This window comes from Janthinobacterium sp. HH102 (assembly GCF_001758625.2).
In the GTDB taxonomy this organism is placed as follows: Bacteria; Pseudomonadota; Gammaproteobacteria; order Burkholderiales; family Burkholderiaceae_D; genus Janthinobacterium.
On record NZ_CP062062.1, the window covers coordinates 6,223,422 to 6,312,655 of the forward strand.

Annotated in this window: 70 protein-coding genes, 4 tRNA genes and 6 rRNA genes; 23 read left to right on the forward strand and 57 right to left on the reverse strand. The window is 61.0% G+C overall.

The annotated features are described in order from the left end of the window. Positions 1 to 118 precede the first annotated feature (118 nt). The 3 genes from JAB4_RS28320 (at position 119) to JAB4_RS28330 (ending at position 2,019) form a co-directional block, all read left to right on the forward strand. Entirely contained in the window at positions 119 to 553 is a 435-nt protein-coding gene (locus JAB4_RS28320) for a MarR family transcriptional regulator (RefSeq protein ID WP_070220677.1), read from the forward strand. Between the two features lie 45 nt (positions 554 to 598). After that, positions 599 to 883 carry a hypothetical protein gene (locus tag JAB4_RS28325; protein WP_070220679.1) on the forward strand — a complete coding sequence of 95 codons (285 nt, stop codon included), beginning with the start codon at positions 599 to 601 and terminating at the stop codon, positions 881 to 883. Between the two features lie 287 nt (positions 884 to 1,170). Continuing rightward, a complete protein-coding gene (locus JAB4_RS28330; RefSeq protein WP_070220681.1) occupies positions 1,171 to 2,019 on the forward strand; it encodes an HDOD domain-containing protein in 849 nt (282 codons plus the stop codon). Here the strand turns inward: JAB4_RS28330 and JAB4_RS30990 are convergent. From JAB4_RS30990 to queA, 9 genes are all read right to left on the reverse strand, one after another. Then, positions 2,016 to 2,150 (reverse strand): hypothetical protein, encoded by a 135-nt coding sequence (locus tag JAB4_RS30990; protein ID WP_265334693.1) that lies wholly within the window; start codon positions 2,148 to 2,150, stop codon positions 2,016 to 2,018. The genes JAB4_RS28330 and JAB4_RS30990 overlap by 4 nt on opposite strands. A 217-nt stretch (positions 2,151 to 2,367) precedes the next feature. Beyond that, entirely contained in the window at positions 2,368 to 2,994 is a 627-nt protein-coding gene (locus JAB4_RS28335) for a glutathione S-transferase family protein (protein WP_070220683.1), read from the reverse strand. Positions 2,995 to 3,068: 74 nt separating this feature from the next. Then, complete coding sequence (locus JAB4_RS28340) at positions 3,069 to 3,779, reverse strand: YafY family protein (RefSeq protein WP_070220685.1); 711 nt, start codon at positions 3,777 to 3,779, stop codon at positions 3,069 to 3,071. After that, positions 3,776 to 4,525 (reverse strand): hypothetical protein, encoded by a 750-nt coding sequence (locus JAB4_RS28345; RefSeq protein WP_139143577.1) that lies wholly within the window; start codon positions 4,523 to 4,525, stop codon positions 3,776 to 3,778. The genes JAB4_RS28340 and JAB4_RS28345 overlap by 4 nt, the downstream gene beginning before the upstream one ends. A gap of 73 nt (positions 4,526 to 4,598) precedes the next feature. Beyond that, complete coding sequence (secF, locus tag JAB4_RS28350) at positions 4,599 to 5,621, reverse strand: protein translocase subunit SecF (RefSeq protein ID WP_070220687.1); 1,023 nt, start codon at positions 5,619 to 5,621, stop codon at positions 4,599 to 4,601. Between the two features lie 90 nt (positions 5,622 to 5,711). Beyond that, entirely contained in the window at positions 5,712 to 7,577 is a 1,866-nt protein-coding gene (secD, locus tag JAB4_RS28355) for a protein translocase subunit SecD (protein ID WP_070220688.1), read from the reverse strand. 96 nt (positions 7,578 to 7,673) lie between these two features. Then, positions 7,674 to 8,006, reverse strand: coding sequence for a preprotein translocase subunit YajC (yajC, locus tag JAB4_RS28360; RefSeq protein ID WP_034745505.1), 333 nt, complete (start codon positions 8,004 to 8,006; stop codon positions 7,674 to 7,676). A 196-nt stretch (positions 8,007 to 8,202) separates the two neighbouring features. Continuing rightward, entirely contained in the window at positions 8,203 to 9,342 is a 1,140-nt protein-coding gene (tgt, locus tag JAB4_RS28365; protein WP_034745502.1) for a tRNA guanosine(34) transglycosylase Tgt, read from the reverse strand. 2 nt (positions 9,343 to 9,344) lie between these two features. Then, entirely contained in the window at positions 9,345 to 10,400 is a 1,056-nt protein-coding gene (queA, locus tag JAB4_RS28370; protein ID WP_070220691.1) for a tRNA preQ1(34) S-adenosylmethionine ribosyltransferase-isomerase QueA, read from the reverse strand. A 177-nt stretch (positions 10,401 to 10,577) separates the two neighbouring features. Here queA and recG point away from each other — a divergent pair, with 177 nt between their 5' ends. Further along, a complete protein-coding gene (recG, locus tag JAB4_RS28375) occupies positions 10,578 to 12,680 on the forward strand; it encodes an ATP-dependent DNA helicase RecG (protein WP_070220693.1) in 2,103 nt (700 codons plus the stop codon). Positions 12,681 to 12,814: 134 nt separating this feature from the next. Here recG and JAB4_RS28380 read toward each other — a convergent pair whose 3' ends face one another. The 12 genes from JAB4_RS28380 to JAB4_RS28430 form a co-directional block, all read right to left on the reverse strand. Beyond that, positions 12,815 to 13,405 carry a transposase gene (locus JAB4_RS28380; protein WP_227742063.1) on the reverse strand — a complete coding sequence of 197 codons (591 nt, stop codon included), beginning with the start codon at positions 13,403 to 13,405 and terminating at the stop codon, positions 12,815 to 12,817. 177 nt (positions 13,406 to 13,582) lie between these two features. Beyond that, complete coding sequence (locus JAB4_RS30995) at positions 13,583 to 13,708, reverse strand: hypothetical protein (RefSeq protein WP_255206293.1); 126 nt, start codon at positions 13,706 to 13,708, stop codon at positions 13,583 to 13,585. Beyond that, complete coding sequence (locus JAB4_RS28385; RefSeq protein WP_070220695.1) at positions 13,708 to 14,922, reverse strand: MFS transporter; 1,215 nt, start codon at positions 14,920 to 14,922, stop codon at positions 13,708 to 13,710. Before JAB4_RS28385 ends, JAB4_RS30995 begins: the two co-directional genes overlap by 1 nt. Next, positions 14,919 to 15,923, reverse strand: a complete 1,005-nt coding sequence (locus tag JAB4_RS28390; protein WP_070220697.1) for a Gfo/Idh/MocA family oxidoreductase — start codon at positions 15,921 to 15,923, stop codon at positions 14,919 to 14,921. The genes JAB4_RS28385 and JAB4_RS28390 overlap by 4 nt, the downstream gene beginning before the upstream one ends. A 3-nt stretch (positions 15,924 to 15,926) precedes the next feature. Continuing rightward, positions 15,927 to 16,742, reverse strand: a complete 816-nt coding sequence (locus JAB4_RS28395) for a DUF3025 domain-containing protein (protein WP_070220699.1) — start codon at positions 16,740 to 16,742, stop codon at positions 15,927 to 15,929. A gap of 6 nt (positions 16,743 to 16,748) precedes the next feature. Beyond that, positions 16,749 to 17,801, reverse strand: a complete 1,053-nt coding sequence (gene pyrC, locus JAB4_RS28400) for a dihydroorotase (RefSeq protein ID WP_070220701.1) — start codon at positions 17,799 to 17,801, stop codon at positions 16,749 to 16,751. A 149-nt stretch (positions 17,802 to 17,950) separates the two neighbouring features. Then, complete coding sequence (locus tag JAB4_RS28405) at positions 17,951 to 19,408, reverse strand: amidohydrolase family protein (protein WP_070220703.1); 1,458 nt, start codon at positions 19,406 to 19,408, stop codon at positions 17,951 to 17,953. A 28-nt stretch (positions 19,409 to 19,436) separates the two neighbouring features. After that, entirely contained in the window at positions 19,437 to 20,162 is a 726-nt protein-coding gene (locus tag JAB4_RS28410) for an amino acid ABC transporter ATP-binding protein (RefSeq protein ID WP_070220705.1), read from the reverse strand. 19 nt (positions 20,163 to 20,181) lie between these two features. Then, positions 20,182 to 20,874, reverse strand: a complete 693-nt coding sequence (locus tag JAB4_RS28415; protein ID WP_070220707.1) for an ABC transporter permease subunit — start codon at positions 20,872 to 20,874, stop codon at positions 20,182 to 20,184. Position 20,875: 1 nt separating this feature from the next. After that, the gene (locus JAB4_RS28420) at positions 20,876 to 21,625 is read right to left on the reverse strand and encodes an amino acid ABC transporter permease (protein WP_070220783.1); all 750 of its coding nucleotides are present in this window, start codon (positions 21,623 to 21,625) and stop codon (positions 20,876 to 20,878) included. A 98-nt stretch (positions 21,626 to 21,723) separates the two neighbouring features. Then, a complete protein-coding gene (locus JAB4_RS28425; protein WP_070220709.1) occupies positions 21,724 to 22,680 on the reverse strand; it encodes an amino acid ABC transporter substrate-binding protein in 957 nt (318 codons plus the stop codon). Between the two features lie 195 nt (positions 22,681 to 22,875). Continuing rightward, positions 22,876 to 24,726 (reverse strand): ABC transporter ATP-binding protein/permease, encoded by a 1,851-nt coding sequence (locus tag JAB4_RS28430; protein ID WP_070220785.1) that lies wholly within the window; start codon positions 24,724 to 24,726, stop codon positions 22,876 to 22,878. Between the two features lie 136 nt (positions 24,727 to 24,862). Here JAB4_RS28430 and JAB4_RS28435 point away from each other — a divergent pair, with 136 nt between their 5' ends. Continuing rightward, the gene (locus JAB4_RS28435; protein ID WP_226939493.1) at positions 24,863 to 25,228 is read left to right on the forward strand and encodes an acyl-CoA thioesterase; all 366 of its coding nucleotides are present in this window, start codon (positions 24,863 to 24,865) and stop codon (positions 25,226 to 25,228) included. A 21-nt stretch (positions 25,229 to 25,249) separates the two neighbouring features. Continuing rightward, positions 25,250 to 26,842: an alkaline phosphatase D family protein gene (locus tag JAB4_RS28440; protein WP_070220711.1), complete on the forward strand. Its 1,593-nt coding sequence runs from the start codon at positions 25,250 to 25,252 to the stop codon at positions 26,840 to 26,842. On the opposite strand, the gene JAB4_RS28445 is transcribed toward JAB4_RS28440, so the two are convergent. Further along, the gene (locus JAB4_RS28445) at positions 26,839 to 27,705 is read right to left on the reverse strand and encodes a LytTR family DNA-binding domain-containing protein (RefSeq protein ID WP_070220712.1); all 867 of its coding nucleotides are present in this window, start codon (positions 27,703 to 27,705) and stop codon (positions 26,839 to 26,841) included. The two genes, JAB4_RS28440 and JAB4_RS28445, sit on opposite strands and share 4 nt — an antisense overlap. 155 nt (positions 27,706 to 27,860) lie before the next feature. Here JAB4_RS28445 and JAB4_RS28450 point away from each other — a divergent pair, with 155 nt between their 5' ends. Then, positions 27,861 to 29,033 carry an acyltransferase family protein gene (locus JAB4_RS28450; RefSeq protein ID WP_070220713.1) on the forward strand — a complete coding sequence of 391 codons (1,173 nt, stop codon included), beginning with the start codon at positions 27,861 to 27,863 and terminating at the stop codon, positions 29,031 to 29,033. On the opposite strand, the gene JAB4_RS28455 is transcribed toward JAB4_RS28450, so the two are convergent. From JAB4_RS28455 to JAB4_RS28470, 4 genes are all read right to left on the reverse strand, one after another. Next, positions 29,030 to 30,712, reverse strand: a complete 1,683-nt coding sequence (locus JAB4_RS28455) for a long-chain-fatty-acid--CoA ligase (protein WP_070220714.1) — start codon at positions 30,710 to 30,712, stop codon at positions 29,030 to 29,032. The two genes, JAB4_RS28450 and JAB4_RS28455, sit on opposite strands and share 4 nt — an antisense overlap. 54 nt (positions 30,713 to 30,766) lie before the next feature. Then, positions 30,767 to 32,449, reverse strand: coding sequence for a long-chain fatty acid--CoA ligase (locus JAB4_RS28460; RefSeq protein WP_070220716.1), 1,683 nt, complete (start codon positions 32,447 to 32,449; stop codon positions 30,767 to 30,769). A 276-nt stretch (positions 32,450 to 32,725) separates the two neighbouring features. Further along, positions 32,726 to 33,775, reverse strand: a complete 1,050-nt coding sequence (locus JAB4_RS28465; protein WP_070220718.1) for an aminopeptidase — start codon at positions 33,773 to 33,775, stop codon at positions 32,726 to 32,728. A gap of 1 nt (position 33,776) precedes the next feature. Then, positions 33,777 to 35,852: a molybdopterin oxidoreductase family protein gene (locus JAB4_RS28470; RefSeq protein ID WP_070220720.1), complete on the reverse strand. Its 2,076-nt coding sequence runs from the start codon at positions 35,850 to 35,852 to the stop codon at positions 33,777 to 33,779. A 206-nt stretch (positions 35,853 to 36,058) separates the two neighbouring features. On the opposite strand from JAB4_RS28470, the gene JAB4_RS28475 reads away from it, so the two are divergent. Next, a complete protein-coding gene (locus JAB4_RS28475; RefSeq protein ID WP_070220722.1) occupies positions 36,059 to 37,252 on the forward strand; it encodes a M20 aminoacylase family protein in 1,194 nt (397 codons plus the stop codon). Between the two features lies 1 nt (position 37,253). On the opposite strand, the gene JAB4_RS28480 is transcribed toward JAB4_RS28475, so the two are convergent. Continuing rightward, positions 37,254 to 38,138 (reverse strand): NAD(P)-dependent oxidoreductase, encoded by an 885-nt coding sequence (locus tag JAB4_RS28480; protein ID WP_265334732.1) that lies wholly within the window; start codon positions 38,136 to 38,138, stop codon positions 37,254 to 37,256. Positions 38,139 to 38,244: 106 nt separating this feature from the next. Between JAB4_RS28480 and JAB4_RS28485 the strand changes: the two genes are divergently transcribed. Then, positions 38,245 to 38,817: an acyloxyacyl hydrolase gene (locus tag JAB4_RS28485; protein ID WP_227742064.1), complete on the forward strand. Its 573-nt coding sequence runs from the start codon at positions 38,245 to 38,247 to the stop codon at positions 38,815 to 38,817. 247 nt (positions 38,818 to 39,064) lie between these two features. Here the strand turns inward: JAB4_RS28485 and rrf (JAB4_RS28490) are convergent. The 19 genes from rrf (JAB4_RS28490) to JAB4_RS28580 all read right to left on the reverse strand — a co-directional run bounded on the left by rrf (JAB4_RS28490) (position 39,065) and on the right by JAB4_RS28580 (position 64,646). Then, positions 39,065 to 39,177, reverse strand: a 5S ribosomal RNA gene (gene rrf / locus JAB4_RS28490). A gap of 140 nt (positions 39,178 to 39,317) precedes the next feature. Further along, positions 39,318 to 42,191 (reverse strand): 23S ribosomal RNA (locus JAB4_RS28495). Positions 42,192 to 42,428: 237 nt separating this feature from the next. Further along, a tRNA-Ala gene (locus tag JAB4_RS28500) sits at positions 42,429 to 42,504 on the reverse strand. A gap of 27 nt (positions 42,505 to 42,531) precedes the next feature. Further along, positions 42,532 to 42,608 (reverse strand) — tRNA-Ile (locus JAB4_RS28505). A gap of 98 nt (positions 42,609 to 42,706) precedes the next feature. Then, positions 42,707 to 44,237, reverse strand: a 16S ribosomal RNA gene (locus tag JAB4_RS28510). Together the 16S, 23S and 5S rRNA genes with 2 tRNA genes alongside form the textbook arrangement of a ribosomal RNA operon. Positions 44,238 to 44,670: 433 nt before the next feature. After that, positions 44,671 to 45,750 carry a tartrate dehydrogenase gene (locus JAB4_RS28515; RefSeq protein ID WP_070223768.1) on the reverse strand — a complete coding sequence of 360 codons (1,080 nt, stop codon included), beginning with the start codon at positions 45,748 to 45,750 and terminating at the stop codon, positions 44,671 to 44,673. 40 nt (positions 45,751 to 45,790) lie between these two features. Beyond that, entirely contained in the window at positions 45,791 to 47,281 is a 1,491-nt protein-coding gene (locus JAB4_RS28520; protein WP_070223770.1) for a DUF3482 domain-containing protein, read from the reverse strand. Further along, positions 47,278 to 48,756, reverse strand: coding sequence for a DUF2868 domain-containing protein (locus tag JAB4_RS28525; protein ID WP_070223772.1), 1,479 nt, complete (start codon positions 48,754 to 48,756; stop codon positions 47,278 to 47,280). Before JAB4_RS28525 ends, JAB4_RS28520 begins: the two co-directional genes overlap by 4 nt. Before the next feature lie 62 nt (positions 48,757 to 48,818). Beyond that, entirely contained in the window at positions 48,819 to 49,508 is a 690-nt protein-coding gene (locus JAB4_RS28530; RefSeq protein WP_083287493.1) for a hypothetical protein, read from the reverse strand. A gap of 338 nt (positions 49,509 to 49,846) precedes the next feature. After that, positions 49,847 to 49,959: ribosomal RNA gene (rrf, locus tag JAB4_RS28535) — 5S ribosomal RNA — on the reverse strand. A gap of 139 nt (positions 49,960 to 50,098) precedes the next feature. After that, a 23S ribosomal RNA gene (locus JAB4_RS28540) occupies positions 50,099 to 52,972 on the reverse strand. A 243-nt stretch (positions 52,973 to 53,215) separates the two neighbouring features. After that, a tRNA-Ala gene (locus JAB4_RS28545) sits at positions 53,216 to 53,291 on the reverse strand. Positions 53,292 to 53,316: 25 nt separating this feature from the next. Beyond that, positions 53,317 to 53,393: transfer RNA gene (locus JAB4_RS28550), tRNA-Ile, on the reverse strand. Between the two features lie 81 nt (positions 53,394 to 53,474). Continuing rightward, positions 53,475 to 55,005 (reverse strand): 16S ribosomal RNA (locus JAB4_RS28555). A gap of 396 nt (positions 55,006 to 55,401) precedes the next feature. Beyond that, positions 55,402 to 56,130 (reverse strand): DUF2135 domain-containing protein, encoded by a 729-nt coding sequence (locus JAB4_RS28560; RefSeq protein WP_070224745.1) that lies wholly within the window; start codon positions 56,128 to 56,130, stop codon positions 55,402 to 55,404. Positions 56,131 to 56,159: 29 nt separating this feature from the next. Then, positions 56,160 to 57,842: a DUF2300 domain-containing protein gene (locus tag JAB4_RS28565; protein ID WP_083287357.1), complete on the reverse strand. Its 1,683-nt coding sequence runs from the start codon at positions 57,840 to 57,842 to the stop codon at positions 56,160 to 56,162. Further along, on the reverse strand, positions 57,842 to 62,383 hold the full coding sequence (locus JAB4_RS28570) for an alpha-2-macroglobulin (protein WP_083287358.1): 4,542 nt from the start codon (positions 62,381 to 62,383) through the stop codon (positions 57,842 to 57,844). Before JAB4_RS28570 ends, JAB4_RS28565 begins: the two co-directional genes overlap by 1 nt. Further along, positions 62,380 to 63,042, reverse strand: a complete 663-nt coding sequence (locus tag JAB4_RS28575) for a DUF1175 family protein (protein ID WP_070224746.1) — start codon at positions 63,040 to 63,042, stop codon at positions 62,380 to 62,382. The genes JAB4_RS28570 and JAB4_RS28575 overlap by 4 nt, the downstream gene beginning before the upstream one ends. Then, positions 63,039 to 64,646 carry a DUF2138 family protein gene (locus JAB4_RS28580; protein ID WP_070224747.1) on the reverse strand — a complete coding sequence of 536 codons (1,608 nt, stop codon included), beginning with the start codon at positions 64,644 to 64,646 and terminating at the stop codon, positions 63,039 to 63,041. Before JAB4_RS28580 ends, JAB4_RS28575 begins: the two co-directional genes overlap by 4 nt. A 135-nt stretch (positions 64,647 to 64,781) precedes the next feature. On the opposite strand from JAB4_RS28580, the gene JAB4_RS28585 reads away from it, so the two are divergent. From JAB4_RS28585 to JAB4_RS28625, 9 genes are all read left to right on the forward strand, one after another. Beyond that, a complete protein-coding gene (locus tag JAB4_RS28585; RefSeq protein WP_070224748.1) occupies positions 64,782 to 66,302 on the forward strand; it encodes a radical SAM protein in 1,521 nt (506 codons plus the stop codon). A gap of 57 nt (positions 66,303 to 66,359) precedes the next feature. Next, positions 66,360 to 67,493 (forward strand): ABC transporter permease, encoded by a 1,134-nt coding sequence (locus JAB4_RS28590; RefSeq protein ID WP_070224749.1) that lies wholly within the window; start codon positions 66,360 to 66,362, stop codon positions 67,491 to 67,493. Continuing rightward, positions 67,493 to 68,395 (forward strand): ATP-binding cassette domain-containing protein, encoded by a 903-nt coding sequence (locus tag JAB4_RS28595; protein WP_070224750.1) that lies wholly within the window; start codon positions 67,493 to 67,495, stop codon positions 68,393 to 68,395. Before JAB4_RS28590 ends, JAB4_RS28595 begins: the two co-directional genes overlap by 1 nt. Next, entirely contained in the window at positions 68,395 to 69,354 is a 960-nt protein-coding gene (locus tag JAB4_RS28600) for an MlaD family protein (protein WP_070224751.1), read from the forward strand. The genes JAB4_RS28595 and JAB4_RS28600 overlap by 1 nt, the downstream gene beginning before the upstream one ends. A 12-nt stretch (positions 69,355 to 69,366) precedes the next feature. Then, the gene (locus JAB4_RS28605) at positions 69,367 to 69,981 is read left to right on the forward strand and encodes an ABC-type transport auxiliary lipoprotein family protein (protein WP_070224752.1); all 615 of its coding nucleotides are present in this window, start codon (positions 69,367 to 69,369) and stop codon (positions 69,979 to 69,981) included. Beyond that, positions 69,978 to 71,165 (forward strand): VanZ family protein, encoded by a 1,188-nt coding sequence (locus tag JAB4_RS28610; protein ID WP_070224753.1) that lies wholly within the window; start codon positions 69,978 to 69,980, stop codon positions 71,163 to 71,165. The genes JAB4_RS28605 and JAB4_RS28610 overlap by 4 nt, the downstream gene beginning before the upstream one ends. Before the next feature lie 40 nt (positions 71,166 to 71,205). Beyond that, positions 71,206 to 71,523 (forward strand): ferredoxin, encoded by a 318-nt coding sequence (locus JAB4_RS28615; protein ID WP_034781335.1) that lies wholly within the window; start codon positions 71,206 to 71,208, stop codon positions 71,521 to 71,523. A gap of 35 nt (positions 71,524 to 71,558) precedes the next feature. Further along, on the forward strand, positions 71,559 to 72,212 hold the full coding sequence (locus tag JAB4_RS28620) for an alpha/beta hydrolase (RefSeq protein ID WP_070224815.1): 654 nt from the start codon (positions 71,559 to 71,561) through the stop codon (positions 72,210 to 72,212). 113 nt (positions 72,213 to 72,325) lie between these two features. Further along, positions 72,326 to 73,471, forward strand: coding sequence for a D-alanyl-D-alanine carboxypeptidase family protein (locus JAB4_RS28625; RefSeq protein ID WP_070224754.1), 1,146 nt, complete (start codon positions 72,326 to 72,328; stop codon positions 73,469 to 73,471). A 71-nt stretch (positions 73,472 to 73,542) separates the two neighbouring features. Here the strand turns inward: JAB4_RS28625 and JAB4_RS28630 are convergent, their stop codons facing one another. From JAB4_RS28630 to JAB4_RS28640, 3 genes are read right to left on the reverse strand one after another with little or no spacing between them, the layout of a single operon-like run. Next, on the reverse strand, positions 73,543 to 74,937 hold the full coding sequence (locus JAB4_RS28630) for a cytochrome c (RefSeq protein WP_070224755.1): 1,395 nt from the start codon (positions 74,935 to 74,937) through the stop codon (positions 73,543 to 73,545). Positions 74,938 to 74,951: 14 nt separating this feature from the next. After that, on the reverse strand, positions 74,952 to 76,748 hold the full coding sequence (locus JAB4_RS28635; RefSeq protein WP_070224756.1) for a GMC family oxidoreductase: 1,797 nt from the start codon (positions 76,746 to 76,748) through the stop codon (positions 74,952 to 74,954). Positions 76,749 to 76,786: 38 nt separating this feature from the next. Continuing rightward, complete coding sequence (locus tag JAB4_RS28640; RefSeq protein WP_070224757.1) at positions 76,787 to 77,479, reverse strand: gluconate 2-dehydrogenase subunit 3 family protein; 693 nt, start codon at positions 77,477 to 77,479, stop codon at positions 76,787 to 76,789. 230 nt (positions 77,480 to 77,709) lie between these two features. Here JAB4_RS28640 and JAB4_RS28645 point away from each other — a divergent pair, with 230 nt between their 5' ends. Together JAB4_RS28645 and JAB4_RS28650 are read left to right on the forward strand one after the other, a co-directional pair. After that, positions 77,710 to 78,273: a TetR/AcrR family transcriptional regulator gene (locus JAB4_RS28645; protein WP_070224758.1), complete on the forward strand. Its 564-nt coding sequence runs from the start codon at positions 77,710 to 77,712 to the stop codon at positions 78,271 to 78,273. Between the two features lie 56 nt (positions 78,274 to 78,329). Further along, positions 78,330 to 79,256 (forward strand): aldo/keto reductase, encoded by a 927-nt coding sequence (locus JAB4_RS28650; RefSeq protein WP_070224759.1) that lies wholly within the window; start codon positions 78,330 to 78,332, stop codon positions 79,254 to 79,256. Positions 79,257 to 79,259: 3 nt separating this feature from the next. Here JAB4_RS28650 and pssA read toward each other — a convergent pair whose 3' ends face one another. Beyond that, positions 79,260 to 80,000 (reverse strand): CDP-diacylglycerol--serine O-phosphatidyltransferase, encoded by a 741-nt coding sequence (gene pssA / locus JAB4_RS28655; protein ID WP_227742191.1) that lies wholly within the window; start codon positions 79,998 to 80,000, stop codon positions 79,260 to 79,262. Between the two features lie 267 nt (positions 80,001 to 80,267). Here pssA and JAB4_RS28660 point away from each other — a divergent pair, with 267 nt between their 5' ends. Next, positions 80,268 to 81,218 carry a CAP domain-containing protein gene (locus tag JAB4_RS28660; RefSeq protein ID WP_343216285.1) on the forward strand — a complete coding sequence of 317 codons (951 nt, stop codon included), beginning with the start codon at positions 80,268 to 80,270 and terminating at the stop codon, positions 81,216 to 81,218. A 158-nt stretch (positions 81,219 to 81,376) separates the two neighbouring features. Beyond that, the gene (locus JAB4_RS28665) at positions 81,377 to 81,958 is read left to right on the forward strand and encodes an Hpt domain-containing protein (protein ID WP_227742065.1); all 582 of its coding nucleotides are present in this window, start codon (positions 81,377 to 81,379) and stop codon (positions 81,956 to 81,958) included. 18 nt (positions 81,959 to 81,976) lie between these two features. On the opposite strand, the gene JAB4_RS28670 is transcribed toward JAB4_RS28665, so the two are convergent. Next, positions 81,977 to 82,174, reverse strand: a complete 198-nt coding sequence (locus JAB4_RS28670) for a hypothetical protein (protein WP_070224761.1) — start codon at positions 82,172 to 82,174, stop codon at positions 81,977 to 81,979. 179 nt (positions 82,175 to 82,353) lie between these two features. Here JAB4_RS28670 and JAB4_RS28675 point away from each other — a divergent pair, with 179 nt between their 5' ends. Continuing rightward, positions 82,354 to 84,051: a M1 family metallopeptidase gene (locus tag JAB4_RS28675; RefSeq protein ID WP_070224762.1), complete on the forward strand. Its 1,698-nt coding sequence runs from the start codon at positions 82,354 to 82,356 to the stop codon at positions 84,049 to 84,051. Between the two features lie 92 nt (positions 84,052 to 84,143). Here the strand turns inward: JAB4_RS28675 and JAB4_RS28680 are convergent, their stop codons facing one another. The 6 genes from JAB4_RS28680 to rpmH all read right to left on the reverse strand — a co-directional run bounded on the left by JAB4_RS28680 (position 84,144) and on the right by rpmH (position 88,610). Then, on the reverse strand, positions 84,144 to 84,443 hold the full coding sequence (locus tag JAB4_RS28680) for a hypothetical protein (RefSeq protein ID WP_070224763.1): 300 nt from the start codon (positions 84,441 to 84,443) through the stop codon (positions 84,144 to 84,146). 10 nt (positions 84,444 to 84,453) lie between these two features. Then, positions 84,454 to 85,833: a tRNA uridine-5-carboxymethylaminomethyl(34) synthesis GTPase MnmE gene (mnmE, locus tag JAB4_RS28685; RefSeq protein ID WP_070224764.1), complete on the reverse strand. Its 1,380-nt coding sequence runs from the start codon at positions 85,831 to 85,833 to the stop codon at positions 84,454 to 84,456. 185 nt (positions 85,834 to 86,018) lie between these two features. Continuing rightward, positions 86,019 to 87,746, reverse strand: a complete 1,728-nt coding sequence (gene yidC, locus JAB4_RS28690) for a membrane protein insertase YidC (RefSeq protein ID WP_070224765.1) — start codon at positions 87,744 to 87,746, stop codon at positions 86,019 to 86,021. Between the two features lie 11 nt (positions 87,747 to 87,757). Continuing rightward, positions 87,758 to 88,018 carry a membrane protein insertion efficiency factor YidD gene (yidD, locus tag JAB4_RS28695; RefSeq protein ID WP_034754335.1) on the reverse strand — a complete coding sequence of 87 codons (261 nt, stop codon included), beginning with the start codon at positions 88,016 to 88,018 and terminating at the stop codon, positions 87,758 to 87,760. Then, positions 88,015 to 88,452 carry a ribonuclease P protein component gene (rnpA, locus tag JAB4_RS28700; RefSeq protein WP_071650299.1) on the reverse strand — a complete coding sequence of 146 codons (438 nt, stop codon included), beginning with the start codon at positions 88,450 to 88,452 and terminating at the stop codon, positions 88,015 to 88,017. Before rnpA ends, yidD begins: the two co-directional genes overlap by 4 nt. 23 nt (positions 88,453 to 88,475) lie before the next feature. Next, positions 88,476 to 88,610 carry a 50S ribosomal protein L34 gene (rpmH, locus tag JAB4_RS28705; protein ID WP_010401996.1) on the reverse strand — a complete coding sequence of 45 codons (135 nt, stop codon included), beginning with the start codon at positions 88,608 to 88,610 and terminating at the stop codon, positions 88,476 to 88,478. Positions 88,611 to 89,234 lie beyond the last annotated feature (624 nt).

Consider the following 89,234-nt stretch of genomic DNA (forward strand, 5'->3'; position numbering starts at 1 on the left):
ATCGGGGCAAGGGCTGAGTTGCCCACATGATACCGGACTTCCGCCCCATCGAGCCCCTCATGCAAGGGCGATCCTGGCGCGGCGGAAAAAAGCGGAGCGGAAGGATATAATCACTGCCATGGGTGAACGATATTTAAAAAGTATCCGGCTGCTGGCCGAATGCATGCAAGGCTTCGAGCGGTTTTCTAGCGACTTCGTGCGCCAGTACGGCTTGACGCATGCGCAATTCGACATCATTGCCACGCTCGGCAACACCTGCGGCATGTCCTACAAGGAACTGGGCCAGAAAACCCTGATTACCAAGGGGACTTTGACGGGCGTGGTGGACCGGCTGGAACAAAAGGGGCTGGTGATACGCGAACGTTGTCCACGCGACAAGCGTTCCTATTATGTGCGCCTGAGCTGCGAGGGCGAACAGGTGTTCCATGACGTGTTCCCCAAGCTGACCAAGCAGGGCCAACAGCTGTTCGACGGCTATACCGAAGACGATTTCATGCAGTTGGAAACTACCCTGGCGGGCTTGAAGCACGCCATCGCCAACGGCCACGGCTGACCATTCACCAAGCACAGACATTCAAACAAGACAAAGGAAACCAAGTTGAAAACCACACTGCTCGAAGGCAAAAAGCCCGCACATTTCGATAAACACATCATCGGCAACCTGCTGCTCAACGCCAGCACGCCGGAACTGGTGCGCCAGGAAAAACTGATCATCGGCGTGCGCAACGAAGACGGCGAAATCTACCGCCTGATCGGCGCCACCAAGCACAACAGCTTCATGAATGCCGTCGAAGAACTGTTCGACCTGGGCTTGACCGATGAACTGGAAGACAGCGACGAGCTGGTGGAAGGCTGCGACGCGATCTTCAGCGAAGCTCTGTAGTAGCGCTGAACAGGACCTGCTGCGCGGTGCGCTTTGCGGCCTGCGATGCTCACCGGCTCGGCGCCCCCGTACTAAAGTACGGTTGCGCTTCTTAGCCACAAATCCCATCCGCTCGCAATGGTCCTGTCCAGCGCTGTGACGATCGCTGTCGTTAAAAAAAGGCATGTCAACAATATAGGCATGCCTTTTTCCGTTTACGGGGCTTTGCTTGCCTTTTGCTAAGCTGTTTGCGAAAAGATCATGGTTAAAAAGTTCCGTACGGAAATATTGCGAGTATAATTTTTTCAATGAACAGACTCGACGCCTTTAAAAGCATCGCCGCACAAGCCGCTCGTGGCGAGCTGACCTTTCCTGCCAATGTGGACGCTTCGCTCAAGCTGCAAGAGGCGCTGTCCGATCCCGACTGCCATATCGAGGCCGCCGCCAAGCTGGTGCAGGCAGACCCGCTGCTGGCCGCGCGCACGGTGGCCATTGCCAATTCGGCGGCGTTCAACCGTTCCGGCAATGAAATCACCAGCGTGCGCAACGCCGTGCAGCGGCTCGGCGTGCGTACCTTGCAATCGGTGGTGGCATCGCTGATCGTGCGCCAGCTGGGCAGCACCATCACCGATCCCGCGCTGCAGGCGAAGGCCAACCAGCTATGGGAACATACGGCCCATGTGGCGGCCCTGTCGCAGGTGCTGGCCCGCCGCGTCACCAGGGTCGATCCCGATACGGCCCTGTTTGCCGGCATCATGCATGAAGTGGGCGGGTTTTATCTGCTGTCGCGCGCGGCCGAATTCCCCGGCATCCTCGATGGCGAACCCGAGGACTGGGTCGAACATGGCGAACAGGCCATCGGCCACGGCGTCCTGGCCAAACTGAAGGTGCCGGAAGCGGTGCGGGGCGCCATCGATGCGCTGTGGGAGGGCTTGCGCGCCATCCCGCCCGAATCATTGGGCGACACCCTGCTGCTGGCAAATGATCTGGCGCCCGTCTCGTCGCCCCTCAACGAAAGCCCGGCCGCCATTGCCGTACGGGCAGCGCGCGCCGCGCGCAGCATCGATTGCCTGATTGGCGACGATGCGACCTTGTCGAGCATCATGGAAGAATCGGACGATGAAGTGCAGTCGCTGCTGAAGGTGCTCGTGCACTAGCCTGCAGGCTTCTTGCCCGCTGGCGGCGGTGCCGCCGGCTTGACCGTCTCGACGATCAGCACATGCTTGTCCATGGGCTGGGTCCCCTGCTTCTGCTGGACGACCTGCGTGGCAACCGCCTTCGTACTCAACAGGGGTTTCGGATGGCGTGGCATGAACATGGCGTACCTGCTGGAAGTGGGATGTGTCCCATCTGTGCAGCGATTATCAATTTATCAAGCCGCTATTCAAAAAAAAACCCGCTCGAAAGCGGGTAAAGTCCAAAGCTAGGGATGTCCTGAAAGAGACAGCCCTATCTTATGCGGTACGCCGCGCCGGCTCCGTGCGTTGACACACTTAGCGCGCGCATTATCCCGGCACCAGTTCCACCTCCGTTTCCTGCCAGGCACGCAGCTGCCGCACGCGGGCGAACCACGCCCCGATATGCCGGTACTGCGCCAGCGGCAGCCGCACGGCCTCGCTGTACATCAGGGGCGCGGCCACGGCGAAATCGGCCAGGGTCACATCGTCTCCGCTGAGCCAATTGCGCGCCGCCAGATGCGCGTCCAGCACGACGGCGCATTCATGCAGATCGCGCTCGCCGCGCGCCTCTTCCAGCGGGTCCGCCGGACCATTGCCCGTCATGCCTTTCCAGGCGCGCTCCCAGGCCAGCACGCTGATGGCGGGCGCGAAGTGCTGCGCGGCCCAGAACAGCCAGCGGTTGACGTCGGCGCGCGCTTGCGGCGCCTGCGGATAAAGCGTCTGGCCCGGCACCTGCTCGGCCAGGTATTGCATGATGGCGCACGATTCCCACAGCAGGAAAGCGCCGTCGGCCAGCACGGGCACCTTGCCGTTGGGGTTCAGTTCGGCCAGGCGGCGGCGGTCGTCCGCATTCATCAGGTCGACTTCGGCCAGCTCCAGAGACAGGCCGAGGTGGATCGCCGTCATCAGGGCACGGCGGGCATTCGAGGACATGGGGTGGTGGTACAGGCGCATGATAAATGGCTCCGGTGAGTGAAGAAGCCACCATCGTAGGGCCGGGCACTGACAGTTTTTGTCAGGAGCGAATATCAGGATTCGGGATCGATATCGTGGGCCTTGCGCCAGGTATCGAGCAAGGCGTGGCGGCGCGTGGGATAGCGCTCCTCATGCTGCTGCACGCTGGCGATGCGGTCGATGCGGAAATGCCGGTAATCGCCGCGCAGCTCGCACCAGGCGGCCAGCAGACGCTTGCCTTCGAAAAAGGCCAGGGCAAACGGCCACACCGTGCGCGAGGTGGCGCTGCCATACTCATCCTGATAGGCGAGCGTGAGTTTCTGTTCGTAGCGGATCGCCTCGCGCACGGGCTGCACATACCGGTCGGCCGGGTCGGCCGGCTGCGTGCCATCGGCGGGACGGCCCAGCGGCACCCACAGGCTGGTCTCGGCCATGCTGTCGCGCAAATCGCGCGGCGAGGCGGCCGCGATCTTGGCCAGGGCATTGCTGGCCGCCTGCGCCAGGCCCGCATCGCCCTGCCGGCGCACCCAGCGCGCGCCCAGCACCAGCGCTTCCAGCTCATCGGCACCGAACATCAGCGGCGGCAGGAAGGCGCCGCGGCGCAGCACATAGCCGATGCCCGCCTCGCCCTGCAGGGGCGCGCCCAGTTCGGCCAGGGTCTGGATATCGCGGTAGATCGTGCGCTCGGAAACACCGAGCTGCTGCGCCAGCTGGGCCGCCGTGACGGGCACGCGCCTGGCGCGCATGGCGTCCATCAGCAGGAACAAGCGGCCGCTGCGGCTCATGGACAGTCCTGCAAGGCCTGGTCGCCCATGACGAGGGCCGACAGGGCCGGCACGTACAGATAACCGTCGGGCGCCAGGCGAACCGCGCGCGCGCCCTCGTCCACGCCGGCGATGCCGTAGCAGCGCTGCAGGCGGGCGGCGGCCGGCCACCAGTGGACGGCGGCCTCCTGGTCGGGAAAGCGCCGGCGCACGCTCTCGGCCTGCGCCGCCACTTGCGGAAAATCGCGGTAAAAGGCGGGAGCAATGCCCAGTTCCGCGGCAAACGCCGCTTCCTGCGCCGCCGTGTCGGCCAATCGGGCCGCCAGTGCCGCCGTTTCACTGCCGATGTCCTCAGCCGCCACGCCCGCCTCGGCCAGGGTGCGGCGCATCTGTGCCGGGCTCGCCTGCGCACGCAGGAAAGCCGATTCCTGCAGCGCCAGCACGGCGTCTGCGGGAATGTGCTTGCGGTAAGCCGCCGGGAAGACATACAGGGCGCAGCTGCCCGCGCACACGGTGTCGATGGCAATATCCCATTGCTGCCGGCGCAGATAGCGGCCCAGCTGCATGGCCGCCAGCGCATCGCCACCCTCGCTATTGACGCGCAACAGCGTCGTCCCCGGCACAGCCAGCAGCCGCAGCTTGTCCACGTCGCCCTCGGCAATCGGGCCGCGCAGGGCGATGGCGCCGCTGTCCGCGCGGCTCAATTGCGCGGCACTGGCCAATGTGCCGATGCCTGCCATGATGCCCATCACTATCAAACGCTTCATTGTCATCCACCATAAAAAAAACGACCACCGCAAACGGTGATCGTTCCTCATTCGACCTGCAAAAAACCTGCGCTTACACCACGGCGCCGTCGGTTTCGTCTTTTTCCTTGATCGGCTTGATCAAGTCTTCGCGCTTGACGCCCAGCCACATGGCGATCGAGGCAGCGACGAACACGGACGAATAAATACCGAAGCAGATACCGATGGTCAGCGCCAGTGCAAAGTGGTGCAGGGTCTGGCCGCCGAAGACCAGCATCGACAGCACCATCATCTGGGTCGAGCCGTGGGTGATGATGGTACGTGAAATGGTGCTGGTGATCGCGTTGTCGATCACTTCATGCACGGAAGCCTTGCGCTGCTTGCGGAAGTTTTCGCGGATACGGTCAAAGATCACCACCGATTCGTTGACGGAATAGCCGAGCACCGCCAGGATCGCCGCCAGCACCGTCAGCGAGAATTCCCATTCGAAGAAGGCGAAGAAGCCCAGGATGATCACCACGTCATGCAAGTTGGCGATAATGGCCGAGACAGCGTATTTCCATTCGAAGCGGATGGCCAGGTAGATCATCACGCCGATAATCACCACCACCAGCGCGTTCAAGCCGTTCTGCGCCAGTTCCTCGCCCACTTGCGGGCCGACGAATTCAACCTTCTGCAGTACCACCGCTTCATTGCCGGCGGTGTCCATGCACGCGCTCTTGAGCACATGTTCGCCCTTGGCGGTGACGGTGTCGATGGCCTTGGTCGTGCCCTGCTCGGCCTTGCACAGCGATTCGAACACGCGCTGCGAGGTATTTGCGGCGCTGACGCCATTTTCCACCGGCAGGCGGATCATCACGTCGCGCGCCGTATCGAAGCTGGTCACGCCCGGCTCTTCATAGCCCATGGCGATCAGGGTGCCGCGTATGCCTTCAAGATTGGCCGCCTTCGGGTATTTCACCTCCATCAGCGTGCCGCCCTTGAATTCGACGGACAGGTGCAAGCCCTTGTGCACCAGGAAGAAGACGGCGGCAAGGAAGGTCACGGCCGAAATCACGTTGAAAATCAACGCATGGCGCATGAAGGGAATATCTTTTTTAATCCGGAAAAATTCCATGAAATCCTCTGAGTTCTATTCTGTGCGTCCGGCAGCTGTGCCACCGGACGCGATCGCTGTTGTCGCTATTGGGTAAGGCTGGGCCGTCGCTTATTTGCTGGTGCCCGGCACCCACACCGTGCCGATCGACAAGGTCGTCAGCTTTTTCTTGCGGCCATACCAGAGGTTGACCACGCCGCGCGACACGAACACGGAGGAGAACATCGAGGTCAGGATGCCCAGGCAATGCACGACAGCGAAGCCGCGCACGGGACCGCTGCCGAAGGCCAGCAGCGCCAGGCCGACGATCAGGGTGGTCACGTTCGAGTCCAGAATCGTGGCCCAGGCACGGTCGAAGCCGGCGGCGATCGCCGCTTGCGGCGTATTGCCGGCGCGCAGCTCTTCACGGATACGTTCATTGATCAGCACGTTGGCGTCAATCGCCATGCCCAGCGCCAGCGCGATAGCGGCGATACCTGGCAAGGTCAAGGTCACCTGGATCATCGACAGCAAGCCGACCAGCAACAGCAGGTTGGTGGCCAGGGCCAGCACGCTGAAGGCGCCGAACAGCATGTAGTAGGCGATCATGAAGATGGCGATGGCGATGAAGCCGTACAAGGTCGAGTGGAAGCCCTTGGCGATGTTTTCCGCGCCCAGCTGCGGTCCGATCGTGCGTTCCTCGATGACGGTCATCGGTGCGGACAGGGCTCCCGAGCGCAGCAGCAGCGCCAGTTCATTCGCGTTTTCCGCGCCGCCCATGCCCGTGATCTGGAAGCGCGAACCGAGTTCCTGCTGGATGGTCGCCACCGACAGCACTTCCGGCTTGCCCTTTTCAAACAGCACGATGGCCATGCGCTTGCCCACGCGTTCGCGCGTCGCTTCGCGCATCTTGCGTCCGCCGTCGCCGTTCAGGTCGATCGACACGGCCGCTTGCTGGTTCTGGTCGAAGCTGGCCGTGGCGCTGGAGATATAGTCGCCCGTCAGGATCACGTCTTTCGCCAGCACGACAGGGACGCCCTTGCCGACGGTGAACAGTTCCGAGTTGAACGGGATGGCGCTCGACAGTTCGGTGCCAGGCACGATGGTTTCATCGACCAGGCGCACTTCCAGCGTCGCCGTGCGGCCGATGATGGCTTTCGCGCGGGCCACGTCCTGCACGCCAGGCAGTTGCACCACGATGCGGTCGGGACCTTGCTGCTGGATCAGCGGCTCGGCCACGCCCAGCTCGTTGACGCGCTTGGACAGGGTGGAGATATTCTGTTTTACGCCTTCGTCGATGGTCGCCTTCAGGGCGGCCGGCTTCAGGGTGATGTTCAATTTCAAATCGCTGCCTTCGCCCGCATCGGCGAACGCCAGTTCCGACATCTGGTCGGACAGCACATTTTTTGCCTTCAGGCGCGTTTCCGCGTCGCGGAAGTTGATCTGCACGCTGTCGCCCACGCGCTCGATGCCCGCATGGCGGATATTTTTGTCACGCAACACGCTACGCGCGGCGGACTGGACGCCCTGGACTTTCTTGTTCAATACTGCTTTTGCATCGACCTGCATCAGGAAGTGCACGCCGCCGCGCAAGTCCAGGCCCAGGAACATGGGCAAGGCATGCAATTTTTGCATCCACATCGGGGTATTGGCTTGCAGGTTGACCGTCACGATGTACGCGGGGTCGCTGGCATCGGGATTGAGGTCCTTTTCCAGCACCAGTTTCGCCTTGAACTGGGTATCGGGATCGGCGAAACGCACGCGCACGGAGGCGAGGTTGCCGGCGCCATCCATGGTGACACCTTCCGACTTGACGTTCTCTTTCGTCAATATTTGCTCGACTTGCGTCATCAGCTCGCCCGTCACCTTGACGGTCGACTTGCCGCTGGTTACTTGCAGCGCCGGTGACTCACCGAAATAATTGGGTGCCGTATAAAGTGCGCCCAGCAATAAGGCGACGACGATGATGATGTATTTCCAGGCAGGATAGCGATTCATATTGATTCAGCGTTCAGTGTTGAGCGTCGGAGGCGTCGCGAGGGGCGGCGGGTAGCCGCCCCGTTCAATCATTGCCGGGGCAATGACAGCGAGGAATTACAGCGCCTTCAGGGTGCCTTTAGGCAGCAAGGTGGTAATGGAGCTCTTTTGCACCGTGATTTCGGTGCCGGTCGCCACTTCGATGGTGACGTAAGCGTCCACTACCTTGACAACACGGCCCAGCATACCGCCGGCGGTGACGACTTCGTCACCCTTGGCCAGCGCGTCCATCATCGCCCGTTGTTCTTTGGCGCGTTTTTGCTGTGGACGGATCATCAGGAAATACATGACCACGAACATCAATACCAGCGGCAGGAAGCTGGTCAGGTTGCCGCCGAGGCCCAGGGCGTCGGTTGGGGCTTGCGCATAAGCGTTGGAAATGAAAAACACGGTGACTCCAGTTCTAATCAGTTTGAAAAAATAGCGCTGTATTCTAGCATTGGCAATCCGCCAAGCCCCCAATTGCAGGCATGGCAGCTTCAAATGGGGCTAAAAAGGCATTATGCAATGCTTTCTCGCCCCCGTCCAAGCACCAATACACAAAACTTCCGGCCATGCTGCCGCCAGGGCGCAAGCTAAGGTTTTCTTAAGTTCCGCGTGCGCGTTCCGCATGGAATTGCAGCGTAAACGCGTGGAAACGGTCTTCGTCCAGCGCTTCGCGCATCTGGCGCATCAGGTCCAGGTAGTAATGCAGGTTGTGGATGGTATTGAGGCGCGCGCCGAGGATTTCCTTGGAGCGGTGCAGATGGTGCAGGTAGGCGCGCGAGAAGTTGCGGCAAGCGTAGCAGCTGCACGTTTCGTCCAGCGGCGCCTGGTCTTCCTTGTACTTGGCATTCTTGATCTTGATGTCGCCAAAACGGGTGAACAGCCAGCCATTGCGGGCGTTACGCGTCGGCATGACGCAGTCGAACATGTCGATGCCGTTCGACACGCCCGCCACCAGGTCTTCCGGCGTGCCCACGCCCATCAGGTAATGGGGCTTGTTGGCCGGCAGGCGCGGACCCACGTGGGCCAGCATGCGCATCATGTCTTCCTTCGGCTCGCCGACGGACAGGCCGCCGATGGCGATGCCGGGGAAGTCGATCTCTTCGAGCTTGGCCAGCGACTCGTCGCGCAGCATTTCGAACATGCCGCCCTGCACGATGCCGAACAGCGCATTCGGGTTTTCGCCGCGGTGGAACTCATCCTTCGAGCGCTGCGCCCAGCGCAAGGACATGCGCATGGACTTGGCCGCTTCCTCGATGGTGGCCGGGCGGCCCTGAATTTCGTACGGCGTGCATTCGTCGAACTGCATGACGATGTCGGAATTCAAGACGCGCTGCACCTGCATCGACACTTCCGGCGACAGGAACAGTTTATCGCCGTTGATGGGCGAATTGAAATGCACGCCCTCTTCCGTGATCTTGCGCATGGCGCCCAGCGAAAATACCTGGAATCCGCCCGAATCCGTCAGGATCGGCTTGTTCCAGCCCATGAAACCGTGCAAGCCGCCGAATTTTTCCATGACGGTGTTTCCTGGACGCAACCACAGATGAAAAGTGTTGCCCAAAATAATCTGCGCGTCGATCTCGTTGAGTTCCAGCGGCGACATGGCTTTCACGGAGCCGTAAGTGCCCACTGGCATGAAGATCGGCGTCTGCACGACGCCATGGTTGAGTTTCAAGGTGCCGCGGCGTGCCTTGGTCAGGCCGCTCGTGTCGGTCTTGAGTAATGTAAATTCCAGCATGGTCAGTCTTTCACGGGAGTATCAAGGTTCAGTGCGGCGCGCGATTGCGTGGTGAGCAGCATCGCATCGCCATAGCTGAAGAAACGGTAGTTCTGCGCGATCGCATGCGCGTAGGCGTTGCGGATCGGCTCATAGCCGGCAAAGGCCGACACCAGCATCAGCAGGGTCGACTTCGGCAAATGGAAGTTGGTAATCAGGCGCGTCACCGTTTTAAAGGCATAGCCGGGCGTGATGAACAGGGCCGTATCGGCGCTGCCCGCCACCAGCTGGCCGCTTTGCGAGGCCGATTCCAGCGCGCGCAGGCTGGTCGTGCCGACGGCGACCACGTCGCGCCCGGCCTGCTGCGCGGCGCGCACGGCGTCGACGGTTTCCTGCGGCATGGTGTACCACTCGGTATGCATCTTGTGTTCGGCCAGCACTTCCGTGCGCACGGGCTGGAAGGTGCCGGCGCCCACGTGCAGGGTCACATAGGCAAAGTTGACGCCCTTGGCCTTCAATTGGTCGAGCAGGGCCTGGTCGAAATGCAGGCCCGCCGTCGGCGCGGCGACAGCGCCCGGCACCTTGTTGAAGACCGTCTGGTAGCGCGTTTCGTCGAATTCGTCCGCATCGTGCTCGATGTAGGGCGGCAGCGGCAAGCGGCCATGCGCCTCGATCAGTTCGAACACGTCGGCCTCGAAGTGCAAGGTAAAGAATTCGCCGGCGCGCTGGCCGACCGTCACGTCGAAGGCGTCGGCCAGGCGGATACGGCAGCCGGGCGGCGGCGACTTCGACGCGCGCACCTGGGCCAGCACGGTGCGGTCATCGAGTACGCGCTCGACCAGCGCCTCGATCTTGCCGCCACTTTCCTTGACGCCAAAGAAGCGCGCCTTGAGTACGCGCGTATCGTTCATCACCAGCAGGTCGCCCGCGGCTAGCTGTCCTACGATGTCGGCGAACTGGCGGTCGACCACGGTCTCGCCGTCCAGATGCAACAGGCGCGAGGCGCTGCGCTCGGCCAACGGAGTTTGCGCAATGTTTTCTTGCGGCAAATTAAAATCGAAATCGGAAAGCGAATACATGCGTTTTGCTTCAAAAGTACGTCAAAAATGATTAGGAGTGCGCAATGGAACATCTGGCACTATACTGTGCGCCTATACAGGCATTACAATAATCCGCCGCAACAACTACGACTGCGGTACGCACAGGGTGTGCCGGACAACCCTCTATTTTACGCTAGCGGCACCAAAACCTTGCATATGTCCGATCCCAAGCCCGATCTTCCTCCCACAGCCAAGCCGGCCGCGAAGCCGAAAGCCGCCAAAAAAGTGGTCAGCACGGAAAGCCGGCTGGCCAAACTGGGCTTGCGCACGGATATGGACCTGGTGCTGCACCTGCCGATGCGCTACGAGGACGAAACCAAGGTCTACACCATCCGCGACGCCTGCCTGCGCGGCGGCGAGTCGTGGCAAGTGGAAGGCATCGTCACCAAGTGCGAAGTCAATTTCAAGCCGCGCAAGCAATTGCTCGTGACAATCGCCGACGAAACGGGCAATTTGCTGCTGCGCTTCATGAATTTCTACGGCAGCCAGGTCAAGCAGCTGGCCGAAGGCACGCGGGTGCGCGCGCGCGCCGAACTCAAGCACGGCTTTTTCGGCGCCGAGATGGTGCACCCGACGTACAAGGTGGTCAACGAGGGCGCGCCGCTGCCCACGGCGCTCACGCCCGTGTATCCGTCCGGCGAAGGCCTGTCGCAGCACGTGCTGCGCCGCGAAATCGCCGACGCCATGCGCCGCATCGACTGGCAGGACACCTTACCGGACCAGCTGCTGCGCGAGATGCAGCTGTCGCCGTTCCGCGCCGCCGTGCACCTACTGCACTATCCGCCGCAGGACATCGATGAAAGCGCGCTGATGGACCGCTCGCACCCGGCCTGGGTGCGCATGAAGTTCGATGAACTGCTGGCGCAGCAACTGTCGCTCAAACGCGCCCAGCGCGCGCGCCGCTCGAAAGGCGCGGCGTCCCTGCCCATCGTCGGCCCCCTGTCGGAAGCCTTCGGCGCCGCCCTGCCCTTCAAGCTGACGGGCGCGCAGGCGCGCGTGCTCGAGGAAATCCGCGCCGACCTGCGCCAGCCGTATCCGATGCAGCGCTTGCTGCAGGGCGACGTCGGCAGCGGCAAGACGGTCGTGGCGGCCCTGTCCGCCACGCAGGCGATCGACAGCGGCTACCAGGCCGCGCTGATGGCGCCCACGGAGATTCTGGCCGAGCAGCACTTCCGCAAGATCGCCGCCTGGATGGAACCGCTGGGCGTGAAGGTGGCGTGGCTGACGGGCAGCCTGAAGAAAAAGGAAAAGACGGCGGCGCTGGCCCTGATCGAATCAGGCGAAGCGCAGCTGGTGATCGGCACGCATGCGCTGATCCAGGATAACGTGCTGTTTGCCAAACTGGGCCTGGTGATCGTCGACGAGCAGCACCGCTTCGGCGTGGGCCAGCGCCTGACCCTGCGCAACAAGGGCGACAGCGCGGCCGTGCCGCACCAGCTGATGATGTCGGCCACGCCCATCCCGCGCACCCTGGCCATGACGTATTACGCCGACCTGGAAGTGTCCGTGATCGACGAGCTGCCGCCCGGCCGCAGCCCCATCGTCACGCGCGCCATCGACCAGAACCGGCGCGACGAAGTCATCGCCCGCGTGTATGCGGCCGCGCTGGAAGGCCGGCAGGTGTACTGGGTCTGCCCGCTGATAGAGGAATCGGAAGCGCTGCAGCTGCAGACGGCCACCGACACCTACATGATGCTGGCCGAAGCCCTGCCCGCGCTGCAGGTGGGCCTCGTGCACGGCCGCCTGAAACCGGCGGAAAAACAGGAAGTGATGGACGCTTTCATCGCCGGCCATATCCACGTGCTGGTGGCCACCACCGTCATCGAGGTGGGGGTCGACGTGCCGAACGCCTCGCTGATGGTGATCGAGCACGCCGAGCGCTTCGGCCTGTCGCAGCTGCACCAGCTGCGCGGCCGCGTGGGCCGAGGCTCGGCGGCCAGCGTCTGCCTGCTGCTGTACCAGGGACCGCTGGGCGGCGTGGCGCGCCAGCGCTTGATGACCATGCGCGAAACGACGGACGGTTTTGAAATCGCCCGCCGCGACCTGGAAATCCGCGGTCCCGGGGAATTCCTCGGCGCGCGCCAGTCCGGCCAGGCCATGCTGCGCTTCGCCGACCTGGAAACGGACCAATGGCTGGTCGACCAGGCCCGCGACGTGGCGCACGACCTGCTGCACGCCACCACGGCGGCCGCCGCAGCCACCGTGGAAGCGCACCTGGCGCGCTGGCTGGGTGGCAAGGAAGAGTTTTTGAAGGTGTAATCCGGTATTGCTTTCAGGTGCTGTCGGATTACGCGCTGCGCGCTAATCCGACCTACGCAAAAAGACACCGCCATAGGTCGGGTAGGTCGGATTAGCGTAGCGTAATCCGACTTCTGACGTAATCCGACAACATTTCACTCCCGCCCAACACCTGTCATGTCTACGACATCCCCGCCCCAATCCTCTGCACACATGCCGTGCTCCACATACCGGTGAAAACTGGAATACGGCCAATCGATGACTTTACTCGCCAAGCCATGCTTGACGGGGTTGTAATGGATGTAATCGACATGCTTTATAAAGTCGCGCTCGTCGCGTAGCACATGCTCCCAGTAGCGATGCTGCCAAACGTCTTTCAATCCTGCATGCTTGCTGAACCACGTCTTGATCAATCGCCAGCGCGTCATGAAGTCGGCATCGTCTTCAGGCAAAGTCCAGATGCAATGCAAGTGATCGGGCAAGATGACGATGGCGTCGATAGCGAATGGCCGCTTCTGGCGCACGGCGCGGAAAGCGTCCCTGAGCAAAGCCACGGCAATTTCCGAAGTAAAGACGGGCCGGCGGTGTGCCGTCACCACCGTGAAGAAAAAGCTGCCGCCAGGCTGGAATGCGCGTCGATATCGCATGGTTTCGGGTGTTGTCGGATTACGGCCTGCGGCCTGAACGTCATCGGTATTGCTTATTTCGGGGTGTTGTCGGATTACGGCCTGCGGCCTGAGCGTCATCGGTATTGCTTATTTCGGGGTGTTGTCGGATTACGGCCTGCGGCCTAATCCGACCTACGCGAAAAGACACCGCAATAGGTCGGGTAGGTCGGATTAGCGTAGCGTAATCCGACTTTCAGTGTAATCCGACTTCCAGCGTAATCCCGCTTTTCGCAAACGGCCTTGCGCCCGCGCAGCCTACATGCACATCCAGAAGCGGTTCGCCAGGTCGAGCATGAAGTCGGGGCGCAGATAGGCGAGGAAGACGAGAGCCAGCAGCGCGGCGCCAGCCAGGCGCCACAGCCATGTGCGCCAGCTGGCCATTACGCGGCCACCGCCACGCGCTTGACGGCGCGCTCGTCGATGGGCAGGTTGATCAGCGCGGCCAGCAAGCCCAGGCCGATGGTGATCATCCACACGACGTGGTAACTGCCCTGGTGCTCGTACAGGTAGCCGCCCAGCCACGCGCCGAGGAAACTGCCCACCTGGTGCGAGAAGAACACCATCCCGGCCAGCATCGATAGATGCTTCACGCCGAAGATGCCGGCGATGATGCCGTTCGTCAGCGGCACGGTCGACAGCCACAGCACGCCCATGCCGGCGGCGAACAGATACACGGACCATGCCGACAATGGCGCCAGCAGGAACACGGTGATGACCACGGCGCGCGTCACGTAGATGGCAGACAGCAGGTAGCGCTTGGCGATCTTGCCACCGAGTTTGCCCGCATAGTAGGAGCCGACGATGTTGAACAGGCCGATCAGGGCCAGCGCCGTGACGGCGATGTTCGGGTTCATCAGGCCCTGGTCCTTCAGGTAGGCCGGCAAGTGCACGCCGATGAAGACCAGCTGGAAACCGCAGACAAAATAGCCGGCCAGCAGCAGCCAGAACGAACGGCTGGCGATGGCTTCGCTGAAGGCGGCACCGATGCTTTGCTGCGGGCCGCTGGCGTGCGAGACGGGCGGCTCGCGCAGGTAGAAGGCCATCGGGATCATGGCCAGCAGCACCAGCGCGGCGAGCACATAAAAGGCGTTTTGCCAGCCTACGGCGGAGATCAGCTGCTGCTCCACCGGCATCATCAGGAACTGGCCGAACGAGCCGGCCGCCGACGAAATGCCGAAGGCCCACGAGCGCTGCTCGGGCGGCGCGCTGCGGCCGATGATGCCGCTGATGGCGCCAAAGGCCGTGCAGGCCAGCGCCAGGCCGATGAAGATGCCGGAACCGACGATGAACAGCGTGGGCTGCGTCACGAGCGCCATCCACACGAGGCCGGCCATGTAGCTGATGGCGCCGACGATGACGACGCGCATGGTGCCGAAACGGTCTGCCGCCATGCCGGCGAACGGGCCGAAGACGCCCCACATCAGGTTTTGCATGGCCAGCGCCAGCGAATACGTTTCGCGCGTCCAGCCGTTCGCTTGCGAGATCGGCTGCATCCAGAAGCCCAGACCGTGGCGCACGCCCATCGCGAGGGTCAGCACGACGCCGCTGGCGATGAGGACGGTTTTCAGGCTGGGACGCGATGCGTGCGATGTCATGGGGTTCCTGTTCTCGCCTGGTCGGCTTGGTAGACGAGGCCGATCTGGCCGCGCATGGTGTCGAGGTTCTGCATCAGCGCCACGCTGTCGGCGTGCGGCATGACGGGGCTTTCCAGCAGGCCGGCGCGGATGCAGCGCATCGCTTCGATGGCCTCGTGCGCGTAGCCGTTGCCCAGGTGCGGTGCGGCGACGACGCGGCGTGCGCCATCCATCGCTTCGAAGATCAGGTGGTCGGGCTTGTAAAAACGGCTGGGCAGGCGGATGCGGCCCAGGCTGCCGGAAATCGTCATTTCCGTCGGCGTCTGCGCGCGCAGGCTGCAGGCACAGGACGAGGTGCCGCCGCCCGCGTGCAGCAGCGAAAACACCACCTGTTCATCGACGCCGGTGGCGCCCATCTCGGCCAGCGCCTGCACCTGCGATACCGGGCCGAGGAAGAAGGCCGCCATCGACAGCGGATAAATACCCACGTCGAGCAGCGCGCCGCCGCCGAGTTCGGGATTGAAGATGCGGTGCTCGGGCGGGAAATGGGCAACGAAGCCGATATCGGCCTGCACCTGCCGCAGCACGCCGATTTCGCCGCTGGCGATGATGCGTTTGGCTTCCTGCACGGCGGGCAGAAAGCGGCTCCACATGGCTTCCATCAAGAACAGTTTTTTCTCGCGCGCCATATCGACCACGGCCTGCGCTTCGCGCGCGTTCATCGTGAACGGCTTTTCGCACACGACGTGCTTGCCCGCGGCCAGGCACATCAGGGCATTTTCCGCATGCAGGGTGTGCGGCGTAGCGATGTAGATCACGTCCACACCAGGATCGTCCGCCAGCGCCTGGTAGGAGCCGTGGCAGCGCTCGATGCCGAATTCGGTACCGAAGGCTTGCGCGCCGGCGCTGCTGCGTGAGGCGACCGCCGCCAGCTGCGCGCCGGGCGCATCGCGCAAGCCATTGGCCATCGCGCGGGCGATCTTGCCAGTGCCGAGGATGCCCCAGCGGACGGTATGCTCCATGTTCTACTCTCTTTCTGCGCCTGCTGCCTTGCGCTTCGGGCGGAACACCGCCGCGTCATTGTAAAAATCGTCGTCCTGGTCTTCGCACCAGCCGGGCAAACCAAGCACCGGCAGCGGCGTGAAGTCGGCCGTCGTGAGGCCTTGCTGCGCCAGGTCTTGCGCCACCCGCTCGTCGAGCCAGGCGCGGCGTGCGACATCGTCCAGCGTGAAATAGGCGTCGCCGGCAAAGATCACGCGCGTGTGCGCCGTAATGGCCTTGCGCGGCGCCACCAGTTTTTCCATCAGCGCGTGGCCGAACAGCCAGACTTCGGCGTCGCCGCCCGCGCCAAATTTCTCGCGCTGCGCGATAAATGCGCTGCGCCAGTCGTGCCCGCGCAGTGCCGTTTCCAGCGCGCGCCCGGCATCGCTGTCGCGCAGCACCAGCAAGGCGGAATTCTCGTCAAAAATCGTCGCGCCGTCGCGCGCGGGACCGCGCGATTTTCCCACGCCGGACAGGGCGATCTGCGCCGCCTGCAGCGCATTCAACTGCCGCTTGATGCGCGGGAAAGTGAGCCACACGAGCGCATTGAAAAAATCGTGCAGATTGTCGCGCGTGGGCACGCCGCCCGTGGCGCCGATGAACTCCTCGTAGGCCACGCCTTCGGGCAGGTCCGCTTGCGGCACAAAGCACAGCGGCAGGCCGGTGGGATTGCGCAAGTCCAGCGCCCGCGCCCGGCCATTCAGCGCGACGATCACCGTGTCGCGCTGCAGGTCCAGCTGCCGTCGCGCCGGCAGCACCGTGGCAAACCAGGGACGGGTCCAGTCTATCGATGGCAGCATGAACGCTTAGACCATTTTCCAGTTGATCTGCTCGCCCGCGTTAAGCGGAATGACGTGGCTGTCGCCCAGCGGCAGCGAGGCCGGCAAGGTCCAGCTTTCGCGACGCAGGGTGATGGTGTCCGTGTTGCGCGGCACGCCGTAGAAGGCCGGGCCGTGGAAGCTGGCGAACGCTTCGAGCTTATCGAGCGCGCCGGCCCGTTCGAATGCTTCCGCATACATTTCCATCGCGTGCAGGGCCGTATAGCAACCGGCGCAGCCGCAAGCCATTTCCTTGGCGCCTTGCGCGTGCGGCGCCGAATCCGTGCCGAGGAAGAAGCGCTCGTCGCCGCTGGCGGCGGCCGTCATCAGTGCCAGGCGGTGCTCTTCGCGCTTCAGGATAGGCAGGCAGTAGTAATGGGGACGGATGCCGCCCTTGAAAATCTCGTTGCGGTTGTACAGCAGATGATGCGCCGTGATGGTGGCGGCGATCGGGCCTTCCGCTTCGGCCACATACTGCGCCGCATCCTTGGTGGTGATGTGTTCGAACACGACGGACAGGGCCGGGAAGGCGCTGCGCAGCGGGCGCATCACGCGCTCGATGAAGACGGCTTCGCGGTCGAAAATGTCGATTTCCGGATCCGTCACTTCGCCGTGCACGAGAAAGGGCATGCCCACTTCCTGCATCACTTCGAGCACCTTGTAGCAATTCTTCAAATCCGTCACGCCCAGGTCGGAATTCGTGGTGGCACCGGCCGGATACAATTTCACGGCCTGCACGATGCCACTGTCCTGCGCGCGGCGGATTTCGTCGGGCAAGGTGTTGTTCGTCAGGTACAGCACCATCAGCGGATCGAAGTTCACGCCTTCCGGCACGGCGGCCAGGATGCGCTCGCGGTAGGCGCTGGCATCGGCCGTGGTGGTAACCGGGGGTTTGAGGTTCGGCATGACGATGGCGCGGCCGAACTGGCGCGCGCTGTGCGGCAGCACGCTGGCCATGACGGCGCCGTCGCGCAGGTGCAAATGCCAGTCGTCTGGACGGGTGATAGTGATGGAATCTGGGGTGTGATCGAGTGTGGACATGGCGGCTGCTCTCAGGCGGTCATTGCGGATAGCGCCATTTTACCAGCCGCAGGACCGTCCCGCCGGCCGGGAGAGCCCGCGCATGCTGGCGGGGAAACGGCAGAACGGCCGGTATCACCCGGCCGTTTTAACTAAAAGAATGAAGAGCATCAGGACTTGGCCGGCGCAGTCTCCTGCTTCGCCCCCCAGGCGCGGATCTCGGCCAGCATCTGGTCCAGCTTGGCGCGGTCGTATACCTGGCCACGGCTGACCACCAGGCGAATCCGGCGCGTGGCGCCGATGTCCTGCAGCGGGTTCGCGTCGAGCACCAGCAAATCGGCCGCCTTGCCGGCCGCCACGCTGCCGTAGCGCTCCAGCTTGCCCAGGAAGCGGGGACCGTTGATGACGGCCGACTGCAAGGCTTGCTGCGGCGTCAGGCCGTACTGCACATACAGGCCGATTTCATCGTGCAGGGCCTGGCCCGGATAGTCGAAGGAATTCAAGAAGCCCGCATCGGTGCCGGCGATGATGCTCACGCCCTGCTGCTGCAAAATGGGCAGCAGCTTGGCCGATTGCTCGAACTGCGCGTGGCGCTGGGCGATCGCATCCGGGCCATCCTTGGCGGCGCGCTGCACGCGCCAGTCGTAGGTGGCGCGCAAGCCCTTGCCGATGTACTGCAGGGCAGGATCGTGCGTATGGTCTTCGCGGTCCAGATACGCCGTTACGCGCGAACCCCACAGGGTCGGCACGATGGCCGTGCCGCGCGCGGCCAGGTAGCTGAAGGCCTTGCGCGCCGTCGGCTCGTCGTAGCTTTGCAGGCTTTCGCGCATGGCTTCCTTGCCCGTCATCGCGCCGGCGGCCACCTTATCCGTCAGCTCCTGTTCGCGCGGCGTGGTGGCACGCAGCAGGTAGGATTGATGTTCGATCGTGCCCAGGCCCGCATCGGCCATCTGCTCCAACGTGAGCTGCACGGGGATATGACCCGAAGTGCGCATGCCCCGTTCGCGCGCCTGGCGCAGCGCTTCCAGGTACAACTCCGGCTTCAGGGTGTTTTCCGTGATCTTCACGAAGTCCACTTGCTGCGCCTGCAGGCCGTCCAGCGCGCGCGTCACTTCCTGCGGCGTGCCCACTTCAATGGTGCCCTTCCACAGCGGCTTGAGGCCTTCGAGCTTGGCGCCAGAGGTAAAGATCGTCGGACCTTCCAGCTGGCCCGCGTTGATCTGCCGGCGCCATGCCAGCACCGTGTCGGGCAAGTCGCCCGAACAGTCGCGCACCGTGGTGATGCCGTGTGCCAGGTACAAAGGCAGCAGCTGCTTGTTCTCGTCGATCAGTTCCGGGCCGCCGCCGAAATGCACGTGCGTGTCCCACAGACCCGGCATCAGATATTTGCCGGGCAGGCGGATGGTCCGCTTCGGCGCGTAGCTGCGCAGCTGCGCGTCATCGACGACGGCGACGATGCGGTCGCCCTTGAGCAGCACGGTCTTGCCGTTGACGCTGCTACCGGCGGCAACGTCGATCAGGGTGGCGTCGCGCAGGGCGATGTCGACGGCGATCTTGTCGGCCGCGTGGGCATGGGCCAGCAAGCCCAGCGCCAGCATGGCGCCGGCGATGTGTTTCATGTCAGGCATGCGTACTCAACTTCAAGGTGATGGAAAATTAATGGATGATCTTGGCGAGGAAATCGCGCGCGCGGTCCGAGCGCGTCGTGTTGAAGAAGTCATCCTTGCTGCAATCCTCGATGATCTTGCCCTGGTCCATGAAGACGATGCGGTTCGCCACGCGCCGGGCAAAACCCATTTCGTGCGTGACGACCATCATCGTCATGCCTTCCTGCGCCAGGCCCACCATCACGTCGAGCACTTCGTTGATCATCTCCGGATCGAGCGCCGATGTCGGCTCGTCAAACAGCATGGCGATCGGGTCCATCGACAGTGCGCGGGCGATGGCCACGCGCTGCTGCTGGCCGCCCGACAGCTGGCCGGGGAACTTGTCCTGCTGCGACAGCAGGCCCACGCGGTCCAGGTATTTCAAGCCCTTGGCATTGGCTTCGTCGGCGCTGCGGCCCAGCACCTTGATCTGGCCGATGGTGAGGTTTTCGCGGATCGACAGATGCGGGAACAGCTCGAAATTCTGAAACACCATGCCGATGCGCGCGCGCAGTTTCGACAGATTCGTTTTCGGATCGTTGACGGTGATGCCGTCGACGATGATCCGCCCCTGCTGGATCGGTTCCAGGCCGTTGACGGTCTTGATCAGGGTCGACTTGCCGGAGCCGGACGGGCCGCAAATGACCATCACGTCACCCTTGGCGACGTTGGTGGTGCAGTCGGTCAGTACCTGGAACTGGCCATACCATTTGCTGACGTTATTGAGTTCAATCATCTTGTTCTTTCTTTTACGGTTAGCGAATGATGGCGACGCGTTTCTGCAGGCGTTTTACCAGGAACGACAAGGCATAGCACAGCACGAAATACACGACGGCGACAAACACGTACATCTCCACCAGGCGGCCGTCGCGCTGCGCGATTTTCGAGGCGGCGCCGACGAAATCGGGAATCGACAGCACGTACACGAGCGACACGTCCTGGAACAGCACGATGGTTTGCGTCAGCAGCACGGGGATCATGTTGCGGAACGCTTGCGGCAGCACGATGCTGCCCATGGTTTGCCGGTAGTTCATGCCCAGCGCCTGTCCCGCCCACACCTGGCCGCGGGGAATCGACTGTATGCCGCTGCGCATGATCTCGCAATAGTAGGCTGCCTCGAACATGATGAAGGTGATCAGCGCGGAAGAAAACGCGCCCACTTTCACGGGCTCGTTGGCGCCGATGATCCAGGCGGCGATATACGGCACCAGGAAGTAGAACCAGAAGATCACCAGCACCAGCGGGATCGAGCGTATCAGGTTGACGTAGCTCGACGCCACGCCAGAGATGATGCGGTTGCTGGACAGGCGCATCAGCGCCAGCAAGGTGCCCAGCACGATGCCGCCCACCATGGCCAGCGCCGTCAGTTTCAGGGTAAACACCATGCCGGTCTGGAACAGATAGACCCACGAGCGGGAAATGACATCGAAGTCGAAATTGCCGAACATATCAGTGTCCTCCCGTCTTGGCGCCGGCGACGATGAAGCCGGGGATGGCGACCTTTTTTTCGATCAGGTGCATCAGCACCACGACCAGCAGGTTGACGACGACGTAGATGATGGTGGCGGCCGAAAACGCCTCGAACACCTGGAAGGAAAACTCCTGGATGGCGCGCGCGCTGGCCGTCAGCTCGATCAGGCCGATGGTCAGCGCCACGGAACTGTTCTTGATGATGTTCAAAAATTCGCTGGTCAGCGGCGGCAGGATGACGCGCGCGGCCATCGGCAGCAAAATGAAACGGTAGGTTTGCGGCAGGGTCAGGCCCAGCGCCGTGCCGGCCAGTTTCTGCCCGCGCGGCAGCGCCTCGATGCCCGTCGTCACCTGCACGGCCACGCGCGAGGAGGTAAAGAATCCCAGGCACAGCACGGCCGTGACGAATGGTGCATTCGGCAGCGACTTGACCCAGGCGCCCAGGTCCGGCGGCAGCAATTCCGGCATGACGAAATACCAGAGGAACATTTGCACCAGCAGCGGCACGTTGCGGAACAATTCAACGTAGGCATTGGCTATGCCCACCAGCCATTTATTCGGCAGGGTGCGGATGGTGCCGACCACCAGGCCCAATATCAATGCCATGATCCATGCCGCACCGGCCGTGGCCAGGGTCCAGACCAGGCCGGACCACAAGGTGTCCATATACGTGCCCACGCCATCGGGAGAAATCTCCCAGAAGATGCGCCAATTCCAGTTGTAATTCATGATCATCCTTCGCATGCAGCCCAAGGACAGCGGCCAGCCGGCCACCCGTCCCGCAAATAAATCGGGAGGCTTGCGCCTCCCGGTTTGTTACGCAATCTTTACTTTTTCCGTTTGTCCGAAGTCTTCTGCGCTTCCGGTACGGCCGCATATGCGGCCGGGTCACCGGAGTCGGTCGGATTGGCAAACACGGCCTTCAGTTGCGGCGGCATCGGGAATTTCAGGTTGATGTTTTTCGGCGGAATTGGCGAGGTAAACCATTTCGCATAAATGCGGTTGATGTCGTCGCTCTTGTACAGGCGGATCAACGCATCGTCGACCACTTTCTTGAAGGCCGGATCGCCCTTGCGCAGCATGATGCCGTACGGCTCGACCGACAGCGCTTCCTTGGTGATTTCGTAGTCGTTCGGGTTCTTCGAGTTGGCCACCTGCGACGCCAGCAAGATGTCGTCGTTGGCTTCGGCCACCGCGCGACCCGTTTCCAGCATCAGGAACGACTCGGGATGATCCTTGCCGACGGCAATCGTCATGCCCAGGTTCTTTTCCTTGTTCAAAATCGTCATCTGCTTGATGGTCGACGTGCCGGCCGTGGCGACCAGGGTCTTGCCGCGCAAGTCTTCCAGGGTCTTGATGTTCGAGGATTTTTTCGACAGCACGCGGTTGCCGATGACGAACATGGTGGGGGCGAACGCCACCTGCTGCTGGCGCTCCAGATTGTTCGTCGTCGAGCCGCATTCGAGGTCGATGGTGCCGTTGGCCATCAGCGGGATGCGGTTGGCCGAAGTGACGGGGCTCATCACCACTTTCAGTTCGCTCATGCCCAGGTGTTTCTGCAGGGCCGTGACGACTTTCATGCACAGGTCGATCGAATAACCCTGGTATTGCTGCTTGTCATCGAGATAGGAGAAGGGCACGGAGCCGTCGCGCACGCCGAGGGTGACGGAACCGGCTTTCTTGATCTTGGCCAAGGTGCCGGTCAATTCCTGAGCCTGGACTGGCGACATGCTGCTGATGACACCGACGCTGAGCAGCGTGGCGATGATTTTGGTCAATTTCATAAATTCTCCTGGGCGGACAAACGGAATCGATTCCGAACGAAACAACTGTGGTGCAGACGCCACCAATGGAATTAATTTTATTTCATTTTCAGCGCCGGACCAGCCGTTTTCTGCGATTGCCCTCAAATAGGCGCTATACGCGCGCCTGAATCGGCGCGGCTGTAGCATTTTTCCTACTGATTTCCCATTCCCGATTTATTTTGCCGGCGCCAATCCCGCCAACTCGTCCTCTTCCGCCTCATCGTCCCTATTCGCCTGCTGGCGTTGCCACATCTGCGCATACAGGCCATCCGCCGCCAGCAATTGCGGATGCGTGCCCCGCTCGACGATGCGGCCATGGTCGAGCACGAGGATTTGCTGGGCGTCGGCCACCGTCGACAGACGGTGCGCAATGACCAAAGTGGTGCGGTTTTTGGCAATCTCCTTCAGCTGCGACTGGATCGCCTGTTCGGCCTTGGAGTCGAGCGCCGAAGTGGCTTCATCGAAGATCAGGATAGCCGGGTCTTTCAGCAAGGTGCGGGCAATCGCCACGCGCTGCTTTTCGCCGCCCGACAGTTTTAAGCCCCGTTCGCCCACCATGGAGCTGTAACCATCTGGCAAGCTTTCAATAAAATCATGGATCGATGCGGCTTTGGCTGCCGCCACGATGGCTTCCTTGCTGGCGCCCGGCTTGCCGTAGGCGATGTTGTATTCGATGGTGTCGTTGAACAGCACCGTATCCTGCGGCACGATGCCGATGGCCGCGCGCAGGGAATCCTGCGTGATATTGCGCAGGTCCTGGCCATCGATGGTGATGCCGCCGCCATCGACTTCATAGAAGCGGAACAGCAAACGCGACAAGGTCGACTTGCCCGAGCCGCTGTGGCCCACCACGGCTGTCGTCGTGCCGGCGGGGATCTGGAAATCCACGTCGAACAGGATTTGCCGCTTGGCTTCATAGCTGAAATCCACGTGCTCGAAACGCACGGCCGCGCCCCGCGTGACGAGCGGCTTGGCGTCCGGCGTATCGGCGATTTCGCGGTTCTCGTTCAGCAGGGAAAACAATCGCTCCATGTCGGCCAGGCTTTGCTTGATTTCGCGGTAAATGACGCCGAGGAAATTGAGGGGGATATACAGCTGGATCATGAAGGCGTTCACCAGCACCAGGTCGCCCAGAGTCATCGTGCCGGCAATCACGCCCACGGTGGCGCGCCACAAAATCAAGGTGACGGCCGTGGCGATGATCAGCGACTGGCCCGTGTTCAGCAGGGATAGCGAGGTCTGCGATTTCACGGCGGCCGATTCGTAGCGCTGCAAGCCTTCGTCATAGCGCTTCGCTTCATAATCCTCGTTGCCGAAATATTTTACGGTTTCATAGTTGATCAGCGAATCGATGGCCTTGGTATTCGCCTTCGAGTCGAGGTCGTTCATGGTGCGACGGAAATGCGTGCGCCAGTTCGTCACCAGCACGGTGAACGCGATGTACGACACGAGCGCCACCGCCGTGATCACGGTGAACCAGATGTCGTAATGCAAGACCAGGTAGCCGAGCACGAGGGTGATTTCCACCAGGGTCGGCAGGATGTTGAACAGGGTGTAGGAAATGAGCGAGCCGACGCTGCGCGTACCCCGTTCGATATCGCGCGTCATGCCGCCCGTCTGGCGGTTCAAATGGAACCGCAGGGACAGCGCATGCAGGTGGCGGAACACTTGCAGGGCGATGGTGCGCACGGCCCGCTGCGTGACCCGGGCGAACAGGAATTCTCGCAGTTCCGTAAACAAGGTGGTCGACAGGCGCAGCAAGCCGTACGCCACCAGCAAGCCGACGGGCAGCACCAGCAGTGCTTGCGGGTGCGCGGCCGTGATCGTCATGGCGTCGACGAGTTTTTTCAGGATCAGGGGCACGCCCACGTTGGCGAGCTTGGCGCCCACCAGGCATAGCAGCGCCAGCAGCACTCGCCATTTGTAGACCCACAGGTACGGCAGCAAGGTCTTGATGGTGGCGAAATCGCTGTGGCTGGCGGAAGCTGGCGAGCGGGGCGGAGGGGGAGTCTGGGAACGGCGCATGGCGAAGGTCGGCTTTTTATGGTTCAATCGCAGCAATTGTAGCCTTTCATGAGAATAAAAGATGAGCACCTCCCCAGACCGTCCCGACAACTGCCTCGCCTCCGGCCTGCCCGCCGGAAAAATGCCGGAATTGCGCATGATGCCCGCGCCGTCCGACGCCAATGTGTACGGCGACGTCTTCGGCGGCTGGATCATGGCGCAAGTCGATATCGCCGGCTCCCTGCCGGCCACGCGGCGCGCCAACGGCCGTGTCGCCACCATCGCCGTCAATTCCTTCGTCTTCAAAAATCCCGTCTTCGTCGGCGATCTGCTGTCCTTCTACGCCGACATCGTCAAGGTGGGCAATACCTCGATCACCGTCAATGTCGAGGTGTATGCCGAGCGCAACCGCCTGCAGGCCTGCATCGTGAAAGTCACGGAAGCGACCCTGATCTACGTGGCGACGGACTCCGACCGCAAGCCGCGCAAGGTGCCGCCGATCGAGACCTTATTGGCGTCTTGATTGTCGTAATCATTCCACACCATGGATAGCCAGCGCCGCATCTTCTTGCTGAGCGCTGCGCGCATCACGGCGCTGGCCGCGGCCGGCACTGTGCTGTCCGGTTCCAGCGCCGGCGCCGCCACGCGCCTGAACGGCACGGCTTATCCGTTTGCGCTCGGCGTCGCTTCCGGCTCGCCCTTGCCCGACGCCGTCGTGCTGTGGACGCGCATCTGCTACGACCCGCTGCACGCAGCCGCCACGCCCGCCATCGCCCTGAACGTGCGCTGGGAAGTGGCCGAAGACGAGGCTTTCCGGCGCATCGCCGCCAAGGGGCAAGCGACGGCCATGCCCGCCCTCGCGCACAGCGTGCACGTCGACGCGGGCGGCCTGGCGCCCGGACGCTGGTACTGGTACCGCTTCATGCTGGGCGACGCCGTCAGTCCCGTGGGCCGCACGCGCACGGCGCCCGAGCCCGCCTCCATGCCTGCCTCGCTGAAACTGGCCGTCGCCTCATGTCAGCACTGGGAATTCGGCGCGTATGGGGCGCACCGGCACATCGCGGCGGCGGCGCCCGACCTCGTGGCCTTCCTCGGCGATTACATTTATGAGTGGGGGCCGTACCAGCTGCAGCACCCGGACCGGGCCGTGCGCACGCATGAAAGTTTTACCTTGGACGAGTACCGCGCCCGCTATGCGCAATACAAGAGCGACCGCGACTTGCAGGGCGCGCACCTGGCCGCGCCGTGGATCGTCACCTGGGACGACCATGAAGTGGCCAACGACTACGGCAACGACCGCGACGAGTTGCTCACGCCCACCTTCCTGCAGCGCCGCGCGGCCGCCTACCAGGCGTTTTATGAACACATGCCGCTGCGCCTGCTGCCGCTGGGGCGTCGCGGCTTTGTCGACATGCGCATCTACCAGCGCTACGACTGGGGCCGGTTGGCACGCTTCCACGTGCTCGATGACCGGCAATACCGCGCCTACCACGCCTGCGCCAAACCGGGCCGTGGCGGCTCCAATTCCGTCACCACGCGCAACTGTCCCGACTTGCTCAAGCCCGACCGCACGATGCTGGGCGAGGAACAGCAGCGCTGGCTGCAAGCCGGTCTCGATGCTTCTCCCGCGCGCTGGAATATCCTGGCCCAGCAAACCCTGATGGCGCAATCGAGCCAAGTGCCCATCGTGCGGCCCGGCGACGAGCGCGTCTGGACCGATGGCTGGGACGGCTATCCCATGGCGCGCCAGCATCTGCTCGACGCCTTGCGCAGCAGCAAGGCCAGCAACCCGCTGGTGTTGTCGGGCGACGTGCACACTTTTTATGCGACGGAACTGAGCCGCAACGCCATGCGGCCCGCCGGCAAGGATAATCCCGTGCTGGCGACCGAGTTTTGCGGCACCTCGATCACGTCGAGTTCCCGCCCGCAGGCGCGCACCGACCAGTACGTGGCGATGAACCCGCACATCCGCTACGGACGCAGCGACAAGCGCGGCTATATGTTGCTGGAGATCACACCGGAGAAAACCACGACCCTGTTCCAGGGGCTGGAAAATGTGCGCGACAGCGCGTCGACCATCGCGACACTGGCCAGTTTCACCGTCCAGGATGGCAAGGCTGGCGTGCAGCGCGTCTAGCCTATGCTTTTCAAGGCCTCGCGGTAGCGCCGGCTGACGGGCACTTCGCCGCCCGTGGACAGCACGGCGCGCGCGTCGCCCGATTCCAGCGGTATGATGGCCTGCACGAAATCCAGATTGACGATATAGCTGCGGTGCACGCGCACAAAGCGCTTGCCGTCGAGGCGGCGCTCGATGGCGGCCATGGTCGAACGCAGCGGGTAATCGTGCCCGCGCACATGCAGGTTCACATAGTTGCCCCAGGCTTGTATCCATTCGATCTCAAGAGCAGGCAACAGAAAATCCTTGCCCAGCTTGCGCACCAGAAACCGCTCCGGCTGCTGCACCGGTTCCACGGCGGGCCCTTCATCGGGCTCGCCCAGCAGTGTCGCCTCGCCTTGCCAGCGCATCAGCAGCAACTGGTAAAAGCCCACGGCCAGCAGGACGAGGAAGTAAGCGCGCACATCTTTCAGGTATTCATACGGCAACTCGCGCCACCAATGACCGAAATCGTAATCGCTGCCGGCGCTCCAGTACGCCAGTTTGCGCAAGGCCACCATGGCCGCCACATGCACCAGGCTGTAGGCGACCGACGCGGCCAGGTGCCAGCGCAGGTTCTGGCGCTGGAACACCAGGTGCAGCGGCCGGTACTGTCCCGCCAGCACGACCACGGGCACCAGCGCCAGCAGCACCAGATTGCTGCTCCACTCCCACACGGCCACTTCCCAGAATGGCGTATTGACGCCGGCGCGCCGCAGGTCCAGCCAGACCAGCCAGCTGTTGACGCTGGCCTGCAGCAGATACAGCACGATCCAGAATCCCGGCTCGGCCACGCGGCGCCAGCGTTGATAACGTTGCAACAGGTCAGTGGAAGCGATATGCATGGTTTCGGGGCTTGAATGAGTTACATGATTGTAAGGTCCCACACCCGTCCCAGGCGATCCATTCGTCCCAGCCAGCCGTCCGCTGGTCCCATTTCGCTGGCACGCTGCCCCGTCGCTGCCTATGCTGAGGCTTCCTTCACCACTCGCCCACGATCATGACCATAGCCTCCCGCCGTCACGATATCGACGCCTTGCGCTTTCTCGTCTTCAGCCTGCTGATTGTCTATCACACTGCCCTGCTGTACATGGATGGATGGCACTTTCACATGCACAGCAGCTACGCCACCGATGCCTTGAACATGCCGCTGATCTTCCTCAACCGCTGGCGCATGGAAATCGTCTTCCTCATCTCCGGCGTCTCGTGCGCCATGATGACGCAGGCCTCGCGCGGCGCCTTCCTGTGGCGCAGGACCAAGCGGCTGCTGCTGCCGCTGCTGTTCGGCATGGCCGTCATCATTCCCATCCAGCCGTATTGCGAAGGGGTCAGCAAGGGCCTGGTCGAGCCTGGATATGGGCGGTTCCTGCTGCATTACTTTGGCGGCCATGCCTGGCCGGCAGGCGCCTTCGATGGCTGGCAATATGGCTTTACCTGGAACCACCTGTGGTATCTCGTGTACTTGCTGCTGTACATCATCGTACTGGTGGCGCTGCAACCGCTGCTGACGGCGCTGCGCCCCCGGTTCCAGCGCTTGCGCGGATGGCAATTGCTCGTCCTGCCTGCCCTGCCACCCTTGGCGGCCATGGTTTTCCTCAAAATGCGCTATCCGGAAACCCATGCGCTGGTGCGCGACTGGTATGCGCACGCCATGTATTTCACGCTGTTCCTGTATGGCTGGTGGCTGGGCAATGACAAGGGATTGTGGGCGGAACTGGCGCGCTTGCGCTGGCATACGCTGTGGCTGGGCCTGGGCGCGTTTGCCGTGTATATGTTTTTCGACCAGATATATTCGGAGAACCTGCTGACCTGGGCCGCGTTCGGCTCCTGGCCCATGCGCAATCTGTACATGTGGCTGGCCATCTGCGCCATCCTGGGCTGGTCGCACACCTTGCTGAATAAACCTTTTGCCTGGCTGCCATGGGCGCGCCAGGCCGTGTTTCCCTGGTACCTACTGCACCAGAGCGCGATTATCCTGCTGGCTTACTGGCTGGTGCCGCTGAAGCTGGGTCCCGTGCTGGAACCGCTGCTGATACTGGCTGGCACGGTGGCGACTTGCTGGTTGGCAACGTCGCTGCTGATCAGCAAAGTGCACTGGCTGCGCCCCTGTTTCGGCCTGCCCGCCAGGCCACGGCAAGCCGTAGCTGCGGACACGGCCTTGGCGGCGAATTAAGCTACTTTCTTTTCGTCGCGCAATTGACGGCGCAATATCTTGCCGACATTCGTCTTCGGCAATTCATCGCGGAACTCGATGTATTTCGGTTTCTTGTAGGCCGTCAATTCATGTTTGCAATGCTCGCGGATCTGTTCCACCGTCAGGTTCGGGTCCTTGCGCACAACAAACACTTTCACGGCTTCGCCCGCGTTGGCGTCCGGCACGCCGATGCAGGCGCATTCGAGCACACCAGGGCAGGACGCGACCACGTCTTCCACCTCGTTCGGATACACATTAAAGCCGGAGACGATGATCATGTCTTTCTTGCGGTCGACAATCTTCACATAGCCACGCTCGTCCATGACGCCCACGTCGCCCGTCTTGAAGTAGCCGTCGGCCGTCATCGACTTGGCCGTCTCGTCCGGACGCTGCCAGTAGCCCGCCATCACTTGCGGGCCGCGCACGGCGATTTCGCCGGGCTCGCCCAGCGGCACTTCCACGCCGTCATCATTCAGAATCGCCACTTCCGTCGACGGGAAAGGCAAGCCGATGGTGCCCGTGAATTCCGTGATGTCGACGCGGTTGCCCGTCACCACGGGTGATGTTTCCGACATGCCATAGCCTTCGATCAGCGGGCAGCCCGTCAGTTTCAGCCAGCGTTCGGCCACGTTGCGTTGCAGGGCCATGCCGCCGCCATTGCACACTTTGTAGCTGGAGAAATCGAGCTTGGCGAAGTCAGCATTGTTCAGCAGCGCGTTGTACAGGGTATTGACGGCCGGGAAGACGACGATCTTGTGCTTGCCCAATTCCTTGACGAAACCGGGGATGTCGCGCGGGTTGGGAATCAGCACGTTCAAGCCGCCCACGCGCATGCCCATCAAAGCGCTGACCGTCAGCGAATAGATGTGATACAGGGGCAAGGCGCACATGAATCCCATCGAGGTGGCGCGCATTTCAGGCGTCATCACGGGCGCCATCCACGCCTCGTTTTGCAATACGTTGGCAATCACGTTACGGTGCAACAGCATCGCGCCTTTTGAGACGCCCGTCGTGCCGCCCGTGTATTGCAGGAAGACGATATCGTCATGCCCCTGCTGCACCGGCGTCAGGCTCAAGCGTGCACCCTCGGCCAGCATCTTGTTGAAACTGATGGCGTTCGGCAAGGAAAACGCAGGCACCATTTTCTTGATCTTGCGCACGACGAAGTTGACGATGGTGCCCTTCAAGCCGCCCAGCAAGTCGCCCATGGTGGCCACGATCACGTGCTTGACCTGGGTATGCGGCAACACCTGTTCGACCGTCGTGGCGAAGTTTTCCAGCACGATGATCGCTTCGCTGCCCGAATCGACCAGCTGGTGCTGCAGTTCGCGCGGCGTGTACAGCGGATTGACGTTCACCACCGTGTAGCCGGCGCGCAGGATCGCCGCCATGGCGACCGGATATTGCAGCACGTTCGGCAGCATGATCGCCACGCGCGCGCCCCGTTGCAGCCCCTTGCTTTGCAGCCAGGCGCCCATCTGCAGCGACAACTGGTCGAGCTCGCGGTAGGTCAGGAATTTATCCATGCACACGAAAGCATTGCGGTCCGCATATTTCTGGAACGACTCTTCCAGCAAATGCGTGACGGAACGGTATTGCGTGCAATCAATCTCTGCGGGCACGCTGTCCGGGTACGACTTCAACCAAATCTTGTCCATCTCGCCTCATCTTTATCTGTAAAAGGGATGCGCCTCCTGGCGCATCCACACTGTTTATGCTGCTATCTTCGTTTCATCGCGCAAGGCGCGACGCAAAATCTTGCCGACGTTGGTCTTCGGCAGTTCATCGCGGAATTCGATGTATTTCGGCCGCTTGTAGCCCGTGAACTGCTCCTTGCAATACGCGGCCAGCACGGCCTGGGTCAGGTTCGGATCCTTGCGCACGACAAATACTTTCACGGCTTCGCCCGAGTGTTCATCGGGCACGCCCACGCACGCGCACTCGAGCACGCCCGGATGGGCCGCGATGACGGCTTCGACTTCATTCGGATACACATTGAAGCCGGAGACGAGAATCATGTCTTTCTTGCGATCCACGATCTTCACGTAGCCGCGCTCGTCCATGATGCCCACGTCGCCCGATTTAAAATAGCCGTCCGGTGTCATGACCTTGGCCGTCTCATCGGGACGGTTCCAGTAGCCGCTCATCACTTGCGGGCCACGGATGGCGATCTCGCCCGTCTGGCCCAGCGGCACTTCCTTTCCGTCATCGTCGAGGATGGCGATATCGGTCGATGGCACGGGCAAGCCGATGGTGCCGGAAAACGCCGTGCTGTCGGCACGGTTACAGGTGGCGACGGGCGACGTTTCCGACAAGCCGTAGCCTTCGATGATGGACACGCCCGTCACCTGCAGCCACTTGTCGTTGACGGCTTGCTGCACCGCCATGCCGCCGCCATTGGCGATCTTCAAGCCCGAGAAATCGAGCTTGGCGAAATCGGGGTGATTGACCAGCGCGTTATACAGCGTATTGACCGCAGGCAACAGGTTGAACTTGTACTTGCCCAGTTCCTTGATCAGGCCCGGGATATCGCGCGGATTCGGGATCAGGATATTCAGGGCGCCCACGCGCGTGCCCCACATGGCGCAGGCCGTCAGGGCAAAGATATGGTACAGCGGCAAGGCGCAGACGACGATCATCTGTTCCTTGCTGTTCTGGTCGAGCGCCGCGCCCGACCACGCTTCGCTTTGCAGCACATTGGCGATCACATTGCGGTGGCTCAAGGTCGCGCCTTTCGACACGCCCGTCGTGCCGCCCGTATATTGCAGGAAAGCGGGATCGTTGATGCTCAGCTCGACGGGCGTGAGCTTCATGCGGCTGCCCAGCGCCAGCGCCTGCTTGAAACGCATGGCGTTCGGCAAGGAATACGCGGGCACCATCTTCTTGACGTTGCGCACGACAAAATTGACGATCATGCCCTTCAAGCCACCGAGCATTTCGCCCATGCTGGCGACGACGATGTGCTTGACGGCCGTCTTGCTCAATACTTGCTCGACCGTATGGGCAAAATTTTCCAGCACGATGATCGCTTCGCTGCCCGAATCGTTGAGCTGGTGCTCAAGTTCGCGCGGCGTATATAAAGGGTTGACGTTGACCACCGTGTAGCCGGCGCGCAGCACGGCCGCGATCGCCACCGGATACTGGAGCACGTTCGGCATCATCAGGGCCACCCTGGCCCCCTTCTTCAGCCCACGGCTTTGCAGAAAGGCCCCCAGCTGGCGCGAATAGGTATCGAGTTCGGCATAGGTGAGAAATTTGTCCATGCAGACATAGGCATTGCGATCCGCATATTTTTGAAACGCTTCTTCCAGCAAATGCACCAGCGAACGATATTGATCAGGATCGATGTCGGCGGGGACGCCGGGAGGATACGACTTCAGCCAAATTTTTTCCATCCTGTGCCTCTTGTCTCGAATAATCGTGGGGGAGCCGGCGCATCTTGCCGACGCGGATCATCGCTGCGGATTCTGTCGTCCTGCAGTCAGTTTGAGCATTCTGACGAGCAATTGCTCTATGCTACTAATGCGATGCTATCGGGCGCCGCGCTTCCATGCAAGCGCTTTCAACAGTATTCGAGCAGCAACTCTAAGGCCTTTTTATGCTGCATTGCAGCACGATAAATACGCTGTTACCGAATCGCTTGCCTCGGCGTACTGGACAATCTTTACGGGTCAGGGGCTGGACAATTGTTCCAGCGCATGCCTGCGCTCGGGCTTCTTGAGCTGGGCCATTGTGTGCACTGCAGCATAAAAAGCACGAAAGTTCTTTTTTTCTTCCAGCAATTTTTTGAAGGCAGGCAAAAATTCATTGTAGGTAGACACCGAAGCCAGGTGCGCATTGCTCAATGGCTGCTCGAACCAGCGGTCGTAACCGGCAAAACCGCCCCAGTTTTGCTTGAGCACCTGATACGCGTCTTTCAATGCTGCAAACACCTGCGCCTTGCGCGCGCGCTTCTCCGCATCGCTGGCGTCGCTCGCATACACGGCGTCCAGTTCCCCCCGATACTTCAGCAGCAGGGCCAGAAAATCCTGGCGCCGCGCAGCATACTGGGCGTACGACGCGCGCATCGCGTCATTGCCCTCGCGCGCCAGCCAGTGCTGCACGCCCGCCTCTTCCACGGCGCTGGCAAACGATTCGTTGAAGGCCGAATCGCCGGGCACATACACCACCTGGTGCGCCAGCTCATGGAAAATCAGGCGCGCCAGTTCCGCATCGTTGTAGTTGATAAAGGTCGACAGCAGGGGATCGTCGAACCAGCCCAGGGTGGAATACGCGGGCACGCCGCCCACCTGCACGTCGTAATGCTGGGCGCGCAGCTCGTCGGCATACGCGAGCGCCTCATCCTTGCTGTAATAGCCGCGGTAATTCACGCAGCCGGCGATGGGAAAACACCATTGCAGCGGCTGCAGCGACAATTCCGGCGTGGCCACCACGTTCCACAGCACGAATGGGCGCCGCAGGGCCGCGTAATTCTTGTAGCTGCCATTGTCCGGCAAATCCAGTTCGCTGACGGCAAAGCGGCGGATCTGCTGCGCCTTGGCCAGGCGCACTTTCAAGCGCGGTTCGGTAGCCGGGTCATCGAGCCAGGCATCGATGGGGCGCGCGCCGGACCACAGCGCATATTGCCCCTGCGCCGCCTGCGTGTAGTAGCGCAGCTGCGTGCAGCCGCCCAGCGGCAGGCACAGCATGCCGACAAGCAGCCGGGCCGGCCAGCGCGCCATGTCAGGCAACCTTTTCCACTTCGACCAGCGTGTCATAAAAGGTGGGCGCGCGGCCCATGTCCGTCAGGCGCTGGCTCGTCACTTCATTGGCGTTCTTGCCATCGCTGGCGAGCTTTTTCCACCACACGGACAGGCCCACCACCAGGCCACGTCTCGCCTTGTCCGTGACCCTGGCCTTGGCGACAAAGCTGCCACGGTCATTGAAGATGCGCACCATGTCGCCGGCCGCGATGCCGCGCGCGGCACAATCGTCCGGGTGGATATCGAGGTGCGGCTCGCCCTCGGCCGCGCGCAGGCTTTTCACGTTCACAAAAGTGGAATTGAGGAAGTTGCGCGCCGGCGGCGAAATCATGGCCAGCGGGAAACGCGCCGCCAGCGCGGGATTGCTCGCTGGCGATTCGTGCGGCGCAATGTAGGTCGGCAAGGGATCGAGTCCCGCCTGCGCCATGGCGCTGGAATACAACTCGCACTTGCCCGATGGCGTGGGGAAACCACCCTCGGCAAAGGGCGCCTCGGGCATGGCCAGCTTTTGCCAGCCCGTGCGTTTCAGCGATTCCCAGTCGAAATGCACGGCACGGGCATCCGTCGCATCGAAGGCCTTGGCCGCCAGCGCATCGTCGCTTTCCTGGAAGCACGGGTCATCAAAGCCCATGTATTGGGCCAGCAGGCGGAAGATTTCCGTATTCGCCTTCGCTTCGCCCAGCGGCGCCACGGCCGCATTGTTCGCCATCATGTACAAATGGCCGTAGGTGGAATGCGCATCGACATGTTCCAGCTGCGTGGTGGCGGGCAGCACGATGTCGGCGTAATCGACGGTATCGGTCTGGAAGTGCTCGAGCACGACCGTAAACAAATCTTCGCGGGCAAAACCCTGCGCCACTTTCGACGAATCGGGCGCCACGGCCAGCGGATTCGAGTTGTAGACGATCACTGCCTCGACTTGCGGGCCGAACTCGGCGGAACTTTCTTTCAATAAATCGTCGCCGATAGTGCTCATGTTGATGGTGCGCGGCGTGCCTTTCAATAAGTCGGGGCGCTGCAAGGCCTTGCGGTTGACGGGGAAGGAACCCGAGCTCGACAGCTGCATGCCGCCGGCCGGATGGCGCCAGGCACCCGTCAGGGCCGGCAGGCAGGCGATATTGCGCACGGCCATGCCGCCGCCATGCACGCGCTGCACGCCATAGTTGGCACGGATGGCGGCGCCCTCGCCGGAACGGCAAGCGTGGCCGTACAGGCGCGCCAGTTTCACCACTTCCGTGGCCGTGATGCCGCACACCTCGGCCGCGCGCTCGGGCGGCCACGCCAAAGCGCGCTGTTTCAAGGCATCGTAGCCGACCGTGTAGCGTTCGATGTAATCATGGTCGACCAGGTCTTCGGTGATCAAGACATGCATCAAACCCAGCGCCAGGGCCGCATCGGTGCCCGGCAGCAAAGCGATATGCTGATGGCATTTTTCTGCCGTCAGCGAACGGTAAGGGTCGATGGCGATCAGGGTGGCGCCGTTGCGCTTGGCTTCCTGCGCGCGCATCCAGAAGTGCAGGTTCGAGGCGATGGGATTGCCGCCCCAGATGATGATCAATTTCGCGTTCTGGAACTGCTCCAGGTCCGTGCCGATGCTGGCGCCCACCGTGTAGCGGTAGCCCGTGGCGCCGGCCGAGGCGCAGATGGTGCGGTCCAGCAGGGAAGCGCCGAGCTGGTTGAAGAAACGCGAAGACATCGATTCGCCCTGCACCAGGCCCATGGTGCCGCAGTAGCTGTACGGCAAGATCGCCTGCGGATCGCGCGCGGCGATCGGTTTCAATCGGGCGGCGATGGTCTGCAATGCTTCTTCCCAGCTGATGCGCTCGAACTTGCCCTCGCCCTTCTTGCCCACGCGGCGCAGCGGATGCAGCAGCCGGTCCGCATGGTAGGTGCGTTCCGTGAAGCGCGATACCTTGGTGCACAGCACGCCAGCCGTGGTCGGGTGGTCGGGATCGCCCTTGACGGCGGTGGCCACCCCATCGGTCACGGTGACCAGCAAGGCGCAGGTATCGGGGCAATCGAGCGGGCAGGCGGCGCGCACTTGGGTGGTGGTCATCGGGTAATCCAAAAACGTTGGGGGAAGGCGATACTGTAAACCATTCCGCGCGCTTGCTGTTGGCGTCAGGGCAAGCTGGTCCGTGCGCTGGATTTACCCCGCAAACAAGGGCTACAATGCATTATTAGCCGCGTCTGTTTTTGATCAAACAAGCGCGGTCCGGCGCGCCATACATTGCTGCGTGCCAGCATCCACAGGAGAGTCCCATGAAACTAGTTGATCCGATCTTGGCGTTTCAATCCGAACTGCAAGGTATCCGCCGCGACCTGCATGCGCACCCCGAGCTGTGCTACGAAGAACAGCGCACCTCGGACGTGGTCGCCGCCAAACTGACGGAATGGGGCATTCCCGTGGTACGCGGCCTGGGCCGCACTGGCGTGGTCGGCATCATCAAAAATGGTACCTCGACACGCGCCATCGGCCTGCGCGCCGACATGGATGCCTTGCCGATGCAAGAAATGAATACCTTCGAGCATGCCTCGCGCCACCCGGGCAAGATGCACGCCTGCGGCCACGACGGCCACACGGCCATGCTGCTCGGTGCCGCCCATTACCTGGCGCAACACCGCAACTTCGACGGCACCGTCTACCTCGTCTTCCAGCCGGCGGAAGAAGGCGGTGCCGGCGCGCGCGAAATGATAGCAGACGGCTTGTTTACCCGCTTTCCCATGGATGCCATCTACGGCATGCACAACTGGCCGGGCGCGGAAACGGGCACCCTGAGCGTGGTGGAAGGCCCGATGATGGCGTCGAGCAATGAATTCCACGTCACCGTCAAGGGCAAGGGCGCGCATGCGGCCCAGCCTCACAAAGGCATCGACCCCGTGATGGTGGCCGTGCAAATCGCCCAGAGCTGGCAAACCGTCATCACGCGCAACAAGAGTCCGCTCGACACGGCCGTGCTGTCGATCACGCAAATCCATGCGGGCAGTGCCACCAACGTGATTCCCGATGACGCCAGCCTGGTCGGCACCGTGCGCACCTTTACCACGCCCGTGCTGGACCTGATCGAAGAGCGCATGCGCGACATCGCCGTGCACACGGCCGCCGCTTTTGGCGCGGAAGTCGATTTCCTCTTCAAGCGCAACTATCCGCCGCTGGTCAACCATGCGAAGGAAACGGCGTTTGCCGTCGACGTGATGAAAAGCGTGGTGGGCGCGGACAAGGTCAACGCGAATGTCGAACCGACCATGGGCGCGGAAGATTTCGCCTTTTTCCTGCAGGAAAAGGCTGGCTGCTACATCTTCATCGGCAATGGCGATGGCGAGCACCGCGATGGCGGCCACGGCCTGGGTCCGTGCGTCTTGCACAATGGCAGCTACGACTTCAACGACAATCTGCTGCCGATCGGCGCCAGTTTCTGGGTCAAGCTGGCCGAAGCGAGCCTGCCCGTCGCTTGATTCAGCTCAGCTTATCCGGACCAGTGCCCAAACGCTGACCCGGATTCAACGCTTCCAGGGCCAGCAAGGCCGCCGCATGGTCTGCCGTCGGGTGGCTGGTGGCGAGGGTTTCATAGCGCTGCGTCACCAGTTGCGTCACCGGCAAGGTGACGTGGGCCGCCTCGGCCGCCGCGAGGATGTTGTGCATATCCTTGATCTGGCTCTTCACCTGGCCACCGGCAACAAAGTTGCGCTCCAGCATGCGCTGGCCATGCACCTCCAAAATCTTGCTCTCGGCAAAACCGCCACGAATAGCGGCGCGTACGGCGCTCGCATCGGCGCCGGCCGCCTGGGCCAGCAGCAAGGCTTCCGCCACGATAGTCAATGTCGCGCCGACGATCAGCTGATTGCACAGCTTGGCAACCTGGCCGCTGCCGGCCGGGCCCACCAGAGTCGGGCGCCCCATCGCCGCCAGGATAGTTTCCACACGGGCGTAATCGCCGGTGCTGGCGCCGGCCATGATGGCCAGGGTACCCGCCTGCGCTCCGCCGACGCCGCCCGACACGGGCGCATCGATGAAGCCATGGCCAGCGGCGTGCAGAGTGGTATGGAATTGCTGGGCTTCTGATTGTCTGGTGGAGCTCATGTCGATCCAGATCGCGCCAGTTGCCAGGGCCGGCAGCGCTTCTTGCAGCACCTGCGCCACGATGGGACCGGCTTCCAGCATCGAGATGACCACGTCCGCACCATTGACCGCCTCAGCCACGGAAACGGCCGGCTGCGCCCCTGCCGCACGCAGGACTTCGGCCTTGCTGTGCGTGCGATTCCAAATTGTGACAGAATATCCAGCGCGTAGCAGGCACCGGACCATCGGATCCCCCATCAGACCGATACCAAGAAATGCGATTTTTGTAGAGAATGTCAATTGAACCCCTGAGATCAACAAGTGGCGAGAGCGGCATGCAAAGCAAGGTGCCTGTACAAACAAGACAAGCCTAACGGCCAATTTTACGATGAAAGCCTCTATGTTCTTCAAGAAGAATCTCCTCAAATCCATCGCCGCCGTTACCGCGCTGATGGCGGCCAACGCCGGCTTTGCCGCCGACGACAAACTGATCGACTCCGTCTACGGCGAATATGCCAAGGGCGTCAAAGTGCAGATGTTGCGTGCTGGCGTGACCTCGAACTGGGATAAGGCCTGGTTTGTATCGAATGGCACGCAGCTGAGCGGCTACTGGGATGCCAGCATCGGCGGCTGGGATGGCAAGAGCTATCGCAACGTCCCTGGCCAGCATCAAAAACTGTGGGATCTGGGCTTTACCCCTGTTTTCCGCTTTGAAAACACGAATAAGCTGGGCTTCTACGCGGAAGGCGGCATTGGCGTGCACATGCTGTCCAAGCTGTACGATAACGACGATAACCGCCTGTCGACCCACTTCCAGTTCGGCGACCATATCGGCATCGGGTATGTCTTCAATAACAAATGGGAAGTCGCTGCGAAAATCCAGCATTTCTCGAACGGCGGCTACAAGAAACCGAACAGCGGCGTCAATTACATGAACGTCAAAGTCGCTTATCACTTTTAATTGGTTTGATAAATGACAAAGGCAGCGCGCAGCGCTGCCTTTTTTTCGTCTGTTGCATTGGCAGCTGATGAACAGCCGGGGTCAGACCCTCCATGCCGCAAACTCATGAGCTTGTGCTGTCGCCATGGGGGTCGGCGTAGGTCGGCTTAGCGCCGCGCGCGTAAGCCGACAGCCACCGACACAAAAGCACAGACGAAAAAAAACCCGCCAATTGCTTGACGGGTTTTTCTCTTACTGCGTATAACAAGCCTGACGATAACCTACTTTCACACTGGTTGCAGCACTATCATCGGCGCAAAGTTGTTTCACGGTCCTGTTCGGGATGGGAAGGGGTGGGACCAACTTGCTATGGTCATCAGGCATAACTTGTACTGACGCTTGTCTCCTGTAGGACGACAAGGCCATGAATCTGGAAGAAGCAAAGATTGGGGGTAATGAATTGGTGTATCAACACACACGCAACGTTGTACCGTCTTATCCTCTGTACCTGCTAAGGTTATAGGGACAAGCCGTACGGGCAATTAGTACTGGTTAGCTTAATGCATTACTGCACTTCCACACCCAGCCTATCAACGTCCTGGTCTCGAACGACCCTTCAAAGAGCTCAAGGCTCTGGGAAATCTCATCTCAAGGCAAGTTTCCCGCTTAGATGCTTTCAGCGGTTATCTCTTCCGAACTTAGCTACCCGGCAATGCCACTGGCGTGACAACCGGTACACCAGAGGTTCGTCCACTCCGGTCCTCTCGTACTAGGAGCAGCCCCCTTCAAATTTCCAACGCCCACGGCAGATAGGGACCAAACTGTCTCACGACGTTTTAAACCCAGCTCACGTACCACTTTAAATGGCGAACAGCCATACCCTTGGGACCGGCTACAGCCCCAGGATGTGATGAGCCGACATCGAGGTGCCAAACTCCCCCGTCGATATGAACTCTTGGGAGGAATCAGCCTGTTATCCCCAGAGTACCTTTTATCCGTTGAGCGATGGCCCTTCCATACAGAACCACCGGATCACTATGTCCTACTTTCGTACCTGCTCGACTTGTCAGTCTCGCAGTTAAGCACGCTTATGCCATTGCACTATCAACACGATGTCCGACCGTATCTAGCGTACCTTCGAACTCCTCCGTTACACTTTAGGAGGAGACCGCCCCAGTCAAACTGCCTACCATGCACTGTCCCCGATCCGGATAACGGACCAAGGTTAGAACCTCAAACAAACCAGGGTGGTATTTCAAGGTTGGCTCCACGAGAACTAGCGTCCCCGCTTCAAAGCCTCCCACCTATCCTACACAGATTGGTTCAAAGTCCAATGCAAAGCTACAGTAAAGGTTCATGGGGTCTTTCCGTCTAGCCGCGGGTAGATTGCATCATCACAAACATTTCAACTTCGCTGAGTCTCGGGAGGAGACAGTGTGGCCATCGTTACGCCATTCGTGCAGGTCGGAACTTACCCGACAAGGAATTTCGCTACCTTAGGACCGTTATAGTTACGGCCGCCGTTTACTGGGACTTCAATCAAGAGCTTGCACCCCATCATTTAATCTTCCAGCACCGGGCAGGCGTCACACCCTATACGTCCACTTTCGTGTTTGCAGAGTGCTGTGTTTTTATTAAACAGTCGCAGCCACCAGTTTATTGCAACCCTTTCACCCTCATGGAGTAAACCAATCAAGCTACCGGGGCGTACCTTTTCCCGAAGTTACGGTACCAATTTGCCGAGTTCCTTCTCCCGAGTTCTCTCAAGCGCCTTAGAATACTCATCTCGCCCACCTGTGTCGGTTTGCGGTACGGTCTCGTATGACTGAAGCTTAGAGGCTTTTCTTGGAACCACTTCCGATTGCTTCATGAACAAGTTCACTCGTCCCATCCCCTTGAATTCCGCGCCCGGATTTGCCTAAGCGCCTTCTATGAGACAGAAACTGACTATTCCAACAGTCAGACAACCTTCCGCGATCCGTCCCCCCATCGCATCATACGACGGTGCAGGAATATTAACCTGCTTCCCATCAGCTACGCATCTCTGCCTCGCCTTAGGGGCCGACTCACCCTGCTCCGATGAACGTTGAACAGGAAACCTTGGGCTTACGGCGTGGAGGCTTTTCACCCCCATTATCGCTACTCATGTCAGCATTCGCACTTCTGATACCTCCAGCATCCTTTACAAGACACCTTCGCAGGCTTACAGAACGCTCTCCTACCATATGCTTACGCATATCCGCAGCTTCGGTGACTGGCTTAGCCCCGTTACATCTTCCGCGCAGGACGACTCGATCAGTGAGCTATTACGCTTTCTTTAAATGATGGCTGCTTCTAAGCCAACATCCTGACTGTTTTAGCCTTCCCACTTCGTTTTCCACTTAGCCAATCTTTGGGACCTTAGCTGGCGGTCTGGGTTGTTTCCCTCTTGACGCCGGACGTTAGCACCCGACGTCTGTCTCCCAAGCTCGCACTCATCGGTATTCGGAGTTTGCAATGGTTTGGTAAGTCGCAATGACCCCCTAGCCATAACAGTGCTCTACCCCCGATGGTGATACTTGAGGCACTACCTAAATAGTTTTCGGAGAGAACCAGCTATTTCCAAGTTTGTTTAGCCTTTCACCCCTACCCACAGCTCATCCCCTAATTTTTCAACATTAGTGGGTTCGGACCTCCAGGGCGTGTTACCGCACCTTCATCCTGGCCATGAGTAGATCACTTGGTTTCGGGTCTACACCCAGCGACTGATCGCCCTATTCGGACTCGATTTCTCTACGGCTTCCCTATTCGGTTAACCTTGCCACTGAATGTAAGTCGCTGACCCATTATACAAAAGGTACGCAGTCACGGAACAAGTCCGCTCCTACTGTTTGTATGCACACGGTTTCAGGATCTATTTCACTCCCCTTCCGGGGTTCTTTTCGCCTTTCCCTCACGGTACTGGTTCACTATCGGTCGATTACGAGTATTTAGCCTTGGAGGATGGTCCCCCCATATTCAGACAGGATGTCACGTGTCCCGCCCTACTTGTCGTACGCTTAGTACCACCGGTCCGATTTCACATACGGGGCTATCACCCGCTATGGCTCCTATTTCCAGAGGATTCTGTTATCGGTCCGACTATCACGTACAGGCTCTTCCCATTTCGCTCGCCGCTACTTTGGGAATCTCGGTTGATTTCTTTTCCTGCAGCTACTTAGATGTTTCAGTTCGCCGCGTTCGCCTTGCATACCTATGTATTCAGTATGCAATACCCTAAAAGGGTGGGTTGCCCCATTCGGAAATCTGCGGATCAAAGTGTGTTTGCTCACTCCCCGCAGCTTATCGCAAGCTACTACGTCCTTCATCGCCTGTAATCGCCAAGGCATCCACCATGTGCACTTATTCGCTTGTCCCTATAACGTTAGCCTCTGAAGACCGAAGTCCTCAAAGAGCGCTACAGGGATAAGAAAGTACAACGTTGTTGCTTGTTTGTTGATACATACAATCATCACCCATCGATCTGCGTTTTACGGCAAACCGATCAATAAATAATCTTTACTTCTTCCAGATTGTTAAAGAACGAAACAGCTTTGATCGCTAAAAGATCAAACCTAAACCTGACTGGCTTACGTTTGCACTTTCAAAGTACTTGGTGGAGGATGACGGGATCGAACCGACGACCCCCTGCTTGCAAAGCAGGTGCTCTCCCAGCTGAGCTAATCCCCCAGGATATTTCTACGACTCGGGTCTTACTGGTAGGGCTGGTTGGACTCGAACCAACGACCCCCGCGTTATCAACACGGTGCTCTAACCAGCTGAGCTACAGCCCCAACGCGGTGCTACTACGACTACTGTTTCTTCTTCATTTAACAGCCGATAAGTGTGAACATTTGATGCGTGAATCATTACTGATTCGTGCAAACTCTAGAAAGGAGGTGATCCAGCCGCACCTTCCGATACGGCTACCTTGTTACGACTTCACCCCAGTCACGAATCCTACCGTGGTAAGCGCCCTCCTTGCGGTTAAGCTACCTACTTCTGGTAAAACCCGCTCCCATGGTGTGACGGGCGGTGTGTACAAGACCCGGGAACGTATTCACCGCGACATGCTGATCCGCGATTACTAGCGATTCCAACTTCATGCAGTCGAGTTGCAGACTACAATCCGGACTACGATACACTTTCTGCGATTAGCTCCCCCTCGCGGGTTGGCGGCGCTCTGTATGTACCATTGTATGACGTGTGAAGCCCTACCCATAAGGGCCATGAGGACTTGACGTCATCCCCACCTTCCTCCGGTTTGTCACCGGCAGTCTCATTAGAGTGCCCTTTCGTAGCAACTAATGACAAGGGTTGCGCTCGTTGCGGGACTTAACCCAACATCTCACGACACGAGCTGACGACAGCCATGCAGCACCTGTGTACTGGTTCTCTTTCGAGCACTCCCCGATCTCTCGGGGATTCCAGCCATGTCAAGGGTAGGTAAGGTTTTTCGCGTTGCATCGAATTAATCCACATCATCCACCGCTTGTGCGGGTCCCCGTCAATTCCTTTGAGTTTTAATCTTGCGACCGTACTCCCCAGGCGGTCTACTTCACGCGTTAGCTGCGTTACCAAGTCAATTAAGACCCGACAACTAGTAGACATCGTTTAGGGCGTGGACTACCAGGGTATCTAATCCTGTTTGCTCCCCACGCTTTCGTGCATGAGCGTCAATCTTGACCCAGGGGGCTGCCTTCGCCATCGGTGTTCCTCCACATATCTACGCATTTCACTGCTACACGTGGAATTCTACCCCCCTCTGCCAGATTCTAGCCTTGCAGTCTCCAATGCAATTCCCAGGTTGAGCCCGGGGATTTCACATCAGACTTACAAAACCGCCTGCGCACGCTTTACGCCCAGTAATTCCGATTAACGCTTGCACCCTACGTATTACCGCGGCTGCTGGCACGTAGTTAGCCGGTGCTTATTCTTCAGGTACCGTCATTAGCAAGAGATATTAGCTCTCACCGTTTCTTCCCTGACAAAAGAGCTTTACAACCCGAAGGCCTTCTTCACTCACGCGGCATTGCTGGATCAGGCTTTCGCCCATTGTCCAAAATTCCCCACTGCTGCCTCCCGTAGGAGTCTGGACCGTGTCTCAGTTCCAGTGTGGCTGGTCGTCCTCTCAGACCAGCTACTGATCGATGCCTTGGTAGGCTTTTACCCTACCAACTAGCTAATCAGATATCGGCCGCTCCACGAGCATGAGGTCTTGCGATCCCCCACTTTCATCCGTAGATCGTATGCGGTATTAGCGTAACTTTCGCTACGTTATCCCCCACTCCAGGGTACGTTCCGATATATTACTCACCCGTTCGCCACTCGCCACCAGAGCAAGCTCCGTGCTGCCGTTCGACTTGCATGTGTAAGGCATGCCGCCAGCGTTCAATCTGAGCCAGGATCAAACTCTTCAGTTTAATCTCTGTTTAATGTCATTTCTGACAGGTCGGACAGTATCACTACCATCCAAATCTTTGGCATTGCCAAAGATTTGCTCACTCAAAAAACTGACAGGCCACTACTTTCGTAGCGCCTATTTCATTATTTCTTGTGAACATTTGATATTTTAAGTTAGACGCCAATCCGAAGATTGACGCTGCACTTACATCAAATGCCCACACTTATCGACTGTTAATTGTTAAAGAACTGTATTCGGCTACTGCTTTCGCGCTATCGACAAAGCGTTGTGTTTGTCAGCTGCGAAGAAGGAAGAGTATGAAGCGTTTCGGCTAATTCGTCAACCTTCTTTTTTGCCGTTTGCTACTGCATCCGGCTCCCTCTGTTTCGCTAAAACCACTGCGTCTCATTGGGGAGGCGAACTATAGCAAAGCCACTCAAGGGCGGCAAGCTTTATTTCAGCAATTCGGCAACCGCCATGCCCACATCGGTCGTACTGGCGCTGCCGCCCATATCCGGCGTACGCGGACCATGCTCGAGCACCCGCTCGATGGCGTGCACAATCGCGTCATGCGCCGCCGTGTAATTGGCATCGCCATTACCGAGGAAGTCCAGCATCATGGCGCCCGACCAGATCATGCCGATCGGGTTGGCGATATTCTGGCCATAGATATCGGGCGCGGAACCGTGCACCGGCTCAAAGACGGAGGGGAATGTACGCTCCGGATTGATATTGGCCGATGGTGCGATGGCAATCGTTCCCGTGCACGCAGGTCCCAGGTCAGACAATATGTCGCCAAACAGATTCGAAGCGACCACCACGTCGAAACGTTCGGGACTCAATACAAAGCGAGCCGCCAGGATGTCGATATGGTATTTATCCCAGCAGACCTCGGGAAAGCTCGGGCCCATCGCTTCCACCCGTTCATCCCAATACGGCATGCTGATGGCAATGCCATTCGACTTGGTCGCCGATGTCAGGTGTTTTTTAGGCCGGCTTTGCGCCAGCTCAAACGCATACTTCAGGATGCGGTCGATGCCTTTGCGCGTAAACACGGATTCCTGCAGCACCATTTCGCGCTCGGTCCCCTCGAACATGCGTCCGCCCACGGATGAATATTCTCCTTCCGTATTTTCACGCACCACATAAAAGTCGATATCGCCCGGCTTTTTATTCGCCAGCGGACATGGCACGCCCCGCATCAGCCGCACGGGACGCAAGTTGACGTATTCGTCGAATTCACGCCGGAACTTCAGTAATGAACCCCACAGCGAGATATGATCGGGCACCTTGTCCGGCCAGCCCACGGCGCCAAAATAGATGGCGTCGAAATCCTTGAGCTGCGCGAACCAGTCCGAGGGCATCATTTGCCCGTGTTCCAGGTAATAGTCGCAATTGGCCCATGCCATCGTCGTAAACTGCAGGTCGATATTGAAACGGCGGGCGGCCGCTTCAATTACACGCAAGCCCTCCGGCATGACTTCATTGCCAATGCCGTCACCGGCGATGACGGCGATTTTATGTATGCTCATGGGGGAAACCCTGTTGGAAATAGACGATGGAAGCTCGTATTTACATCTGCTGCGTCACGTCCGGGTACAGACGCGCCAGCACATCGGCAGTGATCGCCGTGATGATGGGCTGCACACATTCGGCAGCCAGTTCATTGGACTTCGCGCGGCGCACCTCTTTCCATAACTCGACCAATGCGCTCTCATGACGCGCCACCGCCTGCTCGACTTCATCCTGCCAGAAGGCCGGCGCCTCGCTTTCGACAAAGTTGCCGCGGCCACGGCCAAAGTGCGCCACCGCCAGGTAACGCAGCACGCCCGCCACCACCAAGGTGCGCAGGAAGGCATCGGTAAATTGCATCGTGGGCTCGTTGCGGTCCGTTCCGGAATTAAAGCCCCAGGCTGCGCCCGCAAACGTCAACGCACCAACCACACCGCCAAGCAGGGCGCCCGTGCCCAAGGTCAGGCCGCCGGAAATCAGGTCGGCCGACAGCCCCGTCGCCGCACCGGAAATCATCGCGCCCAATAGCCCTGCCTGCGCCTTGTCGATCGGCGCGCGCACGGCGAAGTTCTCCCGTATCCGGCTATTGATCTTATGCGCGTCGGTCGGGTCGAGTTTGTGCAAGATCAAAAGCTCACGCGTGGTGATACCGCTGTGCGCATTAAGCCGCGCCACCAGGCTGGCCATGGCCTTTTCCTGGCGTTGCTGCTCTGCGTTCTTGCCTATGCCAACGACCTGCAAGGCCGATTTCAGCAGCCCCTTAGAGGCGGGCTCGATGGCTTCGCGATCCTGCCCGGCCACCGCCAGTTGCGTGGCCAGCAAGTGCATCGCCTGCCGGAAACGTGCCGTATTCTGCTCTTGCCAGGCAGCAAACAAACGCGCATAGCCTGCTTGCTGCGACTGCGGCAACAATTTACCCACAGCTTCGTAAAACACGCGTTCATGCACCCAGCAGCGGGCAAAGGCATCGAGCGCCAGGACATCGCGCACGATTGGATACTGCTGCAAATGCTCGCGCCAGCGCGCCTGCTCGCCATGTTCCTCATTACCCGGACGCGGCGGCCCCATCTGATTGAGCAAGACCACCACAGGCTTATCCAGCCAGGCGAGGATTTTCATTTCCGCCGGCAAGTAGCCCGCATCCTTCGGATGTTCCGAGGAATTCACCAGGTACAACACCACGTCGGCGGAGTCCTTGGCCGTGCGCAGCGCCTGCTGGCTGAGCCAAAACGGGCGGTCGCGATAACGGTCCAGCACTTCACGCAGAAACCAGCCGATGGGATTGCCTGACTGGCCCAGGCGCTTGAGCAGACGCACGGAGTCGCCAAAGCCGGGCGTGTCCCACAATTGCAAAGCATCACCCTGTGGCGTGGCCAACAAGGTATGCGATTCGGCAAACACGGTTACGTGGGCAGCGTCGCGCACTTCGCCCACATCCACGCCCACGAGGGTACGCGCGAGTGTTGTCTTGCCATTATTCGTGTGCGAAATCAGCGCAAACTGAATCTGCACCGCGTCATCTTGCACATCTTTATTCACGTTTACACTCATGCTGCTGCCGATACTTTCAAGCCGACACCGGCATCAAGCGGGTGCAAGGCAGGGTTGAGCAAATTGACCACGGTGGCCGTGGCTTTATGGAACTGGCAGAACTGCTGCCACAAGGCGACCCGTTCCGCCAGACGCGCGCCGTTATCCGCCTGCTCGCCCGCGCGCTCCAGGTAGCTGGACTCGTCGATCAGGACAGCGATGCCGCGCGCCGACGATTGCACCAGATAATCGAGGAAGGCCCCGTGATTTTCCTTTTCCGGCGTCGCCGTCAGATTGAACAGCACGGCCGTGATATTGACTTGTGGATCGTTCAAGTCCGTGTCGCGCAAGACGTCCTGCGGCTCTTCGCCATACGACGTTGATGGACGCAGCATCATGCGCCCCTGCTCGCCAAACAGCATGAGGGCGATTTGCCCCAGACCCTTGTGGCGTGCCTCATCGACAGTAAAGCTGTAGGGCAAGACGCGCAGCATGCCGCCCGTGGCCACACCGATGCTTTCATTAAGCTTGCGGAAATACGGCTGATCGAGATCCAGCGGAAACTGCCTGGCCAGGCGCGCGGCGCGCCAATTATTGACCAGGGCCAGGATCAGGCGGGGGACGACCACCAGCAGGAAAATCGTCGCCGCATACAAATGCACCCAGCGTGCGCCGCCTTCGACGGTCGTCGTTTGCGGGAAGCGCAGCGCTTCGATTTCCGCCAGCGAAAAACCTTGTAAGTGAAACAGGGCAATGGCCGGCGCAAACAGGGTCGACAGCAGGCTGTGCACCTGGCCGGCATTCAGAAACGTGCTTTCCCAGCCGGCCGCGTATTGCGACAGAAAACCGCGCGCATACAACGAGGCGACGGCGCCAATGGCAAACATGGCAGCGCTCAAGTGGATGGTACGGCCCAGGCGCGCGGCCGTCAGCTTGGCGCTCAAATGCGCCCACTCGCCCATGAAACTGAGCAAGCCCGAAGACAAGGCGTGCGGCAGTTTGCGCGGCAAGGCAAGGCGCCCTACGCTCAGGTGGCGCACCAGCCCCGCTTTCGGCCAGCCGAGCGAGTGCGAAGGGATGCATAGCCAGATCAGCAAGCCCAGGTAGACCAGCACATTCCAGGCGATGATCAGCAGCAAGGGCGCCGACAGCAAGTCGACGCGATGGGGGTCCGTTATACGGTCCAGTCCGGCGCCCAGCAGCAAAGCCAGCAGGGGCAAGGCCAGCGCCATGGTCTTCATGCCGTTGCGACGCTTCGCGAAAGCAGCGAAGGCGGGAGTGCGCTCGGTGATGCGCTTGAGGATCAGCTCGGAACGCTGCTGCAGGAAATCGTCACCCGTGACTTCGGCCTGCTTGCCCGAAGCTTGCCACTGCGCAAGCTCACGCGCACTGCGGCTGGCATACATGCGGTCATCCTCGCTGAGGACTTCTTTTTTCTGGTCGGCCGTCTCGATAGCACGGACCAATACCACTTCTCTCGCAATCTGCTCGTTCATGGTGCTCCTGTTTTTGTATGAAACGACAACTCGACAGGCAGATTGTGACGTACTTTCGTGTTTCAGGCCAACGCGTCCTCGGCCCGGAACAAATGATGCAGCAGATAGATCAGGAAAGCAGCAATCCAGGCAGACCACAAGGTGTGTGTAAAGAATTGCGTACCTTGCAACTGTTGCTGCCAGCTTGCCGCCAAACCGCACAGCAGCATGACGCAAGCGAGCAGCAGCGCCGTGCGTGGTCGCCCGGGCAGACAGAACAATGGCAAGGCCAGCATCCACCAGGCAGTGTTCGCCTGGGTAGCAGGCAGGCATGCCATGGCAGATGCGCTGGCTGGCAATGTTTCCAACAGGCGCGTGTACGGCTCCAGTCCACCATAACGCAACAAATCCGTGGGACAGGGCACGTCGCTGAAGGAAGAGAGCAAATAGATGCTTAGCGGCACGAAGATAGCCGACAGCGCCACCACGCGCAAGGCGCTGCGACGCGAAGCAAGCCAGGCCAACGGACGCAAGGTGTCCCACACGGCCAGCGCGATCATGACGGCGCCAAGCAAGATCATACCGATCTGAAAACTGCGCGCCCACACGCTGTCAGCGCCGACAAATTGCCCACGCGCACCGTCGAACATACTGTCGGCAATCATGAGGTCGAGGTTGCTGTAATTGCCGATCCAGAGTATCAGCATGGCCGACAGCATCAGGATGCTATCGATGCCTTTGGAAGTTTTGACGAGTTTAAGCTTGGACAGCATGGGTGCACACGTTACTTGATGAGAATGGACATCATCGTACAGTGTCAATATGAAGAGAACATGACGGTGCCCGTCGTGCACAACATGTGGTGATAAATGACAAAGGCAGCGCACAGCGCTGCTTTTTTTTTCGCCTGCTGAACAGCCGGGGTCAGCCCCCCTCACACTGACCGTCGGTCGGTGGATCGGCGCAGGTCGGCGTAGGTCGGCTTAGCGCAGCGTAAGCCGACAACCACCCGCAGCACCCCGCAAAACCGCCAGACGAAAAAAAACCCGACCATTGCTGATCGGGTTTTTCTCAAGAAACCACAGCCAAAGGCTGTTGCTTCAAATAACAAGCCTGACGATAACCTACTTTCACACTGGTTGCAGCACTATCATCGGCGCAAAGTTGTTTCACGGTCCTGTTCGGGATGGGAAGGGGTGGGACCAACTTGCTATGGTCATCAGGCATAACTTGTACTGACGCTTGTCTCCTGTAGGACGACAAGGCCATGAATCTGGAAGAAGCAAAGATCGGGGTAATGAATTGGTGTATCAACACACACGCAACGTTGTACCGTCTTATCCTCTGTACCTGCTAAGGTTATAGGGACAAGCCGTACGGGCAATTAGTACTGGTTAGCTTAATGCATTACTGCACTTCCACACCCAGCCTATCAACGTCCTGGTCTCGAACGACCCTTCAAAGAGCTCAAGGCTCTGGGAAATCTCATCTCAAGGCAAGTTTCCCGCTTAGATGCTTTCAGCGGTTATCTCTTCCGAACTTAGCTACCCGGCAATGCCACTGGCGTGACAACCGGTACACCAGAGGTTCGTCCACTCCGGTCCTCTCGTACTAGGAGCAGCCCCCTTCAAATTTCCAACGCCCACGGCAGATAGGGACCAAACTGTCTCACGACGTTTTAAACCCAGCTCACGTACCACTTTAAATGGCGAACAGCCATACCCTTGGGACCGGCTACAGCCCCAGGATGTGATGAGCCGACATCGAGGTGCCAAACTCCCCCGTCGATATGAACTCTTGGGAGGAATCAGCCTGTTATCCCCAGAGTACCTTTTATCCGTTGAGCGATGGCCCTTCCATACAGAACCACCGGATCACTATGTCCTACTTTCGTACCTGCTCGACTTGTCAGTCTCGCAGTTAAGCACGCTTATGCCATTGCACTATCAACACGATGTCCGACCGTATCTAGCGTACCTTCGAACTCCTCCGTTACACTTTAGGAGGAGACCGCCCCAGTCAAACTGCCTACCATGCACTGTCCCCGATCCGGATAACGGACCAAGGTTAGAACCTCAAACAAACCAGGGTGGTATTTCAAGGTTGGCTCCACGAGAACTAGCGTCCCCGCTTCAAAGCCTCCCACCTATCCTACACAGATTGGTTCAAAGTCCAATGCAAAGCTACAGTAAAGGTTCATGGGGTCTTTCCGTCTAGCCGCGGGTAGATTGCATCATCACAAACATTTCAACTTCGCTGAGTCTCGGGAGGAGACAGTGTGGCCATCGTTACGCCATTCGTGCAGGTCGGAACTTACCCGACAAGGAATTTCGCTACCTTAGGACCGTTATAGTTACGGCCGCCGTTTACTGGGACTTCAATCAAGAGCTTGCACCCCATCATTTAATCTTCCAGCACCGGGCAGGCGTCACACCCTATACGTCCACTTTCGTGTTTGCAGAGTGCTGTGTTTTTATTAAACAGTCGCAGCCACCAGTTTATTGCAACCCTTTCACCCTCATGGAGTAAACCAATCAAGCTACCGGGGCGTACCTTTTCCCGAAGTTACGGTACCAATTTGCCGAGTTCCTTCTCCCGAGTTCTCTCAAGCGCCTTAGAATACTCATCTCGCCCACCTGTGTCGGTTTGCGGTACGGTCTCGTATGACTGAAGCTTAGAGGCTTTTCTTGGAACCACTTCCGATTGCTTCGTGAATAAATTCACTCGTCCCATCCCCTTGAATCCTGCGCCCGGATTTGCCTAAGCGCCTTCTATGAGACAGAAACTGACTATTCCAACAGTCAGACAACCTTCCGCGATCCGTCCCCCCATCGCATCATACGACGGTGCAGGAATATTAACCTGCTTCCCATCAGCTACGCATCTCTGCCTCGCCTTAGGGGCCGACTCACCCTGCTCCGATGAACGTTGAACAGGAAACCTTGGGCTTACGGCGTGGAGGCTTTTCACCCCCATTATCGCTACTCATGTCAGCATTCGCACTTCTGATACCTCCAGCATCCTTTACAAGACACCTTCGCAGGCTTACAGAACGCTCTCCTACCATATGCTTACGCATATCCGCAGCTTCGGTGACTGGCTTAGCCCCGTTACATCTTCCGCGCAGGACGACTCGATCAGTGAGCTATTACGCTTTCTTTAAATGATGGCTGCTTCTAAGCCAACATCCTGACTGTTTTAGCCTTCCCACTTCGTTTTCCACTTAGCCAATCTTTGGGACCTTAGCTGGCGGTCTGGGTTGTTTCCCTCTTGACGCCGGACGTTAGCACCCGACGTCTGTCTCCCAAGCTCGCACTCATCGGTATTCGGAGTTTGCAATGGTTTGGTAAGTCGCAATGACCCCCTAGCCATAACAGTGCTCTACCCCCGATGGTGATACTTGAGGCACTACCTAAATAGTTTTCGGAGAGAACCAGCTATTTCCAAGTTTGTTTAGCCTTTCACCCCTACCCACAGCTCATCCCCTAATTTTTCAACATTAGTGGGTTCGGACCTCCAGGGCGTGTTACCGCACCTTCATCCTGGCCATGAGTAGATCACTTGGTTTCGGGTCTACACCCAGCGACTGATCGCCCTATTCGGACTCGATTTCTCTACGGCTTCCCTATGCGGTTAACCTTGCCACTGAATGTAAGTCGCTGACCCATTATACAAAAGGTACGCAGTCACGGAACAAGTCCGCTCCTACTGTTTGTATGCACACGGTTTCAGGATCTATTTCACTCCCCTTCCGGGGTTCTTTTCGCCTTTCCCTCACGGTACTGGTTCACTATCGGTCGATTACGAGTATTTAGCCTTGGAGGATGGTCCCCCCATATTCAGACAGGATGTCACGTGTCCCGCCCTACTTGTCGTACGCTTAGTACCACCGGTCCGATTTCACATACGGGGCTATCACCCGCTATGGCTCCTATTTCCAGAGGATTCTGTTATCGGTCCGACTATCACGTACAGGCTCCTCCCATTTCGCTCGCCGCTACTTTGGGAATCTCGGTTGATTTCTTTTCCTGCAGCTACTTAGATGTTTCAGTTCGCCGCGTTCGCCTTGCATACCTATGTATTCAGTATGCAATACCCTAAAAGGGTGGGTTGCCCCATTCGGAAATCTGCGGATCAAAGTGTGTTTGCTCACTCCCCGCAGCTTATCGCAAGCTACTACGTCCTTCATCGCCTGTAATTGCCAAGGCATCCACCATGTGCACTTATTCGCTTGTCCCTATAACGTTAGCCTCTGAAGACCGAAGTCCTCAAAGAGCGCTACAGGGATAAGAAAGTACAACGTTGTTGCTTGTTTGTTGATACATACAATCATTACCCATCGATTCGCTTGTTACGGCAAACCGATCAATAAATAATCTTTACTTCTTCCAGATTGTTAAAGAACATACAGCACTTGATCTCGAAAAGACCAAACCTAAATCCCGGTGCATTTATCAGCACTGATTTACGTTTGAACTTTTGGTGGAGGATGACGGGATCGAACCGACGACCCCCTGCTTGCAAAGCAGGTGCTCTCCCAGCTGAGCTAATCCCCCTAGGGTATTTCCAGACTACAGAAACTGGTAGGGCTGGTTGGACTCGAACCAACGACCCCCGCGTTATCAACACGGTGCTCTAACCAGCTGAGCTACAGCCCCAAATGCTGTTCTTTATATTAACAGCCGATAAGTGTGAACATTTGATGCGTGAATCATTTACATGATTCGTGCAAACTCTAGAAAGGAGGTGATCCAGCCGCACCTTCCGATACGGCTACCTTGTTACGACTTCACCCCAGTCACGAATCCTACCGTGGTAAGCGCCCTCCTTGCGGTTAAGCTACCTACTTCTGGTAAAACCCGCTCCCATGGTGTGACGGGCGGTGTGTACAAGACCCGGGAACGTATTCACCGCGACATGCTGATCCGCGATTACTAGCGATTCCAACTTCATGCAGTCGAGTTGCAGACTACAATCCGGACTACGATACACTTTCTGCGATTAGCTCCCCCTCGCGGGTTGGCGGCGCTCTGTATGTACCATTGTATGACGTGTGAAGCCCTACCCATAAGGGCCATGAGGACTTGACGTCATCCCCACCTTCCTCCGGTTTGTCACCGGCAGTCTCATTAGAGTGCCCTTTCGTAGCAACTAATGACAAGGGTTGCGCTCGTTGCGGGACTTAACCCAACATCTCACGACACGAGCTGACGACAGCCATGCAGCACCTGTGTACTGGTTCTCTTTCGAGCACTCCCCGATCTCTCGGGGATTCCAGCCATGTCAAGGGTAGGTAAGGTTTTTCGCGTTGCATCGAATTAATCCACATCATCCACCGCTTGTGCGGGTCCCCGTCAATTCCTTTGAGTTTTAATCTTGCGACCGTACTCCCCAGGCGGTCTACTTCACGCGTTAGCTGCGTTACCAAGTCAATTAAGACCCGACAACTAGTAGACATCGTTTAGGGCGTGGACTACCAGGGTATCTAATCCTGTTTGCTCCCCACGCTTTCGTGCATGAGCGTCAATCTTGACCCAGGGGGCTGCCTTCGCCATCGGTGTTCCTCCACATATCTACGCATTTCACTGCTACACGTGGAATTCTACCCCCCTCTGCCAGATTCTAGCCTTGCAGTCTCCAATGCAATTCCCAGGTTGAGCCCGGGGATTTCACATCAGACTTACAAAACCGCCTGCGCACGCTTTACGCCCAGTAATTCCGATTAACGCTTGCACCCTACGTATTACCGCGGCTGCTGGCACGTAGTTAGCCGGTGCTTATTCTTCAGGTACCGTCATTAGCAAGAGATATTAGCTCTCACCGTTTCTTCCCTGACAAAAGAGCTTTACAACCCGAAGGCCTTCTTCACTCACGCGGCATTGCTGGATCAGGCTTTCGCCCATTGTCCAAAATTCCCCACTGCTGCCTCCCGTAGGAGTCTGGACCGTGTCTCAGTTCCAGTGTGGCTGGTCGTCCTCTCAGACCAGCTACTGATCGATGCCTTGGTAGGCTTTTACCCTACCAACTAGCTAATCAGATATCGGCCGCTCCACGAGCATGAGGTCTTGCGATCCCCCACTTTCATCCGTAGATCGTATGCGGTATTAGCGTAACTTTCGCTACGTTATCCCCCACTCCAGGGTACGTTCCGATATATTACTCACCCGTTCGCCACTCGCCACCAGAGCAAGCTCCGTGCTGCCGTTCGACTTGCATGTGTAAGGCATGCCGCCAGCGTTCAATCTGAGCCAGGATCAAACTCTTCAGTTTAATCTCTGTTACTTTGCCGTTTTACCGGCACCGTCATTGCTGACGGGTCGCTCACTTCAAAAACAACTGACAGGCCACTTCTTGCGAAGCGTCCTATTTCATTTATTTCTTCGTGAACATTTGATATTTTAAGTTTTACAGCGATCCGAAGATCACTGCTGCACTTACATCAAATGCCCACACTTATCGACTGTTAATTGTTAAAGAACTGTATTCGGTGCTACTTTCGCGCTATTGACAAAGCGTTGTGTTTGTCAGCTGCGAAGAAGGAAGAGTATGAAGCGTTTCGGCTAATTCGTCAACCTTCTTTTTTACCCTGCTTTACTCGGCATTTGCATGCGTCGTTCAGCGAGGGGGCGAATTATAGCCAAGCGACAGCGTGTCCGCAAGAGCCATTTATGGCAAGACGAACGATTTCACCAAGGTCAGCTCGCCGGCGGCCCGCATCGGCACCTGGAAGCTCTGCAGCTTTTCCCGCGGCGTGCCTTCATTGGTGATGATCGACAGGCGGGCGACGGTCAGCATGGCGGTGTTCTCGCCGCTACCGTAGTAATTGACATACGCGTGATAATTGCCCTTCAGGGGTGCCGCGCTGGAAAAGATTTCAGGGCCATAGCCGGTCGTCACGTCCACATCCAGCGCGCCGCCATCTTTCAGGACGCGGTTGCCGTACCAGGCGTGGCCGCCGTCCGGCGTGACCACATGCAGATCAAGATCGGTGCCGGCGCTGTCCCACGACAGCACGATACGCAAGCGCGCTTGCGTCTTGCCCTGGTAGCTGTCGACAAACTGGGTCCGCGCGCGGCTTCTGCCATCGGGCGAGCGCACTTCCACGCTGTTCGAGCCGCTGCCGAAACCATAGGGGCGACCGTAGCTGCCATCCTCCCCCACCTCCATCGGCATCGCCACGCCATTGACCACCAAAGTGGCGGGCTTGCCCTTGACGGCGCCCGCGATACGCCCCCGTATCTGCGCCGTCTCGGCCTGGCCCGGCTGCAGGTTGGCCGACGCGGCGGGATAATTGACCGCTTGCGTGTATTCCTCCTGCGCGCCAGCCGAATTGCGCCAGCCGCCCTTCGGTGCATCGATGGTGACCTGGGCCTGGGCCCAGAGTGGCAACAGCATTAGCGGAATCGAGCAACGGATATAAAAACTCACAGGGCCTCCAGGTTAAGGTCGACGAGCCGGCGGGCCAGCCGCTCGACATATTCTTCGTCCTGGCCGCGCGGATGGCGGCGCAGGCCAAGGTGCAAATATTCATGGGCCAAGGTGATCCGGTCTTCGCGCGTGGCCAGCGGGCGCATGAAGATGCGGTTGCGCGACTGTTCCGAATACGGTGCGCCGCTGGACAGGGCGCAGACCAGCGGCGCTTGCGGCGGCGCCTCGTAGCCGGCCTCGCGCAGCAGCACGCGCTGCCAGCGCGGCACGGATCGCGCCAGCCAATCCTCGTTCTGCGCCAGGCGACGGCAACGCACGCCGGTATTGCCAACGGTGCTCAGCGCGCCGCCCGGATAGGCCGCCGCCAGCAATTCATCATAGTGCTTACCCTGTCTGGCCTGCCGCACCGCCTCGCTCCACGCCATCGTGCCCTCCGACGCTTGGTTGCTGTGATAGCGCACGGTGACGCCATCGACGATCAGCTGGTCGGTCCAGCGCGCAATCGCCAGCGCCGCCGGCGTGGCGGGGCTGGGACTGACGCGCTGGGTCGCGCTGCTGTCGGCGATCTGCTGGCAGCCCGCGACGGTTACTGCGTTCTGCTGCAGATACGTGCGCGCGGCAATCGCCAGCGCCTTGGCCGCTTCCTGCTCATTCGCGCTCGCTTCGCGGTCGAGCACGCGCGCCACATATTCATTGACGCCGAAGCGGCCGCGCAATTGCGGGCGGCCTCCCTGCTCTTGTACCAGCATCAACTCGCCGCTGCTGCGCAAGGCCAGGTTCTGGCCATTTTCGAACTGCACATGGTAGCGGCCATTGAGCGGGCCGGGCACGGCAACGCCGCGCTCGCCGCGCACGGCACGGATCGGATAGCGCTTGAAGTAATCGACAACCACGCAGCCGCCATCGTCGGCCGCACCCACTGGCGGCAGACTGGCAGCCAGCCTGGGCGCCCACTGTTCAAAGACATTACTGCTGCCGCCCGCGCCGCCAAACCAGATGGGGGTGCCGTCGGCCAGCCAGCCAGCCGCGCCGCCAATCCGTTCATCTACCCGGCGCTGCTCGTGCCAGGAATACGTCTTCACGCGCAACTGGCTGCCGAACCAGCGCGCCGTGCCGGCACCGCGACCATCGAGCACCACGCGCAGCAGCGCCGCTTCGGCATCCATCCGGCTGGCAGCCGGTATGCTGTCCAGCGCGCGCAGCAGGCTGTCCAGCCGTACCAGCCGCCCCGGCGCCAGCTGCGCGGGGTCCGCCAGCCAGGCAAAGTCGCCTGCCGGGGCGCTACCTAAACGGGTGGTCCAGTATTGGCGCCACGGCGCGGCCGTGATCATCAGACGCTTCGGCGAGAAGAAGGGGCCGCAGGACTGCGCCAGCGCCGCATCGTGGCCGATGCTCTGGCCCGCATCGCAGCAATATACTTCTTCCGGATCGCGGCCGCCGCAACGGTAGTCGGGCATCGCCACCTTGTTATCGCTCGCGTAGACATATACGAACAGCTTCCACAGGCTGGCCAGCGGCACTTGCCGCGCGCCGTCAAACGGCGGCGGCGCTGCGCCGCCCTGGCGCAGCTGGCGCACCTCCATCTTGCCGTCGCGCCACCAGGCCACGTCCAATGAAGCCGACCAGGCAGGCATGGCCAGCAGCAGGGCCGCCATCAATGCAGGACGTACAAAGCGCATCACTCGACCTTCAACGCGCGCGTGCTCTTGCCGCCGCCCTCGAAGGCTTTCTGCTCCGGCTGGTACATGCGGTAAAAGCGCGCCGGCGGCAGCACGTAACTGCCCTTCTGCGCAAAGCGCAGCAAATGGCGCACGGTCACGGCGCCTTCCAACGGCTCGACCGGCACCGCGTAACCGTCGCGGCGCTCCGTGTGGCGCGCGCGTTCCAGCGCGACCGGCTTGTCGCCCGCCATGACCATGCCCCAGGTCGTCGATTCGACCATGGCACCGGGCGGCAGCGCCACCTCCAGCAAGCCAAAGCGGTGCTTCGCACCCGGTGCCGCTTTCAAGGTGATTTCATCGAGGTACAGCGCGTCCGTGCTGAGCGCCTCGCCCGGCTTGACCAGCTCCGTCGTGTAGCCGCCCTTGCCCGCCTTCATGCGCAGGATGCGACGTTCGACGGCGACCGGCAAGGTTTGCGCTTCGGCGGCATAGCTGTCGTACTGCACCACAGCCACCGTGCCGGCCGGCGCCGGTGCAGCAAGACGCAATTTATCAGGCACGCCCTTGGCGTCAAGCCAGCGCCACAGCGGATGGCCGCTGCGGCTGTCGCGTTTCTGCCAGGCGCCGTCCAGCGCGACGGCCGGCCCCTTGCCGAACGATGCGCCACCCAGCTTCTTCTGCACCCACATCAACGTCATCGCGCGGTCCAGGGTCGGCATCTCGGCGCGCACGCCGGCCAGCACCGCGTCCGCCTGCGATGGCGGTATTTCGCCGGCCAGCATCAGCAAGGCTTGCGCCACTGGCGCTTTGGACTCGCGCAACACCTGCCAGGCGCTGGCCACTTGCAACTGCAGCGAATGCGGCAAGGCGACGCCATTCTGGCTGGCGACCAGCGCCACCAGGCCAAGGCTCATCGCTTGCGCTTCGCGATCAAGGGCTCCGCCCAGCAGCAGGCTGCTACTGTCGCCCGCCTGGCGCGGCTTGCCGCCCAAGGTGGCGATGGCGCTGTCGTCGACCAGGCCCGCGGCCAATGTCTGCGTGGGCAAGCCCATCTCGCGCGCCATCCACAGCACCAGCGCGCGGTCGCCCATCGCATCCTTCAAGCCATGTTCGCTGTAGACGGCCAGCAGCTTGTTCCAGTGCTCGGGCGGCAGTTCGATATGCAGCGCGCGCGCCGCGTACCAGTCGGCGTAATAAGCGTATGCCGTCATCAGGGCATTGCCGGCCGTGGCGTTGCCCCACCAGCCGAAGACGGCGTTCGGGCCGGCCATCGAGACCAGGCGCAGGCGCTGCGCCGTGAGCAGCGTTTGCAGGGCGCCGGCGTCCGGCCCCAGGCTTTGCGTGGCCAGCGCCAGCGGAATCAAACGGCTGGCCGTCTGCTCGACGCAGCCATACGGATAGTCGATCAGGTCGTCGGCAATGCGCGCGAACTGGCTGGCTGCTCCTTGAGCGAACGAGACGCGGAGATTGCGCGCGTCGGCCGGCAGCTTGAGCGGCATATCACCGGTGGCGCCATCGAGCGGCAGCACCAGCGAGCGCGGGCTGCTCCAGGCGGCGGGCAAGGTTTGCATGGCCGCCTCTAACGCGTCGACCAGCTTGCCGTTCTGTTTCAGTTCCAGGCGCAGCGGCCCGCTAGCGCCTGCAGCGAGCGAAAATTCGATGTAGTTGACGCCCGGTTTGGCGGCCAGCTTTTCCGTCTTCGGCTGCGCTCCGCCCGAGAGGACGACGTCGAGCGCCTGCTCCTTGCCCGTCTGATTGAACACGGCCACCGAGGCGCGCGGCGCATCGCCGGCACGCATCCAGTCGGGCGCCGTCCACTTGGCATAGAAGTTTTTGTCGGAACGCAGATAGGCGGTGCGCTGGCCCACGCGCCCCTGCTCATCCATCGCGCGGCCGGTGATCCTCCAGCGCGTCAGCGCGTCAGGCATGGTGAAGCTCACGCGAGCATTGCCGTTGGCGTCGGTCTTCAACGACGGCGCCCAGTAGGCCGTATCGATATTGTCGCGGCGCGGGCGTTCAAGCACCTTGACGCCGCGCTCGTTGTAGTTGTGGCGCGCGGGCGCGCCGGCCGTGCGGCCCTGCGCCATGTCGTAGCTGATGAAAGACAGGCTGGCCGTGGTGCGCACGTTGTTGCGGCGCGGATGGTAAAAGAAGTCGCCGATGTCGGGCGCTATTTCCGGCTGCAGCACATAGATCATTTCATCGACGACGCCCAGCGCCACCATGGTGCTCAAGGGCTTGCCGTCCAGCGTGGCCTTGACGTCCAGCGTGACCTTTTCGCCGGGCTGGTAGACCTCCTTGTCGCTCTTGAACTGCAGCGCGATGCGCGGCTCGATCACTTGCAGGCCGGCGTTCTCGAACACGAAATCGCCATTGCGCGTGTACGCCACCGAGAACGTCATGTTCGGGCCATGCTCTTCTTTTACCGGGATGCGCACTCTCCACTGGCGCGGCGCCACGCGCTTCGCCTGGTACCAATCCGCAGCGCCGGCCATCAAGCCATGGTGTTCCACCTTGTCGCGCTCGAGCGTCAGCAGCGCCTGGTCGACCTTGTCGGAGAAAGTGATCAATGCCTCGGCCGTGTCGCCCGGACGGTAGCGGGCGCGGTCCAGCACGATCTCGATGCTGCCCGGCGTCGTCTGCACGCCATCGCCGGCGACCCAGTGGCTGGCGGCGGCCAGCAGGTTGCCCCGTTCGTCGCGCAGCGCCAGCTGATACGAGCCGGAGGCCGGGAACGTCACGTCCCAGCCCTTGGCAGCCGGATCGAAGGCGCCCTCGGTCTTGCTCTGTTTTTCCAGCTGCACCATCTCCCAGCGCACGGGCTTGGCCGCGCTTTGGCCATCGGCCACCAGGTCGAAATGCACGTTTTGTCCCGGATCGGAAAACTGGCGCACGGCCTTCAGCTGGTAGCTGCTGCTCGAGCGCTCTATCATCAGCTCGCGCGTCGTCTTGACGCGGTAGGCCGCGCCATCGGTTGCCAGCACGGTCAAGATGTAGCGCGACGGATCGGCGGCGGGCGGCAAGGTGAAGTCCACATTGCCGCTGCCGTCGCTCGTCACTTCCTCGGTCTTCAAGGCCACCGGGAACAGGCCGCTGTAGCGCAGCTCCCCCTCGACCATGGTGTTTTGCTGGCCGCGCAAGGACAAGGTCATCTTCGCGTTTTTTACCGGTTTGCCATCGGGGTAGCGCAGCGCGATGCTGCCCTTGACCGCCTCGCCCGTCTTGAATTCCGGTTTCGATGGCTGGACGTTGATTTCAAAATGCGGCTTGACGTATTCGGCCACGCGGAAGGCCGCGCCATACACGCCATCCTTGTAATTGAAGCGCAGTTCATAGCCGCCGGCGGTGGCTTCCGTGGGCAGGCGGAAGCGCGTGTCGGCACCCGTATCGCCGGACAGCTGCAGCGTTTGCGTCAGCAGCGGCGTGCCGTTCGGATTGAGCACGCTCAAGCTGATCGGTGCAGCGCTTGCTGCCTGCGAGGCGCGCGCCGAGGTGAATTCGCGGCCCAGGAATTTGACGTTGACCTCGTCGCCGGGACGGTACAGGGGCCGGTCGGTCACCGCATAAATCTTGGTGTTATAGATTTCGCTGTCATAGTAAAAATTCTCGGACACGAACACGCCGCCGGCGCCGTCCTGGCCCAGCACATACGTGTGTTCAGGGCTGCCGCGCTCGAGCGACGCGACGCCATCAATGCCCGTCACGGCCGACTGCAGCACGCCGGTACCGTCCGTCCACGCCACGCTGGCGCCGGCCACGGCGGCGCTGTTGTCGCGCCGCGCCGTCCATACCAGCATCTGGCCGGAAGAGACCTTGGTGACGGCCACCGTGTCCGACACGAACACCAGGGTGGTGGCGCGGTGCTCGCCGATGATCGCTTCGACCAGGTACAAGCCCGGCTTGCGCTTGCCCAGCGGGATCATCACGTTGCCGGCACCGGCGACGATAAAGTCGCTGCTCGATCCATCGAGCTTGACGCCTTTCGGCGGCGCGATGGCCTTGGCTTGCCAGATCGGATAGCGGAAGCTGTCGACCAGCTCCATGCCCTTGATCGGCTTGTACTGCGGATGATTGGCAAATACGGTCGGCTTGCGGATCGCGTCCTTCGTTGCCAGTTGCGGCTGTTCTTTCGTGACCGCGAGGCGCGCTTCGCCGGAAAACAGCTTGCGCCAGGCCAGGCGCGACTGCTTCCACCAGCTATCCCACAGAAAGCTCAAGGTATTGGCCAGGCCCTCGCCCTGATAATTGCCCTCGACCTGGATGCGGTGCAGATTGCGCTGCTTTTTCAGGAATTCCATCGGCTCGGGCACGCGGTAGACGACGATGTCGGCGCCCGAATACGCTTCCAGGTTCATGCGCCCCATGTCGCGCCCGGGCACCTCGAGCCGCACGCGCGCTTCATCCAGACTGCCGTAGCTGGCGTCGGACAGCAAAAAGAAGGGCTCGCCCTTGAAGGTGCTGTAGTTGCTCGGTTCGCGCTGCTGCGCCGAGGCGCCGCCAATGAGGACCAAGGCCAGCAGGCTGGCAAGGAACAGCTTCATGACAAAAATCGGCTTCATGATAAAAACGCCAGCCGGAACACGCCGGCGAAATTCGGATTGTTGACCACAGGTTGCCACCGCGTGTCCTTCCAGCTCGTGAGTTCTTTGATATCGACGGTCCGCAGACCATTGTCGTCGGGGGTGACGGTGCCGGTGTGATAGGCGATGCGCGCGCCCATCCAGACCATCAGGTGCTGTTCGTCGCCCTGGTCGAAAAACAGCAGGTCGCCGGGCAGTGCCTGGCTGATCTCGCGGGCGACGAAGCGGCTGTTGTGCTGCACCAGCGCCAGCGCCGTGACGAAGTGGCCGACCTTGCCATCCGTCTGCACCCAGCGGTTGCGCAGGGCTGCCTGGTTCGCGTCCAGTTCCAGCTCGGGTGGCAAGCGCCGGTCGCTGGCGATGCCGTTCGCGTGCAGCCATTTCGCGTCATGCACGGTGAGCGCTTCGTTGACGGCAAAGCGCACCAGGCCAGCGCAATCGCGGTGCGTCCAGCGCGGCGACGGCCCCCGTTCGATCTGCGCGTTGACGATGCGCAGCATCCAGGCCTGAAACGCGCGGCTCTGGGCTTGCGACAGCTGCACTTGCCCCCCGGCGGCCGCGCGCAGTGCCCAAGCGGGTGCGGCGACAGCAGCGACGCACACCGCCAGCGCAGCGCGCCGTCCATGCGACACCGTCATCGCGCCGTCTCCTGCCATTCCAGCGTTTCCCACGACGTGCCGCTGGCTGGCTGCCGCTTGAGCACCATGCGCAGCGGCGGATATTTTTTCAGGGCGTTCAGGCGCGGCACCAGGTGTTCGTTGGCGGCCGCGCGCAAGACCGGTTCGTTATTCGCCGGCAGGGTATCGAAGGCTTCCAGCTGGATCAGGCGGGCCAGCGAGGCCGGCGCGATCAGGCCGATCGTGTGCGCGCCATCGGGCAGCAGGTCGCTGGCGGCCGGCGCCTGCTTGCGGCGCACGGCCAGCACCTGGTCCACCAGCTTGCCGTCGGCCGAGAAGACAACGGTATTGCCGGCCACGGCCAGCGCCGGCGTGGATTGGCCAAGGGCCGTGGCGACGCCGCGCTCCCAGCGAATGGCGCCATCCTTGCCGGTGGTCTTGCGCACGGGGTCCTTGCCGCCGATGGCCGCCGCGAACAGGCTGCCATAGACAGCGTCGTCGCCGGCCTGCGCACTGCGCGTGGCGACAAACACGGGCGTATGCAGGCGCGAACTGCCGTACCAGCAGGCGGCGGCGGGGCCTTGCAAGTGCCCGGCCAGCGGCACCACCGGCTCCGATGTCTTGCTGCCCAGGCGCTTGAGCACGGGCTGCAGCGCGGCCCAGTCCACCGGCACGCTGAAACAGGCGCTGGGATTATGCGGCAGCTGCGGCCACAGGGCGCTGCTATCATACGCACCGTTTTTCAGTTTATCGGCATTGAGCAGCACCTTCGATTGCCAGGTGCCCTGTTGAAAATCGAAGCGCAGCGCTTCGAGCGCGCCAAAGAAAGGCTGGTAGCCGAACGACAGGAAGTCGGCCTTGACGGCGATGCTGTGTCCCTCCGGCGCGGCTGGATCGAGATGGAATTGCGCATGAAAGACGTTTTGTTTCGCCGGCTCCGGCGCCAGCAGGCTGGCCACGGTTTTCTCGGCCGTGCCATCGCCATCCTTGCCGTCGCTGCCACCGTACAGCATGCCGGGATGGGACAGGATGACCAGGCGCTGGCCGTGCGCGGCAAACAGCAAGGTGCGCTGGTAGGCATAATTGAGCGCATACACGGGCACCTGGCCGCCATCGACGCGCAAGCTGCCGGCCACGCGCATCTGCGTATCCTTCAAGGCGATCTTGCCCGCTTCCTCGAGCAGGCGCGTCAGCTGGCTGCGCGAGACGGCGATGGCGAAATGCTTGAGCGAGCCGTCGGCATCGCGCCACAGGGCCACTTCCGCCGGCTGGTCCAGCACCATGCGCAGCATCTGGTCGCCCCAGCCCAGTTCATGCTCATAGGCGATGCGGCGCAGGCTGCCCTTGAGGCCCAGCCGGTCTTCGCTCTGCTCGTAATAGAACAGGAAATCCTCGCGCAGCACGTCGCGCGCCAGCGGCACCGTCAGCAGGTCGCGCGGCAAGGCCGACAGGCTTTTCGTGCGGACCAGCGCGTCGGGCCGCGATAAATCCAGCTTCAGGCCGTTGACCGGCCCCAGCGTGCCCCAGCCGAACACCCGGTAACCGACCAGCGCGGCCGCCACCAGCGCCACGCCGGCCAGTGCCCCGACCAGGACTTTTTTATTGAGTACTTTTTTCGCCAGCACCTTGTATCCCTTTTAGCCTGCCGCAGTATTGACAAGTTAGTAATTGTTGACAAATGGTAACATGGCATTGGCAGCCGCAGCGCACAGCTGACGCGACAGCGTAAAATAGCGGATTCGCCGTTTCCATCGCCTCCCATGACCATCCTGCTCTCCACCCTGAACGCCCGCTATACCCACGCCTCGCTGGGATTGCGCTATCTGCTGGCCAATATGGGCCCGCTGCAGGCGCAGACGCGGCTGCAGGAATTCGTCATCGGCACCAAGACGACGGAACTGGTCGAGCGCATCCTCGTCAACAAGCCCCGTATCATCGGTTTTGGCGTCTACATCTGGAACGTCGAGGAAACGACGAAACTGGTGGCCATGCTCAAGCGCGTGGCGCCCGAAGTCATCATCGTGCTGGGCGGGCCGGAAGTGTCGCATGAGGCGGGCGAGCAGGAAATCGTCAAACTGGCCGACTACCTGATCACGGGCTGGGGCGACGTCACCTTCCCCAAGCTGTGCGGCGAGATCCTCCACGGCCCGAAGCCGCTGATGAAGATCCATGCGGGCGTGCAGGCGCCGCTGGCGGAACTGCAGCTGCCCTACTCCTTGTATACAGACGACGATATCCGCCACCGCACGATTTACGTGGAAGCGTCGCGCGGCTGCCCGTTCAAGTGCGAATTCTGCTTGTCGGCGCTGGACAAGACGGCCTGGCCCTTCGCGCTGGAGAATTTCCTGGCCGAGATGGAATCCCTGCATGCGCGCGGCGCGCGCCTGTTCAAGTTCGTCGACCGCACCTTCAACCTGAACATCAAGACCAGTTTGAAGATCATGCAGTTCTTCTTAGACAAGATCGAGGCGAATCCGGACGATCCCATCTACGCCCACTTCGAACTGGTGCCCGACCACTTGCCCGACGCCTTGAAAGAAGGCATCAGCAAATTTCCGCCCGGCGCGCTGCAGTTCGAGATCGGCATCCAGAGTTTCAATCCGGACGTGCAATCGCTGGTCAGCCGCAAGCAGGACAACCAAAAGGCGGCCGACAACATCCGCTGGCTGTGCGAAGAATCGAACGCCCACTTGCACGTGGACTTGATCGCCGGCTTGCCGGGCGAGGATGAAGCGAGCTTCGCGGCCGGCTTCAACAAGCTGGTGGCCCTGAAACCGCATGAAATCCAGTTCGGCATCTTGAAGCGGCTGCGCGGCACGCCCATCATCCGGCATACGGAAAACTATGGCATGGTGTTCGACCCGCACCCGCCTTACACCATCCTGGCCAATAAACAGCTCGATTTCATGAGCATGCAGCGCCTCGTGCGCTTCGCCCGCTACTGGGACCTGGTGGCCAACTCGGGCCGCTTCGCCAATACGGTGCAATGGATGCTGGGCGAGTCGCCGTTTGAAAACTTCATGGATTTTTCGAACTGGCTGTACGCCCACACGGACGCCACCCACCGCATCGCCATGGAGCGCCTGGCCAAGCTGGTGGCGCAATGGCTGCAGACGCGCGGCATGAGCGCGGCCGAGGCCAATGCCCTCGTGGCCAGCGACTATGCGGGCGGCGCACAGGCGGCCGCACATGCCAAGCCAAGCGAAGTGAGTACTAGCAACGCCAAGGTGCGTCCGGACGTCGCCCTGCCGCAGCGGCAGGCGCGCCACCTGGCGTCCTGAGGGGCGGGCGATTGAACAGCGGTGGCGGTCTGCGCCATTCTCCCTTAAACTGGCACGATGCCGACTGTACAATCGCCGAAACTGACCCTCTCCCAGACCAGCTCCCAACAGGGAGCCCTTGTCACTGCCAGCGGCACCTGGCAGGTGCACGCGCTGGCGCATGACAATGCCATTAAGGCCATCGAGGCCCAGCTCAAGCCCCTGCAGGGCGATGCCAAGGCGCAATGGGATTTGTCGGCCATCGACAGCATGGACCATATCGGCGCCCAGCTGTTCTGGAATGCCTGGGGCAAGCAGCGCCCCGCGCAGCTGACCCTGGCGCCGTCGCAGGAAGAGTTTTTCCGGCGCATCGAAGAGACGGGGCCGCTGCAAACGCCGCCGTCGCGCGCCAACCGCCTCACGCCCGTGATGAAGCTGGGCATGGCCATTTTGCTGTTTTTCGAACATTTGAAGGGCTTTATTGCCCTTGTCGGCCAAGTGACGCAGGATATCGGCCGCTTCGCGCGCCACCCGATGCGCGGGCCGTGGCGTGAAATTTCCGCCAATATCTTCCATGCGGGCTTCCAGGCGCTGGGCATCACGGCCCTGGTCGGCTTTCTGATCGGCGTCGTGCTGTCCTATCTTTCCGCGCAGCAACTGCGGGCCTTTGGCGGCGATATTTACCTGGTCAACCTGCTGGGCATGAGCGTCATCCGCGAACTGGGGCCGCTCCTGGCGGCCATTCTCGTGGCCGGCCGCTCCGGCTCGTCCATCACGGCACAGCTGGGCGTCATGCGCGTCACGGAAGAGCTCGACGCCATGCTGGTGATGGGCATTTCGCACGGTTTCCGCCTGATCATGCCTAAAGTGCTGGCCCTGGCCATTTCCATGCCCCTGCTCGTCATCTGGACGGATACGGCCGCGCTGATCGGCGGCATGGTGGCGGCCAAGGTGGAACTGAACCTATCGGCACGCTACTTCATCCAGAAGCTGCCCGATGCCGTGCCGCTGGCCAACTACATGATCGGCCTGGGCAAGGGCGTGATTTTCGGCATGCTGATCGCCCTCGTCTCCTGCCACTTCGGCCTGCGCATCAAGGCCAATACGGAAAGCCTGGGGCGCGGCACCACCACCGCCGTCGTCACGGCCATCACCGTGGTCATCCTGGCCGACGCCGTGTTTGCCATCGTCTTCAATGGAGTGGGCTACTGATGGCGAACGACACCGATATCGCCTGCAAGGCGAGCGAGGGCCAGGACGGCCAGTTCGATCTGCATGGCGACGCGCCCGTGGTGGAAATCACCAATCTGTGGACCAAGTTCGGCCGCACCGTCGTGCACCAGGACTTGAACCTGGAAATCGAGCGGGGCGAAATCCTTTCCATCGTGGGCGGTTCCGGCACGGGCAAGACGGTGCTGCTGCGCCAGATGCTGGGCCTGGAACATCCGGCACGCGGCTGCGTCAAAGTCTTTGGCGAAGATATCAACAAGGCAAGTTCCGACCAGCTGCAGCAGTTGCGCAACCACTGGGGCATGCTGTTCCAGCAAGGTGCCCTGTATTCGGCCCTGACCGTGTTCGACAACGTGGCCCAGCCCATGCGCGAATTGCGCGTGCTGCCCGAAGCGCTGATCCACGACGCGGTATTATTAAAGATGAACATGGTGGGCCTGGGCCCGGAACATGCGCTGAAAATGCCGTCGGACTTGTCGGGCGGCATGATCAAGCGCGTGGCCCTGGCGCGTGCCCTGGCGCTGGAACCGAAGCTGCTGTTCCTCGACGAACCGACGGCGGGCCTGGACCCGGACTTGTCGGAAAGTTTTGTCGCCCTGATCCAGTCGCTGCACCGCGAACTGGGCTTGACGGTGGTCATGGTCACGCATGACCTCGACACTTTGTTTGCCCTGTCCACGCGCATCGCCGTGCTGGCGGAAAAACACGTGATCGCCATCGGCCCCACGCGCGAGGTGATCGAAGTGGACCACCCGTTCATCAAGCAATTTTTCCTCGGCGACCGCGGCAAGCGCGCGCTGGCCGTCCTCGATGAAAAACAGGCGGCGGACAAGGCGGCGCAGCCAGGCGACGCCGCCGGCACAGACAAGAAAGCGGAGAAGTAATGGAAAACAGATCACATGCCCTGATGACGGGATTTTTTACACTGACACTGCTGGTGGCCGCCATCCTGTTCGGCGTCTGGTTCAACCGCGACCGCGTGGAAAGAGTCCCGTATTTGCTCGCCACCACCCTGTCCGTGCCGGGCCTGAACCCGCAGGCGACCGTGCGCTACCGGGGCCTGGAAGTGGGCAAGGTCGACGCCATCGACTTCGACACGCAAAAGGCGGGGCAAATCCTCGTGCACATCAGCGTGGCGCCCGATACCCCCGTCACGAATACCACCTTTGCCACCCTGGGCTACCAGGGCGTGACGGGCATCGCCTACATCCAGCTCGACGACGAGCACGTGGGCTCGACACTGCTGGGCACCAGCAAGGACAAGCCGTCGCTGATCCCCCTGCGCGCGGGCTTGCTCGACCAGCTGGAAAAACGGGGCAAGCGCATCCTCGACCAGGCCGAGCAGATCACCAATAAAGTGAATAATTTGCTCAGCCCCGACAACCAGGCGGCCATGCTGGGCGCCTTCACTGAAGTGGGCAAGGCGGCCAAGGCCTTTGGCGCCATCCCGCAGCAGCTGGAACCGACCCTGACGCAATTGCCGCAACTGACGGAACAGACGCGGCAAACCTTGACGGCCGTCAGCACGGCCAGCAAGAACGTGTCGGACCTGACGGCCACGTGGAAAAAGCTCGGCAGCGACATCCAGGCGCCCGGCGGCGTGCTCGACAAGGTCAATGGCACGGTCGACCGGGTCGGCAATTCCGTGGAAACGGTGGCCAATGGCGTGTCCCTGGAAGTCTTGCCGCAGGTAATCGAGCTGAGCGGCGAGGCGCGCTCCTCGATGCGCGCCCTGAAAACCACCATGAGCACGCTCAATGAACAGCCGCAGAGCATCTTGTTCGGCGCCCCAGACATCCCGCCCGGCCCGGGCGAGCCCGGTTTTTCGGCGCCCGGCAAATAAGGAGAACACCGCATGCCTATTCCTCGCCATCTCACCGCACTCATCGTCGCCGGCGCTTTTTTGCTGGGCGGCTGCGCCAGCCGCGGCCCCGTGCCCACGTTCTATGATTTCGGCCCGGCCGCACCGCAGGCAGCGGCACCGGCTGCCGCGCCAGCCGTGCCCGTGCTGGTGATCGCCGACGCCAACGGCCCTTCGTGGCTGGACAGCCAGCGCATGTATTACCGCTTGCTGTACGCCGATGCGCAGCAATCGCGGCCGTACGCCTACAACCGCTGGAACACGCCGCCGCTGCAACTGCTGAGCCAGCGCCTGAAAACGCGCGTGGCGCAAAGCGGCGTGAAAGTGCTGTCGACCACGGACGCGGCCGCCGGCATCCCGCTGCTGCGCATCGACGTCGATGATTTTTCGCAAGCGTTTGACACGCAGACGCAAAGCAGCGGCCATGTGTCGCTGCGCGCCTCGCTGTTCCGCGGCCACCGCCTGATCGACCAGAAAACCTTCAGCCGTAGCGGTCCGGCCGGCAGCGCCGATGCGCAAGGCGGCGCGCAGGCGCTGGCAGCGGCATCGGATGCCATCGCCGCCGACCTGCTCACCTGGCTGGGCACGCTGAATATTCCGAAAGAATGACCGACCCCGCATCCCCCGCCAGCCCGGCGGCGCCGCTGCCGCCCGTCCGTTCCTCGCCCGTGTCGCGCGCGACCCTGCTCGCCTACGTCTTCCTGATCGTCTACGCGAGCTGGTTTCCGTTCACGGGCTGGCACAGCAATGGCCTGTCGCCGCTGACTTTCCTGGAAAACACGCGCATGCCCCGTTACTGGACGGGCTTCGATGTCGGCGTGAATATCGTCGGCTACATCCCGCTGGGCGCGCTGATCGTGTATTCGCTGTTTCCAAGGATCACGGGTTTCTTTGCCGTTATCGTCGCCAGCCTGTGCGGCATGTTGATTTCCGGCAGTATGGAAGCCGTGCAAACCTATCTGCCCAGCCGCGTATCGTCGAATCTCGATTTCTATACGAATGCGGCCGGCTGCTGCATCGGTTCCATCATCGGCGCCCTGACGGCGCGCAAGCTGCTCGACCACAGCCATTTGTACCGCTTGCGCCAGCGCTGGTTTGCCCAGCACGCCAGCCAGGGCCTGGTGCTGGTGGCCCTGTGGCCGCTGGCGCAGATTTATCCGCAAGGCTATCTGTTCGGCCTGGGCCAGCTGCTGCCCATCCTGTCGGACTGGCTGTCGCAGCTGGCGGGCGTCGACATCGACCTGGCCACGTATCTGCGTCCCGACGTGGTCTTAACGGTTGAGCAATATTGGCTTTCGGAAACCATCATCACGGCTTGCGGCATGACGGGCGCCGTGCTCACCTTGCTGTGCCTGCTGCGCCGCGCCGCGCCCCGCGCCATCCTGATGCTGACCCTGATCGCCGCCGCCCTGACCGTGCGCTCGATGGCCAGCGCGCTGCTGTTTTCGCCCGAAAACGCCTTCGTCTGGATCACGCCGGGCGCCCAGGGCGGCTTCTTGATCGGCCTGATCATGCTGGGCGGCCTGGCCTTCGCGCCGCATGTGGCGCAGCGCCGCATCGCGGCCGCCACCTTGCTGCTGAGCCTGGTGATGGTGAATACGACGCCGATCAACCCGTATTTCATGTCAACCTTGCAAGGCTGGGTACAAGGCAAGTTCCTGAACTTTAATGGCGCGGCGCAATTTCTCGCCTTGCTGTGGCCCTTCGTGGCCCTGTGGTTCCTGTGCCTGCCCTCGCACCGCCTGAACCGGCAGGACGATGTGCAGCGCCAGCGTCGCGAAGACCACCCATAAGCGCTATCATGGCGCATTGATGAATCAGCAGGAGCATAGTATGAGCGACGCACCGTATTTTGAACGCCACGTTTTTTTCTGCATGAACAAACGTGAAGACGGCCGCAACAGCTGCGGCGACCATGGCGCGGAAGCGGCGCAAAAGCATTGCAAGCGCCGCATCAAGGAACTCGACATGAACGGCGCGGGCAAGATCCGCATCAACCAGGCCGGCTGCATGGACCGCTGCGAGGAAGGCCCGCTGCTGGTGATCTACCCGGAAGCGACCTGGTACACCTATGTCGACACCAGCGATATCGATGAAATCATCGATACCCACCTGGTGGGTGGAAAAATAGTCGAGCGCCTGAAGATTTAATGCCAATTTAAGAGATAGCCACCAGTATGAGCATCATGAACAGAAACTCGGAAAAATTTACCCTCGCCGGCCATGCAGGCAGCATGGAAGGCTTGCTCGATTTCCCGGCAGACACTCCGCGCGGCATCGCCCTCGTTGCCCATCCGCACCCGCTGTACGGCGGCACGATGGATAACAAGGTCACGCAAACCCTGGCGCGCGCGTTTGTCGCCCTCGGTTACGTGGTGGCGCGCATCAACTTCCGCGGCGTGGGCGCCTCCGAAGGCGTACATGACCATGGCGCGGGCGAGACGGACGACATGCAACTGTTATACGAACACATGGTCGGCCTGTACCCGGGCTTGCCCGTGGCCTTGTCCGGCTTCTCGTTCGGCACCTACGTGCAATCGAAACTGCAGGAACGCCTGGCCGCCGCCGGCACGCCCGCCGAGCGCCTGGCGCTGATCGGCAGCGCGGCCGGCAAATGGGCCATGGCCGACATTCCGGCCGACACCATTTTGATCCACGGCGAACTGGATGACACGATTCCCCTGTCCGCCGTCTTCGACTGGGCCCGTCCACAAGACATCCCCGTGATCGTGATCCCCGGCGCCGACCACTTTTTCCACCGCAAGCTCAACCACATCAAGAACCTCGTGATTGCGCTGTGGCATGGTGACAAACCCGCAATCGCAGCAGATGATCATTGAAGTGTGGGCTTACTAGCGCCTCCACGGCTATAATTGATCCGTTTTTTCCACGCGGCCACGTACGCAGCAACTGCGTGGCCCTCAGCCTTCATCTTTTTCGCAGACCAGCCTCCATGAAAAAACTTTTAGCGGCACTGGCCTCCAGTGTACTTTTCCTATCCGCCGCCTACGCGCAAACCGTTCCAGCCCCGACCATCGCCGCCAAGTCCTGGCTGCTGCTTGACGCCACCAGTGGCCAGATCATTGCTTCGCAAGATCCGGACGCGCGCATCGAGCCGGCCTCGTTGACCAAGATCATGACGGCCTACCTGACGTTTGCCGCCATCCGCGAAAAGAAGCTGGCGCTGGACCAGAAAGTGAACGTGTCCGTGCGCGCATGGAAAGTCGATTCGAGCAGCTCGAAGATGTTCATCGACCCGGCCACGCCCGTGTCGATCGACGACTTGCTGCACGGCCTGATGATTCAATCGGGTAACGACGCTGCCGTGGCACTGGCCGAAGCCGTCGCCGGCGATGAAGGCACCTTCGTCGTGCTGATGAACCGCGAAGCCCAGCGCATGGGTCTGAAAAACACGCGTTTTGCCAATCCGCATGGCTTGCCTAGCCCCGAAAACTATTCCACGGCGCAAGACTTGTCCGTGCTGGCCAAGCGCGTGATCGCCGACTATCCGGAATTCTACAAAATCGATTCCATCAAAAGTTTTACCTACAACAAGATCACCCAGCCTAACCGCAACCGCCTGCTGTGGCTGGACCCGACCGTCGACGGCATGAAGACGGGCCACACGGAAGCGGCCGGCTATTGCATGATCGCCTCGGCCCGCCGTCCGGGCGGCACCGGCGAGCGCCGCCTGATCTCCGTGGTGCTCGGCACCTCGTCCGACCAGGCCCGCACGCAGGAAAGCCAGAAGCTGCTGAACTGGGGCTTCCAGAACTTCGATACGGTCAAGCTGTACTCGAAAGGCCAGGCCGTGGCCACGCCGGAAGTGTGGAAGGGCTCGAAAGGCACCGTGAAAATCGGTTTCGCCCGCGATGTGCTCGTCACCGTACCAAAAGGCACGGCGGCCAAGATGAAACCTGTGCTGGAACGCAAGGACCCGCTGGTGGCGCCATTGGCTGAAAACGCCCCTGTCGGCAAGCTGAAAATGATGGTCGATGACAAGGTCCTGCTGGAACTGCCCGTCGTGGCGCTGGAACCGATCAACCAGGCAACAATCTTCGGCCGCGCCTGGGATTCGATGCGCCTGTGGATGAAATAAGCCGTCAGCATTCCCCATAAAAAATGCCCGCAGATGCTGCGGGCATTTTTTTCGTCTTGCGCTACGTCAAATTACTTTAGCGGCGCATCCTTCAGGTGCGGCTGGCGCGCCACGGGCGGGAACGTGCCGTGGCGCCCTGCAGCAAACGTCGCTTCCGTCTGCGACGCTTGCACCGGCACGGAGACCTTGCGCACCTTGGCCACCTGCGCCGCCGTCACGGGCGTGCCGCGGTTGCCCCAGCTGGTTTGAATAAACGTCACCACCTGCGCAGTTTGCTCATCATTGAAAATGTCGGCATACGGCGCCATCGTCAGCGCCGACGGCGCCGTGCGCGTGGCCGGCACGGCGCCGCCCGACAGCACGATGTTGATGGCCGAGGTCGGATCGTTCGTCTGCAGCACGGCGTTACCGGCCAGCGCAGGGAAAGCCTTGTCGTAGCCCTTGCCGTCGGAACGGTGGCAACCGGCGCAGCGGTCCAGGTACAGCTGCGCGCCCTTGGAGTTGACGACGCCGCTGAACAACTGCTTGCCCAGCTTGTCGTCGGCCACGAAGCCGGGCGTACTTGGATTCGATGGCGGCAACGATTTCAGGTATTTCGCCATCGCCGCCAGGTCGCCATCCGTCATGTGCTGCATGGAATGGGCCACCACGTCGTTCATGGCGCCAAACGACGCCGTATGGCTGTTGCGGCCTGTTTTCAGGAATTCGGCGATCTGCGCCGCGCTCCAGCGCGCCAGGCCGCCCCCATGTTCATTGCGCAACGATGGCACGGACCAGCCGTCGATCACGCCGCCACCGGCCAGGAAGGTGGTATTGCCCTCATCCGTCAGCGATTTTTCCTGCATTCCCACGCCGCGCGCCGTGTGGCAGGCGCCGCAGTGGCCCAGGCCCTGCACCAGGTAGGCGCCGCGCAGCAATTGCGCGTCGCCCGTGGCCGGCGTTTTATACGGCTGCGGCGTGGGGGCAAACGCCCAGCGCCAGATGGTCAGCGGAAAGCGCATCGACAATGGCCACGGAATGTCGGCCGCCTTGTTCGGCGTCGGGTCCGCCTTCACGCCATGCATGAAGTAGGCGTACAGCGCCTGCATGTCCGCCTCGCTCAGGCGCGAATACGACGGATACGGCATGGCCGGATATACGGTATAGCCGTGCTTGGTCACGCCGGTGCGCATCAGCTTGTCGAAATCGGCAAAGCTCCAGTCGCCGATGCCGGCCTTCTTGTCGGGCGTGATGTTGGTGGAATACACCTTGCCGATCGGCGTTTCCATGCCCAGGCCGCCCGCGAACGGTTTGCCTTTCGTGCCGGCCGTGTGGCAGGCGATGCAGTCGCCCGCGCGGGCCAGGTATTCGCCCTGGCGTATCAGCTGGGCGTTCGGGACGGTGGCGGCCGTGGTGGCCGACAGGGCGGTGCCGGAGGCGAGCGCCAGCAGCAGCGCGCCCACGGTATGGGTGAATGTGTTGTTCATCTTCTTGTTCTTTATCAGGCGACCAGGGGACGGGGATCTTGCAGGTATTGCTCGCGGATGGCCTTGGCCGACCAGTAGGTCAGCGCGCAAGCGAGGCCCGTCGGGTTATAGCCGATACCGACCGGGAACACGCTGGAACCGACGGCAAACACGTTGTGCACGTCCCAGCTTTGCAGGTAGCGGTTGACGACGCTGGTCTTGCGGTCCGCGCCCATGGCCGTGCCGCCCGCCCAGTGCGTGGTCTGGTAATTGCGCAAGTCCAGGTGGTCGCCCACGCTCTTGACGGATACCTTGATCGATTCCGGATTCATGGCCTCGGCCACCTTCATCATCTTGTCGGTGACGAAACGGCTCATCTTGATGTCGTTTTCCTTCCAGTCGAAGGTAAAGCGCAGCAATTGCTGGCCATACTTGTCCGTGTAGGTCGGGTCGAGATCGACATAGCAGTCGCGGTAAGTCATGTTGGCGCCGTGGCAATCGAACGACACCGTGTTCAGGTAGCTCTTCTTGACGGCCTTTTTCCAGGCCGAACCCCAGGCGGGCGTGCCGTCCGGCGTGGCGATGCCGGAAATGGGCTTGGAGCCGGCCGGGTTGCACCAGGCGGGCGAGCCGCCCACAAAGCCCAGCGGGCCATGGTCGAAATTGTCGCCATTCCAGTCATCGAGCGCGACACCGGTGCCGCCGGCGCCGATGAAGGGATTCGTGTTCGTGTCTTCCTTGAAGAAAGTCTGGATGGTCGACATCATCTGGTAGGCGATATTGCGCCCCACCACGCCTTCATTGCTGACGGGGTCGTACGGCTTTCCGATGCCCGACAGCAGGAACAGGTGCGCATTGTTGTAGGCAAACGCACTGGCGATGACCAGGTCGGCCGGCTGCTCGACGGCCTTGCCATCCGCATTGATGTAGGTCACGCCCGTGGCGCGCGCTTTGCCACCCTTGCTGCCGTCGAGGTTGATGCGCACGACGTTGCAATTGGCGCGCAATTCAAAGTTGGCCACCATACGCAGAGCCGGCATGATGTTGACGTTGGGCGAGGCCTTGGAATAGTTGTAGCAGGCGTAGCCGGAGCAGAAGCCGCAGAAGTTGCACGGGCCCATCTGGCAGCCGTAGGGATTCGTGTACGGGCCCGATGCGTTCGACGAGGCGTTGACGAACGGGTGGTAGCCGACGGCCTTGGCCGCGCGGCGGAACAATTCTGCCGTGTACGGCACTTTTTGCGGCGCCAGCGCGTAATTGTCGGAGCGGTCGCCTTCGAACACATTGCCGTCGCCGACGACGATGCCGTTGACCTTGTACGCCTGGCCCGAGGTGCCGAAGACTTTCTCGACGAAATCGAAGTGCGGCTCCAGCTCGGCGTAAGTCACGCCAAAATCCTGGATCGTCATGCCTTCGGGAATGAATTTCTTGCCGTAGCGGCGTTCGTAGTGGCTGCGGATTTGCAGCTCTTCCGGCAGGACGCGCCAGTGCATGCCCGACCAGTGCAAGCCCGCGCCGCCCACGCCCGTGCCGGGCTTGAAGGCGCCGATCTGGCGGTACGGCACGGCCACGCCCGTGATGCTGTGGCGGAAGGTAAACGTGCTCTTCGACATATCCTGGAACAGCTTGCTGCGCTGGATATAGGTCAGCTCGTCGAGGGTCTTCGGATAGGCGCCGTCGGGATAGGTGTCGCGGTACTCGCCGCGTTCCAGCGCGACCACGTTCAGGCCCGCTTCCGTCAATTCCTTGGCCATGATGGCGCCGGTCCAGCCGAAGCCCACAATCACGGCATCGACAGGCTTCATTTTTACATCGGGTTTGATATCACTCATGATGGTTTTTCTTTTTCTTTGATCGGGTACTAAAAGTTTTACGCTATGGACACGGGAGGCAACGGGTATTTCTTGCCGTACTGCTCCACCCAGTCCATGTAGTCGGCGCGCGCGCCAGGGAATCCGACCATCTTCCAGGCCAGCATGTCCTTGTTGCCGCCGTGCACCGGGTCGCAAAAATAGCCTTCGCGCGTGTTTTGCAGCAGCTGGTTGAAGAAGATTTTCGACGGCACTTCGCCGATGTCCAAGGTGCCCTTTTGCAATTGCGTGATGACGGCGTCGCGCTCGGCCGCGTTCAGCTGGACGAAAGGCTTGCCCGACTGTTTCTGCACGGCCGCATTCACGCCCGCCAGGGCGCTCTTGTACAGCTCGCGCGGCGCCATGTGGAACTGGTAGCCGAACTGTTCGATCGAGGGCACGAACGGCCCCTGCATGTACCACAGCGCGCCATACGCGTAAGGCGTGTTCATCTGCGCATCGATGAATTCATGCGCACCCGCTTCCAGCGCGCCCGGCCCTTCGCCGTCGGCCGGGATCAGGCGGTCGACCAGCGCCGTCAAGGTGGCCCACTCGGTGGCGTCGAAAAAGCGCGGTTTGTAGGCAGGCTGGTCTTTGGAGACGGCCATGGCCAGGCCGCCGCCGGCGCCGGCCAGCAAGGCCACGGCAGGCGCGGCGCCGACGGCCTTGCGCAAGAAGTGTCGCCGATGGGGCGAAATCCCGATGATTTTCATAGGTTGTCCTCAGGCGGCACGAGCCGCCACAGTGATGGATGTGGGAGTCAGAAAGAAAATGCGGACATGCGCCGCTGAGATGGCAGATTTCACGTAGAGATGGCTCGGGTATCGCGGCGCGGTGCATCCGCCTGCCGGTTAATTGATCAAGGTGATTGACAAGCGGTAGCATTGCATTTACGGTGCGCATCGTACCATAATTAAAAGAAACATTCAGAGACAGGTTAGACGTGATCAAAAAAGAGGCACCGGTGCGTGGCCGCCCGCGCAAGGCGGGCGTGGAAGATGCGGTACTGGAAGCGATCGTCATGCTGGTGCGCCAGCATGGACTGGAGGCGGTAACGATACAGATGGTGGCCGACGTGGCCGGCGTGGGGCGCCAGACGATCTACCGGCGCTGGCCGCGGCGCGAAGACATGCTGCTCGACGCGCTCGTCAAGCGCACGGCGGAAAAGCTGCAGCGCGCGCTCGACATGCCGGACGGCCAGGAAATCGAAGCGATCTGCGCGCGCATCTTCGACAACCTGAACGCCGACGGCCGCTTCACCTGCGACCTGCTGGTGCTGATCCACAATGATGCGGCGGCGCAACTGCGCTTTCGCGAGCAGATCGTCGCGCCATGGATTACCCTGGTGGTGCAGCGCCTGGTCAACATCGGCGTGCGCGCCGACCTCGACCTGCGCCTGTTCGCCTTCATGCTGCAATCGGCGCTCGTGTACCAGATGCAACTGGGCGGCCAGCTCGACGATGCCCTGCAGGAGCGGTGCTGCCGCTTTATCCGCAGCATGCTGTAGATTAGCTGGCTATAATCGTGGCGAGTCCCATCACGTCACCACCAGAAAGCCAGCCCATGAGCCATGTATTTCCCGCCAGCCTGCAAGCGCCGCGCAGCCGTTTAAGCAGCAACGGTCCCGAACTGTCGCGCATTGTCGCCGGCATGTGGCGCATCGGCGAGTGGAATATGTCGGCGCAGCAGCGCCTGGCTTTCATCGAGCAATGCCTGGCTCTGGGCGTATCGAGTTTCGACCATGCCGATATCTATGGCGATTACAGCGCCGAAGGGCTGTTTGGCGAAGCGCTGGCCCTGCAGCCGGGCTTGCGCGACAAGATGGAGCTGGTCAGCAAGTGCGGCATCAAGCTGCTCTCGCCGCACCGTCCCGGCCACGCCATCCAGCATTACGACACGAGCGCGGCGCACATCACCGGTTCCGTGGAACACAGCTTGCGCCAGCTGCAGACGGACCGCCTGGACTTGCTGCTGATCCACCGCCCCGACCCGCTGATGGATTTCGACGAGATCGCCGGCGCGTTTACCCAATTGCAGAAAGATGGCAAGGTGCTGCACTTTGGCGTGTCGAACTTCAGCCGCCACCAGTTCGAATGCCTGCACCGGCGCTTCCCGCTGGTGACGAACCAGGTGGAATGCTCGCCGCTGCACGTGGCGCCCCTGTTCGACGAAACCTTCGACGGCTTGCAGGACGTGGGGGTGGCGCCGATGATCTGGTCGCCGCTAGCGGGCGGGCGCCTGTTCCAGGGTGGCGATGCGAATGTGGAGAATTTGCGCAATGTCATCAAGCAGATCGCCGACCAGCTGCAGCGTCCGTTTGCCAGCGTGGTGTTTGCCTGGATCATGCAATTGCCTTGCCGCCCCCTGCCGCTGACGGGCACGGGCCGCATCGAGGCCGTGGGCGTAGCCGTGGAAGGCACGCAGTTCACGCTCAGCCGCAGTGACTGGTTCGCCATCCTGCGCGCCGCGCGTGGGCACGAGGTGGCTTAACGTTTAATCAATCTCATCCGGGTCGTTAAAAACCTGGGGTAAGGCAATACCGCGCCAGCCCAGATGCCATGCCAGGTTGAGCAGCAGGGTGGCGGCGATGTAGACGGCGAAGAACAGGGCGAAGAAACTCGTCTTCAGCCACACCAGCAGGGCGATGGCAAGGATCAGCACCAGCAGCGCGGCCAGGCTTTTCTTTTGCTTGGAGCTGGGGAAACGCAAGGTCGACACCATCAGGCTGCCCACGCCGACGAGCAGCAGCATCAATAGATAGCTGTGCAGCATGGAATCGATGGGCGCCGGCCAGGCTACCACCACGGCCGCCACGCAGGCGGCGCCGGCCGTGATCGGCATGCCGACGAAATACAGGGGATCGGTACGCCCCACGTTCACATTGAAGCGCGCCAGGCGCATGGCCCCGCAGGCGACAAAGAAAAAGCTGGCCATGCCGCCAAAGCGCAGCAGCAGCGGATCGTGCACGCCCATCTGCACGAAGCCGTAGCAATACAACAGGACGGCCGGGGCGCAGCCGAAATTCATCACGTCGGCGATCGAATCGAGCTGCACGCCGAACTGCGAACTGGTTCCCGTCAGCCGGGCCACGTAGCCGTCGAGCGCGTCAAACACGCCGGCGAGCACCAGCAGCGCCGCCGCCAGCCGGTAGGCATCCGCGTCGCCCACGGCGGCGTTGTCGACGGAAATGACGATGCTGGCAAAACCGCAGGCTATCGAAAGCAAAGTCACCATGCTGGGCAAGGCGTATTTGGCGCGCTGCAGGCGCGACTTGGGTAATGTGTTCAAATGTATGGGCAATCAAAAAAATCGGAAGTAAGGCAATGCAGCGGCAAACGCTGCGCTGCGCCCATTCTACCCTGCGCAGCGGCGGCACCGTCCCCGCACGAGCGCGACATATCTTTTCACGGATGCTCTACGCGTGATCAAAATACCTTAGAATCGTTTTACAGGACAGCACGCTGCCCCCACCGCTGCCCGCCTACCTCTACAGGAGTCGACTTGATTGCCTCGTCACTGCGTTGGAAATACTGGATACCTGCCCTGCTGAGCGCAGCCCTGCTGAGCGCCTGCGGCGGCGGCAGCGATAGCGGCAATACGTCGCTGAGCAACTCGACCCCGGCCGGGCAATTGACGCAGGAGCCGGGTGCTCCCGTTCTCAGCAACAATATTGCCACCGATGGCTTCAACTGGTTCAACTACCGGCGCAGCCAGATCGGCCTGTCGCCGCTGGTGCGCAATAGCCTGATCGACAGCGCGGCCCTCGGCCATTCCAGCTATCTCAATCTCAACAATACGGTCGCGCACGAACAGGTGCAGGGCAAGCCCGGCTTTACAGGCGTCACACTGGGCGACCGCCTGGCCAAGGCCGGCTACGTCGTCACCTCGCTGCAGGGCGAAGTGATCGCCGGCGCGAGCAACACGTCCGGCTTTTACCTGGCCGAAGAACTGGTCACGGCCATCTATCACCGCTTCGTCATTTTCGAGCCGCTGTTCAAGGAAGGCGGCGCGGGCGCGGCCGTCAGCAGCGCCGGCTATGCGTATTTCACCACCGACCTGGCCAGCAACCGCAGCTATGGCCCGGGGCTGGCGGCGGGACAGATCGTCACTTACCCCTACAGCGGACAGCAGAAGGTGGCCGTCAGTTTTTCCAGCAATAACGAATCGCCCGATCCCGTGCCGAACCAGGATGTGGTCGGCTACCCGATCAGCGTGCACGCCAATTACGGCACGCCCGTCAGCGTGACGGCGTTCAGCGTGCGCCAGCGCGGCGCCGCCGCGGACCTGGCCGTGCGCCTGCTCACCAGCGGCAACGACGTGCATACGCCGGTCTCGGCCGCATCCATCATCCCGCTGGCGGCCTTGAACGCGAACACCAGCTATGACGTGAGTTTCATCGGGAAAGTCAATGGTGCGGACGTCACGCAGAGCTGGTCATTCACGACGCGCTAGGCGGCAAGCTGGCGCCAAGCGGGCGCAGCGTCATGGACGACTGGATGTAAAATGGTGGTTCCTGCTTTACGGCAATTGACAAGTTTTGGGGCGCTCTGCACAGCATGCTGAAACCACACGCCACTTGCGATGATGATGCCGCCGTTGCGGCATCCGACATGGTCCGCATTCTCGACGTTGAGAACGGACTGGGCCGCATCATGGGCGACCGCATCCTGTACCTGAAAATCCTGCGCCGCTTCCTGCACGACCACGGCACCACGCCGTGCCAGATCCGCGCCGAATTCGACACGGGCAACTACGTTTCCGCGCGTCTGAAAGCGCATACCCTGAAAGGCGCCGCCGGCATGATCGGGGCGCGCCATGTGCACAGCCTGTCGGAAACCCTGGAATCGGCACTGCGTGCGCAGGCGCCCGACCTGGCCCAGCAGATGCTGCAGCTGGAACTGGCGCAGGATCAATTGCTCGGCGCGGTCAGCAGCATGCTGGGCACGCCGGAGGCAAACCACACGGCGGCGCAGGACGTGGCGCCCGACCCGGCCGCGCCCGCCATCCAGCTGCTGCTGGCGCGCCTGGCCAGCCATCTGCGCGAAGGCGACGGCGCGGCCATCGACATCCTGGAAAACTCGGCCAGCCTGCTCGCGGCCAGCCTGGGCGTGAACGTGTACCAGGAGGTGGCCGCCGCCGCGCACGAGTTCGATTTCGAAGGCGCCCTGGCGGCGCTGCTGCGGCGCCGCTAGCGCACAGCGAGCTGCCGCTCAGCTGTTGAACTGCGCCTCTTCCGCATACGCCACGCAACAACTCTTGCAACAGAAGCGGCGCACGGCATCGAGCGGCTTGTCGCAGTACCAGCATGCACCTTTCGGCGGCAGCGCTGCGATCAATTGCGGCAGGGAAGGCAATGGCGGCGCCGCCATGCCCCTGCTTTCCACGACTTCCGGCTGTTCGCTGTCCATGGCGCTTCCTTTCCTAGCGGCACTTCAAGGCCGCTCAGCAAGATTACGTCAGCACAGTTTGAAGCCCATGACATTTCTCAACCGTGGCCACGCTTGCCCCATCGCCACCTTGAAATTTCCAAACGACAACGTTGTCACTTCACACTACAATCAGTGCTCCGTTCACTTGCGCGCACGCCATGAAACACATCCCCCTGCTGCTCTCCTGCCTGCTGCTCAGCGCCTGCGCCACGCGCGCGCCCACCGCCTACACCCTCAATTCAGGTGCCGAACGCACGCCGGAACAATTGGCGGTGGTGTTCGAACACGCCGACCTGACCCTGCGCATCGATCCGGTCCGCCGCAGCATTGCCGGCGATGCGCGCCTGACCTTCCTGGTCACGCAGCCGATCTCGCGGTTCGCGCTGGACCTGGACCGCAACCTGCCCGTCGATGCCATCGAAGTCGACGGCAAGGCGCTGCGGCCGCAAGACTATGCCAATCCGGATGGCCGCCTGAGCATGACCTTGCCGGCCACCCTCGCGGCAGGCGCGCGCACCACCATCCGCATCGTCTACCACGGCGTGCCGCACGTCGCCGTGAAAGCGCCGTGGGATGGCGGCATGGTGTGGTCGAGCACGGCCGATGGCGCGCCTTGGATCGCCAGCGCCGTGCAAGGCGAAGGCTGCGACCTGTTCTGGCCTTGCATCGACCACCCGATGGGCAAGGCCCGGCTGATCGACCAGCACATCCAGGTACCGGCGCCGCTGGTGGCGGCCGGCAACGGCATCGCGCTCGGCATGGATGAGACCGACGGCTGGCGCACCTGGCACTGGCGCGCCAAACACCCGAGCACCTATGGCATCGCCCTGAACGTGGCGCCCTACCGCAGCCTGCAGGGCGAGTATGCGAGCCGCTACGGCAACCGCATCCCCCTGCAATTCTGGTACTTGCCGGAAAGCGAGGCCAAGGCAGGCGCCCTGTTCGCGGAATTGCCGCCCATGCTGGACTTTTTTGAAAGCGTCATCGGCCCCTACCCGTTTGGCGATGAGAAAGTCGGCATCGCCGAAACCCCGCACAAGGGCATGGAACACCAGACCATCAATGCCTATGGCAACAAATTCGCCAAGACCAGCTATGGCTACGATGAATTGCTGCAGCATGAGTTTGCCCATGAATGGTTCGGCAACCAGCTCACCAACAGCAACTGGGACGATATGTGGCTGCACGAAGGCTTCGGCACGTATATGCAGCCGCTGTACATGCAATATCTGCGAGGCGAGCAAGAGTATTTTGCTTCGTTGCAGCAAATGCGGGCCGGCATCGTCAACAAGGCGCCCATGGTTTCGGGCAAGCCGAGAAGCGAGGAAGAAGTCTACGACCAGAAAAAGGGCGGACCGGGCGGCGACCTGTATGTAAAAGGGGCGCTGGTGCTGCACACCTTGCGCGGCCTGATCGGCGACGAGGCCTTCTTCCGCGCCGTGCGCCTGCTCGTCTACGGCACGGAACAGCCGCTGCCGGGTCAGTTCCAGCCGCGTTACGGCAGCACGGCGGAATTCATGGCCATCGTCAACAAAGTCACGGGCAGCAATTACGACTGGTTCTTCCAGGTTTATCTGTACCAGGCGGCATTGCCGGAACTGTCCGCCGTGCGCGACGGCGACACCTTGCGCCTGCTATGGAAGACGCCTGCCGACATCGCCTTCCCGATGCCGGTGGAAGTGCGTATCGGCAAGGAAATCCATACCGTGTCCATGTCGCTGGGCTTCGGCGAACTGCCCCTGCCGGCCGGCGCCACGTACACGCTCGACCCGCATTCGCGCGTGCTGCGCCGCGCCGAGCATATCGAGGCGTTCCAGAAGTTCAAGGAAGAACAGGCGAAGGGGAGGAAGGGGTAAGAAAACCTGGGGTCAGACCCCCTCGCACCTGAGCGATGACCTTTGTGTTAGCGGTGTTGAGGGTCTGACCCCGGCCTTTTCGCCGTTCGGACTTATTTCCGAAAGCTCCTGACCGCGTCATTGGCATTCTCGGCAATGACTTGTTGCAGCTTCGGCTGCTTCGCGTATTTCACGCGCAAGCGCTTCCACTGCCGCTGCGCCTGGCCGCACGAGCTGGCCACGGCTTGCGTGATCTCGCGCTGGCGCGCCTTGTCGTTGTCATCCCATTCGCCGGCGAAGTGCTCGCACATCTGCGCATTTTCGACGAATTTCGCCACGTCTTGCGGCAACTTTTCCTGCGCGCCAGCCAGAAGGGGCAGGCAGGCGAACATGACGACAAACAGCAGCTTCATCCGATTCTCCTTACTTGCCGATGCAGAAACGGCTGAAGATCACGCCCAGCAGATCGTCAGGCGAAAACTCGCCCGTGATGCTCGACAGCTGCACCTGCGCCAGGCGCAGCTCTTCGGCGAACAGGTCCAGCGACTGGTCGTCCTGCGCCGCGTGCGCGGCGGCGATATCGAGATGCTTGCCGGCCGATTTCAAGGCGATCAGATGGCGTTCGCGCGCCAGGTACAGCGATTCGCCCGTCTGCTGCCAGCCGGCGATGCGCAACAGTTCCGCGCGCAGCAGGTCGATACCGATGTGCTCGTGCGCGGAAAGATACACGTGGGTGGCGTCCGGCATGTTGTCGACGCCGGGCTTGTGGCCAGAGAGATCGATCTTGTTCCACACGCGCACCACGGGCACGCCTTCCGGGAAGGCGGCGACGATGGTTTCATCGGCCAGTGTCGGGCCATGGTCGGCGTCGAGCAGGTGCAAAATCACGTCCGCCTTGCCGATCTCGCCCCAGGTGCGCTCGATGCCGATGCGCTCGACGGCGTCGATGGTGTCGCCCGCGCTGCGGATACCGGCCGTATCGATGATGTTGAGCGGAATGCCTTCGATTTGGATGGTTTCGCTGACCTTGTCGCGCGTGGTGCCGGCGATCGGCGTGACGATGGCCACGTCGGCGCCCGCCAGCGCGTTCAACAGCGACGACTTGCCCACGTTCGGCTGGCCGGCCAGCACCACGTTCAGGCCTTCGCGCAGCAGCGCGCCCTGCGCCGCCTGCGCAAACACTTTATTTAACGCTTCGATGACGGCTTTTAATTGACCGCGCGCATTCGATTTTTCCAGGAAATCGATTTCCTCTTCCGGGAAGTCCAGGGTGGCCTCGACCAGCATCCTTAAACCCGTCACCTGTTCCACCAGCGCGTGGATGGTGTTGGAAAACGCGCCCGACAGCGATTGCGAGGCGGACTTGGCCGCCGCTTCCGTCGAGGCGTCGATCAGGTCGGCCACGGCTTCGGCTTGCGCCAGGTCCAGCTTGTCATTGAGAAAAGCGCGGCGCGTGAATTCGCCCGGTTCGGCCAGGCGCAAGCCGCTGTCCCTGCCCGCTTCGAGCACGCGCGCCAGCAGCAGCTGCAGCACGATGGGGCCGCCGTGGCCCTGCAATTCCAGCACGTCTTCGCCCGTGTACGAATGCGGGCCCTTGAAGTGGATGGCGATGCCCTGGTCGATGATGCTGCCATCGGCTTCCGTGAACGGCAGATAGGTGGCGTGGCGCGGTTTCAGCGTTTGCGCACCGAACAGGGCCGTCATCAGCGGGGCGAGATTTTTGCCGGAGGCGCGTACCACGCCGATGCCGCCGCGCCCGGGAGCGGTGGCGATGGCGGCGATAGGGGAAGAGTCGAGTTTCATGGGGATATTGTAATAGGTACGGCAAGGGAAGGTGCAGCAACGTAGGTCGGCTTAGCGCGCAGCGCGTAAGCCGACGCAGCACACGCTGGCGATAGTGTCGGATTACGCGTGGCCTTGCCACGCTAATCCGACCTACAAGAATTAAAAAGCCCGCACTAGGCGGGCTTTTACTTCGCTAACCCTGCTTACACAGTGGACGGCGCGTATTTCTTGGTGATCACCCATTGCTGGCCGATCGACAGGACGTTGTTGACGACCCAGTAGAGTACCAGGCCCGACGGGAAGAAGAAGAACATCACCGAGAATGCCAACGGCATGAACAGCATCATCTTCGCCTGCATCGGATCGGCCGGGGCCGGGTTCAGCTTGGTCGTGATGTACATCGAGATCGCGTACAGCACCGGCAGGATGCACCATGGGTCATGCTGGGCCAGGTCGGTGATCCAGCCGATCCATGGCGCGCCGCGGATTTCCACGGACGCGTTCAGCACCCAGTACAGGGCGATAAAGACGGGCATCTGGATCAGGATCGGCAGGCAGCCGCCCAGCGGATTGATCTTTTCCGTCTTGTACAGCTCCATCGTGGCCTGGTTCATCTTTTGCGGATCGCCTTTGTAGCGCTCGCGGATCGCCTGCATCTTCGGCGTGACCAGTTTCATCTTGGCCATGCTGCGGTAGCCGGCGGCCGACAATGGGAAGAAGGCCAGCTTGATCAGGATCGTGAAGGCGATGATGGTCCAACCCCAGTTACCGAGCACGCTGTGGATGTGTTCCATGACCCAGAAGATCGGCTTGGCGATGATGGTCAGCCAGCCGTAATCCTTGACCAGTTCCAGGCCAGGCGAAACGTTTTCCAGCAGGTGCGCGATTTGCGGACCCGAGTACAGCTTGCTGTCCATGCTGGCCGTGGCGCCTGGCGCCAGGGTCGGCAATGGCAGCACGTTGCCGATGGCATACAGGTTGGTGCCGAGCTTTTTCGTGAAGATGTCGCGCTTGGCGTTTTCAGGCGGAACGAAAGCCGACACGAAGAAGTGTTGCGAAATCGCAAACCAGCCGCCATTCGCCGTGGCCGGATGCAGGCCTTTCATGGCGTTGTCGTTGCCCTTCTTCTCGTCTTCCACGGCCGCTTTTTCGATTTTCTCGAACGTCAGCTTCTGGTACTTGTCTTGCGGCGTGTACAGGGTCGGACCCGTGAAGCTGCTGTTGAAGAACGAGTCGCCGACCGGCTTGTTGCCGTCATGCGTCAGTTGCAGATACAGCTGCGGCGTGACAGGGGCCGCGCCCACGTTGGCCACGTCGTGGCGCACGTCGATGACGTAGTCGCCGCGCTTGAACGTAAACGTCTTGGTCAGCTTGACGCCGCCTTCGACCGCTTCCATCACCAGTTGCACTTGCTTACCGTCACCGAGGGTGCGCACGCCAGGCTGCACAGTGAAACCGCTCGCATGGGTGGGGAACGGACCGCCGACCAGGCCCGACTGCGCCAGGTAGGTGTGGTTCGCGCCTTCGTCGAACAGCACTTCGTTTTGCTTGCCTTCGTCAGGCTGGCACCATTTGAACAGGCCGAAGCAGCCGCCGAACCAGCCCGGATTGCCGGCGCCCTTGAACTTCAGCAATTCCAGACGCTTGACCTGGCCGCCCAGGGTGTCGATATCGACCTTGATGACGTCGGTGGTGATGGTAATCACTTCGCGCTTGAACGCGGCGGGATCGGTCGCTTCGCCAGGCACGGCGGTCGCGCCGGCAGCAGGCAGGGTGGCCGTCTTGGCCGGGGTGACAGGCGCCTTGGCGGTTTGTTCCGTGTTCGCGGAGAACATCGACGGCTTGCCGTTCGAGATCATCCATTCGTTCCAGAGAATTACCAGCGAGACGGAAAACACGATCCACAGGATGGTACGTTTATTGATATCCATTAGGGTATTTGTCAGGAGTGGTTGCAACCGCAAGCGGTCGTTGAAGATTGTTTGCCATCGGCCGGCGGCACCGGGTCGACGCCCCCTTCATTCCAGGGGTGGCAACGGCACAGGCGCTTGGCAGCCAGCAGGCTGCCCTTGGCCGTACCGTGCACGCGCAGCGCTTCCATCGCGTAATGCGAACAGCTCGGATAGAAACGGCAATTCTGTCCCAGCATGGGGCTGATCAGCAACTGATAAGCACGCAGCAGGAACAGCAGCAGGGTTTTCATGGCGCGGATGGTGGTGGCGCAGCAACAGAACGGGCCTGGGCGGCGATTTGCGCCGCGAACAGGCGGCTCAATTCTTCACGCAGCTCAGCTTTGAGCTTGCTCGTGGTGGCCGGGCCATCCTTGCTGTTGACGGCGCGCGACAAACGCACCACGCAGTCGACCGGCGGCATCGCGCTGTTGCGAAACAGCTCGCGCGTGACGCGCTTGATCGTGTTGCGGGTCGCCGCGCGCGGCGCGAAACGCTTGGCCACAACGACGCCCAGCCGCGCATGCGGCAATTGATTGTGTCGGGTGTACAGCACAAAATGCGCTGTTTTTTGCGAAGGGCGCAAACGAAAAACGGATGAAAATTCATCCGTTTTAACGATACGCCGAAAGCGCGCGAAGTCGTGTGAACCTTCGCGTTGATTGCCGACTGGAGTACAGCTAGCCACGCGATCAGCTGTCAACGACAAGCCTAGACGGCCAGACGTTTGCGGCCCTTTGCGCGACGTGCGTTGAGCACATCACGGCCACCACGGGTAGCCATACGAGCGCGGAAGCCGTGCGTACGCTTGCGGCGAACGACGGAAGGTTGGTAAGTACGTTTCATGTTGGTCTCGCTAAAAACAAAAAAAATGCAAAATCGGGTCTGACGTCCCGTCAGTTTTTGGTGCCAATGACAATCGCGCACTTATGCCAAGGCACAAGCTGGCCAATCTCATCGCCCGCTTGAACGCGCACCAAATCGACTACGCGGAGCGATTTGCGGCCTCCGGTGCTCACTGTGCCTTCGCACAGTTGCGCGCCTCAGCCACAACTCATCACCGCTCGCTACGATTTGGTACTGCGTCGTTAATCCACGCTTAGTCCATATTGTCGTTCCAAATGAATAAACACGGAATACGGGCGGGGAACCCTGAATTATTCAGCATATGCCCCCCTCTTGTCAAGGATTGCCGTGATCGCCAGGAAATTTCCGCGCGGCTCCCCACCTGCGCCGCAGGCCGCGCCAGCACTGCCTGTGACGGGATAACCGGGGGATAAGTCGCTTCTTATACACATGGCGCCCCACCCCGCCACACAAAAATAAGCGTCGTGCCTGTGGATAACTTTGGCAGTCGGGAGTAGAATAGCGCGTTACGTGTGGCGAGCCCTCGCGCGACGCCGGCCTTGCAACACGGTGACCGCAGGGCAGAATCGATACGCCCTCCCACACCTTTTCACATAGACATAC

Bases quoted from the DNA above. Each gene is read 5' to 3' on its own strand.
- rpmH (WP_010401996.1), bottom strand. From the start codon at position 88,610: ATGAAACGTACTTACCAACCTTCCGTCGTTCGCCGCAAGCGTACGCAC.
- JAB4_RS28340 (WP_070220685.1), bottom strand. From the start codon at position 3,779: ATGAGCCGCAGCGGCCGCTTGTTCCTGCTGATGGACGCCATGCGCGCC.
- JAB4_RS28615 (WP_034781335.1), top strand. From the start codon at position 71,206: ATGAGCGACGCACCGTATTTTGAACGCCACGTTTTTTTCTGCATGAAC.
- JAB4_RS28585 (WP_070224748.1), top strand. From the start codon at position 64,782: ATGACCATCCTGCTCTCCACCCTGAACGCCCGCTATACCCACGCCTCG.
- JAB4_RS28675 (WP_070224762.1), top strand. From the start codon at position 82,354: ATGAAACACATCCCCCTGCTGCTCTCCTGCCTGCTGCTCAGCGCCTGC.
- recG (WP_070220693.1), top strand. From the start codon at position 10,578: ATGTCCGATCCCAAGCCCGATCTTCCTCCCACAGCCAAGCCGGCCGCG.
- JAB4_RS28450 (WP_070220713.1), top strand. From the start codon at position 27,861: ATGACCATAGCCTCCCGCCGTCACGATATCGACGCCTTGCGCTTTCTC.
- queA (WP_070220691.1), bottom strand. From the start codon at position 10,400: ATGTATTCGCTTTCCGATTTCGATTTTAATTTGCCGCAAGAAAACATT.
- JAB4_RS28595 (WP_070224750.1), top strand. From the start codon at position 67,493: ATGGCGAACGACACCGATATCGCCTGCAAGGCGAGCGAGGGCCAGGAC.
- JAB4_RS28320 (WP_070220677.1), top strand. From the start codon at position 119: ATGGGTGAACGATATTTAAAAAGTATCCGGCTGCTGGCCGAATGCATG.
- JAB4_RS28625 (WP_070224754.1), top strand. From the start codon at position 72,326: ATGAAAAAACTTTTAGCGGCACTGGCCTCCAGTGTACTTTTCCTATCC.
- JAB4_RS28415 (WP_070220707.1), bottom strand. From the start codon at position 20,874: ATGTTCGGCAATTTCGACTTCGATGTCATTTCCCGCTCGTGGGTCTAT.
- JAB4_RS28680 (WP_070224763.1), bottom strand. From the start codon at position 84,443: ATGAAGCTGCTGTTTGTCGTCATGTTCGCCTGCCTGCCCCTTCTGGCT.
- JAB4_RS28425 (WP_070220709.1), bottom strand. From the start codon at position 22,680: ATGAAATTGACCAAAATCATCGCCACGCTGCTCAGCGTCGGTGTCATC.
- secF (WP_070220687.1), bottom strand. From the start codon at position 5,621: ATGGAATTTTTCCGGATTAAAAAAGATATTCCCTTCATGCGCCATGCG.
- yidC (WP_070224765.1), bottom strand. From the start codon at position 87,746: ATGGATATCAATAAACGTACCATCCTGTGGATCGTGTTTTCCGTCTCG.
- JAB4_RS28330 (WP_070220681.1), top strand. From the start codon at position 1,171: ATGAACAGACTCGACGCCTTTAAAAGCATCGCCGCACAAGCCGCTCGT.
- JAB4_RS28605 (WP_070224752.1), top strand. From the start codon at position 69,367: ATGCCTATTCCTCGCCATCTCACCGCACTCATCGTCGCCGGCGCTTTT.
- JAB4_RS28665 (WP_227742065.1), top strand. From the start codon at position 81,377: ATGGTCCGCATTCTCGACGTTGAGAACGGACTGGGCCGCATCATGGGC.
- JAB4_RS28460 (WP_070220716.1), bottom strand. From the start codon at position 32,449: ATGGAAAAAATTTGGCTGAAGTCGTATCCTCCCGGCGTCCCCGCCGAC.
- pyrC (WP_070220701.1), bottom strand. From the start codon at position 17,801: ATGTCCACACTCGATCACACCCCAGATTCCATCACTATCACCCGTCCA.
- JAB4_RS28630 (WP_070224755.1), bottom strand. From the start codon at position 74,937: ATGAACAACACATTCACCCATACCGTGGGCGCGCTGCTGCTGGCGCTC.
- JAB4_RS28525 (WP_070223772.1), bottom strand. From the start codon at position 48,756: ATGAACGAGCAGATTGCGAGAGAAGTGGTATTGGTCCGTGCTATCGAG.
- JAB4_RS28475 (WP_070220722.1), top strand. From the start codon at position 36,059: ATGAAACTAGTTGATCCGATCTTGGCGTTTCAATCCGAACTGCAAGGT.
- JAB4_RS28565 (WP_083287357.1), bottom strand. From the start codon at position 57,842: ATGCGCTTTGTACGTCCTGCATTGATGGCGGCCCTGCTGCTGGCCATG.
- JAB4_RS28640 (WP_070224757.1), bottom strand. From the start codon at position 77,479: ATGAAAATCATCGGGATTTCGCCCCATCGGCGACACTTCTTGCGCAAG.
- JAB4_RS28455 (WP_070220714.1), bottom strand. From the start codon at position 30,712: ATGGACAAGATTTGGTTGAAGTCGTACCCGGACAGCGTGCCCGCAGAG.
- JAB4_RS28610 (WP_070224753.1), top strand. From the start codon at position 69,978: ATGACCGACCCCGCATCCCCCGCCAGCCCGGCGGCGCCGCTGCCGCCC.
- secD (WP_070220688.1), bottom strand. From the start codon at position 7,577: ATGAATCGCTATCCTGCCTGGAAATACATCATCATCGTCGTCGCCTTA.
- yidD (WP_034754335.1), bottom strand. From the start codon at position 88,018: ATGAAAACCCTGCTGCTGTTCCTGCTGCGTGCTTATCAGTTGCTGATC.
- JAB4_RS28600 (WP_070224751.1), top strand. From the start codon at position 68,395: ATGGAAAACAGATCACATGCCCTGATGACGGGATTTTTTACACTGACA.
- JAB4_RS28465 (WP_070220718.1), bottom strand. From the start codon at position 33,775: ATGGCGCGCTGGCCGGCCCGGCTGCTTGTCGGCATGCTGTGCCTGCCG.
- JAB4_RS28635 (WP_070224756.1), bottom strand. From the start codon at position 76,748: ATGAGTGATATCAAACCCGATGTAAAAATGAAGCCTGTCGATGCCGTG.
- JAB4_RS28560 (WP_070224745.1), bottom strand. From the start codon at position 56,130: ATGCTGTTGCCACTCTGGGCCCAGGCCCAGGTCACCATCGATGCACCG.
- JAB4_RS28570 (WP_083287358.1), bottom strand. From the start codon at position 62,383: ATGAAGCCGATTTTTGTCATGAAGCTGTTCCTTGCCAGCCTGCTGGCC.
- JAB4_RS28445 (WP_070220712.1), bottom strand. From the start codon at position 27,705: ATGCATATCGCTTCCACTGACCTGTTGCAACGTTATCAACGCTGGCGC.
- JAB4_RS28395 (WP_070220699.1), bottom strand. From the start codon at position 16,742: ATGCTGCCATCGATAGACTGGACCCGTCCCTGGTTTGCCACGGTGCTG.
- JAB4_RS28575 (WP_070224746.1), bottom strand. From the start codon at position 63,042: ATGACGGTGTCGCATGGACGGCGCGCTGCGCTGGCGGTGTGCGTCGCT.
- JAB4_RS28420 (WP_070220783.1), bottom strand. From the start codon at position 21,625: ATGAATTACAACTGGAATTGGCGCATCTTCTGGGAGATTTCTCCCGAT.
- pssA (WP_227742191.1), bottom strand. From the start codon at position 80,000: ATGGTGACTTTGCTTTCGATAGCCTGCGGTTTTGCCAGCATCGTCATT.
- JAB4_RS28410 (WP_070220705.1), bottom strand. From the start codon at position 20,162: ATGATTGAACTCAATAACGTCAGCAAATGGTATGGCCAGTTCCAGGTA.
- JAB4_RS28435 (WP_226939493.1), top strand. From the start codon at position 24,863: ATGATGCCCGCGCCGTCCGACGCCAATGTGTACGGCGACGTCTTCGGC.
- JAB4_RS28345 (WP_139143577.1), bottom strand. From the start codon at position 4,525: ATGAAGCGTTTGATAGTGATGGGCATCATGGCAGGCATCGGCACATTG.
- mnmE (WP_070224764.1), bottom strand. From the start codon at position 85,833: ATGAAACTCGACTCTTCCCCTATCGCCGCCATCGCCACCGCTCCCGGG.
- JAB4_RS28430 (WP_070220785.1), bottom strand. From the start codon at position 24,726: ATGCGCCGTTCCCAGACTCCCCCTCCGCCCCGCTCGCCAGCTTCCGCC.
- JAB4_RS28380 (WP_227742063.1), bottom strand. From the start codon at position 13,405: ATGACGCTCAGGCCGCAGGCCGTAATCCGACAACACCCCGAAATAAGC.
- JAB4_RS28515 (WP_070223768.1), bottom strand. From the start codon at position 45,750: ATGAGCATACATAAAATCGCCGTCATCGCCGGTGACGGCATTGGCAAT.
- tgt (WP_034745502.1), bottom strand. From the start codon at position 9,342: ATGCTGGAATTTACATTACTCAAGACCGACACGAGCGGCCTGACCAAG.
- JAB4_RS28590 (WP_070224749.1), top strand. From the start codon at position 66,360: ATGCCGACTGTACAATCGCCGAAACTGACCCTCTCCCAGACCAGCTCC.
- JAB4_RS28485 (WP_227742064.1), top strand. From the start codon at position 38,245: ATGAAAGCCTCTATGTTCTTCAAGAAGAATCTCCTCAAATCCATCGCC.
- JAB4_RS30995 (WP_255206293.1), bottom strand. From the start codon at position 13,708: ATGGCCAGCTGGCGCACATGGCTGTGGCGCCTGGCTGGCGCCGCGCTG.
- JAB4_RS28620 (WP_070224815.1), top strand. From the start codon at position 71,559: ATGAACAGAAACTCGGAAAAATTTACCCTCGCCGGCCATGCAGGCAGC.
- JAB4_RS28470 (WP_070220720.1), bottom strand. From the start codon at position 35,852: ATGACCACCACCCAAGTGCGCGCCGCCTGCCCGCTCGATTGCCCCGAT.
- JAB4_RS28390 (WP_070220697.1), bottom strand. From the start codon at position 15,923: ATGGAGCATACCGTCCGCTGGGGCATCCTCGGCACTGGCAAGATCGCC.
- JAB4_RS28335 (WP_070220683.1), bottom strand. From the start codon at position 2,994: ATGCGCCTGTACCACCACCCCATGTCCTCGAATGCCCGCCGTGCCCTG.
- JAB4_RS28670 (WP_070224761.1), bottom strand. From the start codon at position 82,174: ATGGACAGCGAACAGCCGGAAGTCGTGGAAAGCAGGGGCATGGCGGCG.
- JAB4_RS28385 (WP_070220695.1), bottom strand. From the start codon at position 14,922: ATGACATCGCACGCATCGCGTCCCAGCCTGAAAACCGTCCTCATCGCC.
- JAB4_RS28440 (WP_070220711.1), top strand. From the start codon at position 25,250: ATGGATAGCCAGCGCCGCATCTTCTTGCTGAGCGCTGCGCGCATCACG.
- JAB4_RS28520 (WP_070223770.1), bottom strand. From the start codon at position 47,281: ATGAGTGTAAACGTGAATAAAGATGTGCAAGATGACGCGGTGCAGATT.
- JAB4_RS28530 (WP_083287493.1), bottom strand. From the start codon at position 49,508: ATGCTGTCCAAGCTTAAACTCGTCAAAACTTCCAAAGGCATCGATAGC.
- JAB4_RS28405 (WP_070220703.1), bottom strand. From the start codon at position 19,408: ATGCCTGACATGAAACACATCGCCGGCGCCATGCTGGCGCTGGGCTTG.
- JAB4_RS28650 (WP_070224759.1), top strand. From the start codon at position 78,330: ATGAGCCATGTATTTCCCGCCAGCCTGCAAGCGCCGCGCAGCCGTTTA.